Source organism: Streptomyces varsoviensis (assembly GCF_000718635.1).
In the GTDB taxonomy this organism is placed as follows: domain Bacteria; phylum Actinomycetota; class Actinomycetes; order Streptomycetales; family Streptomycetaceae; genus Streptomyces; species Streptomyces varsoviensis.
In genome coordinates this window covers 172421-287763 of sequence record NZ_JOBF01000007.1, presented here as the reverse complement: position 1 = coordinate 287763, position 115343 = coordinate 172421, and the positions used below count along the sequence as shown (strand labels likewise).

84 protein-coding genes and 4 pseudogenes (2 of these 88 running past the window's edge) are annotated in these 115343 nt (G+C 73.6%); 55 read left to right on the top strand and 33 right to left on the bottom strand.

Going from position 1 to position 115343, the window contains the following annotated elements; all coding sequences use genetic code 11:
* Positions 1-1482, top strand: the final stretch of a protein-coding gene (locus IF55_RS38495; RefSeq protein ID WP_052405170.1) for a non-ribosomal peptide synthetase. The gene continues 4086 nt to the left of window position 1, outside the view; the window shows 1482 of its 5568 coding nt (coding positions 4087-5568); the start codon falls outside the window, past its left edge; it ends in the stop codon at positions 1480-1482.
* Positions 1425-6317, top strand: a pseudogene (locus IF55_RS38490) (amino acid adenylation domain-containing protein); the annotation flags it as partial. The gene IF55_RS38495 and the pseudogene IF55_RS38490, both read left to right, overlap by 58 nt.
* A gap of 196 nt (positions 6318-6513) precedes the next feature.
* Here IF55_RS38490 and IF55_RS13525 read toward each other — a convergent pair.
* The 4 genes from IF55_RS13525 to IF55_RS13510 form a co-directional block, all read right to left on the bottom strand.
* The gene (locus tag IF55_RS13525; RefSeq protein ID WP_245661183.1) at positions 6514-7620 is read right to left on the bottom strand and encodes a TolB family protein; all 1107 of its coding nucleotides are present in this window, start codon (positions 7618-7620) and stop codon (positions 6514-6516) included.
* A 5-nt stretch (positions 7621-7625) separates the two neighbouring features.
* The gene (locus IF55_RS13520) at positions 7626-8954 is read right to left on the bottom strand and encodes an MFS transporter (RefSeq protein WP_030880340.1); all 1329 of its coding nucleotides are present in this window, start codon (positions 8952-8954) and stop codon (positions 7626-7628) included.
* A 20-nt stretch (positions 8955-8974) separates the two neighbouring features.
* Entirely contained in the window at positions 8975-9937 is a 963-nt protein-coding gene (locus tag IF55_RS13515; protein WP_030880339.1) for a metallophosphoesterase family protein, read from the bottom strand.
* Between the two features lie 134 nt (positions 9938-10071).
* The gene (locus IF55_RS13510; RefSeq protein ID WP_030880337.1) at positions 10072-10401 is read right to left on the bottom strand and encodes a DUF427 domain-containing protein; all 330 of its coding nucleotides are present in this window, start codon (positions 10399-10401) and stop codon (positions 10072-10074) included.
* A 216-nt stretch (positions 10402-10617) separates the two neighbouring features.
* On the opposite strand from IF55_RS13510, the gene IF55_RS13505 reads away from it, so the two are divergent.
* Positions 10618-11733: a hypothetical protein gene (locus tag IF55_RS13505; RefSeq protein WP_245661182.1), complete on the top strand. Its 1116-nt coding sequence runs from the start codon at positions 10618-10620 to the stop codon at positions 11731-11733.
* Positions 11734-11853: 120 nt separating this feature from the next.
* Here IF55_RS13505 and IF55_RS13500 read toward each other — a convergent pair whose 3' ends face one another.
* Complete coding sequence (locus IF55_RS13500; RefSeq protein WP_030880331.1) at positions 11854-13401, bottom strand: class I adenylate-forming enzyme family protein; 1548 nt, start codon at positions 13399-13401, stop codon at positions 11854-11856.
* A gap of 231 nt (positions 13402-13632) precedes the next feature.
* On the opposite strand from IF55_RS13500, the gene IF55_RS13495 reads away from it, so the two are divergent.
* From IF55_RS13495 to IF55_RS13480, 4 genes are all read left to right on the top strand, one after another.
* Positions 13633-15234, top strand: coding sequence for an NAD(P)-binding domain-containing protein (locus IF55_RS13495; protein ID WP_030880328.1), 1602 nt, complete (start codon positions 13633-13635; stop codon positions 15232-15234).
* Positions 15231-16349, top strand: a complete 1119-nt coding sequence (locus tag IF55_RS13490; protein ID WP_048831936.1) for an alpha-hydroxy acid oxidase — start codon at positions 15231-15233, stop codon at positions 16347-16349. Before IF55_RS13495 ends, IF55_RS13490 begins: the two co-directional genes overlap by 4 nt.
* Before the next feature lie 91 nt (positions 16350-16440).
* Positions 16441-17898, top strand: a complete 1458-nt coding sequence (locus IF55_RS13485; RefSeq protein ID WP_030880323.1) for a cytochrome P450 — start codon at positions 16441-16443, stop codon at positions 17896-17898.
* Between the two features lie 66 nt (positions 17899-17964).
* On the top strand, positions 17965-19260 hold the full coding sequence (locus IF55_RS13480) for a cation:proton antiporter (RefSeq protein WP_030880318.1): 1296 nt from the start codon (positions 17965-17967) through the stop codon (positions 19258-19260).
* A 15-nt stretch (positions 19261-19275) separates the two neighbouring features.
* Here the strand turns inward: IF55_RS13480 and IF55_RS13475 are convergent, their stop codons facing one another.
* Both IF55_RS13475 and IF55_RS13470 read right to left on the bottom strand, forming a co-directional pair.
* Positions 19276-19716, bottom strand: coding sequence for a YchJ family protein (locus IF55_RS13475; protein WP_037963899.1), 441 nt, complete (start codon positions 19714-19716; stop codon positions 19276-19278).
* Positions 19717-20109: 393 nt separating this feature from the next.
* Positions 20110-20475, bottom strand: coding sequence for a winged helix-turn-helix transcriptional regulator (locus tag IF55_RS13470; RefSeq protein ID WP_030880312.1), 366 nt, complete (start codon positions 20473-20475; stop codon positions 20110-20112).
* A gap of 115 nt (positions 20476-20590) precedes the next feature.
* Between IF55_RS13470 and IF55_RS13465 the strand changes: the two genes are divergently transcribed.
* On the top strand, positions 20591-21430 hold the full coding sequence (locus tag IF55_RS13465; RefSeq protein WP_030880309.1) for an NAD(P)H-binding protein: 840 nt from the start codon (positions 20591-20593) through the stop codon (positions 21428-21430).
* 116 nt (positions 21431-21546) lie between these two features.
* Here the strand turns inward: IF55_RS13465 and IF55_RS13460 are convergent, their stop codons facing one another.
* The 7 genes from IF55_RS13460 to IF55_RS13430 form a co-directional block, all read right to left on the bottom strand.
* A complete protein-coding gene (locus IF55_RS13460) occupies positions 21547-24525 on the bottom strand; it encodes a condensation domain-containing protein (protein WP_030880306.1) in 2979 nt (992 codons plus the stop codon).
* Entirely contained in the window at positions 24509-26386 is a 1878-nt protein-coding gene (locus tag IF55_RS13455; RefSeq protein WP_078644302.1) for an amino acid adenylation domain-containing protein, read from the bottom strand. The genes IF55_RS13460 and IF55_RS13455 overlap by 17 nt, the downstream gene beginning before the upstream one ends.
* 133 nt (positions 26387-26519) lie before the next feature.
* Complete coding sequence (locus IF55_RS13450; RefSeq protein WP_030880300.1) at positions 26520-28532, bottom strand: non-ribosomal peptide synthetase; 2013 nt, start codon at positions 28530-28532, stop codon at positions 26520-26522.
* Between the two features lie 11 nt (positions 28533-28543).
* Positions 28544-31750 (bottom strand): non-ribosomal peptide synthetase, encoded by a 3207-nt coding sequence (locus IF55_RS13445; RefSeq protein ID WP_030880296.1) that lies wholly within the window; start codon positions 31748-31750, stop codon positions 28544-28546.
* 178 nt (positions 31751-31928) lie between these two features.
* Positions 31929-33305 carry a hypothetical protein gene (locus IF55_RS13440; protein ID WP_030880293.1) on the bottom strand — a complete coding sequence of 459 codons (1377 nt, stop codon included), beginning with the start codon at positions 33303-33305 and terminating at the stop codon, positions 31929-31931.
* Between the two features lie 115 nt (positions 33306-33420).
* Positions 33421-34743 (bottom strand): MFS transporter, encoded by a 1323-nt coding sequence (locus IF55_RS13435; protein WP_048831935.1) that lies wholly within the window; start codon positions 34741-34743, stop codon positions 33421-33423.
* 508 nt (positions 34744-35251) lie between these two features.
* Entirely contained in the window at positions 35252-35929 is a 678-nt protein-coding gene (locus IF55_RS13430) for a phosphatase PAP2 family protein (protein ID WP_048831934.1), read from the bottom strand.
* A gap of 371 nt (positions 35930-36300) precedes the next feature.
* On the opposite strand from IF55_RS13430, the gene IF55_RS13425 reads away from it, so the two are divergent.
* A complete protein-coding gene (locus IF55_RS13425; RefSeq protein WP_030880282.1) occupies positions 36301-37554 on the top strand; it encodes a metallophosphoesterase in 1254 nt (417 codons plus the stop codon).
* Positions 37555-37652: 98 nt separating this feature from the next.
* Here IF55_RS13425 and IF55_RS13420 read toward each other — a convergent pair whose 3' ends face one another.
* Positions 37653-38702, bottom strand: a complete 1050-nt coding sequence (locus IF55_RS13420; protein ID WP_030880280.1) for a cation diffusion facilitator family transporter — start codon at positions 38700-38702, stop codon at positions 37653-37655.
* A 501-nt stretch (positions 38703-39203) separates the two neighbouring features.
* Between IF55_RS13420 and proP the strand changes: the two genes are divergently transcribed.
* A complete protein-coding gene (gene proP, locus IF55_RS13415; RefSeq protein WP_211269986.1) occupies positions 39204-40706 on the top strand; it encodes a glycine betaine/L-proline transporter ProP in 1503 nt (500 codons plus the stop codon).
* Between the two features lie 105 nt (positions 40707-40811).
* On the opposite strand, the gene IF55_RS13410 is transcribed toward proP, so the two are convergent.
* Positions 40812-42533 (bottom strand): IclR family transcriptional regulator domain-containing protein, encoded by a 1722-nt coding sequence (locus IF55_RS13410; RefSeq protein ID WP_245661188.1) that lies wholly within the window; start codon positions 42531-42533, stop codon positions 40812-40814.
* Between the two features lie 404 nt (positions 42534-42937).
* Here IF55_RS13410 and IF55_RS13405 point away from each other — a divergent pair, with 404 nt between their 5' ends.
* From IF55_RS13405 to IF55_RS13370, 8 genes and pseudogenes are all read left to right on the top strand, one after another.
* Positions 42938-43756, top strand: a complete 819-nt coding sequence (locus IF55_RS13405; protein WP_030880270.1) for a CoA transferase subunit A — start codon at positions 42938-42940, stop codon at positions 43754-43756.
* 149 nt (positions 43757-43905) lie between these two features.
* Positions 43906-44643, top strand: coding sequence for a CoA-transferase subunit beta (locus IF55_RS13400; RefSeq protein ID WP_037964026.1), 738 nt, complete (start codon positions 43906-43908; stop codon positions 44641-44643).
* 257 nt (positions 44644-44900) lie between these two features.
* Entirely contained in the window at positions 44901-45674 is a 774-nt protein-coding gene (pcaH, locus tag IF55_RS13395; protein WP_030880265.1) for a protocatechuate 3,4-dioxygenase subunit beta, read from the top strand.
* 54 nt (positions 45675-45728) lie between these two features.
* A complete protein-coding gene (gene pcaG / locus IF55_RS13390; protein WP_030880260.1) occupies positions 45729-46352 on the top strand; it encodes a protocatechuate 3,4-dioxygenase subunit alpha in 624 nt (207 codons plus the stop codon).
* Positions 46339-47154: pseudogene (locus IF55_RS41450) on the top strand (lyase family protein); the annotation flags it as partial. The gene pcaG and the pseudogene IF55_RS41450, both read left to right, overlap by 14 nt.
* 336 nt (positions 47155-47490) lie before the next feature.
* A pseudogene (locus IF55_RS41445) lies at positions 47491-48294 on the top strand (lyase family protein); the annotation flags it as partial.
* Positions 48291-49118 (top strand): alpha/beta fold hydrolase, encoded by an 828-nt coding sequence (locus tag IF55_RS13375; protein ID WP_048831933.1) that lies wholly within the window; start codon positions 48291-48293, stop codon positions 49116-49118. The pseudogene IF55_RS41445 and the gene IF55_RS13375, both read left to right, overlap by 4 nt.
* Positions 49118-50293 (top strand): 4-hydroxybenzoate 3-monooxygenase, encoded by a 1176-nt coding sequence (locus IF55_RS13370; protein WP_030880254.1) that lies wholly within the window; start codon positions 49118-49120, stop codon positions 50291-50293. The genes IF55_RS13375 and IF55_RS13370 overlap by 1 nt, the downstream gene beginning before the upstream one ends.
* Here the strand turns inward: IF55_RS13370 and IF55_RS13365 are convergent.
* A complete protein-coding gene (locus IF55_RS13365) occupies positions 50269-50832 on the bottom strand; it encodes a TetR/AcrR family transcriptional regulator (protein ID WP_030880251.1) in 564 nt (187 codons plus the stop codon). The genes IF55_RS13370 and IF55_RS13365 overlap by 25 nt on opposite strands.
* 897 nt (positions 50833-51729) lie before the next feature.
* Here IF55_RS13365 and IF55_RS13360 point away from each other — a divergent pair.
* The 5 genes and pseudogenes from IF55_RS13360 (at position 51730) to IF55_RS13340 (ending at position 56572) form a co-directional block, all read left to right on the top strand.
* Complete coding sequence (locus IF55_RS13360; protein WP_245661180.1) at positions 51730-52545, top strand: hypothetical protein; 816 nt, start codon at positions 51730-51732, stop codon at positions 52543-52545.
* Positions 52546-53091: 546 nt separating this feature from the next.
* Entirely contained in the window at positions 53092-54033 is a 942-nt protein-coding gene (locus IF55_RS13355; protein ID WP_030880245.1) for a TauD/TfdA family dioxygenase, read from the top strand.
* 27 nt (positions 54034-54060) lie between these two features.
* Positions 54061-54279 (top strand): annotated as a pseudogene (locus IF55_RS13350) (MbtH family protein); the annotation flags it as partial.
* A 292-nt stretch (positions 54280-54571) separates the two neighbouring features.
* On the top strand, positions 54572-55585 hold the full coding sequence (locus tag IF55_RS13345; protein WP_078644273.1) for an ABC transporter ATP-binding protein: 1014 nt from the start codon (positions 54572-54574) through the stop codon (positions 55583-55585).
* 198 nt (positions 55586-55783) lie between these two features.
* Positions 55784-56572, top strand: a complete 789-nt coding sequence (locus IF55_RS13340; protein WP_030880237.1) for an ABC transporter permease — start codon at positions 55784-55786, stop codon at positions 56570-56572.
* Positions 56573-56818: 246 nt separating this feature from the next.
* Here the strand turns inward: IF55_RS13340 and IF55_RS13335 are convergent, their stop codons facing one another.
* Positions 56819-57274: a flavin reductase family protein gene (locus tag IF55_RS13335; RefSeq protein WP_078644270.1), complete on the bottom strand. Its 456-nt coding sequence runs from the start codon at positions 57272-57274 to the stop codon at positions 56819-56821.
* Between the two features lie 494 nt (positions 57275-57768).
* Between IF55_RS13335 and ddaH the strand changes: the two genes are divergently transcribed.
* From ddaH to IF55_RS39335, 13 genes are all read left to right on the top strand, one after another.
* Entirely contained in the window at positions 57769-58548 is a 780-nt protein-coding gene (gene ddaH / locus IF55_RS13330) for a dimethylargininase (protein ID WP_245661187.1), read from the top strand.
* A 179-nt stretch (positions 58549-58727) separates the two neighbouring features.
* A complete protein-coding gene (locus IF55_RS13325; protein ID WP_211269982.1) occupies positions 58728-59477 on the top strand; it encodes a GNAT family N-acetyltransferase in 750 nt (249 codons plus the stop codon).
* Positions 59474-60268 carry a lysophospholipid acyltransferase family protein gene (locus IF55_RS13320; protein WP_030880226.1) on the top strand — a complete coding sequence of 265 codons (795 nt, stop codon included), beginning with the start codon at positions 59474-59476 and terminating at the stop codon, positions 60266-60268. Before IF55_RS13325 ends, IF55_RS13320 begins: the two co-directional genes overlap by 4 nt.
* Positions 60261-60923: a DedA family protein gene (locus tag IF55_RS13315; RefSeq protein ID WP_051776141.1), complete on the top strand. Its 663-nt coding sequence runs from the start codon at positions 60261-60263 to the stop codon at positions 60921-60923. The genes IF55_RS13320 and IF55_RS13315 overlap by 8 nt, the downstream gene beginning before the upstream one ends.
* A 564-nt stretch (positions 60924-61487) precedes the next feature.
* Entirely contained in the window at positions 61488-62552 is a 1065-nt protein-coding gene (locus IF55_RS13310; RefSeq protein ID WP_051776140.1) for a cysteine synthase family protein, read from the top strand.
* Entirely contained in the window at positions 62549-64030 is a 1482-nt protein-coding gene (gene argH / locus IF55_RS13305) for an argininosuccinate lyase (protein WP_030880216.1), read from the top strand. Before IF55_RS13310 ends, argH begins: the two co-directional genes overlap by 4 nt.
* Positions 64023-65270, top strand: a complete 1248-nt coding sequence (locus tag IF55_RS13300) for an ATP-grasp domain-containing protein (protein ID WP_030880214.1) — start codon at positions 64023-64025, stop codon at positions 65268-65270. The genes argH and IF55_RS13300 overlap by 8 nt, the downstream gene beginning before the upstream one ends.
* 85 nt (positions 65271-65355) lie before the next feature.
* The gene (locus tag IF55_RS13295; RefSeq protein ID WP_048831931.1) at positions 65356-68589 is read left to right on the top strand and encodes a non-ribosomal peptide synthetase; all 3234 of its coding nucleotides are present in this window, start codon (positions 65356-65358) and stop codon (positions 68587-68589) included.
* A 111-nt stretch (positions 68590-68700) separates the two neighbouring features.
* A complete protein-coding gene (locus tag IF55_RS13290; RefSeq protein ID WP_048831930.1) occupies positions 68701-69612 on the top strand; it encodes a GHMP family kinase ATP-binding protein in 912 nt (303 codons plus the stop codon).
* Positions 69613-69751: 139 nt separating this feature from the next.
* Positions 69752-70318 (top strand): hypothetical protein, encoded by a 567-nt coding sequence (locus IF55_RS13285; protein ID WP_051776139.1) that lies wholly within the window; start codon positions 69752-69754, stop codon positions 70316-70318.
* A gap of 205 nt (positions 70319-70523) precedes the next feature.
* Positions 70524-71882, top strand: a complete 1359-nt coding sequence (locus tag IF55_RS13280; protein WP_030880209.1) for an NAD(P)/FAD-dependent oxidoreductase — start codon at positions 70524-70526, stop codon at positions 71880-71882.
* Between the two features lie 178 nt (positions 71883-72060).
* Positions 72061-74139, top strand: coding sequence for a SpoIIE family protein phosphatase (locus tag IF55_RS13275; RefSeq protein ID WP_030880207.1), 2079 nt, complete (start codon positions 72061-72063; stop codon positions 74137-74139).
* A 97-nt stretch (positions 74140-74236) separates the two neighbouring features.
* The gene (locus tag IF55_RS39335) at positions 74237-75670 is read left to right on the top strand and encodes an NAD(P)/FAD-dependent oxidoreductase (RefSeq protein ID WP_048831929.1); all 1434 of its coding nucleotides are present in this window, start codon (positions 74237-74239) and stop codon (positions 75668-75670) included.
* 407 nt (positions 75671-76077) lie between these two features.
* Here the strand turns inward: IF55_RS39335 and IF55_RS13265 are convergent, their stop codons facing one another.
* The 7 genes from IF55_RS13265 to IF55_RS13235 are packed head-to-tail and all read right to left on the bottom strand — an operon-like array spanning position 76078 to position 84497.
* Positions 76078-77208: a zinc-binding dehydrogenase gene (locus tag IF55_RS13265; RefSeq protein WP_030880203.1), complete on the bottom strand. Its 1131-nt coding sequence runs from the start codon at positions 77206-77208 to the stop codon at positions 76078-76080.
* Positions 77205-77507, bottom strand: a complete 303-nt coding sequence (locus tag IF55_RS13260) for a putative quinol monooxygenase (RefSeq protein ID WP_030880200.1) — start codon at positions 77505-77507, stop codon at positions 77205-77207. The genes IF55_RS13265 and IF55_RS13260 overlap by 4 nt, the downstream gene beginning before the upstream one ends.
* The gene (locus IF55_RS13255) at positions 77504-78160 is read right to left on the bottom strand and encodes a glycerol-3-phosphate responsive antiterminator (protein WP_030880197.1); all 657 of its coding nucleotides are present in this window, start codon (positions 78158-78160) and stop codon (positions 77504-77506) included. The genes IF55_RS13260 and IF55_RS13255 overlap by 4 nt, the downstream gene beginning before the upstream one ends.
* 29 nt (positions 78161-78189) lie before the next feature.
* Positions 78190-79743: an FAD-binding oxidoreductase gene (locus IF55_RS13250; RefSeq protein ID WP_030880195.1), complete on the bottom strand. Its 1554-nt coding sequence runs from the start codon at positions 79741-79743 to the stop codon at positions 78190-78192.
* Complete coding sequence (locus IF55_RS13245; protein ID WP_030880193.1) at positions 79740-81425, bottom strand: glycerol-3-phosphate dehydrogenase/oxidase; 1686 nt, start codon at positions 81423-81425, stop codon at positions 79740-79742. The genes IF55_RS13250 and IF55_RS13245 overlap by 4 nt, the downstream gene beginning before the upstream one ends.
* 32 nt (positions 81426-81457) lie before the next feature.
* Positions 81458-83005 (bottom strand): FGGY family carbohydrate kinase, encoded by a 1548-nt coding sequence (locus IF55_RS13240; protein ID WP_030880189.1) that lies wholly within the window; start codon positions 83003-83005, stop codon positions 81458-81460.
* 10 nt (positions 83006-83015) lie between these two features.
* Positions 83016-84497, bottom strand: a complete 1482-nt coding sequence (locus IF55_RS13235; RefSeq protein WP_048831928.1) for an MFS transporter — start codon at positions 84495-84497, stop codon at positions 83016-83018.
* Between the two features lie 345 nt (positions 84498-84842).
* Here IF55_RS13235 and IF55_RS13230 point away from each other — a divergent pair, with 345 nt between their 5' ends.
* From IF55_RS13230 to IF55_RS13215, 4 genes are all read left to right on the top strand, one after another.
* Positions 84843-85418, top strand: a complete 576-nt coding sequence (locus IF55_RS13230; RefSeq protein ID WP_030880183.1) for a TerD family protein — start codon at positions 84843-84845, stop codon at positions 85416-85418.
* A 142-nt stretch (positions 85419-85560) separates the two neighbouring features.
* Positions 85561-85827 (top strand): GlsB/YeaQ/YmgE family stress response membrane protein, encoded by a 267-nt coding sequence (locus tag IF55_RS13225; protein WP_030880181.1) that lies wholly within the window; start codon positions 85561-85563, stop codon positions 85825-85827.
* Positions 85828-85982: 155 nt separating this feature from the next.
* Positions 85983-86552 (top strand): DoxX family protein, encoded by a 570-nt coding sequence (locus IF55_RS13220; RefSeq protein ID WP_030880177.1) that lies wholly within the window; start codon positions 85983-85985, stop codon positions 86550-86552.
* A 162-nt stretch (positions 86553-86714) separates the two neighbouring features.
* Positions 86715-87269: a hypothetical protein gene (locus IF55_RS13215; protein WP_030880174.1), complete on the top strand. Its 555-nt coding sequence runs from the start codon at positions 86715-86717 to the stop codon at positions 87267-87269.
* 88 nt (positions 87270-87357) lie between these two features.
* Here IF55_RS13215 and IF55_RS13210 read toward each other — a convergent pair whose 3' ends face one another.
* Genes IF55_RS13210 through IF55_RS13200 form a run of 3 tightly spaced genes read right to left on the bottom strand, consistent with a single transcriptional unit; the run spans position 87358 to position 90496 of the window.
* Positions 87358-88809: a lipase maturation factor family protein gene (locus IF55_RS13210; RefSeq protein WP_030880170.1), complete on the bottom strand. Its 1452-nt coding sequence runs from the start codon at positions 88807-88809 to the stop codon at positions 87358-87360.
* Between the two features lie 42 nt (positions 88810-88851).
* Positions 88852-89589 carry a dipeptidase PepE gene (gene pepE / locus IF55_RS13205; protein ID WP_030880168.1) on the bottom strand — a complete coding sequence of 246 codons (738 nt, stop codon included), beginning with the start codon at positions 89587-89589 and terminating at the stop codon, positions 88852-88854.
* 37 nt (positions 89590-89626) lie between these two features.
* Positions 89627-90496, bottom strand: a complete 870-nt coding sequence (locus IF55_RS13200; RefSeq protein WP_078644265.1) for an IclR family transcriptional regulator — start codon at positions 90494-90496, stop codon at positions 89627-89629.
* A 133-nt stretch (positions 90497-90629) separates the two neighbouring features.
* Here IF55_RS13200 and IF55_RS13195 point away from each other — a divergent pair, with 133 nt between their 5' ends.
* Genes IF55_RS13195 through IF55_RS13185 form a run of 3 tightly spaced genes read left to right on the top strand, consistent with a single transcriptional unit; the run spans position 90630 to position 94251 of the window.
* The gene (locus IF55_RS13195; RefSeq protein ID WP_030880161.1) at positions 90630-91580 is read left to right on the top strand and encodes a DUF1177 domain-containing protein; all 951 of its coding nucleotides are present in this window, start codon (positions 90630-90632) and stop codon (positions 91578-91580) included.
* Positions 91580-92944 (top strand): cytosine permease, encoded by a 1365-nt coding sequence (locus IF55_RS13190; RefSeq protein ID WP_030880158.1) that lies wholly within the window; start codon positions 91580-91582, stop codon positions 92942-92944. The genes IF55_RS13195 and IF55_RS13190 overlap by 1 nt, the downstream gene beginning before the upstream one ends.
* Complete coding sequence (locus tag IF55_RS13185) at positions 92854-94251, top strand: M20/M25/M40 family metallo-hydrolase (protein ID WP_425428519.1); 1398 nt, start codon at positions 92854-92856, stop codon at positions 94249-94251. The genes IF55_RS13190 and IF55_RS13185 overlap by 91 nt, the downstream gene beginning before the upstream one ends.
* 152 nt (positions 94252-94403) lie before the next feature.
* Here IF55_RS13185 and IF55_RS13180 read toward each other — a convergent pair whose 3' ends face one another.
* Complete coding sequence (locus tag IF55_RS13180) at positions 94404-95111, bottom strand: FadR/GntR family transcriptional regulator (protein ID WP_030880154.1); 708 nt, start codon at positions 95109-95111, stop codon at positions 94404-94406.
* A 190-nt stretch (positions 95112-95301) separates the two neighbouring features.
* On the opposite strand from IF55_RS13180, the gene IF55_RS13175 reads away from it, so the two are divergent.
* The 9 genes from IF55_RS13175 (at position 95302) to IF55_RS13135 (ending at position 105602) form a co-directional block, all read left to right on the top strand.
* Positions 95302-96378, top strand: a complete 1077-nt coding sequence (locus IF55_RS13175; protein WP_030880151.1) for a sugar ABC transporter substrate-binding protein — start codon at positions 95302-95304, stop codon at positions 96376-96378.
* On the top strand, positions 96375-98033 hold the full coding sequence (locus IF55_RS13170; RefSeq protein ID WP_078644262.1) for a sugar ABC transporter ATP-binding protein: 1659 nt from the start codon (positions 96375-96377) through the stop codon (positions 98031-98033). The genes IF55_RS13175 and IF55_RS13170 overlap by 4 nt, the downstream gene beginning before the upstream one ends.
* Positions 98026-99069, top strand: coding sequence for an ABC transporter permease (locus IF55_RS13165; protein WP_030880148.1), 1044 nt, complete (start codon positions 98026-98028; stop codon positions 99067-99069). Before IF55_RS13170 ends, IF55_RS13165 begins: the two co-directional genes overlap by 8 nt.
* A 139-nt stretch (positions 99070-99208) precedes the next feature.
* The gene (locus IF55_RS13160) at positions 99209-100573 is read left to right on the top strand and encodes an enolase C-terminal domain-like protein (RefSeq protein WP_030880146.1); all 1365 of its coding nucleotides are present in this window, start codon (positions 99209-99211) and stop codon (positions 100571-100573) included.
* Positions 100570-101328, top strand: coding sequence for an SDR family NAD(P)-dependent oxidoreductase (locus tag IF55_RS13155; protein ID WP_030880144.1), 759 nt, complete (start codon positions 100570-100572; stop codon positions 101326-101328). The genes IF55_RS13160 and IF55_RS13155 overlap by 4 nt, the downstream gene beginning before the upstream one ends.
* A complete protein-coding gene (locus tag IF55_RS13150; RefSeq protein WP_030880142.1) occupies positions 101325-102332 on the top strand; it encodes an aldo/keto reductase in 1008 nt (335 codons plus the stop codon). Before IF55_RS13155 ends, IF55_RS13150 begins: the two co-directional genes overlap by 4 nt.
* 387 nt (positions 102333-102719) lie before the next feature.
* Positions 102720-103031 carry an L-rhamnose mutarotase gene (locus IF55_RS13145; protein ID WP_030880140.1) on the top strand — a complete coding sequence of 104 codons (312 nt, stop codon included), beginning with the start codon at positions 102720-102722 and terminating at the stop codon, positions 103029-103031.
* A 4-nt stretch (positions 103032-103035) separates the two neighbouring features.
* On the top strand, positions 103036-103941 hold the full coding sequence (locus IF55_RS13140; protein WP_048831927.1) for an amidohydrolase family protein: 906 nt from the start codon (positions 103036-103038) through the stop codon (positions 103939-103941).
* 101 nt (positions 103942-104042) lie between these two features.
* Positions 104043-105602, top strand: a complete 1560-nt coding sequence (locus IF55_RS13135) for an SDR family NAD(P)-dependent oxidoreductase (RefSeq protein ID WP_398244287.1) — start codon at positions 104043-104045, stop codon at positions 105600-105602.
* 45 nt (positions 105603-105647) lie between these two features.
* On the opposite strand, the gene IF55_RS13130 is transcribed toward IF55_RS13135, so the two are convergent.
* Complete coding sequence (locus IF55_RS13130; protein WP_030880134.1) at positions 105648-107147, bottom strand: SulP family inorganic anion transporter; 1500 nt, start codon at positions 107145-107147, stop codon at positions 105648-105650.
* 148 nt (positions 107148-107295) lie between these two features.
* On the opposite strand from IF55_RS13130, the gene IF55_RS13125 reads away from it, so the two are divergent.
* A complete protein-coding gene (locus tag IF55_RS13125) occupies positions 107296-107703 on the top strand; it encodes a MerR family transcriptional regulator (RefSeq protein WP_030880132.1) in 408 nt (135 codons plus the stop codon).
* Between the two features lie 374 nt (positions 107704-108077).
* Here IF55_RS13125 and alaS read toward each other — a convergent pair whose 3' ends face one another.
* Together alaS and tsaD are read right to left on the bottom strand one after the other, a co-directional pair.
* A complete protein-coding gene (gene alaS / locus IF55_RS13120) occupies positions 108078-110732 on the bottom strand; it encodes an alanine--tRNA ligase (protein ID WP_030880131.1) in 2655 nt (884 codons plus the stop codon).
* Positions 110733-110761: 29 nt separating this feature from the next.
* Positions 110762-111880: a tRNA (adenosine(37)-N6)-threonylcarbamoyltransferase complex transferase subunit TsaD gene (gene tsaD, locus IF55_RS13115; RefSeq protein WP_398244350.1), complete on the bottom strand. Its 1119-nt coding sequence runs from the start codon at positions 111878-111880 to the stop codon at positions 110762-110764.
* 444 nt (positions 111881-112324) lie between these two features.
* On the opposite strand from tsaD, the gene cbiE reads away from it, so the two are divergent.
* A complete protein-coding gene (gene cbiE / locus IF55_RS13110; RefSeq protein ID WP_078644256.1) occupies positions 112325-113647 on the top strand; it encodes a precorrin-6y C5,15-methyltransferase (decarboxylating) subunit CbiE in 1323 nt (440 codons plus the stop codon).
* Entirely contained in the window at positions 113644-114447 is an 804-nt protein-coding gene (gene cobM, locus IF55_RS13105; protein ID WP_030880125.1) for a precorrin-4 C(11)-methyltransferase, read from the top strand. The genes cbiE and cobM overlap by 4 nt, the downstream gene beginning before the upstream one ends.
* Positions 114448-114449: 2 nt before the next feature.
* Here the strand turns inward: cobM and IF55_RS13100 are convergent, their stop codons facing one another.
* Positions 114450-115343: the 3' portion of a helix-turn-helix domain-containing protein gene (locus IF55_RS13100; protein ID WP_030880122.1), read on the bottom strand. It continues 141 nt past the right edge of the window; 894 of the gene's 1035 nt are visible here — the last part of the coding sequence; its start codon lies beyond the right edge, outside the window; the stop codon is at positions 114450-114452.

Below are 115343 nucleotides of genomic sequence, written 5' to 3'. Positions count from 1 at the left end.
GCGTACGCGCACCAGGACGTGCCCTTCGAGCGGCTGGTCGAGGCGGTCAACCCGGCCCGGTCGATGGCGCGGCACCCGCTCTTCCAGACGATGCTGGCGTTCAACAACGTCGACCAGCGGGCGGCCCTGGGGGAGCGGGGCGGCCAGCTTCCCGGGCTGAGCGTCACCGGCCACCGCGTCGGCACCGGCATCGCCCAGTTCGACCTCCGCTTCGCCCTCGCCGACGGGCGGGCGGCCGACGGTACGCCCGACGGCATCAACGGCATCATCGAGTACAGCACCGACCTGTTCGACCGGGCGTCCGTACAGCGGATCGGCGAGCGGTTCGTGCGGCTGCTGGAGGCGGTGGCGGTCGCGCCGGAGCTGCCGGTCGGCCGGGTGGACGTGCTCGGCGAGGATGAGCGCCGCCGGGTGCTGGAGGAGTGGAACGACACCGCGGCCGAGGTGCCGCGGGCGACGCTGCCCGCACTCTTCGAGGCGCAGGCGGCCCGTACGCCCAACGAGACGGCTGTCATGTGCGGTGAAGTCGCGTACACCTACGCGGAGTTGAACGAGCGCGCCAACCGGCTCGCGCACCACCTGATCGCGCTGGGCGCGGGGCCCGAAGAGTTCGTGGGGATCTCCCTGCCGCGCTCGGAACGCACCATCGTGTCCCTCCTCGCCGTGCTCAAAGCGGGGGCGGCGTACGTACCGGTCGATCCGGCGTACCCGGCCGACCGCATCGCCTACCTCCTGGCGGACGCCGCGCCCGCCCTGTTGATCACGGACAGGGAGGTGGCGTCGCGGCTGCCGCAGGGCGATGGCGGCCCGACGCGGCTGGTGCTCGACGACCCGCCGACCACGCGGGCCATCGAGGGCCGCCCGACCGCCGACCCCACGGACGCCGACCGCGCCGCCGCGCTGTCCCCGCTCCACCCGGCCTACGCGATCTACACGTCAGGTTCCACGGGCGTACCGAAGGGAGTGGTGGTGCCGCATGAGAAGGTCGCGGATCTGGCGGCGTGGGCGGCGGCGGAGTTCGGCGCCGAGGAACTGGCTCATGTGGTGGCGTCCACGTCCCTCAATTTCGACGTCTCCGTCTTCGAGATGTTCGGGCCGCTGCTCTCGGGCGGCTCCATCGAGGTCGTACGGGACCTGCTCGCACTCGCGGACGGCTCCCGGCCGGCCGTGGCCGCCGGTCTGGTGAGCGGCGTCCCCGGGCCGACGGAGGCCACGGTGTACGCGGCGGCGTGGTTCTCCCGTTCGGGTGCGGCGGGTGCGCCGCCGATCGGGCGCCCCATCCGCAACACCCGGCTCTACGTGCTGGACGCCGGGCTGCGTCCGGTCGCGCCGGGTGTGGCGGGGGAGCTGTATATCGCGGGCGAGGGGCTGGCGCGTGGTTACCACGGGCGTCCGGGGCTCTCGGCGGAGCGGTTCGTCGCCTGGTGCGGTGGAGTGCCGAGGGCGAGCTGGAGTACATCGGGCGTACGGACTTCCAGGTGAAGGTCCGGGGCTTCCGCATCGAACTCGGCGAGATCGAGACGGCGTTGGACCGTTCTCCCTTGGTCGCGCACAGCGCCGTCGTGGTGCGCGAGGACCGGCCGGGCGACAAGAGGCTCGTGGCGTATGTGGTGGCGGCCGAAGGGGCGGAGCCGGACGCGGGCGTGCTGCGCCGCCATGTGGGGGAGGCGCTGCCGGACTACATGGTGCCGTCCGCCGTCGTCATGCTCGACGCGCTGCCGCTGACGCCCAACGGCAAGCTCGACCGCAAGGCGCTGCCCGCACCCGACTACGCCGCCGCCGAGAGCGCTGGGCGCGAGCCGCGCACCCCGCAGGAGGAGATCCTGTGCGGGATCTTCGCCGACGTGCTCGGCGTGGAGCGGGTCACCGTCGATGACGACTTCTTCGAGCTGGGCGGCCACTCGCTCCTCGCGACGCGGCTCGCGTCCCGCGCCCGTACGGCCCTCGGCACCGAACTGTCGGTACGTCAGCTCTTCGAACGGCCCACGGTCGCGGCGCTCGCCGCCGCGCTGTCCGAGTCCGCGTCCGCCGCCGGGCGGGCCCCGCTCGCGGCGCGCGACCGGCCCGAGCGGCTTCCGCTGTCGTACGCGCAGCAACGCCTGTGGTTCCTGCACCAGTTGGAGGGGCCCAGCCCGACGTACAACGTGCCGACCGGTATCCGGCTGTCCGGCACGCTGGACACCGAAGCCCTGCGGTCCGCGTTCGCCGATGTCGTGGCGCGGCACGAGACCCTGCGCACGGTCTTCGCGGAGGACGCCGAAGGCCCGTACCAGCGCGTCGTGACGGAGTGCGGGCCAGCGCCGGAGCTGACGGTCGTCGCCACGACCGAGGACGGTCTCGCGGACGAGCTGGCGCGGGCCGCGCGGCACGCCTTCGACCTGACCCGCGAACCGCCGCTGCGCGGCTGGCTGTTCGAGACCGGCCCCGGCGAGCGTGTCCTGCTGATACTGGTGCATCACATCGCCACGGACGGCTGGTCGATGCCGCTCCTCGTCCGCGACCTGACGGCCGCTTACACGGCGCGTACGACCACTGGGCGGGCGCCCGGCTGGGCGCCGCTGCCGGTGCAGTACGCGGACTACACCCTGTGGCAGCGCGACATCCTCGGCTCCGAGGACGACCCCGAGAGCGCCATCTCCCGGCAACTCGCCTATTGGCAGCGCCAACTCGCCGACCTGCCAGACCAGTTGGAGATACCCGCCGACCGTCCGCGCCCGACGGAGACCACCTACCGGGGCGACGAGGTCGCCTTCGAGGTCCCCGCCGCCGTGCACGCGGGGCTCGTGGAGGTGGCGCGCGCCACCCAGTCCAGCGTGTTCATGGTGGTCCAGGCCGCCCTGGCCGCTCTGCTGGCCAAACTCAGCGGCTCCACGGACGTGCCCGTGGGCACCCCCGTCGCGGGCCGCACCGATGACGCCCTGGAAGACCTCGTCGGGTTCTTCGTGAACACCCTCGTCCTGCGCACGGACGTGTCGGGCGACCCGGCCTTCACCGAACTGGTGGGCCGGGTGCGGGAGACGGCGCTCGCCGCCTACGCGCACCAGGATGTGCCGTTCGAGCGGCTGGTCGACGTGGTCAGGCCGGTCCGGTCGATGTCCCGGCACCCGCTCTTCCAGACCATGCTGGCCTTCAACACCTCCAACACCACGGAGAGCCGGAAGGGGGCGGCCCCGGCCTTCGGCGTCGCCCCGGCTTCCGGCGCCGCGCCGGACCTGACGGTCACCGGCCTCCGCGTCGGCACCGGCGTCGCCCGCTTCGACCTGCTGTTCTCGCTCGGGGAGCGGCCGCCGGCCGACGGCGCGCCGGCGGGCATCGGCGGCGTGCTGGAGTTCAGCACCGACCTCTTCGACCGCGAGACCGCGCGGACCCTCGCCGGCCGCCTGGTGAGCGTGCTCACCGCCGTGGCCGCCCGGCCGGACCTGCCGCTCAGCGCCGTCGACGTCCTCGAACCCGCCGAGCGGCGGCGCGTGCTGGAGGAGTGGAACGACACCGCCCTCCCGGTGCCCGAAGCGTCGCTGCCGGAGCTGTTCGAGGCGCAAGCGGCCCGTACCCCGGACGCGGTGGCCGTCGTCTTCGAGGACGCGGAGGTCTCGTACGCGGAGCTGAACGCGCGCGCCAACCGGTTGGCCCGGCTGCTCATCGAACGCGGGGCGGGTCCGGAGCGGTTCGTGGCGGTGGCCCTGCCGCGCTCCATCGACCTCGTGGTCTCCCTGCTCGCCGTCGTGAAGGCGGGGGCCGGCTATGTGCCCGTCGACCCGGCGTACCCGGCCGACCGCATCGCCCACATGCTGGCCGACATCGCCCCCGTACTGGTACTGACCAGCGAGGACGCCGCCCGCGCCCTGCCGCCCGCCGACGCGGACGGCGCGCCCCGGCTCGTACTGGACGGACCGGACCTCGCGGCGCCGACCGACGGGGACGGCGAGGGGCCCGCGCCGGACATCACCGCCGCCGAGCGGCCCGCGGCGCTGCTGCCCGACCACCCCTCGTACGTCATCTACACCTCGGGGTCCACGGGGCGGCCGAAGGGCGTCGTGATGACCGTCGGCGCGCTGAAGAACCTGTTGACCTGGCACGCGGCGGAGCTGCCGAGCCCGCCGGGCACCCGCGTCGCGCAGTTCACCGCCGTCAGCTTCGACGTGTCCGTGCAGGAGATCCTCTCCGCCCTGCTGCACGGCAAGACGCTGGTTGCCTGCCCCGAGGCGGTGCGCCGCGATCCGGAACGGCTCGTCGGCTGGCTGGAGCGCCACCGGGTGGCGGAGCTGCACGCCCCGAACCTCGTGATCGACGCCCTGTGCGAGGCGGCCGAGGAGCGCGGCGCGCGCCTGCCCGACCTCAAGCGGCTCGTGCAGGGCGGTGAGGCGCTGACGCTCGGCGGCGCGGTGCGCGCCTTCCACGGCCGGGGCGCGGACCGGCGGCTGCACAACCACTACGGGCCGTCGGAGACCCACGCCGTGACGGCGTACACCCTGCCCGAGGACGTCACGGGCTGGCCGGGCGTCGCCCCCATCGGGCGGCCGATCGCCAACTCGCGGGCGTACGTGCTGGACGGCGCGCTGCGCCCCGTGGCGCCGGGCACCGCCGGCGAGCTGTACCTGGCGGGCGCGGCCCTGGCCAGGGGCTATGTCGCGCGGCCGGGGCTGACGGGGGAGCGGTTCGTCGCCGACCCGTACGGACCGGCCGGCACGCGCATGTACCGCACGGGCGACCTGGTGCGGTGGAACGCGCGGGGGCGGCTGGAGTATCTGGGCCGCACCGACCACCAGGTCAAGGTGCGCGGCTTCCGCATCGAGCTGGGCGAGATCGAGGCGGCGCTCGCCTCCCACCCGCACGTCGCCCGTGCCGCCGTCGCCGTGCATGAGGCGGGGCCCGGCGGCAAGCGCCTCGTCGCCTACGTCGTGCCCGCCGAGGGCGCGGCGCCGAGCCCCGGCGAGCTGCGCGAGCACGTCGGAGCCGCGCTGCCGGACCACATGGTGCCGTCCGCGTTCCTGACCCTCGACGCGCTGCCGCTGCGCCGGAACGGCAAGCTGGACCGTACGGCGCTGCCCGCGCCCGACGTCGCGGCGGCCTCCAGCGGCCGGGAGCCCCGGACGCCGCGCGAGACGGCGCTGTGCGCCCTGTTCGCCGAAGTGCTCGAAGTCGACCGGGTCACCGTCGACGACAGCTTCTTCGAACTCGGCGGCCATTCGCTGCTCGCGGCCCGACTGGTGAGCCGGGTACGGTCCGCGCTCGGCGTCGAGGCTGCGGTCCGCCAGCTCTTCGCCGCGCCGACCGTCGCCGAGTTCGCCGCCGCCCTGGACGCGGCGGCCTCGGGGGCCTCGGGAGCTCCGGGGGCTTCGGGGACTTCGGGAGCCTCGGGGCAGGAGGCGGACTCGCACGCGGTGCTGCTGCCGCTGCGTACCGGCGGATCGCGGCCGCCGCTCTTCTGCGTTCACCCGGGCGCCGGGCTGAGCTGGTGCTACGCCGCGCTGCTGGCGCACATCGGGCCCGAACACCCGGTGTACGGGCTCCAGGCGCGCGGCATCGGCAAGCCGGAGCCGCTGCCCGCGACCGTCGAGGAGGCGGCCGCCGACTACCTGGCCCACCTGCGCGCCGTACAGCCCGAGGGCCCGTACCGGCTGCTGGGCTGGTCCATCGGCGGGCACATCGCGCACGCCATCGCGACCGAGCTGCAGCGTCAGGGCGAGGAGGTCGAACTGCTGGCCATCCTCGACTCCTTCCCGATGACCTGGCGGCACGGCGAGTCCGTCCCCGCCGAGCGGGAGATCGTGGCCGCGAACCTGCGGGGCATCGGGTTCCCGTTCGAGGAATCGGAGCTCGCGGACGGGGCCTTCCCCGTGGAGCGCTACCGCGAGTTCCTGCGGCGGGGGAACTACGCGATGGCGCATCTCGGCGCGGAGGAGATCCTCGCCATGAAGGACCTGTGGGTGAACAACACGCGTCTGATGTGGGGGTTCACCCCCGGCCGGTTCACCGGCGACGTCATGTTCTTCACCGCCGGGCGTACCGCGGCGGACATCCTGCGGCGGCGCGGTCCTGAGACGTGGCGCCCCTTCGTCACGGGGGAGATCAGGGACCACTTGATCGACTCCGACCATGAGGGAATCATGGTCGAGGACGCCGAGGGCACGTATCTGGTGCTGGTGAACGACGAGGGGCAGCATTCGCTGTGGCCGTCGTTCGTGGAGGTGCCGGCCGGCTGGACCGTGGCGCTTGAGGAATCGGCGCGTCAGGCGTGCCTGGACTACATCAACGAGCACTGGACGGACATGCGTCCCAAGAGCCTCATAGCGGCCATGGACGGCGACGCCGCCTGATCGCGCGGACCAAACGCGAACGGAACGGACCGAACGCGAACGCGCGCGGAACGGACTGAACGCGCACGGAACGAACCGAACGCGCGCGGAACGGACCGACCGCGAACGGAACGGGCCGACCGCCTTGAGCGGTCGGCCCGTTACGTGTCCGGGGCGGCCCCGGACGGTCCCGGACGGTCCCGGACGGCTCCGGATGTCAACGGACCATCGCTGGCGACGAGCCGCCCGGCACGCGCAGCGCCGGAGCGCCCGAGCCGTCCGCCGGTACGGCCCAGATGTCGCTCGTGCCCTTGGCGCGGCCCGGCAGGGCGTACGCGACGGTGCGGTCGTCCAGCCACGCCGCCTGATCGTCGACGCTGCGCCCCTCGGCGAGCGGCGCCTCCCGCATGGTGCGCAGGTCGAGTACGTACAGCCGCCAAGGGTCAGTCGCCCCGGACCGCACCCGCTTCTTGAACACCAGCCGGGTGTTGTCGGGGGAGAGGGAGGGGCACTCCACGTTCTCGCGCAGGGCGCGCGCCTTCCACGTCTTCATGTCCCCTTCGACGAGGTAGGTGTGGCCCTTCGTGGAGACCGTGGCGTAGAAGCGGTTGTCGTCGCGGGCGAAGGAAACGCCCCAGTAGTTGACGTCGGGGGAGTGGTAGCGGCGGCCGCCGAGGGTGAGCTGGATCTCCTCCATGTTCTTGATGAGGTAGCCGGTGCGCGTGTCCAGGATCGAGGTGCGGGTCGAGAAGGACGAGGTGGCGTACGAGTCGCCGGTCGCGAACATCGTCCACGACAGCATCCGGCCCGACGCCGAGACCCGCGCCCGGTTGGGGATGCCGGTCAGCGCGATCCGCCGCTTCTCGCGCAGCCGCCCGTCCAGCACCACGGCGTACGAGGTCGGCGGGATGCCGGGGCGGCGGGTGAGGCACAGGCCGGTGCCGCCCGCCGCGTAGAAGCGCTCGCACGCGGGGCCGCCGGTGGTGCGGTCCGCCGCGGCCACCCCCGGCGCGGCGGGCAGCCGGGCGACGCGGCCGTGGCCCGCGGCCGTGCTGCGGAAGTAGAGGTTCCCGGCGTCGAGGCCGAACGCGGAGGCGGTCTCCTCCGGTTCGGCCCGGTGCGCGGCGCCGACCGTGTAGACGGCGGCGACGGTGGCGAGCACGACGGCCGCCGCCGCGACGGCGATCACTTTGGCGCGCGTCGACGCCGCCGCGAACGGGGTACGGGCGCCGTCCCGGCCGCGCCGGTCAGGGACGACGGGCGTCACGTCCGGCACTTCGGTCACACCGGTCTCGTCGCTGCTCAAGGGCGGTGGTGCGGGCATGGGCGTCACACCCTCCTTTCGAGGCGGCGGAGCAGAACGGCCGAGCAGGCCAGCGCGGCGGCCAGCGCCAGTACGGCGGTGATGAGCGCGGGCCGTACGCCCCACAGCGTCCAGGCCGCGCCGAACCCGGCGGCGGCGAGCAGCCGGGCCAGCGCCTGGCCCGTCTGCAACAGGGCCATGCCGCTCGCGCGCCCGGCGGCCGGCAGCACCGGCCCGGCCAGCGCCATCAGCACCCCGTCGGTCGCCGCGTAGAACACCCCGATCAACAGCAGGACGCCGACCAGCAGCAACGCCCCGGCACCGGTCGTGAGTAGCAGCAGATACGCGCCGAGCAGCGCCGCGTGCCCGCACAGGAAGGGCACCCGGCGGCCGACGCGGTCCCCGAGCCGTCCGGCGGGCACGGCGAGCGAGAGGTAGACGGCGGCGGCCCCCAGCGGCAGCAGCGGGAACCAGCGCACCGCGAAGTCAAGTTGCCTCTGGAGCAGCAGATAGACGAACGCGTCCCCGATGGTGGCCGCGCCGAGCAGCGCCGCCGCGCCCAGGATGCGGCGGAAGGCGGGGTCGCGGAACGGATCGAGGATCTTGGGGCGGGCGGGACCGGGCTCCGGGATGGTTGGGCCGGGCTCCGGGGCGGTTGAGCCGGACTCCGGGGCGGTTGGGGCGGCGTCCGGAACGGCTGGGGCGGGCGTCGGCGCGTACCGCCGCGTCGGCAGCGCCTCGCGGCCCGGCACGAAGGCGACCAGCATCAGCACGCCCAGCAGCCCGACGCAGAAGCTGACGACGAAGACGGCGTCGTACGCGTCGGCGGTCGCCCACAGCAGGGCGAACGCGGCGAGCGGGCCGAGCAGCGCGCCCGTGGTGTCCATGGCGCGGTGCACGCCGAAGGCCCGGCCCAGCGCGTCGGGCGGGCTGCTGAGCGAGATGATCGCGTCGCGCGGCGCGGTCCGTACGCCCTTGCCGATCCGGTCGGCGGCGAGCGCCGCGCCGATGCCCAGCGTGCCGCCGCCCGCGAGCAGCAGCCCGAGGCGGGACAGTGCGGAGAGGGCGTAGCCGGTGCCGGCGACGAGCTTGTGCCGGTTGCCGCGGTCGGCGGCGTGCCCGCCGACGAGCCGTACGAGCGCGGTGGCCCCGTTGTAGAGGCCGTCGAGGAAGCCGAACTGGAGCGGGGAGAGGCCGAGATGGAGGACGAAGTAGAGCGGCAGCACGGCCGTGACCATCTCGGAGGAGATGTCGGTGACGAGGCTGACCGAGCCGAGGGCGAGGACGGGGCCGGCGACGCGGCCGCGCGACACCTTGCGTGTCGCCTCGGCCGCGCCCGTGGTCGCGAGGTACATCAGGGGCGTCCGGGGCCCGCTCAGCGGCAGGTGTAGGACGGGCTGGTGTCCTTGGTCTTGCCGTCCGTGCCGATGAGTTCCCAGGAGTAGCCGTCGTCCGTGAAGTTCAGCTTCACCACGCCGAACGTCTTGGTGAGCCGCTTCTCGCTGTTCGGCTGGACTTCCTCGATCTTGTACGGGTTGGCGCCGCCCATCCCGCCGACCAGCTCGACCAGGCCGTTCGGGTCGGCCTTGCCGTCCGCGTTCTGCGGCGCGAACCGCTCGTAGTGGTGGTCGTGGCCGTTGAGCACCAGCTCGGCCTTGGCGTCGAGGAGCATCTTCCAGACGGGCCTGCTGACCGGGTCGTTGCCGTGCTCGCCGGAAGAGTAGAGCGGGTGGTGCCAGTAGGCGGCCACGCACTTCTTGGAGTTGGCGGCGAGGTCCGCCTTGAGCCAGTTGATCTGCTCGGACTTGTCGAGGCTGTTGGAGTCCAGCGCGATGAAGTGCCAGTTCTGGTGGTCGAAGCTGTAGTAGGGCTTGCCCTTGGGGTAGGCGATGGAGCCGAAGTAGGACTTGTAGCCCTTGAGCGCGCCGTCCGGGTCGTACGTCTCGTGGTTGCCCGCGATCGGATGGGTCTTGTCCTTGAACGCGCCCCAGGTCTTGTCGTAGTACTTCTGGAAGTCCTTGAGCCGGGCGTCGTCGTACTGGTTGTCGCCCATGGTCATGACGAACGCCGGGTTGATCTTCTTGACCAGCGCGGCGGTCTTGGGGTGCACGCAGCTACTGCTGCTCGCGGTGCACTGCTCGGCGATGTCGCCCGCGGCCACGGCCGTGAAGCCGGCGGCCTTCGCCCCGGCGGCGCGGCCGGTCGCGGCGTCCGCCCGGCCGCCCGGCGACCACAGCAGCGCGCCGCCGATCAGCGCGAGGGCGGCTCCCGCGGCCACGGGGACGGTGATCCGGGCGTTTCTGACGAGCGGTTTCCTGGCGTGGGGGGTGGGCGTCATGTCCGTCTCCTCGGTAGGCGGGCGAGCCGATGCGAGGAATAGTGACGACACCACATGTACGCGTCAAGAACTCTGGACGAACTATTGTTAGGAAACTTTCCTACCCCGACCGCCGCGCCCCCGGCGCGTCCCTCCTAGCCCAACTCGACCTCGTAGAAGCAGTAGTGGTCCTTGATCCGGGCCACGCCGTCCTTCGGCTCCGGGTAGGCCCACACCAGATCCCGCGGCCCGCCGTCGAGCGACCAGTAGGAGGCGGTGCCCTTGAACGGGCAGTACGTGTGGGTCTCGGACGGCGTCAGCAGCTCGGTGCGTACGTCCTCCGGCGGCAGGTAGTAGCGCACCGGCAGCCCGGTCTCGTGCAGCAGGAGCGGCCGGCTGCTGTCGGCGAGCACCTGGCCCTCGTGCACGACCCGTACGCGCTCGTCGCCCTGCTCGATCTCGATGTGGTGTCCCTGGGGTGCCATGCCCGTGCCTTCCGTTCGGGGCCGCCCGCGCGGGGGCGAGCCAGCGGTCGTCTGCCGGCAAGTCTCGCAGCCCCGCCGCGCGCCGGGCGCGGTCCCCGCGCCCCAGCCCTCCACGGTCGAAGACGGCAGGCGACGGATCTCCCTGCTCGGCAGCGGCCGGCCTGAGGCCGGGCGGCTCGCGGTTTCCGGGGCCGGACCGGTCGCTAGGCTGTCCGGATGACCAAGCCGTCGCCCCCGCCCCTGACCCTGGACGCCGCCCGGGACCTTCAGCGCATGCTCCCAGCCGAGATCGGGCCGGGACTCGGCGAGCGGGAACTCGACGCCATCGAGGCGCGGTTCGGCTTCACGTTCTCGGCGGACCACCGGATCTTCCTCGCCGCCGGACTCCCGCACGGGTCACGGGAGTGGCCCGACTGGCGCCACGGCGACCCCGAAGACCTCGCCGGGCAACTCGCTCAACCGGTCGAGGGCGTGCTCTTCGATGTCGAGTACAACCACTTCTGGCATCCCGACTGGCGCCCGAGACCCGCGAAGCCGTCCGACGCGCTGCGCGTCGCGCGGTCCGAACTGGCGACCGTACCGCGACTGATCCCCGTCTACGCCCACCGCTACCTGCCCGGCGCCGCGGGCGAATGCGGCCACCCGGTCCTGTCCGTCCACCAGACCGACATCAGCATCTACGGGAACGACCTCACCGACTACATACGGCACGAATTCACCGGCCGGGCGAGCTCTCTCCTCGCCCACGCCACTGTCGGTTTCTGGTCGTACTTCGTCAACGGCAGCCCCGGAACCGATGTCACCGCACCCACTCCGCACAGCCCCTGCGCCGTCAGCGCACAGGAGGCGGTCGAGTACCTGCGGATGCTGGCACTGGAGCGCCTCATCGGCCGCCGGCACTTCCCGCACCAACTGATCGAGGCAGGGCTCACGGCACTGGTCCTCGACGTCGACACGGAGTCGCTTCCCCTGCTCGCCGGGCTCGTGCGCGCCGAGCACGACAGCGCCGACGCGCTCTTCGACCAGGTACTGACCGAACTCGGCCTGCCCGAAAGCCTGCCCAAGGATGACACCGGCCTCCCCTGGGAGGCGGCACGCTGGGAACTCGTGCGCTGGTGGCTCCAACTGATCGTGAAGAAAAACCTGGCCCCCGGAGCCGGCGGTGACGTGATCACATACGAGGGGTGGGACGCACTGGCTCAGCCTCCGTCGCTCCAGCCGCTGGTCGACACGGTCGACGCGTACAACAGCTCACAAACGGCCGAACGCGAGCAGGCGATCGTCGCCGAGGCCCAACGGCTGCTCGCCGGCCCCTGGCCGCCTGTGGACTGACCTCCCGGACACAGCGGCACCGGCTGAGCCATGCACCACCGCCGCCTCACCGACGAGGCCCCCCGACTGGCGCGGAGCCCGAGCAAGGACCCGACGCCACACACCGGATGAAACGCTCGGTCAGTGCTCGCCCTCACCGGTGAGGAAGGAGGCGAGCAGGGCTCGCTTGTCCGGTTTGCCGCCCGGGGTGGTGGGGGCCTCCCGGATCACGGTGAGCGTCGCCGGGACGCTCGCCTCGCCCAGTTCGGCCGCGACGCGGGCGCGGAGGGCGGCGAGGTCCGGGGCGCGGCCCGCGACGGGGACGACGAAGGCGTGCGCGGCCTCGCCCGTACGCTCGTCGGGCGCGCCGGCCACGTACGCCTGGTCCACGTCGGGGTGGCCGGCCAGGCACTGCTCGATGGCACCGGCGTAGTGGAGCACGGCGTTGACGATGATGACGTCCCGGATGCGCCCGGTCAGCCGCAGCAGGCCGTCGTCGCCCAGGTGTCCGAGGTCGCGGGTGCGTACCCAGCCGTCGCGCAGCACCTCGCGGGTCTGCTCCTCGTCCTGCCAGTAGCCGGCCATGGCGCTGTCGGTGCGGGCCCAGATCTCGCCGGTCGCCCCGGTGGGCAGCGGCCGGCCCTCGGGGTCGCGGACGCTGAGTTCGACGGTGTCCAGGGGGCGGCCGACGGTCGTCCGCGCCAGGGCCTCCTCGCGCGGCAGGCGGGCCAGTTCGCCGGGGGTGAGGAGGGTGAGCATGCCGGTCTCGGTCTGCCCGTACGCGTGGTGGACCGCGGGACCCAGCCGCTCGACGGCCGCGGCGAGCCGGTGCGGGGCCAGCGGGGAGCCCGCCACGAGCAGGGCGCGCAGGCTGCTGGTGTCGACGTGTTCGGTGCGCAGGGTGTCGAGGACGTGGTGCAGCCGGGGGACGGTCAGCAGGCAGGCGGTGATCCGGTGCCGCTCGAAGACCTGGGGGAACTCCAGCGGGGGAGCGGGGATGACGGCGGTGCCACCGCCGAGCAGGCTCAGCCCCAGGTGCTCGAAGATCACGGCGCTGGTGAGGGTGCCGAAGAGGAGGTAGCGCGCGTAGCCCGCAGCCAGTTCGGCGGTGCGCGCGGTCCAACGGGCGGGCTGCCAGGCCCAGTTGCGGGTGAGGCTCCGATAGGTCTGCGCGCATCCCTTCGGCCGGCCGGTGCTGCCGCTGGTGAGGTTGATCAGCGCGATGTCGTCGGGGCGGCCCTGTGCGGTGAGTTGGCCGGGGGTGGCGGCTTCGGCACTCGGGACCAGCAGGTCGGATTCCAGGCGAATATGGGTCGTCTCCTTTGCGGACGGGGGGAGTTGGAGGCCGCCCGTGCTCTCGTCGGTGACGATCGTGCCGGTTTCGTCGGTCAGCACCCGGCTGAGTTGATGGGGCGTCAGCCCCGGTGGCAGGCCGGTCACCCGGCAGCCCAGCAGGTGGGCCGCGATGCGCAGGGCGAACGCCTCGGGGGTGACGGCGGTCGCGAGCGTGAGGGGCCGGCCGGGGCCCAGCCCGGCCGCGCGCAGCCCGTGCGCGCACCGGCCGATCAGCTCCAGGACCTCGGCGCGGGGGACCGGACGCGAGCGGTATTCGAAGGCCGGGACGTCCGGCCGGGCTCGGAAGGCGTCGATGAGGGGCTGCGGGAAAGGGGATTCTGCCGAATGATCCACTTTTGTTTCCGCTCCGGGGTGCGAATGGCTGGAATGCGCCGTGATCCCACCGGCCCGATGCGGTGGGATCGGGGCGGCGCAATGGGCCGGAGGGCCGCTCACAAGTTATCGCCAACGGACTTCGCAGCCATCGGAAGTTGGTGTGATGTAGGTCACAAAAACGCGGTCTGGTGTCGTTCTTTAACTATCAAGTACTGTCGTTCCACTCTCCCCGCCGAACAGGAGAAAACAATGACCACTGAAGAATCGGTCGACTACCTCATTGTCGGTGGCGGACCCGCCGGATTACAGGCGGGATATTTCCTGGGACGAGCGGGGCGAAGCTACCTCATCGTGGAATCCGGAACCGCCCCGGGTACGTTCTTCACACGCTTCCCGCGACACCGCACCCTCATATCCATCAACAAGGTGCACACCACCTCGGACGACCCCGAGCGCAGGATGCGCACCGACTGGAACTCGCTCCTCAGTGACGAGCGCGCCCCCCTCTTCACCACCTACACCGAACGCTATTTCCCGGCCGCCGACGACTATGTCCGCTACCTCGCCGACTACGCCGCCGAGCACCGGCTGCGCATCCGCTACGGCACCCGCGTCACCGAGATCACCCGCCCCGACGACGACTTCGTCGCCCGCGCCGAGGACGGCAGCGCCTACCGCGCGAAGCGGCTCATCATGGCCACCGGCTTCACCCGCCCGTACGTGCCCGACATCGAGGGCGTGGAGACGGCGGAGCGCTACGACGAGGTCACCATGGACGCCGCCGACTTCACCGGCTCCCGCGTCCTGATCATCGGCCGCGGCAACTCCGCCTTCGAGACCGCCGACCACCTCACGGAGAAGGCCGCGGTCATCCACGTCGCGGGACCCGGCTCGCTGAAACTCGCCTGGCAGACCCACTTCGTCGGCCACCTCCGCGCCGTCAACAACAACTTCCTGGACACGTACCAGCTCAAATTGGAAAACGCGCTGCTGGACGGCCGCATTCAGCGCATAGAGCGGCACGCCGACTCCTCCTATACCGTGGCGGTCGCCTTCGACCGGGTGAACGAAATCGTCAAGGAGATACATTACGACCGGGTGATCCTGGCCACCGGATTCCGCTTCGACGCCTCGCTGCTCGCCCCGGAATGCCGACCGGAAATGGTCATCAACGACAGATTCCCGGCGCTCAACGACGCCTGGGAATCGACGAAGGTGCCCGACCTGTACTTCGCTGGAACCATCACGCAGTCCCGGGACTTCAAGAAAACCACCAGCGGATTCATTCACGGCTTCCGGTACAACGTCCGGGCCCTGCACCGCATCCTCGAACAGCGCTATCACGGCCGCCACTGGCCCACCCGCGACCTCCCCGGCACGCCCGAGGCGGCCACCGACGCCGTGATCGAGCGCGTCAACCGCAGCTCCGCGCTCTTCCAGCTCTTCGGATTCCTCGCCGACGCCGTCCTCGTCGGCCCGGACGGCACGCTGCGCTACTGCGAGGAAGTCCCCGTCGACCACCTCCACCGGGCCGTCGCCGACGGCCGCTTCGGCGACGTCGACAGCTACGCCGCCATCACCCTCGAATACGGCGCCGACCACGACCTGGTCAACCCGTTCGACATCACCGCGGGCCGCGTCTCCCAGCAGTCCACCAGCGGACTCGACGGCCGCTACCTGCACCCCGTCGTCCGCTACCACCGGGCCGGCGGCGACGGCGAGCCCATCGGCGAACACCACCTCACCGAGAACCTGGAGAACGAGTGGAACAGCGAGGACGTGCACCGCGCCCCGCTGCTCTCCTTCCTGCGCACCCGACTCGACGGCCGGCTCCAGGCCCGCCGGCCGTGATCCCCACCCTGGCGGACCTGCGCGAACAGGCGCGAAAACGGCTCGCCCCCGCCCATGACGACTTCTTCGCCGGAGGCGCCGCCGACGAACGCGCCGCGCGGGAGAACGAACGCGCCTTCCACCGCCTCGCGCTGCTGCCCCGCGTGCTGCGCGGGGCAGCCCACCGGGACCTGACCCTGGCCCTCCTCGGCGACCGGCTCACCATGCCCGTCCTCGTCTCGCCCACCGCCTTCCACCGCCTCGCCCACCCCGAGGGCGAACGCGCCACCGCCCGCGCCACGGCGGCGGCCGGCACCGTCCTGATCGCCTCCATGGCCTCGACCGTGCCGGTCGCCGAGGTCACCGCCGCCGCCCGCGCCGTACGCGCCGACGCGCCCGTATGGTTCCAGCTCTACCTCCAGCCCGAACCCGACATCACCCGCGCCCTCGTCGACCGGGCCGAACAGGCGGGCTGCACCGCCCTCGTCATCACCGCCGACTCGCCGGTCTTCGGCCGCCGCGAACGCGACGCCCGCAACGGCTTCGACGACCTGCCGCCCGGCCTCGCCACCGAGAACATGCGCCACCTCCCCGGCGCCGACGGCGACCGCCCCCGCGACATCGCCATGTCGCCCGCGCTCTCCTGGGACGACCTGCGCCGACTGCGCGCCCACACCACGCTGCCCGTCGTCCTCAAGGGCGTACTCCACCCCGCGGACGCCCGCATCGCCGTCGCCGAGGGCATCGACGCGCTGCTCGTCTCCAACCACGGCGGCCGCCAGCTCGACGCCGCCCCCGCCGCCGTCGAAGCGCTGCCCCGCATCGTGGCCGCGGTCGCCGGACGCGTGCCCGTACTCCTGGACGGCGGCGTCCGCAGGGGCTCCGACGCGGCGATCGCCCTGGCCCTCGGCGCCACCGCCGTCGGCATCGGCCGCCCCGCGCTGTGGGGCCTCGCGGCCGACGGCGAACGCGGCGTCACGCACGTACTGGAGCTGCTGCGCGCCGAGTTCGACCACGTACTCGCGCTCTGCGGTGGCAGCCGGCCCGCCGACCTCACCCCCGACCTCGTCGTCACCCGCGGCCGGTTCGACGACCAGCCGGGCCTCGGCGGCCCGGAGAGGGGGGCAGCGACGTGACGAGCTGTCAGCGTCCTGCGGGCAGGGGCAGCGATATGACGAGCTGTCAGTGCCCCGCGGACACGAGCGACGACGAGACAGGAGCGAGTACATGACGATCCGCCGTCGCCGACGCGCGGCCGCCGGCGCGTTCACCGCCGCTCTCGCCCTCACCACGCCCTACTGGCTCCCCGGCCTCGTCGTCTCCGCCCGGATGAGGCTCTTCGCCAAGGTCAACGGGGAGGAGGGCATCGCCTTCCCCAACGCCACCGTCGGCGCCGACCGGTTCCAGGAGATCTACTCGCACCCCGCGGCCGGCGGCCGCAGCCGGGGCGCCGCCCTCTCCGACCTCTTCTGGTACTGGCTCGCCCCCGGCGCCGAAGTCCACCAGGAACACCTGGAGAACGGCCCCCGCTACGACGAGGTCGCCCGCACCACCCTCACCATCCTCGCCGGCCCCAGCCAGGACCTGGCGGACGCCGCCGCGCGCAGCGCCGCCCGCGTCCTCGACCAGGCCGTCACCGGCCCCGCCGCCCTCGTACGGCTGCGCGACCTCATGATGCCCGTATGGGCGGAGTTCTTCTACGGACTCGTCTTCCGCGAACCGTGCCCCGCGCACGCCCGGGCGCTCATCGTCGCCAACGCCGAGGACGTCGTGAACTCCCTCAAATGCGTCCGCCCGCGCCATCTGCGCCGCCGCGACCGGCTCACCCGCTATCTGCGCCGCCGGATCGCCGCCGGCGAGGTGCCGCACCGGCTGCCCGCGAGCCTGACCCCGGCCGAACAGGCCTACTACCTCCAGGGCACGTACTTCAACACGGCCGTGGTGCAGATGTCCGAGGCCATGGCGCACCTGCTGCTCGTACTCGCCCAGCACCCCGCCACCCAGGACGCCCTGGCCGCGGACCCGACCGACGAGCGCTACTTCTCCAACGTCCTCAACGAGACCCTGCGGCTCTACCCGCTGTTCGGCGTCGCCCACCGCATCAGCACCGACGACATCCCCCTCGGCGGGGGCGCGGTGCTCCCCGCCGGATCGGTGCTCTGCTTCAACTACCCCGAGTACCACGCCACCGGATACACCGACCCGGAGGTGTTCGACCCCGCCCGCTGGGACCGGCTGACGGCCCGGGAGGCGCACCACATCCCCTTCGGCGTCGCCGCCAACCGCCCCTGCCCCGCCTGGCGGCTCGCCCCCTTGGCGATGCGCGCCGCGACCCGCGAGGTGCTGGAGCGCTTCACGCTCGACTCGCCCGTCTCGCACACCCGCTCCATCCCGCACCGCGCCCCCTGCCTGCTGGTCCGCCGCGGCCGGCCGCTGCCGCGCGGCCGGCTGACGGCCGTACGGACCTTCCTGCGCCTGCGCGACCGGTGGGAGGACGTGGGGCGCGGCTGGGCCCAGCTCGTCCTCGGCGCCTGGATGGTCCTCGACGCCCGCCGACTCCGCCCGGCGGAACGGTACTTCGCCGCCCACGACACCGAGGGGCGCCCACTGGCCACCGCCCCGGCGGCCGGTCCCGTCGCGGAAGGGCCCCCGTCCTCCTGCCCGTATGGCGGGCACGCGAGCTGACCGGCGCGCGCCCCGCACGACCGTCTTTCCGGTTTCCCGCTCCCCTGAGCCGAAGGGCGCACAGCGATGTCCACCACCGAACTAGGCCCCGTCTTCTTCCTGGCCACCGTCGTCATCCTGGTCACCTGCCGCGTCGTCGCCCGCGCCCTGCGCGCGCTCGGACAGCCGCCCGTCGTGGGCGAGATGGTCGCCGGGGTCGTCCTCGGCCCCTCCGTCCTCGGGCTGCTGGCACCCGGCGTGGAGGAGACGCTCTTCCCGCAGGAACTGCGGCCCGTCCTGTTCGTCGCCGGCCAGATCGGCCTGGTGATCTTCATGTTCCAGACCGGGTACGAGTTCCGCACGGACCGGATACGGGCCGTGGCGCGCCCGGCCGCGGCGGTCTCGACGGCGGGCATCCTCGTGCCGCTGGCCCTCGGCATGGCGCTGACCTTCGCCACCCACGACGCCGTCGACGTCTATCCGGCGGACATCCCCGTCGGCGTGTCCGCCCTGTTCGTCGGGGTCACCATCGCCATCACCGCGTTCCCGATGCTGGCCCGCATCATCACCGAGCGCGGGCTGGTCGGCACCCGGTTCGGGTCCCTGTCCCTGGCCAGCGGCGCGCTGGACGACGTGGTGGCCTGGGTGCTGCTCGCCGCCGTGCTGGGCATGGCGGGCGACGGCGCGGGCCCCTTCGCCATCGCCGTCGGCGGCGGCGTCGGCCTGGTCGCCGTGCTCGCCGTACTGGTCCGCAAGGGCGGCCGGATGACGGCGCTCGCCGACCGGCGCTCGGACGACGACCTGCTGCTGATCACCGTGATCGTGCTGTTCATCGCCGCCTGGTACACCGACCGGATCGGGCTCTACGCCGTCTTCGGCGCGTTCAGCCTCGGCGTCGTCTTCCCCCGGTCGGCGTCGGTGGACCGGACCGTGGAAGCCGTCGCGCCGATCAGCCGCATCGTCTTCCTGCCCCTCTTCTTCACCTACTCCGGCCTGAACACCGACTTCGCCCTGCTGGCGCAGCCGTCCCTGCTGCTCTTCGCCGCCGGCTGCGTCGCCGTGTCCATCGTCGGCAAACTCGGCGCCTGCTGGCTGGCGGCCCGAGCGGTGGGTGAGCCGCCCGGGGTCGCGCTGCGCGTCGGCACCCTGATGAACGCGCGGGGCCTGATGCAGCTCATCGCGATCAACATCGGGCTCGCGGCGGGCATCGTGACGCCCTCGATGTTCGCCGTGCTGGTCGTCGTCGCCCTGGTGACGACGGTGATGGCCACCCCGCTGCTGAGCCTGTGGGACCGGCTCGACGCGCGGCGCGCCGACCGCGCCCCCGGCCCCCCGGACCCGCGGCCGCTCACCGCGACGGGGGAGGGGGCGGGGCCGAGGTAGACCACGGGGGGTGCGTCAGAAGCCGGCCCGCGCGCCCGGCGGCGGTACGGGCCCCAGGTAGACCCAGCGCCCCTCGTCCCGTACGAAGCGGCTGTCCTCGTGCTGGGCGTCCGCGCGCCCCCGCACGGTGAAGTGGGCCCGGAATTCGACGGTGCCCTCGGTGTGGAACGCGCTGCCGCCCGTCGTCGCCAGGACGTCGAGCCGGGTCCACCGCTGGTCCGGATCGAAGTCCAGCCCGGTCGGCCGGGTGGAGGGGTGCCAGCTCCGCAGGAGGTAGGCGGCGTCGCGGACGACGAACGCGGTGTACCGGGACCGCATCAGCCGCTCCGCCGTGGCAGCCTCGCGCCGCCCGCCGTGCAGGGCGCCGCAGCAGTCGCCGTAGGGGGAGTCGAGGCCGCAGGGGCACGGGGAACCGGGGCCGATCGCCGGTGGCCGGCGCGAGCTGTTCTTGGACACCCCTCGATTGTGACGGGCCGCGCGGCCGGGCGACGGCCCGGGGGCGTCTCCCGCCCGCCCTTCTCTGCGGCTCGGCCTGGTCCTGCTGGGCGCCTGCGTCCTGATGGGCGTGGCCGGCGTGGCGTGGCCGGAGGGCGCGGGCATGGCCTGGAAGGACGGTTGGGCGTTCTCCGCGGTCGCCGTCGCCTGGCCGACCGCCGCCCTCCGACCGTCGCGCCGCGCTTCGGGCGCGCAGGGCGATACGGGCTCGCCGGGCCGCGTGAGTCCGCTGAGCCGCGTGAGTCCGCTGAGCGGTACGGGTCCGCGGGGCGGCGGTAGGGGCTCGCCGGCTGATGCCACCTCAGTGGGCGGGGCCCCGGGCGGGGACGTAGGGGTGGGCCAGGGAGGCGGGGGCTACGGCGCGGTGGACAGCCGCTGGGTGACCCGGTCGAACAGGTCCGTCAGCGGCTCGCCGATCTCCCGGCCGAACTCGGTGAGCCCGTACGTGACCTGAGGCGGCGTCGTCGGCTCGACCTCCCGCCGGACCAGGCCGTCCTGGACCAGCGCCCGCAGGGTCTGGGTGAGCATCTTCTCGCTGACGCCGCGGATGCTGTCGCGCAGCTCGTAGAACCGAAGGTCGGTGTCGCGCAGGGAGATCAGCACCCAGACGCCCCACCTGCTGGTCACGTGGTCGATCACGTCGCGCGCCGGGCAGTCGGTGTGAAACACGTCATACCGGGGGGTGGTCGCGGTGTGCGTACGCTGCGCGCCTTCCTTCATGCCTGGAGCTTACCTCTGGGTATGTTCTTACGGAAAGTAAGCCCCTCTTCTAGCGTCGGTTCCCGCGGTGCGCAACGCGGCGCATGACGCAGTGCACGACGACGAGGAGCTGAACATGATCGTGGTGACCGGGGCTACCGGGAACATCGGCCGGCCGCTGACGCAGGCCCTGTTCAAGGCGGGCGAGCAGGTGACAGCGGTGTCGCGGCACGCCGCGGCGGTACCGGAAGGCGTCCGGCACGTGACGGCCGACCTGGCCGAGCCCGCGGGCCTCGCGCCCGCGCTGGACGGGGCGAAGTCCCTGTTCCTCCTGCTCTCCGGCGACCTGCACGCCCCCGAGGCGAGGCCGGGCGACATCATCGACCTGGCCGCGGCCCAGGGCGTCGGCAAGGTCGTCCTGCTGTCCTCGCAGGGCGTGGCGACGCGGCCGCACGGCACGACGCGGATCGCGATGCGCGCCCTGGAGGACAAGCTGCGGGCATCCGGCCTCGACTGGGCCGTCCTGCGGCCGGGCGGCTTCGCCTCCAACGCCCTGGCGTGGGCCGAGTCCATCCGTACGGAAGGGACGGTCGCCGCCCCCTTCGGCGACACGGGGGTGCCGGTCGTCGACCCGCTGGACATCGCCGAGGTCGCGGCGGCCTGCCTGCTGGAGAACCGGCACGCCGGCGCGGTCCACACCCTGACCGGGCCGGAGGTGATCACGCCGCGGGAGCAGGCGGAGACGATCGCCGCCGCGCTCGGTACGCCGGTACGGTTCCACGAACTCACCCGCGCCGAGGCCAAGGCCGGCATGGTCCGGGCCGTGCCCGCGGAACTCGCCGACGACACCCTGGACATCATCTCCGCTCCCACCCAGGAAGAACTGAGCATCAGCCCGGACGTGGAACGCGTCCTCGGCCGCGCCCCGCACTCCTTCGGCGACTGGGTCGCCCGCAACATCGCCGCCTTCCGCTGAGACGCGACGGAGCTGACGCCCTCGGGGCCTGGGGGTGTGTTCCGGTCTCCGAGGACCGGAACACACCCCCAGGCAGATGGTGATGGGCCGTCAATCACCGGCGTTCAGCGGCCCGTTCAGCCTTGGCCGGCCATCGACACGAGGACCGTGCGCCAGTCCTCGCCCGGCAGTTCCCGCAGCGGCGCCGCCAGCCGGTCGGCGCGGTAGCGCCAGCGGTGGTGCAGATCCTTGTCGGCGTCGGCCGGCGGCGCGTACCGGATCTCGCTGCCGCCGCCGAGCAGCCGGGCCAGTTCGGCGGCCAGCTCCGGCCACCCCACATGGCCGCCCACCGCGTTGGCGACGCCGAGCACCGGCTCGTCGACGCACACCGCCAGGGCGCGGGCCAGGGCCGCGGCGTGCACCCAGGGGGCCCCGTACCAGGAGTGCTCACCCGACGGCGACGGCTCGGGGAGCACCAGCGGCTCCCCGGCCAGCGCCGCCTGGTACAGCGTGCCCGTCGCGCCCCAGCGCAGTTGGTCGCGGAGGCGCGGGTGCGCGCCCCAGACGATGGGGGAGCGCACGGCACTCGCCCCGCCGCGCCCCTCGGTCCCCGCCGCCCGCAGCAGCATCCGCTCGCAGTCGAGCTTCGCCTGGCCGTACGCGCTCAGCGGGCCCTCGCTCGGGCCGCCCTCGGCCACCTCGGCGGCGGTGGGCTGCCCGTACGCGTCCACGCTGCTGACGAAGACGAACGTCCCGGCGCGCCAGGAGTCCACCAGGGTCCGCATGGCCGCGATGTCCACCTCGGGGCGGGTGAACGTGCACGCGGCGTGGATGACGCCGGACACGCCCTCCGCCGCGGCCCGCAGGCTGTCGAGGTCGGACAGGTCGCCCTCGACGACCTCCACCCCGTCGCCGGTCACCTGATGGGCCGACTCGGGACGGGCCAGGGCGCGTACGGGACGGCCGCGCGCCGCCAGTTCGCGCAGGACGAACGCGCCCACGCCGCCGGTGCCGCCGGTCACCAGCACCGTGCCCTCGCGGGCCCGGCCCCGGCGCGGGGCGGGCGCGGCTGCGGGCGCGGCGGCGCGGCGCTCGGCCTCCCGCCCGTCCAGGAGCGCGGCGAGCGCCCGCGGGGTCCGCCGCTCCATGACGTCGAGCCCCGTCATCGGCAGCTTCAGCCGGCCGCGCAGCCGCTCCGCGAGCTGAACCGCCAGCAGGGAGTGGCCGCCCAGCATGAAGAAGTCGTCGTCCTCGCGCGGCCGCCCGCCGAGCAGATCGGCGAACGCGTCGAGTACGGCGCGGGCGCGCGGCCCCTGCTCCGTTTCTGCTGTGTTCCGTGGCGGCTCCGCCGGGGCGCCCGGCAGCCGGGCGCGGGCCACCCCGCCGTCGGCGGTGCGCGGCAGCGCGTCGAGCAGCATCACCGCCGCCGGCACCGACGGCGCGTCGAGGCGTGCGCGTACGTACGCGCGCAGTTGTACGGGCGACGCGCCGCCGATGGCGCGCAGCACCGCGTACGCCAAGGGCGGGCGGTCCCCGAGGTCGAGGACCGCGGCCTCGGCCACGTCAGGGTGGCCCGCCAGACAGCGCTCGGCGGGGTGCTGATCCGTCGGCGCGTCAGCGTGATCCCCCGTCAGGCGAGTGCCGCGCCGCCGGGCGCCGGGCAGCCGGGCGCCGGGCAGCAGGGAAAGGGCGGTTCCGGGCCGGTCGGCGACGGCCTCCAGCAACTGGGCGAAGGAGGTGAGCAGTTGCGCGCCCGACGCCTCGTCGAGGGCGTTGACGCCGTGCTGGAGCAGACACTTGGGCGAGTCCGTGTCCTCGATGAGGAACGACAGGTCGAACTTCGCCGACCCCGGCTCCACCTCGACCGGCTCGGCCTCGGTGCCGGGCAGCCGCAGGGCGGTCGCCTCCCGCACCACATCGGCCGTGACCCCCACCAGCGGCGCCCCGTCCCGGCCGCGCGCCGCCGCGCCGAGCCGCTCGACGATCAGGTCGAACGGCACGTCCCGCCGGTCCTGCGCCTCCAGCAACGCGTCCCGCACCCGCCCGAGCAGCACATCGAACCCGGGGTCCCCCGAGACGTCCACCCGAATGGGCAGCGTATTGACGCAGAGCCCCACGAGCCCCCGCATCGCCGCCCCCTCGCGATGCGTACTCGCACACCCGATGACCAGGTCTTCCTCCCCCGTGGCCCGGTGCAGCGCCGCGAACGCCGCGGCGAGCCCCACCGTGAACAGCGTCGCCCGGTTCCGCTGCCCGACGGCCCGTAGCCCCTCCAGCACACCGGACGAGAGCGGAGCCACGTGCGTACGACCGCGCTGCTCCCGTCTGGCGGGGTCGGCGGTTGGCTGTGCCTCGGAGCCCTCAGCGGCGGGCGTCCCCCCGGCCGGGCGCGGAAGCGGTACGGGGCGTGCGCCCGCGAGCCGTGCCGTCCAGTGGTCCAGCCCCGAGGCCAGCCTGGCGCCGGCCGCCTGCTCGCGGCGGGCGAAGGCGGCGTATTGGGGGGCTGGGGGGAGAGAGGGGGCGGCGCCGTCGCGGGCGGCGGCGTAGAGGGCGGCGAGTTCGGTGGCGACGGTGTCCAGGGACTCGCCGTCCACCGCGATGTGATGGAGCGTCAGCATCACCGTGTGGTCCCGCGGGCCGTGCCGCAGGACCAGGGCGCGCAGGACGGGCCCGGCCGCGAGGTCGAAGGGGCGGCGGGCCTCCGCGAGCAGCAGCTCCCGGCCGTCGTCCGCGACATCGACCACGGGTACGGGCACGGGGGCCGGGTCGGTGACGTCCTGCCAGGGTTCGTCGCCCTGCCGCCGGTAGCGGGTGCGCAGCACCTCGTGGCGGGCGACGAGTGCGGAGAGGGCGCCGCCGAGGGCGTCGATGTCGAGCGGGCCGCGCACCCGCGTGGCGAACGGCACGCTGTACTGCGCGCTGTCCTGGCCGAGGCGGTCCATCAGCCACATGCGGCGCTGGGCGTACGAGAGCGGCGCGGGCCCGGCGTCCGCCGCGGCGGCCTCGGGGGCGGGCCGCGCACGGTCCGCCGCCCCGCGCGAGCGGGCGCGGGCGAGGCGCAGCAGCTCCTCCTGGCGCGTCGCGGAGGCGCGCTCGCGGTCAGTGCCGGTTGCCATCGGTGTCCTCCTCGCGGGTGCCGCGGCCCGAACCGGCCGCGTCGGTGTCGTGGCCGTGACCGTGCCCGGCCGCGCCGATGTCGGGGCCGGCCCCGCCCTCGGCGACAGTGGCGTGTGCGGCGAGCAGCGCCCGTTCGATGAGCGCCGCGTGCCCGGCCACGGTCGGGGAGGCGAAGAAGTCGGTGAGGGACAGCTCCACCCCCAGGTCCTCGCGCAGGTCGTCGACCACGGCGAGCGCGAGCAGCGAGTGCCCGCCGAGCGCGAAGAAGTCGGCGTCGGGACCGCTGACCTCGCGGCCCAGGGACTGGGCCCAGACGTCGGCCACCGCCTCCTGAATAGGCGTCAGCGCCGCCGCCTCGACAGTGGAATCGTCCCCCGACCGCGCTGCCTCGTCCCGCAGTTCGATCAAGGCGCGGCGGTCCACCTTCCCCGCCGCGGTGAGCGGCAGCCGCTCCACGACCGTCCACTCGTCCGGCACCAGATGCGCGGGCAGCCGCTCCGCGAGCCGGGCCCGCAGCGTCTCCCCCTTCGGCACCGGCCCCGGCGCGGGAACGATGAACGCGGCCAGCCGCGCGTCGTCCGGCGCCGGGCGGCGCACGGCGACGGCCGCCGCGTCCACCTCCGGCTGCTCCCGCAGCGCGTGCTCGATCTCGCCCGGCTCGATGCGGAACCCGCGGACCTTGACCTGGTCGTCCGCCCGGCCGTGGAAGTCGAGGACGCCGTCCGGACGGCGCGAGACGAGGTCCCCGGTGCGGTAGAGCCGCCCGTGCCGCGGATGGTCGACGAAGCGCTCCGCCGTCAGCTCGGGCTTCTTGACGTAGCCCCGCGCCAGCCGCGGGCCGCCGATCCACAGCTCGCCGCGCGCCCCCTCCGGCACGGGCTCCCCGGCGTCGTCCAGGACGAGGGCGGTCGCGCCCGCGACCGGCCGGCCGATGGGCGGCGGCGCGTCGCAGTCCGCGTCGGTCACGGTGTGCGCGGTGGCGAAGGTGGTCGTCTCCGTCGGGCCGTAGCCGTTGACCAGCTCCAGCCACGGGAACGCCCGCAGGACCTCGCGGGCCGGCTGGGCCGCCAGCGCCTCGCCGCCGACGACCACGGTGCGCAGCACGCCGAAGAGGCGCGAGCGGCGCGCGGCCAGTTGGTGGAAGAGCGCGGTGGTGAAGAACGCCACGGTCGCGCCGTGCCGCTCGACATCCTGCGCCAGCTCCTCCAGGGAAGGGCGCTCGGCGGCGCTGACGGCCACCGCCGCGCCGCACGCGAGCGCGACCCACACCTCGAAGGTGGAGGCGTCGAACGTGCCGGGGGAGTGGAACAGCACCCGGTCGCGCGGGGTGACCGTGACGTACGAGGGGTCGGTCACCAGAGCGGCGATGCCGCGGTGGGTGAGGGCGACGCCCTTGGGCCGGCCGGTCGAACCCGATGTGAACATCACGCAGGCCGTGGCGTCCGGATCGTACGGGGCCCGGGGCAGCGGGGCCCGTACCGCGCCCTCGCCGCGCTCCGCGCCGTCGGCGGTCAGGGCCAGCGCCCGGTCGTCGGCGATCCCCGCGCGCTCCAGCAGCTTCTTGTCGCCGACCGTCAGCACGGCGTCGGTGTCCGCCAGCATCGCGGCGGTACGCGGCCGGGGGTGGGCCGGGTCCAGCGGCACGCACGTCGCGCCCGCCCACCAGATGGCGAGCTGGGTGACGACCGTACGCGCCGAGCGCGCCGTGAGCAGCGCGACCGCGTCACCCGGGCGTACCCCTCGGTCGTGCAGGGAGGCGGCCAACCGCGCCGCACCCGAGACGAGTTGAGCGTACGTCAGTGTGGTGTCGCCATCGGTGACGGCGAGCGCCGAGGGGCGGCGTTCCGCGTGCCGCTCCATCAGGGCGGGCAGGCCGACCGGCTGTTCGGGCACGGCCGAAGCGCGTTCGTCGTCGGTGGTCTTGCCGACGATCTCGGAAGACACGGGATTTTCCGCTCCGGAATCGTTGAGGGGGAAGGACCTTGACGGCACGTCAGCTCACCTCCGCGGCGGCCGCGAGGCGCTTGTCCACCAGCGCGGCCACGGCCCGCAGGTCGGGCTGGCGCAGCACCTCCGGCGCGCGCAGCCGTACGCCGACGGCGTCCTGGATCGCGGCCAGCAGCCGGGCGGCGGTCAGCGACTGGCCGCCGGCCTCGGTGAAGTTGTCGTCCAAGGTGACCGCCGGGGCGGCCAGCAGATCACGGCACAGCCGCAGCACCAGCACCTCGCTCGCGCTTCCGGCCAGGTCATCGAGGCCCCCGGCGGTCCCGGAGCCCGCGGCGGCCGGTCCTTCCGCCGCGGGTCCATCCGTGGCCTCCGTGGCCTTCGCGGCCTCCGTGGCCGACTCCGCGGCGTCCAGGAGCGCGGCCCGGTCCACCTTGCCGTTGGCGTCGAGCGGATACCCGTCCACCAGGTGCACCTCGCTCGGCACCGCCTGCTCGGGCAGCCACGCCCGTACCCCGCCCAGCAGGTCACGGGCGGCGGGCGACGCGCCGGGCGCGGGCAGCACGAACGCCACGAGCCGGACGCCGCCCGACGCCGGACGGCGCACGGCGACCACGGCGCGGCGCACCCGCGCGTCGTGCTCGAACGCGGCCTCGACCTCGGCGGGCTCCACCCGCACGCCGCTCACCTTGACCTGGTCGTCGAGGCGGCCGAGGAATTCCAGCTCCCCGTCGGCGCGCAGCCGCACCCGGTCGCCCGTGCGGTAGACCCGCTCCACGCCCGTCAGGGCGTCCGGCGCGGCGACGAAGCGGCGCGCGGTCAGCTCCTCGTCCAGGTAGCCCAGGGACAGGCAGTCGCCGCCCACGAGCAGTTCGCCCGCCTCGCCCTGGGGCACGATCCGGCCCCGCTCGTCGGCGACGCAGACCACCGCGCCCGCCACCGGACGCCCGATCGCCGGGGGCTCGCTCGCCGCACCGCCGTCCACCGCGCCGTGGCCCTCCGCGCCGTCGCCTTCCGCCCCACCGTTCGCAGCGCCGTCGGCCGGCTCCCCGCGCATGGCGTACGCGGTGCAGACGACCGTGGCCTCGGCCGGGCCGTACGCGTTGTGGATCGTCGCGGTGACATCGGGCCCCGGGCGGCGGCGCAACCGGTCGCCGCCCACATAGATATGACGTACCTTCAGCCCCGCGGGCCAGGGCCGGTCCAGCAGCGGCTCGACCATCGGCGTGGACGACACCGCCACCGTGATGCCCGCCTCCCGCCACCAGTCCGCGAGCGCCCCCGGGTCCCAGCGCACCTCGTCCGGGGCCACCGACAGCGTCGCGCCGCACGTGAGGGCGGACCACAGCTCCAGCAGATGCGGGTCGAAGGCGACGCCGACATGCAGGCTGTGCCGGTCCCCGGCGCGCAGGCCGGTGCGCTCGCGGTGCCAGCGCAGCAGCGCGCCGAGCGACCGCTGCCCCACGGCCACGGCCTTCGGCGTCCCCGTGGAGCCGGAGGTCAGCACCGCGTAGAACGTGCCGTCCGGGGCCGTACGGGCGCCGGCCGCCGGCGGCCGGAAGGCGGCCACGGCACCGGCGATGGCGTTCACGCCCTCCTCGGGCACCGGCAGCGGCAGGTGCTCCGCCGTGCGGTGGGCCGGCGGCAGCAGCTCGGGCGCGCCGACCACCGCCACCACGCGCAGCCCCTCGGCCACGGCGGCGAGCCGCCGCTCGCCCGGCCGCGGGCCCAGCGGCAGGTACACCGCCCCGAGCCGGGCCAGCGCGACGGCCACCGCCACCAGCGCGGCGGACCGGTCCAGACAGACCGCGACGATGTCGCCGGGGCCCACCCGGCCGCGCAGCGTGTCGGCGACCGCGACGGCCGCGGCGTCCAACTCCGCGTACGTCCAGCGGTGTTCGCCGTCCGCGACGGCGGGCGCGTCCGGCGTCTCGCGCACCCAGGTCTCGTACCAGGACAGCACGGTCTCACCGGCCGCCGGGGCCGCGGGCAGCGGGCCGCCGCGCAGCACGCTCGGCGCGGCCCCGCCGTCCCGGAGGCCGGGCACTGCCTCAGTGGTCATAGTGGTCTCGGTCATATCGACTCCGAAGGCGCGGCCGTCGTGCCGACGGCGGTCAGGGCGCGGGCCTGGTCGGCCAGCACTGGGTTCTGGAAGAGCAGCCGCAGGGGCGGCCGGTCGCCGAGGCGCGGCTCCAGCCACGCGGCGAGCCGGGCGGCGAGCAGCGAGTGCCCGCCGATCTGGAAGAAGTGGGACGAGTCCGTGAACCGCTCGTGGCCGAGCACCTCGCGCCAGCCCTCGGCGAGCAGCGCGACGCCCGGGTCCTCGAAGGCCGCCGGCTCCGGCGCCGGGTCCTCCTCGGCGGGCCGGGCCTGCGGCAGCGCGGCGGCCAGCCGTGCCAGCCCCACCCGGTCCGGCTTGCCGCCGGCCAGTGTCGGCATGGCGTCGAGCCGCACCCAGCGGCCCGGCACCAGCGCGGCGGGCAGCCGCTCGCCGAGCGCGGTGTGCAGCGCCCGCTGGTCCGGCTCGTCCGCCGACTCCAGGAAGCCGACCAGGCGCGGGCCGCCCGCGGCCGCGCGGTCCAGGACGACGGCGCAGGACCGGCCGCCGAGCACGGCCGAGGCCGCGGCCTCGATCTCCTCCAGCTCGATACGGTAGCCGCGAAGCTTGACCTGGTTGTCGCGGCGGCCCAGGAACCGCAGCCGCCCCGCCAGATCGCGGTAGCCGAGGTCGCCGGTGAGATAGGCCCGTACGCCGCCGAGCGATTCCAGCGTGACGAACCGGGCCGCCGTCGCCTCCTCGTTGCCGACGTACCCCTCGGCCAACCCGACGCCGCTGATGGCCAGTTCGCCGACCGCGCCGTCCGGCAGCGGGCGCAGCCCGGCGTCCAGTACGTGCACCCGCTCGCCCGGCAGCTCGGCGCCGAGCGGGATCTCCGCGCCGTCCGCCAGGTCCTCGGCGGTGATCTCGTGGACGGTGGTGCTGATGGCGGCCTCGGTGACGCCGTACACATTGAGCACGGCGGCGTCGGTGACCGCGAGCAGCCCGCGCATCGCGTCGGCGGGGATGCGCTCGCCGCCGAGCGCGATCAGCCGGGGCGCCCAGCGGCCCGCGCCGAGCGCCGCGCACAACTCCTCGCGCGTGGCCAGGAAGTAACTGGTCGGCAGGTTCGCGACGCTCACCCGGGCGGCGGCCAGCAGCTCGATCAGCTCGGCCCCCGTCGGCACCTCCCGCTCCGGCACCACCAGGCACGCCCCGGCGTGCAGCGACGGCAGCACCTCCTCCAGCGACACGTCGAAGGAGGGCTGCGCGAAGAGCAGCGCCCGGTCGCCCGGCGTGAGCCCGAACCGCTCCGCCGTGCCCGTCATGTGCTGGGTCAGCGCCTCCCGGCCCACCGCGACGGGCTTCGGGATGCCGGTGGAACCGGAGGTGTGGATGATGTACGCCGCGCCCTCCACGACGCGCGCCGCGGCGGCCCGCGGGAAGTCGGGGCCGTCCACGAGCGCGACCGGAAGCCCCTCGGCGGGCAGCGTCGCCGCGCCGTCCGCGGTGGTCAGCACCAGGGCCGGGCCGAGCCGCCCGAGCAGCAACTCCAGCCTGGAGACGGGGTCGTTGGGCGACAGCGGGCAGTACACCGCGCCGGTCCGCAAGCACGCCAGGAGCGCGGTGACGGAGTCCGTGCCGCGCGGCAGCACCGCCGCCACCGGCTGACCGGCCGTCACGCCCGCGCCGCGCAACCGCTTGGCGAGCCGTTCCACCCGCTCGTCCAGATCGCCGTACGTCACCTGGCGCGCGCCGACGAGCAGCGCGGGCAGCGACGGATCGTGACGCGCGACGGGATCCAGAGCGGCGGGGCCCGAGACGGCGGGGCTTGGAGCCGCTGGGGCTGAGGCGGCGGGGCCCGGGGCGGGGCGGCCCGACACAGCGGCGACCTGCGCTCCGTCCTCGGCCGGCGCCAGCGAGGCCAGCTTTGCGTCCGGCGCGTCGAGGTACGCCCGTACCAGCGTCAGGAAGCGCTCCGCGAGGAGCCGCGCCACGTCCTCGCCGAACAGATCGGCGTCGTAGTCCCACACCAGCGTCATCCCGGCCACCCCGTGCCGCGGCCCGACCCCGCGCCGGTCGTCGGGCAGCAGCACGAGGTCGAGGTCGAAGCGCGTGGTACCGGTGTTGAACCCCTCGAACAGGGACACCTCCAGCCCCGGCGTCTCCGTCTCCGGCAGCGCCGCGTCATGCGCGCTGAACATCATGTTGAACAGCGGGTTGTCCGCGCCCGAGGTGTGCAGGCCCAGCGTGCGGGTCAGCTCCTGCACCGGCACGTCCTGATGCGGCAGGGACCGGATGAGCGTGTCCGTGACCTCGTCCATCGCCTCCTCGGCGCCGGCCTCCGGGTCGAGCCGCAGCCGCAGCGGGATCGTGTTCACGAACATCCCGACGGTCTCCTCGAACCCCCGCGGCCGGTTGCCCACGGCGGTGCCGACGACCATCTCCGCGCGCCCGCTGTGCCGCCGCAGCAGCTCCGCGAAGAGCCCGAGCAGCACGGCGAAGGGCGTGTATCCCTGGGTGCGGGCGTGCTCCCGCAGCCGCTCGGCGAGGTCCGCGCCGATGGACTGGCGGAGCTGCCCGCCCCGGTGCCGCCGCTGGGCGCCCGGCCGGGTGAGCCCCGGCAGCGGCACGTCGAAGGAGGCGCCGGCCAGCTCCTCCCGCCAGTATGCGAGGGACCGGGCGCGCTCCTCGCCGCCGGCCGCGCCCGCGACGGAACGCGCGTGCTCCTCGTACGAGGGTGCGGGCGCCAACTCCGGCCGCTCGCCCAGCACTCGGGCGCGGTAGACGCCGAAGATGTCGCTTAGGATGATCGCGAACGAGTGCCCGTCGTGCACCAGGTGGTGCTCGACGTGGATCAGCCGGTGGTGGTCCGCGGCCAGCCGCGCCAGCGTCCAGCGCAGCAGCGGCGCCTGGTACGTGTCCAGCGGCCGTTCGGCCTCGGCGCGCACCAGCTCCAGGAACGCGGCCTCCGGGTCGGCCTCCCCGGAGAGATCGACGGTCCGGTAGCGCGGGGCGCAGCCGTCGGCGACCCGCTGGCCGGGCACGCCGCCGGCCACGGCGACCAGCTCCAGCCGCAGGCCGGGATGGCGGTCGAGGGTCGCTGCGAGGCCCGCGCGCAGCGCGTCCTCGTCGAGCGCGCCCCACAGGTCGAGGGAGGCGGTGAAGTTGTACGCGCGGCTTCCTGGCAGCACCTGCTCGTGCAGCCAGACGATCTCCTGCGAGGAGGAGAGGGTGAACATCGGCGATTCCCAAGGGTCGTCGGGGTTTCGGGCCCCGGTGCGCTGCGGCGCACCGCACCGCGCCACGGGTCGCGCGGCGCGGCGGGAGGGCCCTGCGGCAGGGGGAGTCATCGAGATGATGCCCAGTGAGGCCGTCAACTCGATGCGCGATAAAGGAAGTAGCGGAAGTGAGTGTTCGTCAGGCCATCGCGACCGGGCCGGCGAGCGCGGCGCGCAGCGCGGCCGTCAGCTCGCCGAAGGCGTCTTCGGCAACGTTGTCGTCGAGTGCGGAGCGGTCCCAGGCCATCCGTACGAGAAGGTCGGCGCCCTGCGAGACGGAGACGGCGAACGGCGCGCGGACGGGGCGGCCGTCGACGTACACCTCGCGGCCGGTGACGCCGCCGAGCCGCAGCGCCGGGGCGTGCCGCGCGTCCTCGACGGTCAGCAGTCCGGCCAGCCGTCCCGACCAGGGCGCGCCGGCCGTGCGGGCGGCGCGTACCACCTCGTCGAAGGGGGTGTCGGCGCGGTCGAGGTCGTCCCACCAGGCGGTGGCCGTCGCGGCGTGCGCGTCCGGCCCGGTGGCGGCGGCCGTCGCGGGGAAGACGACGGTGTTGAGGAAGCAGCCGAGCACGGGCCGCGCGGCGGCGGGCCGGCCGCCCCACGGGTAGCCGAGCGGGTGCGTGCCCTCGCCGTACAGCGCCCGCGCGGCGGCCGCGCACGCGCCCAGCAGGTCCGGGAAGGGCAGCGGCGCGTCGCCCGCGGGCAGCCGCAACCCGGCGGCGCCGGACGGCAGGCCGTCGGCGGGCCGGGGCAGGGCCCGGGGTACGGGGGCGGCGTCGCGTACGTTCCGCAGCCGCTCGCCCCAGTAGTCGAGCGCGGCCGGGCCGCCCGCGCGGGACTCGGCTTCGAGCTGGAGGAGCACGGCCTCGCGGTAGGCGTGGGTCTCGTCGTCCGCCGCGGCGGGCGGTACGTCGCCGGGGCCGAGGGCGGCGGCGTAGGCGCTGGTCAGCTCCTCGATGACGCGGGAGAGCGACTGCCCGTCGCACGCGGTGTGGTCCAGGGCGATCGCCAGGATCTCGGTGCCCGTGCCCGTGCCCGTACTTGTGCCACTGGTCGCGCTCGTACTCGGGCCAGTGCTCGCGCTCGTAGCGGAGTCGTCGTCGGCGGCGAGGAACAGCCGCAGCGGCGATCCCTCCGCCCGCCAGCCGCCGAGCGCCTGGCGCAGTGCGTCGGTCGCGCTCTGCCCGGGCGCGGTCTCCACGCGCACCGCCGGCACGTCGGCCGCCGCGAGCCGCTGTACGGGCGTGCCGCGTACGACCTCGGGCCGGGCGCGCAGCGCGGGGTGCAGCGCGGCGAGGTACGTGGCGGCGGCCCGTAGCCGCGCGAGGTCCACGGTGCCGCGGGGGAAGGCGAAGAAGAGCGGGACGACGTCGGGCCGGCCCTGCGGGTCGAGCGAGCGGACCAGGAGGAACCGCCGCTGCGCGCCGGTTAAGGGCAGCAGGCCGCGGGGGGTGTCGGCGCCGTCCGCCGTCCGCTGGTACCGGGCGAGGTACTGGCCCGTGATGCTGTGGTGCACGGTGTCCTCTCTCTTGTCGTGCGCGTGCTCGTGCTCGTGCGGGTGTTCGTGCTCGTGAGCGTGGTCGTGCCTGTGCCGCCGTACGCGGCGGTTCGTCGGGGGCGCCGCCCGCGGCTCAGTTGACCGAGGCGGGGGCCTCCGCGCGGGGGCCGGGGTCCGTGCCGGGGCCCTCGCCGGGCCCGTCCGGTGCGGCGGCGGGCAGGTCGCGCATGGTCCGCAGCCGGGAGAAGAGCAGGGGCAGCGGGACGGCGAGGAAGCCGATCGCGCACACCCACACGGCGGCCCGCGGCCCGTACGCCCCCGCGACCGCGCCGCCCGCGAGGGCGCCGAGCGGCATGGTGCCCCAGACCAGGAAGCGCATGGTGGCGTTCATCCGGCCCAGCAGCCGGGGCGGGCACAGCAGTTGCCGGAAGCTGACCTGGGCGACGTTGTAGACGACGGCCCCGAAGAACACCACCGCGGAGCCCGCCGCGAACAGACCGGCCGCCGCGCCGTGCCCGGCCAGCGGCCACAGGAGCGCGAACGGGCCGCTGACCAGGGCGGAGAGCCAGATGATGCGGGCCTGGCCGAGCCCCCGCGCGAGCCGTCCCGCGCAGAGCGCGCCGGCGAGCCCGCCGACGGCCGAGGAGGACAGCATCAGCCCTATGGCGGCGGGCGGCAGGTCGAGGACCCGCACCAGGAACACCGTCTGCACGGACAGCAGCAGCGCGGAGAAGAAGTTGCCGAGCCCGGTGGTCAGGACGATGACCCGCAGCAGCGGCTGGCGCAGCACGAAGCCGAGCCCTTCGCCGATCTCGGCGCGCAGCGAGGTGTCCGTGCCCTCGGGGCGCGGCGCGGGCTCCTTGTGGCGGATGGCCAGCAGGAAGAGGGCGGAGACGGCGTAGCCGATGGCGTCGGCGACGATCGCCAGGTGGGCGCCGAGGAGCTGGACCAGGCCGCCGCCGAGGCCGGGCCCGGCGACCTGCGCGGAGGAGCGTACGGTCTCCAGGGCGCCGTTGCCCGCGACGAGCTGCTCCTTGGGCAGGAGCTGCGGCAGGTAGCTCTGGTGGGAGACGTCGAAGAAGACCGTGGCGACGCCGGTGATCAGGGCGACGGCGTAGAGCTGAGCCATCGTCAGGAAACCGGCCACGGCGGCGAACGGGATGCTGGCCATCGCCACGGCCCGGATCACATCGGCCCGGATCAGCACGGGGAGCTTGCGCATCCGGTCCACCCAGGCGCCCGCGGGCAGGCCCACGAGGAGGAACGCCGCGGTCTCCGCCGCGGTCAGCAGGGCCACCTGGAACGCGGGGGCGTCGAGTTCGAGTACGGCCACCAAGGGCAGGGCGACAAGGGTCACTTGCGCGCCGACCTGGCTCGCCGCCGCGCCGGACAGCAGATGCCGGAAGTCCCGGTGCCGAAGCGGGCCGCCCGCCGTGGCCTGGTGAGGGGTGCTCATTTGCCAGACATTTGACGATGCGCACCATCGGAGTCAAAGCGATCAGAGCGTTTCAGGACAGGTTCATCGGTCCGACGGTGACTAAAGAGAAAATTTTTAGCTGATAACCGCCAATGGCCGAATGAACTGCGGCCTGCGGTCAAACGGAACCACGCGCTCACTGCTGGGTTCCGTACGTCCGGTGGCCGAGCGCTGACGCACGATAATCGGACCCTGGACGGCTGTCCGAAAACCGAACGGCCGACCGTGCCCGTACGCAACCCCCCGCCCGCCTCGTGCATCCGCGCGCGGCCACACGCCCCACGAGCCGCCGCCCCTGACGGCCCGCACGCAAAAGACCGCTGCCACCGCCCCTGACGGCCCGCACGCGAAAGGGGCCACTGCCCCCGCCCCGGTGGGCCGCACGAAAAGGTCGCTGCCGCCGTCCCCGGTGGACCGCAGGAAAAAGCCGCTGCCGCCGTGCACCCGGGGGTGCGCGGCGGCAGCGGCGACGGCTCTTCGGCGGCGGCTACCCGACGGGACGCTTCGCGCGGTGCTCGCCGCCGGCCCGGCGCCGCCCCGGCGTGGGCGCGACGAGCAGCGGACGCAGGGCCCCGGTGCGCAGCCGCTCGATCAGCGGCGCGGCGAAGCGGCGCGCGAGCAGCGTGCAGACCGCCCCGACCACGGCCCCGACCACCGCGCCGACCAGCACGTCGTGCGGGTAGTGCGCGCCCACGTACACGCGGGAGAAGCCCATCACCACGGCGACCACGGCGGACAGCGCGCCCAGCCGCTTGTTGACGAGGAACAGCGCGACGGTGACGGCCGCCACGACCGTCGTGTGGTTGCTCGGGAACGCGTAGTCGTTCAGCTCCGGGCACTTCTCGATGAGGAAGTCGTGCGGCAGCGCCCGGCACGGCCGCGGCTCGGTGAACACCGTTTTGATCGAGGCGTTGGCGAGGTAGGCGATGACCGTGGCCACGGGGGCGGCCAGCGCCGTCGCCATGCCCGCCGCGCTCTGCTTGCGGGCGAGCCACCAGCCCACCAGCATGAAGACGGCGAAGAGCCCGACGCCGATGCTGGTGAACGTGAGCATGGGCCCGTTCAGCCACCGCGTGTCACGGGCGAAGTCCGTGATGCTGGTGTAAAGACCGCCGTCGATGCCAGCCCCGTCCAGGGCGAGAGACGTCGTGCTGGTGGGCGTCATCGGATACGGGCCTCCGGATCGTTCAGGCGCAGGGGTGCGGTACACCGTCCCCGCTGCGGTGGTCGTGAGCCGCCGTCGTACCGTGGGACCATGGGAAACGCGAGGCGTTGCCCACAAGGCGTACCAGTAGCCGTGAAGCGACCGAGAATACGTGCGTCTACAAGACTGTAGATGATAAATCCGGGCCTCCGCGCCGCCGGCCCGGGCCCGGCGACGATCCGCCGTCCCGGTGCCGTCCCGGCCTCGTCCCCGGCCCCGCCCCGGCCGCATCCCCGGTGTCGCCCCGGCGTCGTCCCTGGTAGGGGAAGCCGGCCGCACATGTTCACTCTTCTTCCACCAACCGCCGCGCGGTGCGTGGGAGAACAAGGGGCATGTGCGCAGACGACATCCCTCCCCAGGCCGACCTGACCGAGGCCCAGTGGGCCGCCGACCGCGGCACCCCGCCCTCCGCGACCGAAGCCGCCCCGGACCGCGCGTCCGGCACGGCCCCCGCCCCGACCCGCGACGCCGCCCCGGACCGTACGTCCGGCGCCGCCCCCGCGCTGCGGCGGCGTACGCTCCTCGCCTCCGTGGCGGCGGCCGGCGTCGCCGTCGGCGGCCTGGCCTCCAGAACGCCCGCCCGGGCGGCCACGCCGCGGAAGTTCCCGCTCCCGACCGGCGTCGGCGCGGAGGGCACGCTCTCGGTCCTGATCACGGGGGACGCGGGCACCGGAAAGGCCGCCCAGTACGCCGTGGCCGCCGCGGCCCGCGAGGTGTGCCGGGCCGAAGGCGTCGCCCTCGCCGTCGGCCTCGGCGACAACATCTACGAGAACGGGCCGGAGTCCGGACACGACCCGGAGTTCGCCGACAAGTTCGAGCGGCCCAACGCGGGCATCGACGTCCCGTGGCTGATGGTCCTGGGCAACCACGACTGCTCAGGCATCATCCCCGGCAGCGGCGGCGACCCCTCCCGCGGCGACCGCGAGGTGACCTACGCCGCATCGTCCCCGCGCTGGTACATGCCCAGCCGCTACTACTCCGTGCCGCTCCCGACGGGCGGCTCCGGGGCGCCGCTGGTCGAGTTCTTCGCCCTGGACACCAACCCCGTCGCCTCGACGGTCATGCAGACCGACCCGTACTTCACGTGGAACGGCCCCTATATGCGCGAGCAGCGCGCCTGGCTCGACGGCGCCCTCTCCCGCTCCCGGGCGGCCTGGAAGGTGGTCCTGGGCCACCACCCGTACCTGAACAACGGCGTGCACGGCAACGCCGGGGCCTACGACGGCTTCCTGATAGGCCACTACACCAGCGGCGTCCATCTCAAGGAGATCTACGAGGAGGTGGTGTGCGGTCGCGCCGACCTGATCCTCTCCGGCCACGACCACACCCTCCAGGTCCTGGAGCCGACCGCGCGCAGCCGGGGCACCCGGCAGCTCGTGTGCGGTGCGGCGAGCAAGACCGGCGACGGCCGGGCCCACGGCCGTACGCCCGCCAAGTGGCAGGACTTCTCCAGCCATGGATTCATGCTCGCGAAGATCTCCGCCGACCGGCTGACGGTGCACACCTACACGGTCGACACCGCCGCCGCCCGCGCCCGCCTGGCCCACAGCTTCAGCTCCGCACCCCTGCTCACCCCGGCCGCCTGAGACCCCGCGCGCCAGGCGACACAGGCTCCGCCCCCTCGCGACGGGCGCGAGGGGGCGGGCAGGGCGCTCAGCGGGCGGGCGCTCTGTGGGCGGCGTGCTCAGTGGGCGTGCGGCTCGGCCCGGTGGACCGGGCCGTGCGGGGCCTCGCAGTGCGGGTCCGCATGGGCCCCGGCCGGCTCGCCGGGCCGGGACGCGGCCAGTACGCGCGGCGGGGCGTGGTCGACCTGGAGCGTCGTGTGGTCGATCTTGTAGTCGTGCCGCAGGACGTGCTCCAGGTCCCGCCGCACCGCGTGGCAGTCGCCGTCCGGAGTGACCAGGACATGCGCCGAGAGCGTCGGCTGGCCGGAGGTGATCGTCCACACGTGCAGATCGTGGACCTCGGTCACCGACGGGTTGGCGGCGAGCCGGTCGCCTATGGCGTCCGGGGCGAGGTCCACCGGCGCGGCCTCCAGGAAGATCCGTCCGGATTCGCGGACCAGCCCGTACCCGGCCCGCACCATCAGGACGACCACCACCAGCGTGACAACCGCGTCGATACGGGCGAACCCGGTGGTCATCACCACGAGACCGGCGACGGCCGTGGCGATGAAGCCGAACAGATCGTTGAGGATGTGCTGGTACGCGCCCTCGACATTGAGCGAGGAGCGGTTGGCCCGCGAGATGCACCAGGCCGCCGCGATGTTCACGACGATCCCGGCCAGCGCGGTGTAGAGCACCAGCGAGCCGTCCACGCTCGGCGGGTCGATCAGCCGTTCCACCGCCTCGTACGCCAGCCACGCGCCGAGCAGCAGCAGGGTGACGCCGTTGAGCTGCGCGGAAAGGATCTCGGCGCGCTTGAGCCCGTAGGTGAAACCGCCGCGCGCCGGGCGGGCCGCGAGGCGCATCGCGATCAGCGCGAGCACGATCGAGGCGGCGTCCGTGAGCATATGGGCCGCGTCGGAGATCAGCGCGAGGGAACCCGCCGCGATGCCGATCACCACCTCGACGGCCATATACGCGGTGATCAGTGTGAGCGCGGCGAACAGCCATCGGCGGTCGGCGTCCGCCGACACCCCGTGCGAATGCCCGGCGTGTCCGCCCGCTCCGTGGCTGTGATCGTGACCGTGCTCATGGCCGTGCTCACGGCCGTGCTCGATGTGCTTGCTCATCGCTTTTGCGCCTCCCCATCAACGCTTCCGACCCCCGCAGTGAAGCGCACCGCGCGCAGATCGGCAAAGGCTGCATCGGTGACCGTTGTCATCATCGTTAACACCGCTCTGACCTGCGGTTTTGTGGCGATGGCGGGGCTCGGTCGGAAGCGCGGCCGGCGCCCGGAAAAGCGGATCGGCGCGCCGCGCGGAGCGGTCGTACGGGGCCTCGGACGCGGCCTCGGGCGCGGCGTGAAAGAGCCGTCCCCGCACCGGGCGCGGGCGGCCGACCGGCCGGGAACACGCGGCACCGGTTGCCCGACGGGCGACTGGGTAGGGGCGCAAAATGATGATCTAGTGCCGCGACCCGCGACGTTCGCCCGGGAGGGCGAAGCCCGCCGGGTGGGGCACCGGCCCCTGTCCGCCTCCGTACGGGATGACATGAAAACTGGACGACCGAGCCCGTCGAACCTCAGGCGGGACAAGAGGCAGAACAGCGGCGGCAGCGCCGCCACGGACCGCCTGCTCCGCATCGTGCTGCGCCGCGAGAAGCGCACCCTGAGCGCCGAGGACGTGACGGTCACCGACAAGCCGCAAGTGCGCCGCGCGGTCTCGGCGGCGGCGCTCGGCAACACCATGGAATGGTTCGACTTCGGCGTCTACGCCTATCTGGCGGGCACGCTGGGAAAGGTGTTCTTCCCGGCCAGCGAGCCGGGCACCCAGGTGGTCTCCACCTTCGCGACCTTCGCCGCGGCCTTCCTGGTACGGCCGCTCGGCGGGCTCGTCTTCGGGCCGCTCGGCGACCGTATCGGCCGCAAACGCGTCCTCGCCTTCACCATGATCATAATGGCGATCAGCACGTTCGCCGTCGGCTTCCTGCCCAGCTACGACGCCATCGGCTTCGCCGCGCCGATCCTGCTGCTCGTCTGCCGCCTGGTGCAAGGTTTCTCCACGGGCGGCGAGTACGCCGGAGCCACCACCTACATCGCCGAGTACGCGCCCGACAAGCGCCGCGGCTTCCTCGGGAGCTGGCTCGACTTCGGCACCTTCGTCGGCTACTCGCTCGGCTCCGGCCTGGTCACCATCCTCACCGCCGTGCTCGGCTCCGACGGCATGACCGACTGGGGCTGGCGGCTGCCGTTCCTGGTGGCCGGACCGCTCGGACTGATCGGGCTCTATATGCGGCTGCGGCTGGAGGAGACCCCGGCCTTCCAGAAGGAGACGGAACAGGCCGAGGCCGAGAACGAGGAGAGCGACCCGGTCGAGGAGGCCCGGCAGTCCGGCAAGGGCCGGCTCAAGGAGATCTTCACCCGGCACTGGCAGGCGGTGCTCATCTGCATGGGCCTGGTCCTGCTCTACAACGTCACCAACTACATGGTGACCTCCTACCTGCCGACCTTCATGACCGAGACGCTCGGCGAGGACGACCTCACCGCCCAACTGCTGGTGCTCGGCACCATGATCGTGGTGGTGCTGACCATCACCACCGTCGGCCGCACCTCCGACCGCTGGGGCCGCCGGCCCGTCTTCATGGCCGGCAGCATCGCGCTCGTCGTACTCGCCATCCCCGCCGTGGCCCTCATCAAGCAGGGCGGCATCCTCATGCCCGCCTTCGGCTGCGTGATCCTGGGACTGCTCCTGGTCTGCTTCGCCGGCACCTCCGCCTCCACCCTCCCCGCGCTCTTCCCCACCCGGCTGCGCTACGGGGCCCTGTCCATCTCCTTCAACATCTCCGTCTCCCTGTTCGGCGGCACGACCCCGCTCTTCGCCTCCGGCCTGGTGCAGGCCACCGGCAACAAGATGGTGCCCGCCTACTACCTCATGGTCGCGGGCGTCATCGGCTTCATCGCCGCCTTCTTCCTGCACGAGACCGCGGGCAAGCCACTGCGCGGGTCGGGGCCGATGGTGGAGACGCCCGAACAGGCCCAGGCGCTCGTCGCCGACAGCCGCACCGAGGCCAGCCGCCGGGCGCGGGACATCTGGATCAAGCTCCGCCACCCGTGGGCGCGCCGCGAGGGGAAGTAGCCGCACGGCACGGGGTCTCGACGGCGGCGGGCGGGTCTGCCGCTGGGGCCCCGCCGCCTTCCGAGGGCGCTTTGCCGGGCCGGTCTCAGGACGGCGGCGGCCGGTTCAGGAGGGCAACTCGCCGCGCCACGCGCGCAGGTCCGCTTCCACCTGGGCCTGCGCGTGGCGGAGGGCGGGCAGCAGCGCGCCCCGGGTCTCCTCGGCGGTGCCCCGGCCCGCGTGGGTGGAGACGTTCAGCGCGGCCACGACCCGGCCGGAGACGTCGCGCACGGGAACGGCGATGGACCGCAGTCCCTCCTCCAACTCCTCGTCCACCAGGGCGTGGCCCCCGTCGGCGGCGGCGTCGAGGATACGGGCCAGGGCGCGCGGATCGGTGACGGTGCGCGGCGTGAGCGGGCGCGGTTCGGCCCGTACGAGCCGTGCCGCGCGCTCCTCGGCGGGCAGCCCGGCGAGCAGCACCCGGCCCATCGACGTCGCGTACGCGGGGAAGCGGGTGCCGACACCGATGTTGACGCTCATGATCCGGTACGTGGGCACGCGCGCGATGTAACGGATCTCGTCGCCGTCCAGCACCGCCATCGAGGCCGACTCGCGCACCCGCGCCGCCAGGGCCTCCAGATGGGGCTGGACGATATCGGGGAAACCGAGCCCCGACAGATGGGCGTAGCCCAGTTCCAGCACGCGGGGCAGCGGGTGGAAGAGCCGGCCGCGCGAGGCCGCGTAGCCGAGCCGCTCCAGGCTGAGCAGCGCGCGCCGGGCGGTCGCGCGGGCCAGGCCCGTCGCCTCCGCGACCCGCGCCAGGGACAGCCCGCCGGGGCGTACGCCGAGCGCGCGCAGGACGGCCAGCCCGCGCGCGAGCGACTGGAGGTACCCCGAGCCCAACTCCGCCTTGGCCGCCTCTGGTTCGTACTCGGACGCGCGCGGTTCGTACTCCGCTGCTCCGTGTTCGTCCCGCACCGGCCGCGGAGGCGGCGGGGGAGCGGGGGACGGTCGCGCGGGCGGGGCCGCCAGGGCCTCGGCCATCGCGGGCAGGTCCTTCCGCAGCCGCGGCAGGACGGCGGCGGCCAGGGAGTGGACCGTGTGCCGGCTGGAGTGGCTGACCACGCTCACCGCGCACACGACGCGGCCCGCGGCGTCGGCCACCGGCAGGGCGACGGCGATCAGGCCGGGTTCGATCAGCCCGTCGTCCGCGGCCCACCCGCGTTCGGCCGCCTCGGCGCGACGCCGCTCGAAGTCGGCCTCGACGCGGGCCGCCGCCTTCTCGGCCGCTTCTCCCGCCGCTTCTCTCGCTACTGCATCCGCCGTTTCTCCTGCCGTCTCTCCGCCCCCGGTTTCCGCGATCCCCGCGACGGCGGGCCGGGGCGGCACCGCCGGGAAGCCGGCATCACCGGGGTCCGCCTGCCGTCGCGCCCGCCACGCCGTACGCTCCTCGGGGCCCCAGTCGGCGGCGAACAGCGCGCCGGGGGCGCAGCGTTCGGCGGGGAGCAGATCGCCGATGCGGAAGGCGAGCGACATGGTGCGGCGCCGGGTGTACTGGGCGACGAACCGCACGCCGTCCCCGTCCGGTACGGCCAGAGAGACCGACTCGTCGAACTGTTCGGCGAGCCGCGCCGCGAACGGCCCCAGCGCCGCCGGAATGCCACTGGCCGTCAGATAGCCATTGCCCAGCTCCAGCAGACGGGGGGTCAGCTCGATGTCGCGTCCGACGGCGCGCAGGTAGCCGACGCGGGCCAGCGTGGCGACGACGCGGTCCACGGTCGAGCGGGCGAGCCCGGTGGCGTGCACGAGATCGCTGGGGCGCAGCCGGTGACTGCCGGGGGCCGACATCGCGCGCAGCACGGCGAGTCCGCGTTCGAGCGGCCCGACGACCGCCGCGTCGTGTGCGGCCGGCGCTGTGGGTTCGGCTGAGTCGGCCGAGCCGGCGGGATCGGCTGAGTCGGCCGAGTCGGTGGCCGGGGGGTGGGACACGGAGGGGGCTCCTCGGAGGCGGGGCTACGGGCCGGGCGGGGCTACGGGCGCGGGTGCGGCTACGGGATAGGGCGGGCCCGCGCCCGTACGGACTCTCTCGGCGTCTTCCGGCCGGGGCCATTGACACCCGAGAACGCGCGGGCGGAGACTCGTCCGCGACCCATTATGAACGAAAGTTCAGCAGGCGAACAACGAACAACGATAGGCGAACCTCAGCAGCGAACGAACAGCAAGTGAACGAACAGCAGCAAGCGAAGGGAACCATGGCCGAGACCCGAACCCTGCGCGACGCCGTAGCCGAACTCGTCCACGACGGCGACACCGTCGCCCTCGAAGGGTTCACCCACCTGATCCCCTTCGCCGCCGCGCACGAGATCATCCGGCAGGGCATCACCGACCTCACGCTCGCCCGCATGACCCCCGACGTCGTCTACGACCAGCTCATCGGCGCCGGCCTGGTGAAGAAGCTCGTCTTCTCCTGGGGCGGCAACCCCGGCGTCGGCTCGCTGCACCGCTTCCGCGACGCCGTCGAGAACGGCTGGCCCCGCCCCCTGGAACTGGACGAGCACAGCCACGCCGGCATGGCCAACCGCTATGTCGCCGGGGCCTCGAAGCTTCCCTTCGCCGTCCTGCGCGGCTACCGGGGCTCCGGCCTCGCCACCCGTACGGACACTGTCTCCACCGTGGTCTGCCCCTTCACCGGCGAGGAACTGGCAGCCGTCGCCGCCCTCAACCCCGATGTCACCGTCATCCACGCACAGCGCGCCGACCGCGACCGGAACGTGCAGTTCTGGGGCGTACTCGGGGTGCAGAAGGAGGCCGCGCTCGCCGCGCGCCGGGTGCTGGTCACGGTGGAGGAGGTGGTCGACGAACTGCCGCCCACGCCCGGCGCCGTCGTCCTGCCCGGCTGGACCGTCGACGCGGTCGTCCCCGTGCCCGGCGGCGCGCACCCCTCCTACGCGAGCGGGTACTCCGTCCGTGACAACGCCTTCTACCGGGCCTGGGACCCCGTCGCCCGCGACCGCGAGGCATTCCGGGCCTGGCTGGCGGAGCACGTGCTCAGCGAGGGGACCGCCAACTGATGACCGATCAGCCAAACGACGCAGCAGGCGCGGCGGACGCAGCAGGCGCGGCGGACGCAGCGGACGTAGCGGACGGAGCAGACGTGGCGGACGCGGCGGACGCGGCGCACGCGGCAGACGCGGCAGCGGAGTTCACGCGTGACGAGCTGATGGAGGTCAACGCGGCCCGCGCGCTCGCCCGCGCGCGTACCTGCTTCGTCGGCATCGGGCTGCCCAGCACCGCCGCCAACCTCGCCCGACGCACCGTCAACCCCCGCCTCGTGCTGATCTACGAATCCGGCACCATCGGCTCCAAGCCCACCCGGCTGCCGCTGTCCATCGGCGACGGCGAACTCGCCGACACCGCCGACGCCGTCGTCCCCGTGCCCGAGGTGTTCAACTACTGGCTCCAAGGCGGCCGGATCGACGTCGGCTTCCTCGGCGCCGCCCAGGTGGACCGGTTCGCCAACGTCAACACCACCGTCGTCGACCGCGGCCCCGGCAAACCGGAAGGCCGCCTCCCCGGCGCGGGCGGCGCACCGGAGATCGCCGCCAACTGCGGCGAAGTCCTCCTCGTACTGCGGCACTCCACCCGCGGCTTCGTCCGGCGGCTCGACTTCGTCACCACCCTCGGCCACGGCTACGGACCCCACGACCGTACGAGGCTCGGCATGCCCGGCCGCGGCCCCGTCGCCGTCATCACCGACCTCGGTATCCTCCGCCCCGACCCGGCCACCTCCGAACTGACCCTCACCGAGCTGCATCCGGGCGTCACCGTCGCGCAGGTACGGGCCGCCACCGGCTGGGAGCTGCGGACCGCCGAGCGGGTCGGCGCCACCGCGCCGCCGACCGCCGAAGAACTCCGGGAACTGCGCGCCCTCAAGGCGGCCGGAAGGAGCGAAGCGTGAACCAGGACCAGGAGACCTCCCGCCCGCCCGCACAGACCGAGCCCGAGATCGAGTCAGAGACCGCGCCCGGGCCCGAAACCGAGACCGAGACCGAGACCGAGACCGAATCCGGGTCCGAGGTGGAGCCCGCGGTAGCGGCCCGCCAGGGCCTGCGGGCGGGGGCGTCCCCGCTGACACCAGTCGGGACGCGCCCGCTCACACCGGCCGGGGTGCCCTCGCCCACACCGGCCGGGGCCCGTCCGCCCACGCAGGCGGAGATCAGCGCCGAGATCGCCGAGCTGCGTGCCGCCTACGCCAAGGCGCGCGCCGAGGGCGCACCGCCCGCCGACCATCCCGCCCGCGACTATCCCCCCTACCGGTCGAGCCTGCTGCGCCACCCCCGGCAGCCGCTGGTGACGATAGCCGGGAACCCGGAGACCGTGGAGCTGCACACCCCGGTCTTCGGCCCTACCGACATCACCGAATACGACAACGACCTGACGGCCCAGCACACCGGGGAACCGCTCGGCGAGCGCATCACCGTCTCCGGCAGGCTGCTCGACAGCCGGGGGCGGCCGGTGCGCGGGCAGTTGATCGAGCTGTGGCAGGCCAACGCGGCGGGCCGCTACGCCCACCTGAGAGACCGTCACCCCGCGCCGCTGGACCCCAACTTCACCGGCGTCGGGCGCACGCTGACCGGCGACGACGGAAGCTACAGCTTCACCACCGTCAAGCCCGGCGCCTACCCGTGGCGCAACCACGCCAACGCCTGGCGCCCCGCCCACCTCCATTTCTCCGTCTTCGGGACGGCCTTCACCCAACGCCTCGTCACCCAGATGTACTTCCCGGGCGACCCGCTCTTCGCCCACGACCCGATCCTGCAGTCCGTCACCGACGACGCCGCTCGCGACCGCCTCGTCGCCGCCTACGACCACGGACTCTCCCGCCCCGAATGGTCGCTCGGATACCGCTGGGACATCGTCCTCGACGGCCCGTCAGCCACCTGGCGCGAGAACGGCGAGAACGGCGACAACGGCGAGAACGGGCGTTAGGGACCGGCGGCGGCAGATCCAGGCACCCTCCGACCACTTGCGAGGCGCGACGCGGTGAACACCGACCTCACGGGCGAGTACCGCCCCACCCCCTCCCACACCGTCGGCCCCTTCTACGGCTACGCGCTGCCGTTCCCCGGCGGCCCGGACGTGGCGCCCGCCGGGCGGCCCGACGCCATCACCCTGCACGGCCGCGTCCTGGACGGCGCGGGCGCGCCCGTACCGGATGCCCTCGTCGAGACCTGGCAGGCCGGGCCCGACGGCGCCCTCCGCGGGCGGCCCGGCTCCATGCGCCGTGACGCGGCCGACGGCGGCTTCCTCGGCCGCGACGGCGCGGACTTCACGGCCTTCGGCCGGTGCGCCACCGACGCCGACGGCCGCTGGGCCGTCCGTACGCTGCCACCCGGCCCGACCGGCGGCCCCGACGCGCCCTACATCAGCGTATGCGTCTTCGCCCGCGGCCTGCTCCACCACCTCTTCACGCGCGCCTACCTCACCGGCGAGGCGGCTCACCGCACCATGGGCGGGGCCGCCGCGCTCGACACCGATCCGCTGCTGGCCTCGCTCACCCCGCGCCGGCGGCGCACGCTGCTCGCCGTCGCCGAGCCGCACGGCGCGTACCGCTTCGACATCCGCCTGCAAGGCGAGGAAGAGACGGTCTTCCTTGAATTCCGCTGACGACGCGCCCGGTGCGGCCTACGGGGACAGCGGGCTCCTCGCCCCCGCCTGGGCCGGGTCCGCGGCCGAGGCCGCCACCGGGGACGCCGCGTACCTTACGGCCCTCCTGGACGCCGAGGCCGCCCTCACCCGGGCGCAGGCCGCCCTCGGCCAGGCCCCGCGGTCGGCCGCCGACGCCGCGACGGCCGCTGCCCGCGCCGACGCGTTCGACGTACGGGACCTGGCCCTGCGCGCCCGCGACGGCGGCAACCCCGTCATTCCCCTGGCCGCCGTCCTCACCGCGGCCGTCGCCCGTACGGACCCCGCGGCGGCGGCGTACGTGCACCGCGGCGCCACCAGCCAGGACATCCTCGACACCGCGCTGATGCTGGTCGCCGCCCGTACCCTGCCGACGATCACCGCCGACCTCGCCCGCGCCGCCGAGGCGCTGGCGGCCCTCGCCGCCGCCCACCGCGCCACCCCCATGCCCGGCCGCACCCTCACCCAGCACGCCGTGCCCACCACCTTCGGCCTCAAGGCCGCCGGCTGGCGCGCCCTGCTCCTGGACGCCCACGACCGCCTCACCGCCCTCCACCCCACCCTCCCCGCCCAACTGGCCGGCGCGACCGGCACCCTGGCAGCCTTCACCGCGTACAGCTCCGCCGGCCTGGCTGCGGCCCCCGACGCCGACCCCGCTGCCGCCCGGGAGACTGATCCCACCGACGCCCCTGACGGGCCCGGCACCGCCGTTACGGGCGTCGGCGACACCGGCTCCGCCCCGAGCGCCGCCGGTCCTTCGGGCGCGGCTGGTCGAGCCGCCGTCCCGAGGGGCGACGGTCCGGGTGGTGCCCCCGCCGCCGCTGGCCCCGCCGACGCCCCTGACGGACCCGGCACCGCCGTTACGGGCGTCGGCGACACCGGCTCCGCCCCGAGCGCCAACGGTCCTTCGGGCGCCGCTGGTCGGGCTCCTGTTCCTATGGCCGACGGTTCGGGTGATGCCTCTGCCGCCGCTGGGCCCGGCGACGGCCCTGACGGGCCCGGCACCGCCGTTAGGGGCGACGGTTCGGGTGGCCCCGCCGCCGCTGCCCCCGCCGCCCGTGCTGGCGCCCCAGGCGCTGAGGCTTCGGAGCTCGGCGTCACGGCCCGCCCTGCCAGCGGGCCCGCGGCCCTTGCGGGCGTCCCCGCATCGGGCGCCCCCGCGCCCGGCGGCGGCCAGCCGCCCGGCGACGGCGCCCTGGGGCTGGTCGGGCGGTTCGCGGCAGAGGTGGGGCTGGCTGAGCCCGGGCTGCCGTGGCACACGCTCCGTACGCCCGTCGCCGATCTCGCGGCGGCGCTCGCGTTCTGTTCGGGGGCCCTCGGCAAGCTCGCCGCCGATGTGCTGGTGCTCTCCCGCACGGAGATCGGGGAGGCGGCCGAGGGGGAGGGCGGCGGCTCGTCCGCCATGCCGCACAAGCGCAATCCGGTGCGGGCCACGCTCATCGCGGCGGCGGCCCGGCAGGCGCCCGCTCTCGCGGCGGTGCTGGTGCAGTCGCTCGCGGCGGAGGACGAGCGCCCGGCAGGGGCCTGGCACGCGGAGTGGCAGACGCTGCGCGAACTCCTGCGGCTCGCGGGCGGCGCCGCGCACCAAGCGGCCGAACTCGCCGAGGGGCTAAAGGTGTTTCCGCAGCGGATGCGTGAAAACCTCGACACCACTGGCGGGCTGATGACCAGTGAGCGTGTCGTTGCCGCGCTGAGCCCGGTGCTCGGCCGCGCCCGCGCCAAGGAGCTCCTGACGGCCGCCGCGCGCCGCGCCGTCGCCGAGCGCGTACCGCTGGCGGACGCGCTCGTGGCGGAGGAGCCGGGGCTCTCGGAGAAGGTCTCCGAGGACCGGCTCCGGCGGCTGACCGACCCGGCCGGGTATCTCGGCCGCGCCCCGGAACTGACCGACCGCGCCCTCCGGCGCCGGCCCAGGACGGACATATGACCAGCCTTCACCACCACATCTCGGACGGCGGCACCGGAGACGGCGGGCTGCCGCTGCTGCTCGGCCCGTCCCTCGGCACCTCGCTCGCCGTCTGGGAACCCCAACTGCCCGCACTCGCCGCGGGCCGCCCGGTGCTGCGCTGGGACCTGCCCGGCCACGGCGGCTCGGCGGCCGGCCTCGTGCCGGACGACGGCACGGCCACCGTCGCCGGCCTGGCGGCGCTCGTGCTGCGGCTCGCCGACGACCGGGGCTGGGAGCGCTTCGCCTACGCCGGGATCTCCCTCGGCGGCGCCGTCGGGCTCCACCTCGCCGTCCACCACCCGGAGCGTCTCGGCGCGCTCGCGCTGCTGTGCTCGTCCGCCGTCTTCGCCGACGGAGCCGCCTGGCGCGAGCGGGCCGCGAGCGTACGCGCCGACGGCACCGGGCCGCTGGTCGCACCGAGCACCGGGCGCTGGTTCAGCCGCCCCGCGACGGCCGCCGGGCCGCTCGGCACGCGCCTCCTCGATGATCTGCGCACGGCCGACCCCGCCGGGTACGCCGCCTGCTGCGACGCGCTGGCCACGTACGACCTGCGCGCCGAACTGCCCCGCGTCGCCGCCCCCACCCTGGTGGTCGCCGGCCGCGACGACCAGGCCACGCCGCTCTCGCACGCCCGCGAACTCGCCGACGGCATCCCCGGCGCGAGCCTGCTGGAGATCGCGCACGCCGGCCATCTCGTCGGCGTCGAGCGGCCGCGGGCCGTGTCGGCGGCGCTGCGGGCCCACTTCGCACCCGCGTCGGGCGCGCCCGGCCCCGTACCCGACGAGCGGGCGGGGCGGAACTGATGCGCACGACCGTAGGGATCATCGGCGGCGGGCCCGCCGGGCTGCTGCTCGCCCGGCTGCTGCACCGCGCGGGCATCGACAGCGTCGTCCTGGAGAGCCGAGACCGCGCCTACGCGGAGGGCCGCCAGCGGGCCGGAGTCCTCGAACAGGGCACCGTCGACGTGCTGCGGGCGTGCGGCGCGGGGGAGCGGATGGGCCGTCAGGGGCTCGTCCACCACGGCATCGAGCTGCGCTTCGACCGTCGGGCCCACCGCGTCGACCTCTCCTCGCTCACCGGCGGCCGCACCGTCATGATCTACGCGCAGACCGAGGTGGTGAAGGACCTGATCGCCCTTCAGCTCGCCGACGGCGGGCCGCTGTTCTTCGAGGCGCGGGCGCTGTCCGTCGAAGGGGCCGACACCGAGCGGCCCGTGGTCCGCTTCCTGCGCGGCGGCCGCGAGCAGACGCTGGAGTGCGACTACGTCGTCGGCTGCGACGGGTTCCACGGCATCGCGCGCAACGCCGTCCCCGAAGCCGTGCGGCGGACGTACGAGCGCGGCTACCCGTACTCCTGGCTCGGCGTACTCGCCGATGTGCCGCCCTCCTGCGAAGAGCTGACCTACGCCCACTCGGCACGCGGCTTCGCGCTGCACAGCATGCGGTCGCCCACCGTCAGCCGGCTCTACCTCCAGGTCCCGACCGGCGAGGACGTGGCCGCGTGGCCCGACGAGCGGATCTGGGACGAACTCGACGCCCGCCTCGCCGTCGACGGCCCCTGGCGGCTCGAAAGAGGGCCGATCACCGCCAAGTCGGTGCTGCCGATGCGCAGTTGGGTCATCGAGCCGATGCGCCACGGCCGGCTGCTGCTGGCCGGTGACGCCGCACACATCGTGCCGCCCGCCGGCGCCAAGGGGCTGAACCTCGCCGTCGGCGATGTCGTCGTCCTCGCCCGCGCGCTGGCCGCGCTGAAGGAGACCGGCTCCACCGCGGCGCTCGACGCCTACTCCACCACGTGTCTGCGCCGGGTATGGCGGGCCGAGCACTTCTCGTACCTCATGACCACCACCCTGCACACGGAGCCCGGGCAGTCCCCGTTCGCCACGCGCCTCCAGCTCGCGCAGCTCGACCGCATCGCCTCCTCGACGGCCGCCGCCACCGAACTCGCCCAGAACTACGCGGGGCTGCCCTTCGGCTGAAGCAGCGCCTCGGCGGCGGACCGGGCCCGGCGGGCCGGTTCGGGGGAGCCCGTGACGCCGGCGGTGGCGATCGCGCCCTCCGCGAGCAGCGCCAGGTGGCCGGCCGCCTCCGGCGGCGCCCCGGCGTCGGCGGTGAGCTCCGCCAGGTAGCGGTGGAAGGCGTCCTTGTGCTCGCGGGCCGCGGTGACGACGGCGGGGGAGATGCCGCCGAGTTCGCCGACGGCGTTGAGGAACGCGCAGCCGCGGAAGCCGGGCCCGGCGAACCAGTCGTGCAGCCAGTCGAACACGGCCAGCACCCGCGCCCGCGGGTCGGTCCGCTCGGCCACGTACGCGGCGAGCGCCTCCCGCCACCGGGTGTCGCGCCGCCGCAGATACGCCTCGACCAAGTCGTTCTTGGAGGGGAAGAGCTGGTAGAGGCGCTTGAGCGAGACGCCTGAGGCGGACCGGAGCTCGTCCATGCCCACCGCCTGCACCCCGCGCCCGTAGAACAGCTCCTCGGCCGCGTCGAGCAGCCGGTTCCGGGCGATGTCGGGATCCACAGCAGACCTGCCTTGCGAGAGAACAAACGTTCTCCCGACTGTACCGCCAGTCGGCCCCTCCTCGGGCGGGCGGCGTCGCGACGCGGAGTGGGGGCGCGGTGCCAAGACCGTGTGAACGTTTCTTGTACGGACGGGCGTACGGGCGCGGGCGGCCGTGCCGGGGTACGGCAAGGAGTGCGCCCTTGGGCCCCCGGCCGACCTCGAAGGATTGCCGCGAACGGGCCGAAACCGGAAATGAATGAGAGTAGCTGGAGCACTCTTTGGGCCGCGAGCCTATGACCCAAAGTAAGTTGACACATTCCGCCTGCGAAGTAACCATCGTCTCGATGTCCGAGACGGGGGCGCATACGGACAGTGGCGAAACATGGCACCACTCCGCGATGCGCCGGTCATTGCCAGGAGGAGCTATCACGTCATGAAACACTCCGAAACTCCCACCGATGGGGCACCAGCCGTCTTGGAGAGGCCGGTGCGTACTCTGATCAGTGGCGGTCCGGGGAGCCAAGAAGCCGTTGGGGGCGGCCAGAGGCAGCTCTTTGACGCAGCTCTCCATCCATGGGGGCGCACCCCCGACGGGATGCGACTTCGAAGGATTCACCAGTCCGTAGGGAACGAAACCACGGCGTGGGGGCTCTGATGGCCTTGTATTTGGCCTCCTCCACGACCGTACCCGTGCCGGCCGCGGACACCGCGGTCGCCACCGTGACGAGTACGGCTCCGACAATGGTCCGTCAGCGGCGCGACGGTCCCGCGAAACCGGCTCTTACGACGATGGTTCCCATCGATTCCCTGTTGCCCGCCGACTCGCCCCGTACCACGGGTGAGGACGACGGGCATATTCAGGTACTGGCGGAATTGGATGCTCCACTTCCGCCCATTATCGTGCACCGTTCCACGATGCGCGTCATCGACGGAATGCACCGGCTCCGCGCCGCTCAAGTCAGCGGCGCGAAGTGCATCGAAGTCCGCTTTTTCGAAGGCACCGAGGAGAACGCCTTTGTTCTCGCGGTCAAGCTCAATGTCGCCAATGGACTGCCGCTCTCGCAGGGCGACCGCACCGCGGCCGCCGTCCGTATCCTCGGCAGCCATCCGCAGTGGTCGGACCGGCGCATCGCCGCCGCCACCGGGCTCGTCGCCAGCACCATCGCGTCGATGCGCAAGCGTTCAACCGGTGGCATCGAGCAGTTGAACGCCCGGGTCGGCCGCGACGGCCGGGCCCGCCCGCTCAACTCCGCCGAAGGGCGCCGGCGCGCCAGCCAGGTGATCGCCGACCGGCCCCACGCCTCCCTCCGGGAGATCGCCGACGCGGCCGGGGTCGCCCCCGCCACCGCGAAGGACGTACGCGACCGGCTCCTCCAGGGCCGCGACCCCGTCCCCTCCCGGCTGCGCGAGGCCGAGGCCCAGCAGGGACCGGGCGCGGCGCCGACGGCGGCCCGGTCCGGCGCGGACCGCCCCGACGCGCGGGCGGTCGCCGAAGCGACGTCCGCCGGGACCGCCTTGCCGAACATGCGCAAGGACCCCTCGCTGCGGACGGAAGCGGGGCGCACACTGCTGCGGCTGCTGAGCGCCCACTCCATCGGCGAGGAGGAGAAGTGGCGGCGGCTCGTCGACAGCGTGCCCCGGCACCGGGCCGACTCGGTGGCCCGCGCCGCCCGCGCCTGCGCCGAACAGTGGGTCCGTTTCGCGAAGGAGCTGGAGCTCCGGGGGAGCTGAACCGGAGCGGGGCGTCGCGGTCGAGTCGGCCGTACGCACGTCACGTACGTAGGTACGTCCCGCGGCGGCCGATGACGCCGGGACCGGCGAGGTCGGGACCGGCGTCCTCGGGCCGACGCGGCCGGGACCGGTGGTGAGGAGGCCGGACCGGCGACAGCGAGGCCGGTGGCGCTTCGGCGTCGCCGGCCTCGACGGCGTTCACGGGGGCGGGTCGCCCGCACGTCGAATTGGTCCCGCGCGGAAACGCGGCCGGTGTGCGGGCCGAGTGAATTGCCGAATAGCCGCGCCCGGCCGGGCACGCGGCCGTCGAAAGGCATTGGCACGCCTACCCCCGGATGATAGTTTCGCGACGTAATGCGGAGGGCCGAAAGCGGGGCGGGGGATTCCATTGGCTGTCGCTGAACGCGGGATCGCGGCCGCCTGGTATATACCCCACCGGATATACGCCGACGGGGGGCGTCATCAGTTATTGCCCGCGAAATGCCGCGCCCGTGGACCGAGCCCGCTGGAATCCTTTCGGACGCCCGCGAAAGAGGGAGTTTCGCTGTGACGGACGTGCAGGACTGGGAACCGCTGGAAATCCGCCCCGAAGACGTCGGGACGCGACCGGGGACGGCCGGCCTGGTGGAGTATCTGAAGGGGCACCCGGGATTCGGCGCGCTCCTGGTGGAGAACAAAGCGGTGGTGTTCCGGGACTTCGCCGTGCCGGAAAGCGAACTGGAGCCCGTACTCGATCTGCTGCTGCCGAACCGGCTCGCCTACGTGCACGGGAATTCGCCGCGGACCAAGGTGGGGGAGAACGTCTACACCTCCACGGAATATCCGCAGGAGCTGACCATCTCCATGCACAACGAGCTGTCCTACAGCGCCCAGTGGCCGTCGCGGCTGCTGTTCTACTGCGCCGTCGCCCCGGGCTCCGGCGGTGCCACCCCCGTCGTCGACGGGGTGAAGTGGCTGGCGTCGCTGGACGACGAGGTGCGCCAGGCGTTCGCGCAGGGCGTGCGCTACTCCCAGAACCTCCACGACGGGCTCGGCCTGGGCAAGAGCTGGCAGGACACCTTCGAGACCGACGACCGGGACACGGTGGAGGCGTTCCTCGCGGGCTCCGCCGCCGAGTGGGAGTGGAAGGGCGACGGCAGCCTGCGCGTGAGCCAGGTCCGGCCGGCCACGGTCCGCCACCCGGTGACGGGAGCCGAGGTCTGGTTCAACCAGTCGGATCAGTGGCACCCCGCCGCGCTCGGCGACGAGACCGCCGCCGAACTCGCCGAACTGCTGCCGGCCGACGAACTGCCGCAGTCCGTCACCTTCGCGGACGGCAGCCCCATTCCGGGCGAGTACGCGATCCAGGTACGGGACCGGGGACTGGCCGCCGCCGTGGACGTGGACTGGCGCCAGGGCGATCTGCTGCTGATCGACAACGTGCTCGTCGGGCACGGGCGCAGGCCCTTCACGGGCGACCGCAAGGTGCTCGTCGCGATGACCGACTGACCGCCCCCATGCCCGCCCGCCTTACCTCTTGCCCGACCCCCCGAGGACGCCGAGGGCACGTATCTGGTGCTGGTGAACGACGAGGGGCAGCATTCGCTGTGGCCGTCGTTCGTGGAGGTGCCGGCCGGCTGGACCGTGGCCCTCCAGGAGACGGCCCGTCAGGCGTGCCTGGACTACATCAACGAGCACTGGACGGACATGCGTCCCAAGAGCCTCATAGCCGCCATGGACGGCGACGCAGCCTGAACCGGTCCACCGACGGCACGCGAGAGGCGGCCGGCTCCGCGAGGCCCATGCCCGCGGGCGCCGGCCGCCTCTCGCGCGCCGGGCAGGTCGTACCGGCGGCCGTACCGGTGGGTCGTATCGCCGTGTCGTACCGGCGGGCCGCCGTGCCGGCGAGCCTCCGCCGAATGCCGCACCCCGAGGGGGCGACCACCTGACGAAAGTCGGGGTCGGGTCCTGCCCAAGGTCTCCTGCCGCCGCGCCCGCCGGTCCGTAGCGTCCTTGGCACGCACCGCCGGAGAGGACATGGACCACGATGCTCACCCTGCAGGGCCTGACGAAGAGGTACGGCGAGAAGACCGCCGTCGACCGGCTCACGCTGGACGTCGCGCCCGGTAAGATCACCGGCTTCCTGGGGCCGAACGGCGCCGGGAAGTCCACCACCATGCGCATGATCCTCGGCCTGGACCACCCCACCTCCGGCACCGCCCTCATCAAGGGCAAGCGGTACGCGGACCTCGCGCACCCGCTGCGGGAGGTCGGGGCGCTCCTCGACGCCAAGGCGGTGCACCCCCGGCGCACGGCGTACAGGCATCTGCTGGCGATGGCCCGCAGCCACGGCATCGGCGCCAAGCGGGTGGACCAGGTGCTCGACGTGGCGGGGCTCGGCGAGGTCGCGGGCAAGCGGGCCGGGTCGTTCTCCCTCGGGATGGGGCAGCGGCTGGGCATCGCGGGGGCGCTGCTGGGCGACCCGGAGGTGCTGATGCTCGACGAGCCGGTCAACGGCCTCGACCCGGACGGCGTGCTGTGGATCCGCAACTTCCTGCGCTCGCTGGCCGCCGAGGGCCGCACCGTCTTCGTCTCCAGCCACCTGATGAGCGAGATGGAGCTGACCGCCGACCGGCTGATCGTCATCGGCAAGGGCAAGCTCATCGCCGACGCCCCGATGGCGGACATCCTCTCGCGCAGCTCCCGAAACTCCGTCAGGGTGCGCGGCCCCGAGGCCGAGGGCCTGCGGCTGCTCGCCGACCGCCTGCTGGAAGAGGCCGCCGACGTCACATGGGAGTCCGCCGGCGAACTCGTCGTCACGGGCCTGAGCGTCGAGCGGGTGGGCGACCTCGCCCACGAGCGGCACGTACGACTGCATGAACTGCGGGCCGTGGAAGCCTCGTTGGAGCAGGCGTACATGGAACTGACCGCGGGCAGCGTCGAGTACGGGCAGGCCCCGCCGCCCGGCCCCGGTGTGCAGCCGCTCGCCTACGGGGGGCCGCCTCTGCCGTACGGGCAGCCGCACGCCGGTCAGGGGGAGGGGGAGAGCCTTGTCGTCTGACCACGCCACGGCGCGAACCGCCGCCGCTCCGCACCGGCCTGCCACCGGCCCGCACCGGCCCCTCGCCGATCCGCACCGGCCCGCCGCCGACCCGCGCGGGCCCCTCGCCCATCCCCACCGAACCACCACCGCCCCAGGTGGCCCGCGCCGTCCCGGCGCCGCCCGTCACCGAACCGACCAGAGAGACCGCGTCCGATCATGAGCTCGCTGACTACTTCCCCCGCGGGCGCGCCGCGCGCCACACCCCGGCCCTCCGGCGGCGGCCTGCCCGGCGCCGTGGCCGCCGAGTGGACGAAGCTGTGGTCGCTCCGCTCGACCTGGTACTTCCTCCTCGTCGCGGCGGCCGTGATGGCCGTGACGGCCGGGTGCATCGGCACCGTCTCGCACGATCCGGCGGCCTCGGTCGCCCGCCCGGCGACGCTCGCGACCGTCTACGGCGTGGAGTTCGTCGTCGCGGCGCTGGCGATGCTGTCCGTCACCGGCGAGTACGCCACCGGCAGCATCACCAACACCCTTCAGTGCGTGCCCAATCGGGCGCGCATGCTGGTGGCGAAGAGCATCACCCTGGGCGGTGTCGCCTTCGGCGCGGGCATCGTGCTGGCCGCGATCGGGGTGGCCGCGGGCGGCGCGGCCATGGACGCCGGCGTCTTCGAGATGTCGTACGTGGCCGGTCAAGTGCTCGCCATCGCCGTGCACTTGGCGCTGCTGAGCGTGCTCACGGTTGGGCTCGCGGCCATCGTGCGCAGCTCGGCCGGGGCCATCACGGCGCTGTTCCTGCTGCTGCTCATCGTGCCGATGATCCTTCAGTCGATCCCCGCGGACTTCTTCACCGATCTGGCGCAGTTCCTGCCGCAGGCGGCGGGCGCGCAGTTCATGGCGGACGAGGCCGAGCTGTACGGGCCCGTGGCCGGGCTGCTGATCCTCGTCGCCTGGGCCGCCGCGTTCCTGACCGCGGCCACGGTCGTGCTGCGCCGCCGCGACGCCTGAGCGTCGCGGGCCATATACCGGCCGGGCCGGTGCCTTACTCCCCCGGAGGCGCCGGCCCGGTCCGATCCTCGGGGCGAAAGCCCCGAGGGGCCGCTCAGTCGTCCTCGCCCACCGGGAGTGCCCCGTGGGCGAGGACGGCGGCCTGTACCACCGCGTGCGGACATTTCATCGCCGGCCCGCCAGCGGTGAAAGGCCGGTGGCAGGCCGGTGGCAGACCGGTGAGAGTTCGCTGAAAGCAGGAAATGCTCAGACCGGCAGCGGGGGTGTTATCCGCGCGTACTTCCCCCGGTAGTAGAGCAATGGGCCGGCCGCGCCGCCGACGCCGAGTCCGTGCACATCCGCCGTGACCACGAGATGGTCCCCGCCGTCGTATTCGGCCTGGAGTTCGCAGTCCACCCATGCCGCGACGCCGGAGAGCAACGGCATTCCGTCGGGGGAGAGATCCCATTCCACGTCGGCGAACTTGTCGCCGCCGGAGCGGGCGAAGCCATTGCTCAGCCCCTCCTGTCCGGCCGCGAGGACATTGACGCAGAAGCGCCCGGCGGCGCTGATGACCGGCCAGGTCGTCGAGGAACGGCTCGGACAGAGCAGCACCCGCGGCGGCCGCAGCGACAACGAGCTGAACGACTGGCAGGTGAACCCCACCGGGCCGTCCGGCCCGAAGGCCGTCACGACGGTTATGCCGGAACAGAAATGCCCCATTACTGACCGGAACTCCTGAGGGTCGACACCCTCCGCAGCCACGGTATTGGCGACGGCATCACGCACTGTCGCTCCTTCCTCCCGTTGAGGGGGAATGATACCGACCGGCTTTCCCCCGGACAGAGCCGCCGGGAACCGAATTCCGGCCAACGGACCACAGCCCGCGGCCGGTCCGCCCGCCCCGATTCACACGGGATTCACGCGGCGCACACCGAGCGCGCCGATACTCCACCGAGAGAAACCAAAAGGGAATCGCCATGCCCGACGCCCCCGGCACCACGACCGACGCCCCCGGCACCATGCCCGACGCCCCCGGCACCACGCCCGACGCCCCCGGCACCACGCCCGACGCCCCCGGCACCACGAGCGCCGTCCCTGGCACCACGCCTGGTACCTCCGCCGCCACACCCGCCGTCTCCGGCGCCTCCACCCCCGCACCCGCCTCTGCGGCCTCCGCCCCGCCCGCCCGTACCGCGATCCCGCGTCGCCTGCTGATGTGCTCCCCGAGCCACTTCGACGTCACCTACTCCATCAACCCCTGGATGGAGCCCGAGAAACCGGTCGACGGTGGCCTCGCCCTCGCCCAGTGGGAGCGGCTGCGCGACCTCTACCGCGAACTGGGCCACACCGTCGACATCATCGAACCGGTCGGCGGCCTGCCCGACATGGTGTTCGCCGCCAACGGCGCCACCGTCATCGACGGCCGGGTCCTCGGCGCTCGCTTCCGGCACATGGAGCGCACCGCCGAGGGCCCCGTCTACCTCTCCTGGCTCCGCGAGCACGGCTTCGCCGAGACGCACTGGCCCGAGCACATCAACGAGGGCGAGGGCGACTACCTCCTCGCCGGCCGCCGGCTGCTGGCGGGCACCGGATTCCGCACCGACCCCCGATCCCACGCCGAGGCCCAGGAGTTCTTCGGCCCGCCCGTCACCGGCCTGACCCTCGTCGACCCCCGCTACTACCACCTCGACACCGCCCTCGCCGTACTCGGCGACGACGAGATCATGTACTACCCCGCCGCCTTCTCCCCGGGCAGCCGGGCGGCCCTGCGCGAGATGTTCCCGGACGCCCTGCTCGCCACCGACGAGGACGCCGCCGTCTTCGGCCTCAACGCCTTCGGCGACGGCCGCCACGTTCTACTGCCCGAGGCCGCCACCCGCCTCGCCGCCGCGCTGCGGGAGCGCGGCTACGAACCGATCGGCCTGGACCTGTCCGAACTCCTCAAGGCCGGCGGCAGCGTCAAGTGCTGCACGTTGGAACTGCGCGCCGGCTGACGCGCGCCGCCACCTGACGAAGGTCAGGGGTGCCCGCTGCCCTTGGTGCAGTGCGCCGTCCGGCGTACCGCTCCTACGGTCGTGACACAAGGGATCAACGTCCCACGCGGGACCGCGAAGCGGGGCAGCGGACGATCGCCGCCGGTACCGAAGCCCATCGAATGGAGACCAGCACACTCATGCTCCCCACATCCACCGCGTCAGCGGCGACCACCTCGTACGTCACCTCCATCGCGGACACCACCCAGCAGATACGCGCCGCCCAGCGGCTGCGGTACCAGGTCTTCGGCGAGGAGATGGGCGCCACCCTCCACACGCCCCTCGCCGGCCACGACATGGACGCCTACGACGACCTCGCCGACCACCTCATCGTCACCGACACGAGCACCGACGAAGTGGTGGGCACCTACCGGCTGCTGCCGCCCGGACGCGCCGAACACTCCTACTCGGACGGCGAGTTCGACCTCCGGGCGCTGGCCGCGCTGCGCCCCTCCACCGTCGAGGCGGGCCGCTCCTGCGTCCACCCCGACCACCGCGGCGGCGCCGTCATCAACCTGATGTGGTCCGCGCTCGCCCGCTACGTGCTGCTCTCCGGCCACCGCTACCTGGCCGGCTGCGCCTCGGTGCCGCTCGCCGACGGCGGGCGGGCCGCGTCCAGCGCCTGGCTGCTCGGCACCACCAAGCACTCCTCGCCCGCCGAGCTGCGCGTCCACCCGCACCGCCCCTGGATGCCCGCCGACCTGGAGGCCGCGCACCCCGGCTACGCGGACCTGCCGCCGCTGCTCCGCGGCTATCTGCGGCTCGGCGCGTGGATGTGCGGCGCGCCCGCCCACGACCCCGAGTTCGACGTCGCGGACTTCTTCGTGCTGCTCGACACGGACCGGCTGAACGACCGCTACCGCCGCTATTTCCTGGGGGAGACCCGATGAACCCGTGGGCCGTGGACGCGCGGTGCACCCCCGGCTGCGCCGCGCACGCCGCGCCGCGCGTGCCCCTGGCGGAGGCCGTACGCCGCTATGCCGCCCTCACCTACGAGATGACGCGGGGCGTGGCCAAGGGGGAGCGGCTCGCCGAGTTCGAGACGCTGCGCGCCCAGGCCCGGGGCGTACTCGCGGCGCTCGGCGTACGGCTGGAGGCGGCGCCCGGCCCGCTGAGCGTCAGCGGGCCGAACGGGGTCGGCACGCTCATCGTCGCCAACCACGTCTCCTGGCTCGACATCGTGGCGGTCCTCGCCGTCGAACCGGCGACGCTGCTGGCCAAGCGGGAGGTGGGCGGCTGGCCTGTGATCGGCACGCTGGCCCGGCGGATCGGCACCCGGTTCATCGACCGCGAGGGGCTGCGGGCGCTGCCGGGCGCCGTCGCGGAACTCACCGGAACGCTGCGCTCCGGCCGGTCCGTGGTGGTCTTCCCGCAGGCCACCACCTGGTGTTCGACGTCCGGGGGCCGGTTCCGGCGGGCCACCTTCCAAGCGGCGATCGACGCGGGCGCGCCCGTACGGCCGATCACCATCGACTACCGCCAGCACGGCGCGCCCAGCACGGTGGCGGCCTTCCTCGGCGACGAGGACTTCGGCACGTCGCTGCGCAGGGTGGTGAGCGCCGGCGGACTCAGCGTGCGGGTCACCGCCCATCCGCAGCTCGCGCCGGGCGCGGACCGGCGCGCGCTGGCCGCCCGTACCCGCTCCGCCGTGTGCAGCACGGAGTCGCCCGCCCATGTTTGAGCTGTTCGACCGGCTGGTCGAGCTGTTGCAGAGCACTCTTGACTCGCCGTGGCTCTGGGCGGTCGTGTTCCTGGTGGCGGGCCTCGACGCGCTGCTGCCGTTCATGCCGAGCGAGACGACCGTGGTCATGGTGGCGGTGCTGCTCGGCTCGGACCTGCCGCAGCTCGCGCTGCTCGCCGCCGTCGCCGCGGCGGGCGCGCTCGCCGGCGACTGCCTGAGCCACGGCATGGGCCGCTGGCTCGGGCCGCGGGCCGTCGCCCGGCTGACACGCGGCGAGAAGGGCCGGGAGCGCTACGAGTGGGGCCGCTCCATGGTCGCCCGGCACGCCACGACGCTGGTCGTCGCGGCGCGCTTCCTGCCGGGCGGGCGGGTGGCCTCCGGGCTGTCCACCGGCAGCCTGGGGTTCCCGCTGCGCCGCTTCGTCGCACTCGACGCGATCGGGGCGGGCCTGTGGGCCGTCAGCAGCACGGCCATCGGCTTCGTGGGCGGGGCGAGCTTCGGCGACGAGCCGGTGAAGGGGCTGCTGCTGGCGTTCGCCCTCGCCCTCCTGGTCGTCGGGGCCATCGAGGCGGCGCGCCGCCTCCGCGCGCGCCGCGGCGGACCGGACGGGACCGTCGCGGAGGCCGTCGCCGAGGCCGTCGCGCATTCCGAGTAAACCGTCGCCGGGGCGCGCCGAGAGCACGTGACAGCCGTAGTCGTACGGGCCGGGAACGCCGATATGCGGAATCATCCGTCCCGCATATCCGCCCCGGCCCTCCGTCATGTCCGGGACCACTCTTGCGAACCCCTCAGGATTCCGGTACGCGACCGTGGCCGGACAATGCCCCCGACGCGCCCGGAACGATCCGCCGGAAACGACCGCGGCCGTTCAAGCCGGCCTTTGACTGTTCTTGATCTAGTGGGTAGCGTCGAACCGCTTTGGTGCGCAGCGGAATTGTCGGCACAGACCGCCGAACGCGCGCACCGGGCACGGTCCTTGGCTACGCAGTCCTGACGGGGGATGGTGGGCTAGTTGCGTGCGACGCGCTGTCGGCCGGGCGGATATCGGAGCCCGGCCCACGCGGCCTTCAGCGGATTCTCAGCCATTCGGTGACGGAAACGTTCGGATAAAGTCCGGCCCATCGGCCGGCAGGCCCGTAACCGATTAATTCCGCGTGGGTTGGCACCCTCGTGTTTTCTGTTCGCCCCGAATTCGCAGGGAGCTTTCATGGGGGCAACCATGCCTATGTTCCAGGAGATCACCGAGGCGCAGATGATGCCGCGGCTCGTGCGTCTCGGCCCGAATCTCTACGGGGCCGTCTTCACGCTGATGAAGCTCCTCCCGGCCCGCTATATCCTCCGCCGCGCCATGGAACGCGGCGACCTGGACCGGAACACGGTGATCACCGAGACGACGTCGGGCACCTTCGGCCTCGCCCTCGCGATGCAGGCGGCCCTCATGGAACGGGAGCTGATCCTCGTCAGCGACCCCGCCATCGACGCCAACCTCTACCGCCGCCTCGAAGACCTCGGCGCCCGGCTGGAGATCTGCCTCGAACCCGCGCCCACCGGCGGCTTCCAGGAGGCCCGGCTGCGCAGACTCGCCGAGATCCGCGCCGAGCGGCCCGACAGCTTCTGCCCCGAGCAGTACACCAACCCCGACAACCCCCGCTCGTACGCGGTCGTCGCCGAGCAGCTCGCCCAGACGCTCGGCGCCGTCGACTGCGTCGTGGGCCCCGTCGGCTCCGGCGGCTCCATGTGCGGCACCGTCCGCACCCTGCGCGAACAGACCCCGCACACCCGCGCGATCGGCGTCGACACCCACCGCAGCGTCCTCTTCGGCCAGCCCGACGGCCCCCGCGCCCTGCGCGGCCTCGGCAACAGCCTGTGGCCCGCCAACCTCGACCACACCGTCTTCGACGACGTCCACTGGTGCACCGCCGCCGAGGCGTACGCGGCCACCCGCCGCCTGCACGCCCGGCACGCCCTCTTCCAGGGCCCGACCAGCGGCGCCGCCTACCTGGCCGCCGACTGGTGGGCCCGGCGCCACCCCGACGCGCTGTGCGTGGTCATGCTCCCCGACGAGGGCTACCGCTACCAGGCCACCGTCTACGACGACGCCTGGCTCGCCGAGAACGGCCACGCCGGCACCGCGCTCCCCGCCGAGCCCGTCGAACTCGCCCGCGTCGACCAGGCCGGAGACCGCTGGAGCCGCCTCGCCTGGCAGCGCAGCCCGTACGGGCGGATACCCGGGGCGGTCGCCATGACCGCCGCGGCCCCGCGCGGCGCCGAGGCGCTGTCATGAGCGGCACCGGACGGCTCACCGCCACCCTCGGCGCCCGCACCCAGCACGTCGTCTACGGCGACCCCGGGCCCGCCGAGATCCGCCGCGAACTCGGCTTCACCACCACCATCGACCTGGCCCACGTCGTCATGCTCACCGAGCGGGGCCTGCTGCCCGCCCCGGCCGCCGCCGCCCTCCTCGACCGCATCGGCCGGCTGCGCGCCGCCGGCTTCGCCGAACTCCTCGACGAGCCCGCGCCCCGCGGCCTCTACCTGATGTACGAGAGCCACCTGGTGGCGGAGCTCGGCGCGGACATCGGCGGCAAACTGCACACCGGCCGCTCCCGCAACGACATCAAGGCCACCATCACCGCCATGCGGCTGCGCACCGAACTCACCCACCTCATCGGACAGTTGCTGCGCCTCCAGGCCGTGCTGCTCTCCCGCGCCCGGGCCCACCGACAGACCGTCATGCCCGTCTACACCCACTTCCAGCCCGCCATGCCCATCACCTACGGCTACTACCTGGCGGGCATCGCCGTCGCCCTCGACCGGGACATCGACGCCCTGCGCCACACCCTGACCGGACTCGGCCGCTGCCCGCTCGGCGCGGGCGCCGTCGCCGGCACGGACCTGCCCATCGACCCCGCCCGCACCGCGGCCCTCCTGGGCTTCGACGGGCCCCCGCTGCACGCCGTGGACGCCGTCGCCAGCCGGGACGGCGTGCTCCGGGCGCTGGCCGCCATCAGCGGCGCCGGCCTGACGCTGAGCCGGCTCGCCACCGACCTCCAGCTCTGGAGCACCCAGGAGTTCGCCTTCATCGCCTTCCCCGAACGGCTCGTCGGCGGCAGCTCGGCCATGCCGCAGAAGCGCAACGCGTTCCTGCTGGAGCACGTCAAGGCCAAGGCGGGCGTGGCGCTCGGCGCCTGGACGGCGGCGGCCGCCACCATGAAGTCCACCCCCTTCACCAACTCCATCGAGGTCGGCACCGAGGCGGTCGGCCCCGCCTGGGGCGCCCTGCACACCGTCACCGAGTCCGTGCTCCTGGCGCAGGTGCTCGTCAGCGGCGCCCGCCCCGAGCCCGAGCGGATGGCCCGCCGCGCCGACGAGGGGTTCGTCACGGCCACCATCCTCGCCAACCGCCTCGTACGGGAAGGCGTGCCCTTCCGCACCGCGCACCACGTCGTCGGCGCCGCCGTCCGTGAGGCCGTCGAGGCCGGCGCCACCGAACTGCGCCTGCCGCCCGGCACCCCCGGCGCCGAACGGGCGTCGCTGCCGCCGCTCGGCGAGGTCGTCGCCGAACACGACCGCGGCGGCGGCCCCGGCATGTTCGACACCGCCTTCGCCACCACGCGCGCACGCCTCGCGGAACACGCCGACTGGCTGCGCGGGCACCGGGAACGCCTCGACGCGGCCCGGCACGAACTCCTCACGTCCGTCTCGAAGCTCGTCGATGGCACGGAACAGGCGGCACGAAGCGGAGGGGCACGCGATGACTGACACGGGCGACGGGCGACAGTGGTTCGCCTTCCTGGAGAGCAACACCACCGGCACCGGGCGGCAGTTCTGCGCGGCGGCCGCGGCGCGCGGCATGCGCCCGGTGCTGCTCGCCCGCGACCCGGCCCGCTATCCGTACGCGGCCGAGGACCGTATCGAGACCCTCGTGCTCGACACCGGGGACGCCGACGCCGTGCGGGAGGCGTGCGAACGGCTCGCGGCCGGGGCCGGGCTCGCCGGGGTCGCCTCCAGTTCCGAGTACTTCGTGGCGCCGGCCGCCCGTGTCGCCGCGAAGCTGGGACTGCCCGCCGCCGACGGCGACGCCGTCGCCCGCTGCCGCCGCAAGGACGCCCAGCGCGGCCTGCTCGCCGCGGCCGGCGTGCCCTCGCCCGCGTACCAGTCGGTCGGGGAGGTCGCCGAAGCCGTCGGCGCGGCCCGCGAGATCGGCTACCCCGTGGTGCTCAAACCCGTCAGCGGGTCCGGTTCCGTCGGCGTGCGGCTGTGCCGCGACGCGGACGAGACGCGGCGCTGGGCGGAGGAACTGCTGTCCCGTACGGGCGACGAGCGCGGCACGCCCGTACCGCGTCGGCTGCTCGTCGAGGCGGCCGTCGAGGGGCCGGAGTTCTCGGTGGAGACCTTCGACACCGATGTGGTGGCCGTGGTCGGCAAGCACCTCGGCCCCGAGCCCCACTTCGTGGAGACCGGCCACGACGTGCCCGCCGCGGTCCCCGAGGACGTACGGGCCGCGCTCGCCGACACGGCCGTACGGGCGCTCGCCGCCCTCGGCCTCGGCTGGGGCGCGGCCCACACCGAACTGCGCTGGTCCGCCTCGGGCCCCGTGGTCATCGAGGTCAACCCGCGGCTCGCCGGCGGCATGATCCCCGCCGCCGTCAAGGCCGCCACCGGCACGGACCTGGTCGACGCGGTCATCGCCCGCGCCAGTGCCGGCCCCCTCCCGGCCCCCGGGCCGGCGGCCGGTCATGCCGCCGTCCGCTTCCTCATGGCGCCCGGGGCCGGCCGGGTCACGGCCGTCGGCGGGCTCGACGAGGCGGCCGCGGGGCCCGGCATCATCCTGGCCCACGCCACCACGGCCGCCGGGAGGGCCGTGGCGATCACCCACTCCTTCCTCGACCGGTTGGGCTGCGCCGTGGCCGTCGGCCGGGACGCGGAGGAGGCCGCGCACCGCGCCCGGGCGGCCGTACGGCGGATGAGGATCGAGATGCGGGTGACGGAAGCCGGATGAGGTTCGGGACGCGGGCTACGGACGACGGACGACGGATGGGGATCGACATGCGCGCGACGGCGTGGGACGAAGGGGGCGGCGGGCAGTGACACGGAACGCGAGCCGGAGGGTGCCGCCCACCCGCGCCCCGCGGTGGACCGAGCGCGCCGCGGACGCGCACGGGACCGGCGCGCACCGCGCCCGAATACCCGAGGACCTGGCGGCCGGCCTCCGCGGCACCGCCGCGCGGCTCGGCGCGGACCTCGCCGCCCTGCTGCTCGCGGCGCACGCCCGCGTGCTGGCCACCGTGACGGCGGAACGGGAACTGAACACCGGTCAGGTACGCGCCGCCGGGACGTCGCCCGCGGCGCTGCGGCTGACCGTCGCCGACTCCACCTGGGCCGAACTGGTGGCGCGGACAAGCGCGTTGGAGGGCGAGCCGAGGGAACCCGGATCGTCGGCTGAGATCGTCTGCGACCTGTCGGGCCTCGAAGGCCCTGGCCCCGAGACGGATGAACTCGGCGACGGGGAGCTGGTGCGCGTCGCCTTCGCCGCGGACGGGGCCGGGCTGTCGCTGCGCGTCCTCTTCGGCCGCGCCACCCTGAACGAGGAATACGCCGCCCGCCTGACGGGCTATCACCTCACCGCGCTCCGTCTCCTCGCCGCGGACCCCGACGCCCCGCACCACCGGCAGAGCCTCCTCTCGCCGGCCGAGACGGAGACCCAGCTCCACGGCCTGTCCGGGCCCCGGACCGCCCCGCCGACGGGGACGTTCGTGGACGCTTTCGAGGAGCGGGTCCGCGACGCCCCCGGCCGGGTGGCCGCCGCGCACGGCGCGGACCAGTGGACGTACGGCGAACTCAACGCCCGCGCCAACCAGTACGCCCACGCCCTGCTCGCCGCCGGAACACGGCCCGAGGACGTGGTGGCCGTCGTCATGGACCGGGGGCTCGACTGGATCGCCGCGGCCCTGGGCGTCTTCAAGGCGGGCGGCGTCTACCTGCCCGTACACCCGGACTTCCCCGCGGAGCGGATCGCCGGTCAACTCGGCCGCAGCGCATGCCGGTCGGCGCTCGTCGCGCCGGACGCGGAGGCGCGCGTACGGGAAGCGGCGGCCGGCCTCGACCAGCCGCCGCGCATACTCGGCACGTCACAGGCCGCGAGGGCGGACACGGAGAATCCCGGGCTCGCCATCGACCCCGGCCAGGCGGCGTACATCTACTTCACCTCCGGCTCCACCGGCGCCCCCAAGGGAGCGGTCTGCGAGCACGCCGGGCTGCTCAACCACCTCCATATGAAGATCGAGGACATGGGCATGGCCACGGGCGGCGGCGAGGTGACCGCGCAGACCGCCGCCCAGTTCGTCGACATCTCGCTGTGGCAGTTCGCCGCACCGCTCCTGGTCGGCGGCAGCGCCCGCGTCGTGGACACCGACACCCTGCTCGACGTCGACCGGTTCCTCGACGAGATCACGCGCGGCGCCGTCACCGTCGCCCAGGTCGTCCCCTCCTACCTGGAGGTGCTGCTCGCGCACGTGGAACGGCACCCCCGGCCGCTCGGCGGCCTGCGCGCGCTGTCGGTGACGGGGGAGACGCTGCGGCTGGAGTCGGCGCGCCGCTGGTTCCGGGCGTACCCGCACATCAGGCTCGTCAACTCCTACGGGGCCACCGAGGTGTCCGACGACACCATGCACGAGGTCCTGTACGGCCCACCTGACGGCGAATCAGTACCCGTCGGGCGTCCGCTGCGCAACGTCAACGCGTATGTGCTGGACGAGAACCTGGCGCTGGCGCCCCTCGGCACGCCCGGCGAGATCGCCTTCTCCGGCGTCTGCGTGGGCCGCGGCTACATCAACGACGAGGAGCGCACCCGGCAGGCGTTCGTCCCCGACCCGTTCCGCGCCGACACCCGGATGTACCGCACCGGCGACTTCGGCCGCTGGCTCCCGGAAGGGCGCGTCGAATACCTCGGCCGCCGCGACGAACAGGTCAAGATCCGGGGCTTCCGCATCGAGATCGGGGAGATCGAGAACCGGCTGCTCGCCATCGCGGGCGTCCGCGACGCCGCCGTGGTCGTCGAGGACGCGGCCGGCGGCGGCCCGCGCAACCTCGTGGCCTTCTTCGCCGGCGGCGAGGAACTGACCGCCGGGCGGGTCCGGGACGCCCTCGCCGGCTCGCTGCCCGACTACATGGTCCCGACCTACGTGCACCGCCTGCGGCGGCTGCCGCTGACCGAGAACGGCAAGGTGGACAAGAAGGCGCTGGTCCGGCTGGCCGGCACGCTCGGCCACGGCGGCGCGCCCTACGTCGCCCCGCGCACCCCCACCGAGCAGCGCCTGGCCATGCTCTGGGCGGAGGTGCTGAACACCCCGTTGGAGCGCATCGGCCGGGACGACGACTTCTTCGAGCTGGGCGGCTCCTCGCTCGCCGGAGTGCGGCTCGTGGTCCGGATGGACCGGGAACTCTCCCTCAAACAGCTCGTCCGGTACCCGGTGCTCAGCTCCCTCGCGGCCGCCCTCGACGGCTCGCCCCCCGACGACGGGGGCGACGGGCCGCTGCCCGACGGCCTGCTCCAGCCGCTGTCCCGCGTGGACGCCGCGCACCACAGCCTGGTCTGCTTTCCCTACGCGGGCGGAAACGCCGTCAACTTCCGCGCGCTGGCGGCAGAGTTGGAGCGCGATGGGATCGCCGTGTACGGAGTCGAGCCGCCCGGCCACGACCTGGTGGACGACGGCGAGCCCCCGGCCGACGTCGCGGAGCTGGCCCGCCGGGTGCACGCGGAGATCGTGGCGCGGATCGACGCGCCCGTACTGCTGTGGGGGCACGGCGAGGGCGCGGCGGCGGCGCTGGAGACGGCGCGGCTGCTGGAGGCCGGGGGCCGCCGGGCGGAGCGCGTGTTCATCGGCGCACTGCTGCTGGCGGAGGCCGACGACCTGCGCCGCACGATGCGCGAGGTCGCCGCCGCCGACCATCGCACCCTCCTCGCGCGGCTGCGCGCCGAGAGCGCCTACGTCGAACTCGACGGGCTCAAGCCGGAGCGCGCCGAGGTGGTGGGTTCTGCGTACCGCCATGACGTGCTGACGTCCCATCACCACCTCATCGCCGTACGGGAGAACGCCGAGCGGTACGGCATCGGCACCGCCGTGGACGTCGTCGTCGCCCAGGACGACGCGACGACCAGCGGGTTCGGCGAGCGGCACGGCGAGTGGAAGCTGGTCGCCGACACCGTGCGGCTGCGCGAACTCGCCCGGGGCGGGCGGTACTTCGTACGAGCGTCCCCGGCGGACAGCGCGGCGCTGGTACGGGCGGCGTGCGAACGGCCCCGGCGCACCCCGGTGTGACAGCACCGCTGACCGGACGCCCTCAGCAGGGTCCGCGGGCATTCGCGGGGTTTTCGCAGGACGTAGCACGTAGGACGCGGCACGTAGGACGCAGGACGAGGGAGAAGCTTGATGACGATGACGGGGGACATCGCGCTCACCGGCGGGCGCCGCACCGGCGCGACCGGCATGAGCTCGACGTTCGGAACGTTCGGCGAGCTGCTGCAGGGCGTGCTGCCGGAGGACGACGGCGACTTCCTGGTGACGCTGCCGGTGGCCCGGTGGACGTCGGTCACCTTCCAGACGTACCCCGATGGTGACGGGCTGCACGTCTGGCCGCCGCACAAGAAGAAGGCGCTGCGCCTCGTCTCGATGATCATGGACGAGGTGCCGGACCCCGGCGGCGGCCTGCTGACCATCGACAGCATGCTGCCCGAGGGCAAGGGGCTGGCCAGCTCCTCGGCCGACCTGGTGGCCACCGCCCGCGCCGTCGGCAACGCCCTCGACCTGCCGATGCCGCCGCGCCGCATCGAGCGGTACCTGGCCCGGATCGAGCCCACCGACGGCGTGCTCTACCCCGCCGTCGTCGCCTTCCACCACCGCAGCGTGCGGCTCCGGGCGAAGCTCGGCTCGCTGCCCTCGATGGCCGTGGTCAGCATCGACGAGGGCGGCGCGGTGGACACGGTCGACTTCAACCGGATACCCAAACCGTTCACCGCCGCGGACAAACGCGAGTACGCCGCCCTCCTGGACCGGCTCACCGGCGCGGTCGCCCGGCGCGACCTCGCCGAGGTCGGGGCGGTCGCCACGCGCAGCGCGCGGATGAACCAGGCGCTGCGCCACAAGAAGTCGCTCGACGCGATGATCGCCGTCTGCGAGGAGATGGGCGGACTCGGCGTCGTGATCGGCCACAGCGGTACGACGCTCGGCATCCTCCTGGACACCGCCGACCCGGCGTGCGCGGGCCGGCTGGCGGCAGCCGCCCAGGCGTGCGAGGAGCTGGCGGGGAACGTCACGGTGTACCGCACGCTGAGCTTCCCCTAGCTCCGGCCGGCCCCCCCGCCCGGACTGGGCCGAACCGGCGGAGAACGGCGTCGCGGGCGTCCGGGCCGCGCCGCCGGGGTATCAGCCATGTGGCCCCCCGGGCCGGCCGGTGAGCATCCCCGACGCGAAGAGGTGCCCCATGACCGTCCGGCGCTCTGTGCTCCGCCTCGGCGGCCTCGTTCTCGGCGCGTGGGCGCTCTCGTGCCCGTCGGCGTCGGCCTCGGCGGGCGGCCCGAGCGAGTACGGCCCGGGGCGCGGCGACCGGGTGCCCGCCACGGAGCTGGGCTCGGACGCGGCGTGCGAGGTGCCGCCCGTACACGACGCGGACGTCATCAGGATCGTCCACCGGGTCGGCGGCGATCTGGGCGTCGGCGACAAGGTGATGCTCGCCGGGTTCGAGGCCGGCTGGGTCGAGTCGCACATGAACAACCTCGCGTGCGGCGACCGCGACTCCCTCGGCGTCTTCCAGCAGCGCCCGAGCCAGGGCTGGGGCACGCCCGAGCAGTGCATGGACGTCGCCTACGCCGCCAACGCGTTCTTCACCCGCGCCGTGGCCGCCGACTGCGGCCACCCCGACTGGACCGCGGGCCAGGTGGCCCAGGAAGTCCAGCGCTCCGCCTTCCCCGCCCGCTACGACGAGGCCGAGCCCAAGGCCCGAGCCCTCCTCGCCGAGGCCGCCGAGGCGGGCGACGGTCCGAAGGGCTGAGCGCCGCCGCATCACCGACCGAGCGGAAGCGCGTCCCGGCCCGCCGTTCCTCTGGTCAGAGCGTCACCCGCCGTGTGCGAAACGCCCGCCGCGTCGCCTGTTCCCCGTGCTGCGTCGCCCGTGCCCCGCGCCCTGCCGAGAGGCGGAGCGTCGCGAATGGCCGAACCATGGGTAGGAGCCCGCGAAACCGAGCAGGAGACAGATCATGACGCGACCCAGGATCCTCATCGTCGGCGGTGGCTTCGCCGGAGTCGAGTGTGCCCGCAGGCTGGAGCGCACCCTGGCCCCTGGAGAGGCGGAGATCGCCCTTGTTGCCCCCTTCAGCTATCAGCTCTACCTGCCGCTGCTGCCCCAAGTGGCCTCCGGGGTGCTCACCCCGCAGTCGGTCGCGGTCTCCCTGCGGCGCGGGCTGCGGCGCACCCGGATCATCCCCGGCGGCGCGATCGGCGTGGACGGCGCGGCCAAGGTCTGTGTCATCAGGAAGATCACCGACGAGATCGTCGACGAGACCTACGACTACATCGTGCTCGCGCCCGGCTCCGTCACCCGGACCTTCGACATCCCGGGCCTGACCGAGTACGGGCGCGGCATGAAGACCCTCGCCGAGGCCGCGTACGTACGCGACCACGTCATCGCCCAGCTCGACCTCGCCGACGCGGCCACCGACGAGGCGGAGCGCGTCTCGCGGCTCCAGTTCATCGTGGTCGGCGGCGGCTACGCGGGCACCGAGACCGCCGCCTGCCTCCAGCGCATCACCACCGCGGCCGCCGCCCGCTACCCCCGCCTGGACCCCAAGCTCATCAAGTGGCACCTCATCGACATCGCGCCCAAGCTGATGCCCGAACTCGGCGACAAGCTCGGCGCCGACGCCATGGAAGTCCTCCAGCGCCGCGGCATCGAGATCTCCCTCGGCGTCTCCGTCGCCGAGGCCGGGCCCGAGACGGTCACCCTCACCGACGGCCGCGAGCTGCCCTGCCGCACCCTGATCTGGACCGCGGGCGTCGCCGCCAGCCCGCTGGTCGCCACCCTCGACGCGGAGACCGTACGCGGCCGGCTCGCCGTCACCGACCGGATGACGCTGCCGGGCTTCGACGGGGTCTTCGCCCTCGGCGACGCCGCCGCCGTGCCCGACGTCGCCACGGGCGACGGGGCCATCTGCCCGCCCACCGCCCAGCACGCGCAGCGCCAGGGCAAGGCGGTCGCCGACAACCTCACCGCCACCCTGCGCGGCGCCCCGCTCCGCCCGTACGTGCACAAGGACCTCGGCCTCGTCGTCGACCTCGGCGGCAAGGACGCCGTCTCCAAGCCGCTCGGCGTGGAGCTCAAGGGCATCACCGCGCAGGCCGTCGCCCGCGGCTACCACCTGATGGCGCTGCGCACCAACGTCGCCAAGGTCCGTACGGTGACCAACTGGCTGCTGAACGCCACCGCCGGCGACGATTTCGTCCGCACCGGCTTCCAGATCCGGCGCCCCGCGACGCTGCGGGACTTCGAGTACACCGACTCCTACCTGACCCCCGACCAGGTGCGGGAGCACACCCGGGCGATGACGGTGCGTCACTGACGCGGAGCGGGCCGCCGGGCGGGCAGCGGGGGCCGGCGGGCGGCGAGGCGCCGCCCCGCCCCGCCCGACCCCCGGCCGAGCCACGGACGGCGGCCCGCCCCGCCCGTACGGCGATCAGCGGCCCCGCCTGTACCGCGAAAATGTGCGTGAAACCGGCAAATGGTGACAGAGTAGGCTCATGGTTGATCGGGGAGTGACGCCGGCCGCCGTATCGCTGCCGGGTGACTGGCCCGCGCTTCCGGACGTGACGCTGGCCCTCAACCGCATGGGCACCTTCGACTGGGACCTGGCCAGCGGGCTCATGCACCTGGACGCCGCCGCCCTCGCCGTCTTCGACCTCACCCCCGAGGAGTACGACGGCGACCCCGGCACCCTCTTCGACCGCGTCCAGCTCACCGAGTCCGTCCCCCTCGACGGGCTCGTCACACGGGCCCTCAAATCCGGCGGCACCTCCTACGGGGCGTACTTCCGCGTCCGGCGCCGCGACGACACCCCCAGATGGGCCCACATCCAGGGCCATATCCGCCGCGACCCGGACGGCCGCCCGCGCCGCATCCTGGGCGTCTTCCGCGACGCCACCGCCGAACTCGCCCATTCGGTGGAACGCCGCGAGACGCCCGCCGGAGGCCGCCACCAGAGCGCCGTCGTCGAGCGCACCACCGCCGCCCTCGCGCACGCCAGGACCGTGCAGGACGTCATCGACGTGCTCAGCGACTCCCCGGGCCTGGAACGGCTCGGCGCCGACAGCCTCGTCGTCGGCCTCATCGAGAGCGGCCGCATCCACCTCGTCGCCGAGGGCCCCACCGACTCCTTCGTGCCCGGCACCCGCTACACGCGGATCGAGGACAACTACCCCATGAGCGAGGTGGTACGGACCCTCGCGCCCCGCTTCATCGGCTCCCGCGACGACTTCGCCGCCTCCTACCCCGAACTGTGGGAGCACATCGAGGCCCTCGAACTGTCGGCCGCCGCCTATCTGCCGCTGATCGCCCAGGCCCGACCCATCGGCGCCCTCGGCCTCCTCTACCGCGACAAGCAGGGCTTCACCCCGGAAGAGCGCTCCCTGCTCGTCGCCCTCGGCGCCAGCATCGCGCAGAGCCTGGCCCGCGCCATGCTCTTCGACCAGGAACACGACCTGGCCGAGGGGCTCCAGCAGGCGATGCTGCCGCGCCGCATCCCCGCCATCCCCGGCGCGGACCTCGCCGTGCGCTACCGCTCGGCGCGGCTCGGCCGGGACATCGGCGGCGACTGGTACGACGTCATCCCGCTGCCCGGCGGCCGCGTCGGCGCGGTCATCGGCGACGTACAGGGCCACGACACCCACGCCGCCGCCGTCATGGGCCAGTTGCGGATCGTCCTGCGCGCGTACGCCTCCGAGGGCCACGCGCCCGCCACCGTCATGGCCCGCGCCTCCCTCTTCCTCCACGAACTCGACACCGACCGCTTCGCCACCTGCGCGTACGCCGAGGCGGACCTCGCCACCGGGGAACTGCGGCTCGTCCGGGCCGGGCACATCGACCCGGTGCTGCGGCACACCGACGGCACCTGCCGCCGGCTGCCGTTCCCCGGCGGGCTGCCGCTCGGCCTCTCCGCCCAGTTCGGCCGGCTCGACTACCCCGTCACCGCCATGGAACTGGACGCGGGGGAGACCCTGCTGATGTGCACCGACGGCCTCGTGGAAAAGCCCGGCGCGGACCTGGACGAGGGCTACCAGTGGCTCGCCGACGTCGTCCGCGAGGGCCCGTACGACCTCCAGGACCTCGCCGACCAACTGTCCGAGCGCGTCGACGAACGCGCCGGCGAGGACGACCTGGCCGTCCTGCTCCTGCGCCGCACGGGCGGCGCCGCGCCCAGCTCCGAACGGCTCCAGCAGCACATCGCCGCCGCCGACCCGGAGGCCCTGTCCGCGGCCCGGCACATGATCCGCGCGGCGGTACGGGCCTGGGGCGCCGGCGAACGCGCCGACGACATCGAACTCGTCGCCGACGAGCTGATCACCAACGCCCTGCTGCACACCGACGGCGCCGCCGTCGTGGCCATCCGGACGCTCCCCGGCATTGACGGCGAACGGCGGCTGCGCGTCGAGGTCGAGGACCGCTCCAGCGCCATGCCGCGGCGCCGGGAGCCCGGCGAGGCGGGTGTATCGGGCCGCGGCCTGCTGCTCGTCGACGGCCTCGCCGACGTCTGGGGCGTGGAGTCGCGGGGCGCCGGCAAATGCGTGTGGTGCGAGTTCACCTGTCCGGAACGCGGCTGCTGAATTCCCGCACCCGCCGTACCGGGCACCCCACAATGGGTGCCGGAACCCAGGCCGTCACCGCTGCGCGTAGAGCCGCACCCCCAGGAGGTCACCGGCCATGAACGAGCCGATCCGCCGACCCGACGCGACCGCCCCCGCCGCCCCGCACCCCCGCGCCGTGGTCCTCGGCACCGGCCTCGCCGGGCTGCTGACCGCCGCCGTCCTCGCCGAACACGGCGCGTCCACCACCCTCGTGGACCGCGACCGCCTGCCCCGGACGCCCGCCGCCCGCAAGGGACTTCCGCAGGCCCGCCACGCCCACCTGCTGTGGTCGGGCGGCGCCCGCGTCATCGAATCCCTGCTGCCCGGTACCACCGACCGGTGGCTCGCCGCCGGCGCCCGCCGCATCCCCCTGCCGACCGGCCTCGTCGCCCTCACAGCGAAAGGCTGGCTGCCCCGCTGGCCCGAGATGCAGTACCTGGTGGCCTGCACCCGCGACCTGCTGGACTGGGGCGTACGGGAACAGGTGCTCGCCCACCCGCGCGTGACCCTCCGCGACGGCGCCGACGTGCTCGGACTCGACGGCGACGCACGGCGCGTCACCGGCGTCCGGCTCCGCGACCCGGCCGCCGCCGACGGCGCGGCCCACCTCCCCGCCGACCTCGTCGTCGACGCCACCGGGCGCGGCTCCCACGCGCCCCGCTGGCTCGCCGAACTCGGCCTGCCCGCCGTCCGGGAGGAACGCGTCGACTCCGGACTCGCCTACTCCACCCGGATCTTCCGGGCCCCGCCGGGCGCCGAGAACTTCCCCGTCGTCAGCGTGCAGCCCAGGGCCGGGCTGGACCGCCCCGCCCAGGGGGCGACGCTCGTCCCCATCGAGGACGGGCGCTGGCTGATCACCGCCTCCGGCACGCGCGGCGGCGAACCGCCCGCGGACGCCGACGGGTTCGAGGAATTCTGCCGACGCCTCGACCACCCCGTCCTCGCCGACCTCATCGCCCAAGTCGAGCCGGTCACCGACGTGTTCGTCTCGCACAGCACCGTCAACCGGCGCCGCCGCTTCGAGCGGCTGCCGCTGTGGCCCGCCGGATTCGTCGCCGCCGGCGACTCCCTGGCCACCTTCAACCCCGTGTACGGCCAGGGCATGTCGGTCGCCGCCCTCGGCGCCGAGGCGCTCCGCGCGGAACTGCGGCGCGGCGGCCTCGGCGAACCCGGCCTCGCCCGGCGGGCGCAGCGCGCCCTGGCCCGTACCGCCGACAACGCGTGGGACCTGGCCACCGGGCAGGACATCCGCTACCCCGGCGCGATCGGCGACCAGCCGCCGGTCGCCGCCCGGCTGCTGCGCGGCTACTTCGACCGCCTGACCCTGGCCGCCACCGGCCGCCCCGCCGTGGCCCGCGCCATGATCGACGTCATGACCCTCTCCGCCCCCCTCGACGCCCTCCTGCGCCCCGCCGTGGCCCTCGCCGTCCTCCGCGGCCCGGCCACCGCCCCCCTCCCGGGCCCACCCTTCACAGCAGCGGAACGCGACCTGTGCCGCGCCCCGCGCTGACGCCGCCGCGGGCTGGAGCCCGCGCGAGTCTCCGGTCCTCCGCTGACGGCCCGTGAGCCGTCAGCGGACGGTTACGGGACACCGCGATACGGCGGCCGACGACGCGTCACGCGCGGCATCATCGCGTGACTCAACGTGCCGTTCCGGCAGCCCTGCTGACGACCCGTCCGGTAATCGGCGCATCACCGGTCATGGCTGACGTCCCGCCAGGGCAGCCGGCCGGGAATGAGCGCGCCCGCCGAACCGATGGGTTCGGCGGGCGGCGGGAGAAGCCGGGCCGACGGGACCGGCCGACGCGGCCGGTCAAGGCGACGCGGCCGGTCAAGCGGTGCGGCCCGGTCAAGGCGGCGCGGACGGCGCGGCCGGAGTGGTGAGGGCGGCCGCCCGCCCCCCTCGTCACCGGCGCGTCAGACGTCCGCCGACGTGTCGATGATCTGGCGGATCGCGGCGCCGCTCGCCAGGTCCTCCATCGCCGTGTTGAGGCCGCTCAGCGGCACGGTACCGGTGTGCATCTGGTCCACCGGCATCTGGCCGGCGCGCCAGAGGCCGAGGTAGCGGGGGATGTCGCGGCGCGGCACGGCGTCGCCCATGTACGAGCCGATGAGGGACTTGCCCTCGCCGGCGAAGGCCAGCGCGGGGACTTCGAGCGTACGGCCCGGTGCGGGCAGGCCCACCGAGACGACGGTGCCGCCACGGGCCACCGACTGGAGGCAGCCCGCCATCACCTGCGGGCTGCCGACGGCCTCGACGGCGAACTCGGCGCCGCCGCCCGTGACGTCGGCGACGGCCGACGCGTCCTCGGGGGCGAACACATGGCTCGCGCCGAGCCGCAGCGCCAGCTCCCGCTTGGCGGGGGAGGGATCGACGGCGACGATGGGCCAGGCGCCGGCGGCGCGGGCGCCGAGCACGGCGGAGAGGCCGACGCCGCCGAGGCCGTGCACGGCCACCGACTGGCCGGGCCGCACCCCGGCGGTGTTGATGACGGCGCCCGCCCCGGTCAGCACGGCGCAGCCGAACATGGACGCCACGGAGAACGGCACGTCCTGGGGGATCTTGACCACGGACTCCTGGGCGACGACCGCGTAGCGGGCGAACGCCGACACCCCGAGCTGATGGTGGATCAGCTCACCGCCGGAGCCGCGCAGCAGGGAGGGGCCGTGCAGCAGCCCGCCCGAACCATTGGCCTCCGCCGCCGCGGCGCACAGCGCCGGGCGCCCCTCGCCGCACCGCGCGCACCGCCCGCAGCTCGGCACGAAGACCAGCGCCACATGGTCGCCCGCCTCGACATCACGCACCCCGGACCCGGTCTCCTCGACCACCCCGACCGCCTCGTGCCCCAGCACCATCGGCAGCGGCCGCACCCGGTCGCCGTTGACGACCGACAGGTCGGAGTGGCACAGGCTCGCCGCGGCGATCCGCACCCGCACCTCGCCCTCGCGGGGGTCCCCCAGCTCGACCTCCTCGATCTCCACCGGCCGGGAGGCCCCGTACGGCCGCTCGGTGGACGTGGCCCGCAGTACCGCCGCCGGCATCCTCATACGGCGGCCTCCCCGCGCGGCGTGACCTGCACGACCTCGCGGTGCTCCAGCAGCGGCACCACCTTGCCGAGGACGATGGCCTGGAAATGCTCGCTGGCGCAGTGCGCGGTGAAGTCCGCCTCGGCCTCGTACTCCTCGTAGAGCACGATCGTACGGTCGTCCGCCGTGCCCTGGTGGACGCGGTAGCCGCGGCACCCCCTCTCGCCCAGCGAGGCCCGCGCCATCTCGGCGAGATGGGCGAGCACCTCGTCCTGCGCGCCGGGCGCGGTGCGGTAGCGGGCGATGACGACATGACTCACGGTGTTCTTCTCCTGACGAGGGGGGCGGCGTGCGCCGGGACCGGCGGGAGCTGGTCCCGGCGCAGTTGCCACAGGCGGGGGTCGGAGGTGGCCACGGCGCTGGCGCCCAGCGCGATGGCCACGGCCGCGTCCTGGGCGGTCTCGATGAACCCGGCGGCGACGAACGGCGTCATCGCCGTCTGGGACTCCTGGCTCATGTGCGCGACGATCGGCGCCGGCATCAGCTCGACGAGATCCGGTACGCCGCGGGCCACCGCGTCCAGGCTCCGGCGCAGATTCGAACGGTCGGTGACGAAGACCTTCTGCATGGTGAGGAGCCCGAGCGGGCGGCCCTTCTCGACCAGCGAGAGCCGGGTGGAGACCATCCCGCTCGCGCCCATGTGCTTGAGGAACTCCAGCGCGCCCCGGTCCTGCGCGAGGCCCGGACTGCTGTCGACGTTGACGAAGACGGTCTTGCCGGACTTGCGCAGGGCCGGAACGATCTGCGGCAGTTGCCCCACCGACATCGAGGCGAGAATGCACACCGATGCCGGCGCCTCGGCGAACCGCCGCAGCAACTGCGGCCCCACGACCGACGCGATGACCGGCACCTCGGCGAGGGCCGCCGAGAGCCGGGGGTCGAGCACGGCCTGGGGCCGGTGGCTGGGGTTCATGACCTACCTGGTTGCGGGGGAGGGGAGCTTCAGCTCAGCGGAGCGGTGCCGAAGCCGCTGGGAAGTCCCAGCTTGCCAGGGTTGAGGATGCCCTTCGGGTCGAGGGCCTCCTTCACGGCGACGAAGGTCGCGAAGCCCGCCCCCAGTGCGTCCTGGAGATAGGGACCGCGCAGCAGCCCGCAGCCGTGGTGGTGGCTGAGCGCCGCGCCGTGCCGGATGAGGACGGCGTTGGCCGCGTCCCACACCGCGCGGTACCACTGGCGGCGCTCGGCGCGCTCCACGTCGCCGCGCAGCGAGAAGTAGACGCAGGCACCGTCGGTGTAGGCGTGCGACTGGTGGGCGGAGGCCGCCAGGGTGCCCGGCACGGACTGGATGGCCGCCACCACCTCGTCGTAGATCACCGGGAGGTCGGCCCAGGACGCGGCCATCTCCAGGGTGTCGGCGACGAAGCCGGGGCCCGGCGTGAAGCCGTCCGAGGACTTGCCGGTCAGCATCCGGTCGTGCAGCCAGCGCTCGAAGACCTTCTCGCTGTCCAGCTCCGGCCCGTACTCGGCGCAGACCTCCTCGCACACCTTCAGCGTGGCGTCGACCAGCGTCGGGTCGCCCTCGTCCGCGATGAGCAGCAGATTGGTCTCGGGGTGGTCGAAGTGGACGCCGCTCTCCAGCTTGTCGTAGAGGCGCAGCGCCGCGGGGGTCGCGCCGCGCTGGAGGACGCGGCGGCAGGCCTCCAGGCCCTGGGCGAACGTCTCGAAGCCGAAGGCGAGGGCCTTGGCGTAGTCCGGCAGGGGGTGCACCCGCAGCCGTACGGCCGTGATGACGCCGAGCGTGCCCTCCGAGCCGACGAAGAGCTGGCGCAGGTCGGGGCCGGTCGCGGCGCGCGAGTAGTCGCCGTACGTGGCCTTGGTGCCGTCGGCGTGCACGACGTCGACGCCGACGACCATGTCCTCGATCTTGCCGTAGCGCGTCGAGAGCTGGCCGGCGCCGCGGCAGGCGACCCAGCCGCCGACCGTGGAGAGCGCGAACGCGGACGGCCAGTGGCCGGTGGTGACGTGGTGGCGCTCCTGGAGCTCCTTCTCGAAGAGGTCGCCGAACATGCCGGCCTCGACGTTCACGACGTTGGATTCGGCGTCGAAGGACAGGATCTTGTCGAGCCCGCACAGGTCCAGGACCACGCCGCCGAAGACCGGCAGCGCCGCGCCCGTGACGTTGGAGCGGCCGGCGGACGCGGTGACCGGTATGCCGGCCTCGTGGCAGATCCGCAGGACGGCCGCGACCTGGTCGGCGTCGGCGGCCTCGACGATGACGGCGTCCGGCGTGGCGGGGTTGCCGTCGGTCTCGCCGATCATGGAACCGGCCCACCAGTCGCGGGTCCGCGCCACGACCTCGTCGCGCTCGACGTGCACCGCCTTCGCGGCGGCGCGCAGCTCCTCGACGACCGGCCCGGGCACCTCGACGGCGGCCGGCTGGAGCGACGCGGCGCCCTCGCCGGGCGGCGTGGTCCGCGCCCAGCGGGGCGGGGTCGGCGCGCCCACGGTGTAGTCACCGCGGTTGAAGGGGTGGGTGATGGTCTGACGGCTGATCATGCTGCTGCTCCTTCGGGGCCCTCGAAGAGGACGGCCTTCTCGTGTGCGACGGATGCCAAGTAGTCGGTGACCTGCTGGTCGACCTGTTCCGGGGAGAGCCCGAGCTCCTGCCCGAGCAGCCGCCCGACCTCGGGGGCGGCGGCCGTGGACGCGTCCCGCGCGAACAGCCGGGACCGGGTGCGGCGGGAGAGCACGTCGTCCACCGAGCGGGCCATCTCGGACCGCGCCGCGTAGACGACCTCCGCCTTGGTGTACGGCAGCCCGGCGACGACCGGCTCCGCCAGTTCCTGGTCCTCGGCTATCAGGTCGTGGACGAACCGGGCCTCCGTGCCGTACCGCTCGCCGAAGTGCGCGGCGAGCCCGCCGGACGCGGCCACGGCCTCGGCGTCGTACCCCGCCCCGCCGATCAGCGGCAGGTGGGTGGTGCGGCTGGGTGCCTTGCGGCCGAGGACCGTCATCACCTTGTCGATGACCAGCTCGCCCATGTGCCGGCTGGTGGTGAGCTTGCCGCCGGTGACGGTGACCATGCCGGTCGCGCCGAGCGTGATGTGGTGGTCGCGGCGCATGTCCAGCGTCGCGCCCTCCTTGCCGCCGACGAGCGGGCGCAGCCCGCCGATGGAGCCCACCACGTCGTCCGGGGTCAGCTTCGTGGCGAAGGCGGTGTTCGCGCCCTCCAGCAGGAAGTCCATCTCCTCGCGGGTGCAGTGCACGTCGTCGGAGGAGCCCTGGAAGTCGGTGTCCGTGGTGCCGAGCACCACCGTGTTGCCCCAGCGGGTGCAGGTGGCGCGGCGCGCGCGACCCGGGATGGGCACGGTCACCGTGCAGTCGTTGCGGATCTTCTCCCACGGCACCACGATGTGCACGCCCTTGGCCGGCCGCACCTGCGGGCGGTGCCCCTCCTCGGCCATCGTGTCGACGGAGTCGGTCCACACGCCGGTCGCGTTCACCACGGCCCGCGCCCGTACGTCGATCACCTCGCCGTCCGCGCTCACCTTCGCGCCGCCGACCCGGCCGCGCTCGGTGATCAGGCCCTCGACCTTGGCGCCGTTGAGCACCGTCGCGCCGAGCGCCGCGGCCGTACGGATGATCGTCAGGGTCAGCCGCGCGTCGTCCGTGCGGCTGTCGAAGTACATCAGCCCGCCCTTGAGGTTCTCGGCGCGCAGCGTCGGCGCGTGCGCCAGGACCTCCTCGACCGTCAGCCGCTGGTGGAGCTTGCCGATCCGCCAGCCGCCGATCAGGTCGTACGTCCACAGCAGCCCCTCGAACCCCTTCGCGAGCCGGGGGTCGAAGATGCCCTCCTTCTCCAGGATCGGGAAGAGGAACGGCAGCCGGTGCACCAGGTGCGGGGCGTTGCGGCGGAAGCGGTGGCGCTCCAGCAGGGAGTGGCGGACGAGGCCCACATTGCCCTGTTCGATGTAGCGCAGACCGCCGTGCACCATCTTCGAGGACTTCGACGAGGTGCCGGAGGCGAAGTCGTCCTTCTCCACCAGCGCGGCGCTCAGGCCCCGGGAGACGGCGTCGAGCAGGGCGTACGCGCCGGTCACGCCGCCGCCGATGACCAGCACGTCGTACACGTCCTGGCCGAGCCGCCGGCGGGAGGCGGCCCGGTCGAGCAGCAGCGGCTTGGCCCGGGCCGCTCCGGCCGAGGCGCGCCGCGGTTTGCGGGCGGGCAAGGTGATCACAATCAACTCCTGGTGTTTCGGGTGGACGGGTGTCAGTCGTCCGCAGGTTTCTCGGGGGCGGGCTCGCGCAGATGCGGTGCGAGGACCGCCTGCCAGCCCGCCCGGTGCTCGGTCCGCTGGGCCGCGGAGATCATGGGCTCGAAGATCCGGCCGCGCGGCTGCGCCTCGACGACCTCGTCGAGGCCGGACCACAGGCCCTGCCGGACCCCGGCCAGATAGGCGCTGCCGCGCAGGCTGGCGGTGGCCGAGTCGGCGACCCGCTCCAGCGGCAGCCCCACGAGGTCGGCCTGGATCTGCATCAGGGCGTCGCTGCCGGACACGCCGCCGCCCACCCTGAGCTGCCCGAACGGCGCCCGCATCGTGTCGCGGACCCCGTCGATCAGATCGCAGACGGAGTGCGCGATGCCCTCCATCACCGCGCGGGCGATGTCCGCGCGGGTGGTGGCGAGGGAGAGCCCGGTCAGGGCGGCCGTGGCGTTCGGCCGCCAGGACGGCGTACGGATGCCGGCCAGCGCCGGCACGAACCACGCCGAGCCGTTGGCGGGGGCCTTCAGGGCCAGTTCGCCGATCTCCGCGGGGGAGGCGAAGAAGCCGAGGTCGTCGCAGAGCCAGCGGAGCGCCGAGCCGGTGGTCGAGCAGTACGCCTCCAGGCTGAACTGCGTCACACCCCCTTGCCGCCAGCCGGGCTGGGCGAGCACCCCGGAGATGCCCGGCCGGGGCAGCGCCGGGTGCTCCCCGGTCGCGACGTCCACGAACGCCCCGGTCCCGTACACGCACATGCCGCGCCCCGCGGCGAGGCCGCCCAGCGCGATCAGCGCCGCGTGCTGGTCGCCCATGGTGGCGGCCACCGGAACGGAGATCCCGAGCAGCGCCTCGTCCGTGCGGCCGTCGATCTCGTCGTCGCCGAGCAGGTCGGGCAGCAGCTCCAGCGGGAAGCCCTGGTGGGCGATCCACTCCTCGTCCCACGCGTGCCGCTCCAGCAGATAGCCGCCGGTGGAACAGGCGTTGGTCGCGGAGGTCGCGTGCACGGCGCCGCCGGTGAGCTGCCAGATCAGCCAGGTGTCGACGGTCCCGAAGACCAGCCGGCCCTCGCGCGCCGCCGCGGCGACCTCCGGGTGCTCGGCGATCTGCCGGGCCGCCCAGTAGAACGGCGCGCGGCTGCCGACCGGCCGCCCGGTGCGCGCGGTCAGCACCTCGTCCCACTCACGCTCGTACGCGAGCAGCTCCCGCGCGTACCGCCGGTCCTGCCAGACGACGGCGGGCGCCAGCGGCCGGCCGGTGCGCCGGTCCCACAGCATGGCGGTGGCCCGCTGGGTGGACAGTGCCACGGCCGTCACCTCGACGTGCGCGTCGCGGGCGGAGGCCAGGGCCTGCCGGCAGACGTCCAGGGTGGCCGTCCAGATCTCCCACGGGTCCTGCTCGACCGACGCGACGTCGGGGTGGCTGACCTCGATGGGCCGGTAGCGGACGTGGTCGACCGCGCCGGAGTCCAGGACCACGCCGGCCCGTGTGCCCGTGGTGCCCTCGTCGACGGCGAGCACGCCCAGCCGCCGCGCCGAGCCGTGGTGTGTCTGCGTCATCGCAGCCCTTTCAGTTCGTGCCGGCCGCTGCCGCGGCCGCTGTCGTACGCCCGGAGCCGTTCGGCGTGCCGGTGCCGGTGCCGGTGCCGGCGCCCTCGTCCTCCTCCTCGTCGTCGGGGGAGACCGTGGCCCGAGTCGGGTCCCACTTGATGACCAGGCACGTGATCAGGCCGGCGAGCGGGACGACGGCGATCACCAGGAAGGTGTCGGCCAGTCCGAGGGCGTCCTTGATCTGCGGGAAGAGGTAGAGGCCCACGACGCTGCCGAAGCTGCCGACCATGCCGGTCACGCCGGTGCCCAGGGTGCGCACCTCGCTGCGGTAGGAGAGCGCGGCGATCGACTTGCCGTTGGCGCCCGGCCCGGCGGCGTGGCAGAGGATGAACAGCACCGGCAGGATGAACGCGACCGCGGTCGGCACCTTGCCGAAGGTCAGCCCCATCGCCACCAGCGCCACCAGCACCCCGGCGAAACCGGCGGCCGAGCTGACGCGCAGCCCGAGCCGGCGGGCGAAGAACGCGGAGGCGATGCCCGCGACGATGCCGAAGGCGTTGAAGACCATCGAGCCGACCGTGGCCTTCTCGAAGCTCTCGCCGAAGATGGTGAGGCTGATCAGCGGGAGGTACCAGCCCACCGCGAAGTACTGCATGGCCTGGGCCAGCGAGATCACCGAGGAGAGCACGGTGCGGCCCAGATACCGGCCGCGGAAGAGGATGCCGATCTGCCGCATCCCGATGGCCGGGGCGGCGGGCGCCGCCTCGCCGCCGTCGGCGGCCGGGGTGCCCGCGACCGCGTCGATCCCGAAGATCTTGTGGAGGCTGCGGACCGCGTCCTCCAGCCGCCCCTTCGTCGCGAGCCAGGACGGGCTCTCCGACAGGAAGAGGAACTGGAGGAGCAGCAGCAGCGCGGCCACGACGCCCGCGGACCCCACCGACCAGCGCCAGATGTCCGCGCCGACGTCGAAGTTGTAGAAGACCAGGGCCAGCGCGAGGTTGCTGGTGGTGGCGATGTACCAGACCGCCTGCCAGAGGTTGAGCCGGCCGCGGATCTTGGCGGGGGTGTACTCGGCCAGCAGCGCCATGGCGACGGCGAAGTCGATGCCGTACGCCACGCCGACCAGCACCCGGCCGATCCAGACCATGGTGAAGTCGCCCGCGAACCCCGCGAGCAGCGCGCCGAGGAGCGCGAACACCTTGGCCATCAGCAGCGGGGGCACCCGGCCGATGCGGGTGGCGAGCCAGCCGCCGACCGGGTTGAAGATGATGGCCAGGGCGGGGGCCGTGGCGGTGAGCACCGACACCTGTGTGCTGCTCAGCGACATCTGCTCGGTCATCGGGGCGAGACCGGCGCTGAGCGCGGCGTTGGAGTAGGCGTCGAGGAAGAGTCCCCCGAACACGAGGAACCAGATGAATTGCGCCCGGCCGGTGAGTTTTCCGAGGCCGTCGATCAGCGCTACGACGTCAGCGACGCCATTGACGCTCTGCCGTTGTGCCATGTGCCCGTCCTTCGAAGGACCGGTCGATGGCAGAACAGTGAGCATAGGCACGGCGAAGCCACCGACAGGTGGTCTGCGTCTGTGCCCTGCCTAAAGAAGTACGGCCGACATTAAGAACGTTGTCTCGGCCGCGTCAAGAGTTTCCGGAGAAAACACCTGGGCGCAACAGTCGTGTGCTGGTGGGGAGGGTGTGGCGGGAGGGGCGTCGCCGGGCTGGTCGTGCGGGGCCCGACCGGGCCGGTCGCGAGGGGCCTCGCCGGGTTGGGGGAACGGGCGCTCCGTGACCTATGCTTCACCACTTGCGCAATCTTTGAAATCTAGCTACGGCGCACTGGGAGGCATTTCGTGGGAGTCACTCTGTCCAAGGGCGGCAACGTCTCGCTCAGCAAGGAGGCGCCCGGCCTGACCGCGGTCATCGTCGGCCTCGGCTGGGACGTCCGCACCACGACCGGCGCCGACTACGACCTCGACGCCTCGGCGCTGCTGTGCGGCGCGGGCGGCAAGGTCCTCAGCGACCAGCACTTCGTGTTCTTCAACAACCTCGCCAGCCCCGACGGTTCGGTGCAGCACAGCGGGGACAACCTCACCGGCGGCGGCGACGGGGACGACGAGCAGATCAAGATCGACCTCGCCGCCGTCCCCGCCGACGTCGAGAAGGTCGTCTTCCCGGTGTCGATCTACGAGGCGGACAAGCGCAACCAGAGCTTCGGTCAGGTGCGCAACGCCTTCATGCGCGTGGTCAACCAGGCCGACGGCAAGGAGATCGCCCGCTACGACCTCACCGAGGACGCCTCCACCGAGACCGCCATGGTCTTCGGCGAGGTCTACCGGCACGGCGGCGAGTGGAAGTTCCGCGCCATCGGCCAGGGGTACGCCTCCGGACTCGCCGGCATCGCCTCCGACTTCGGCGTCAACGTCTGACCCTCGCACCGGCGGCCCCGGACGGTTGCGCGACGCCGTACGTGCATCGCGCAACCATCGGGCTCCGGCAGCGCGTCCTCCCCAGTGCCCCGCGGCACGGAACGCGCCGCGGGGCCCGTACTACGCGAAAGGCAGGGCCCACGTGGGCATCATCGGCTGGATCGTTCTGGGGCTCCTCGCGGGAGCCATCGCCAAGTTCCTCCTCCCGGGACGCGACCCGGGCGGTCTCTTCGGCACCACCGTGATCGGGGTGGCCGGGGCCTTCGTCGGTGGCTGGCTGTCCGCGAAGTTCCTCGACAAGCCGATCTCGAACCAGTTCTTCGACGCCGCCACCTGGGGCGCCGCGATCGGCGGCTCGCTCGTGCTGCTCATCGTCTACCGCATCCTGTTCGGCAACTCCCGCCGCTGACGATCGCCTGCGGCGGCCGCTCCACCCCCTGACGCCGGCTCCTCGCCGGCCTCCCGCCGGCCGCCGCCCGTCACCCGATCGGCGCACTCCGGGCGGTGGCGGGCGGCGGGCGCCTGAACACTGGGGGCATCGCCCGCCCCCGGGAAGGACTCGCCATGCCGCTGTCGTACCGCAAGGACCTCGGACTCCTCGCCCTGCGCGCGGGCGCGGGCGGCGTCCTCTTCGCCCACGGCGCGCAGAAGCTCTTCGGCTGGTTCGGCGGCCCCGGCCTGGAGGCCACCGGCGGGGCCATGGAGCAGATGGGCTTCACGCCCGGCAAGCAGAGCGCGCTGGCCGCCGGGGCCGGCGAGGCCGGCGGCGGCGCCCTCCTCGCCCTGGGCCTGGCCACCCCCGCGGCCGGCGCGGCCGCCGCCGGCGCGATGGCGGGCGCCGTGTCCGTCCACGCCCCCGCCGGCTTCTTCGCCACCTCCGGCGGCTTCGAGTACCCCGCCTTCCTCGGCTTCGTCGCCATGGGCCTCGGCCTCGCCGGCCCCGGCCGCTACTCCCTCGACCACGCCACCGGCCACTGCCTCGACCGCCCCTGGGTCGTCGCCACCGGCTTCACCGCCAGCGCCCTCGCCGCCGCCTGCGTCCTGCGCCGCCGCGCCCGGACCGTACGAGCCGCCACGGACGACCTCGAATCCTTCGACGCCCCGGACGAGGACGGGGACGGGCCCGCCGCTTAGTGACGCCCGGCCGGCCGGCGCGGCCCCGGGCCCGTCGGCCCTGTCGGCCCTGCCGGCCCTGTCGGCTCGTCGAGCGGCGGCAGGACGGTGTAGAGCGGTCTCCACCCATAGATCCACCCGCCGGCCCAGGCGCGTACGGGCCCCTGCCAGCAGTCTTGAGGCATGACAACGACTGACTGGATCACCGATATCGCCCTCCTCCTCGTCGTCTTCCGACAGTTGCGGGAGGGCCGCCTCGACGCGAAAACGTACGTGATCCCCCTGGCGATCGTGGCCTTCGTCGCGCACAGCTACCTGAACTCCGTGCCCACGGCCGGCAACGACCTGGTGCTGATCGGCGCGCTCGTCACCGTCGGCGCCGCCCTCGGCGTGGCGGGCGGCATCTACACCCGGATACGCAAGGTCGGCGGGCATCTCTTCATCAAGGCGGGCGCGGTCTCCGCGACCCTGTGGGTGCTGGGCATGGGAGCGCGGCTCGGCTTTCAACTGTGGGTCGACCACGGCGGCGCCGACGACGTGGCCCGCTTCAGCATGGCCCACCAGATCACCACGGGGGACGCGTGGGTGGCCGCGTTCGTGCTGATGGCACTCACCGAGGTGGTCACCCGGCTGGGCACCATATTCCTCCGCGGCCGCATGGCCGCCCGGGAGCAGCGGCGGCCGTCCGCTACGACCGCCGGACGGCGCGCGGCGGTCGCCGCGGACCGGACGGCCTGAGCACGGGCCATCGTCGCGCCGTGCCCGTGCCCGTGCCCGTGCCCGTGTCCGCTTCCGGCAGAGGCCCGCGCCGGGGCCGGGGCCGGGATCAGCGGCCGGGGCGCGTGTGAGGCTCCTGCGGGGTGGCGAGGCGGACCGGAGGGGTCAGGTCTCGTACGTGCTCCCGGTGCCAGCAGGCCCCGGTCTCCCGCAGCTCCCGCCATGTCGTGAACCGGTACTGGAACAGGCGGGCCCGGACGTGGGCCGGGCGGCCGTCCGGGAACGGGTTGTGGCGGAGCAGACGGAGCGTGTCGCGGTCGTTGAGCAGCAGCCGCTCGATGAAGCCGTCGAACCACGAGCGGCCGTACGCCGGGGAGAGGGGCACGAACCAGAGCATCCAGTCGAGCCGCCAGTGGAAGGGCGCCCACTGCCGGGGCCAGCGCCCCGGCTCGCCGGGCTTGCCGTAGAAGCCGTACTCGTGCCACACCGTCCCCTCCGTGAGCTCCGCATCCCGCGTGCCCTCGATGACCACCTCGCGGCGGGTGCGGTTGACGCTGCCGAAGGCGCCGTAGGAGTTCACCAGGTGCAGGGGGTCGAAGGAGGTGTTCATGCGCTGACGGCGGGTGAGGAGGTTGCGGACGGGACGGTAACTGAGCGCCAGGACCAGGGCGGTGACGGTCAGTACGGTCACCTCGAACCACAGCGGGGAAGCGGCGAATCGCGGGGCGGCGGGGGTGGGGAAGGGGAGGCGGGCGGCGTCCACGGCGCCGGCGGCCAGGAGGATCGTGATCCAGTTCAGCCAGGCGAAGTTGCCGGACGCGACCAGCCACAGTTGGGTGACGATGACCACGACCCCCGCCCACGTGGCGACCGGCTGCGGGGCGAACAGGCCGAACGGCACGACGAGTTGGGCGATGTGGTTGGCGGCGACCTCCACCCGGTGCGCGGGCCGGGGCAGGTGGTGGAAGAACCAGCTCAGCGGGCCCGGCATCGGCTGCGTCTCGTGGTGGTAGTCCAGGCAGGTCAGCTTCCGCCAGCAGCGGTCGCCGCGCAGTTTGATCAGGCCCGCGCCGAACTCGACGCGGAACAGCAGCCAGCGCAGCAGCCAGAGCACGAGCACGGGCGGCCCGGTGCGCGCGTTGCCGAGGAAGACGGCCAGGAACCCCGCCTCCAGCAGCAGGGTCTCCCAGCCGAAGCCGTACCAGATCTGCCCGACGTTGACGATGGACAGATACAGCGCCCACAGGACCGCCCACATCGCCATCGACGCGCCCAGCGGCACCGCGTCGGCCGCCCCCGCGAGGACGGCCGCCGCCAGCAGCGCCCCGGCCCAGGCCCACGCGGCGAAGAACCGGTCCGAGTAGTGCGCGTGGAAGGCGCTGGGGGATTTGCGGAACGGCACCCGGGCCACGTACCGCGGCACCGGCAGCATCCCCCGCTCGCCGATCAGCGCGCGGAACTGAAGGGCCGCCGCCAGGAAGCCGAGCAGGTAGACGGCGGCCAGCCCGCGCTGGAAGACCAGCCGGGCGAGCCAGTAGTCGGACGAGGCGAACCACTCCATGGCCTCATCCGTACCACTCGCCGGGGGCCGCGCCGAGCGGGCTCAGGCCGTCCGGCGCGTCGGCGTGTCGAAGGCGGCCCCGACCGTCAGCAGATGCGAGGCGTCCGAGCCCGCCGGGAGCTCGCGCGGCTCCGCGCCGCGCGTGAACAGCCGGGCCGGCCGCTCGCCGCCGAGGGTCGCCCGCTCGCCCGAGACCCGCAGCCACGAGCCCTCGCGCAGCCCCAGCACCGGTACGTCGTTCTCCTCCAGGAACTCCGTCAGCCGCTCCTCGCGGGTCTCGCCCTTGTGCGTGCTGAGCGGGTCCGGGTCCAGGTAGTGCGGGTTGATCTGGAACGGGACGAGGCCGAGCGTCTCGAAGGACGGCGGCTGCACGATGGGCATGTCGTTGGTGGTGCGGAGGGTGGGCGCCGCCATGTTCGTGCCGGCGCTCGCCCCCATGTACGGCAGTCCGGCCCGTACGGCCGTGCGCAGCGCGTCCCGCAGTCCCGTCCGGTACAGCGCGCTCAGCAGCCGGAAGGAGTTGCCGCCGCCCACGAACACCGCGTCGGCGTCCGCGAGCGCGACGAGCGGGTCGCCGCTCTCGTGCACGCCGCGCACCGTGATGCCGGACCCCTCCAGCGCGCCGCGCACCCGCTCGGTGTACGCGTCGTGGTGCGCCAACGCGTAGGGCAGGAAGGCGAGTCGGGCCCCGGAGGGCAGGAACTCGGTGACGGTGTCCAGCGCGTGCGCCAGATAACCCTGGCCGTGCTGGGTGGAGTTGGACAGCAGCAGGAGGTCCATCGGTGGTGCCTTTCTTCGGATTCGCTTGCGAGGAGGGTCAGTTCTGGGTGCGGCGCGCCGAGCGCTGCGGGGGAGTGGTGAGCCGCTTCTCCAGCGCGTGCGCTGCCCGGCGCAGCGCGTCGAGGCGGTCCTCGGGGCCTTCGGGGAACCGCTCCTCGGCGCCGCCGAGGCTGAGGCTGCCGTACGGTTCCCGGCCCAGGAACAGGGGGACGGCGAGGGTGGCCACGCCCGCGTCGTACTCGCCGACCGTCCAGGCGTACCCCCGCGCCCGTACCTGCCGGAACTCCTCCTCCAGCCGGTCCGGGTCGGTCTGCGTACGCTCGGTGAACCGCGCCATCGGGCGGCCCCGGAACAGCCGGTGGCGCTGGTCGTCGGGGAGATAGGCGTAGAAGGACTTGCTGGTGGCCCCGGCGTGCGCCGGGTACAGCTCGCCGACCAGCGGGTAGTAGCGCAGCGGCCCGGACTCGCCCTCGACGGCCGCGACGCAGCGCATGTGGAAGCTGTCCGGCACACACAGCAGCACCGTGTCGCCGGTCTCGCGGCGCAGCTCCTCCAGCACCGGCCGGGACAGCAGCTCCAGCGTCCCCGACCGCTCCCACAGCCGCCCGAGGCGCAGCACGGCCGGGCCGATCCGGTACCGCCGGGTGGCGGGGTCGGAGACCAGGAAGCCGCGCCCGGCCAGCGTCGCCAGCAGCCGCTGGGCTACGGAGGTGTCCCAGCCGAACTCCTCGGCGACCTCGGTCACGCCCCAGTCCGGGCGGGTCCGCTCGAACGCGAGGAGGACGAGCAGCGCCCGGTCGACGGTTTGGAGCAGGCCGGGCGGGGTGCGGCGGACTGTGCGGTGGTCGGCGGGTTGGTTGCCGTGGGGGTCGGGGTGGCCGGGGTGGTCCGTGTGGTGGTCGGTCATCGCCGGGCCGCTCCCCTTGGGTATCTCACCATGCAGACCTCGATTGCAGATAACGGGAAACTCTTGCGTTCAACGCTATCCCACCTCAATCTGCTGGGAACACCCCCGCCCGGAACAGTGAAAGAAGCGGCTGATGTTGAAGTATGTGCTGGATGTCGTGGACCTCCTGGATGATCCCTCGGCCTCCGGCAAGAGCGTGGTGGACTACCTCGACAGCGCCGCCGGCCCCGAGGGCTCGGGCGCGCGGGTCACCACCGTCCAGGGCGAGCGGGGCTCCACCGACTTCGTGCTCGTCCGCATCCCCGGCAGCGCCGGCCGCAGCGGCGGCGGCAGCGCCCGTACGCTCGGCGTCGTCGGCCGGCTCGGCGGCGTCGGCGCCCGCCCGGAGGTCACCGGCATGGTCTCCGACGCGGACGGCGCCGCCTCGGCCATCGCCGCCGCCGCCAAACTCCTCGACATGCGGCGGCGCGGCGACACCCTGCCCGGCGATGTGATCGTGGCCACGCACATCTGCCCCAGCGCGCCCACCGAGCCGCACGACCCGGTGCCCTTCATGGGCTCGCCCGTCGACATCGCGACCATGAACCGGCACGAGGTCACGGACGAGATGGAGGCGGTCCTCTCCATCGACACCACCAAGGGCAACCGCATCATCAACCACCGGGGCCTGGCGCTGTCGCCCACCGTCAAGGAGGGCTGGGTGCTGCGCGTCGCCGACCAACTCGGCGAGCTGCTGGCCGTCGTCTCCGGTGAGCCCTTGGTCACCTACCCCGTGACCACGCAGGACATCACGCCGTACGGTAACGGTGTACATCACATCAATTCGATTCTGCAGCCCGCCACGGCCACCGCCGCCCCCGTCGTGGGGCTCGCGATCACCTCGGCCGCCGCGGTCCCGGGCTGCGCCACCGGCGCCAGCCACGAGAGCGACATCGCCACCGCCGCCCGGTACGCCATCGAGGTCGCCAAGGCGTACGGCGAGGACCGGCTGGACTTCCACGACGAGGTGGAGTTCGACAACCTCGTGGGCCGCTACGGGTCCCTCGCACACCTCCAGACCCTCGGCAGAGCACAGGAGTCCTGATGGCAGCTACTGACACGAAGGCGGTGGGCAGCGACGACTACGCGCTGTCCCGCGTCCCGCGCACCGAACGATTCGGCTTCTGGACCATGCTGCTCCAGTGGCTGGGCCAGTCCGGCTCGCTCTCCCAGTTCACCCTGGGCGCCACCATCGGCGTCGGCATGACCTTCGGCAAGGCGTTCCTCGCCTTCACGCTGGGCGCGGTCATCCTCGAAATCGTGATCTTCGCCATCGGCCTGGCCGGCATGCGCGAGGGCCTGGCCACCCCGCTGCTCACCCGCTGGATCGGCTTCGGCCGCAACGGCTCCGCACTGGTCAGCCTGGTCATCGCGGTCAGCCTGGTGGGCTGGTTCGGCGTCCAGAACACGATCTTCGGCAACAGCGTCGCCGCCCTCGTCGGCGGCCCGTCCGCGCTGTGGTGCGCCGTCGCCGGCATCGCCATCACCGCCCTGGTGATCTTCGGCTTCAAGTACATGGCGCTGCTCGCGAAGATCGCCACTCCGCTCTTCTTCGCCCTGATCGCCTGGTCCGTCACCACCACGCTCATGGACCACTCGGTCTCCGAGCTGATCAGCGCCCCGCCGCCGGGCGAGCACCTGCCGCTCGCGGTCGCCGCCACCGCCATCGCCGGCGGCTATATGACCGGCGCGATCGTCGCCCCCGAGATGACGCGCTACAACAAGAAGGGCTCGCACGTCTTTGTGCAGAGCGCCTCCTCCATGATCCTCTCCGAGTACATCGTCGGCATGATCGGCGTGCTCCTCGGCCACCTGGTCAAGAGCAGCGACGTCACCCACATCGTGCTCTCCACCTCGGGCGCGGTCGGCGCGATCGTGGTCATCCTGTCCACCGCGAAGATCAACGACTGGAACCTGTACGGCTCCTCGCTCGGCATCGTCAACTTCTTCCAGGTCGTCTTCGGCAAGCGGCTGCACCGCGGCGTCGTCACCGTCGGCCTCGGCATCGTCGGCACCCTGCTCTCCGCCGTCGGGGTCATGGAGCACTTCACCGAGTTCCTCTCCACCCTCGGCGTCGCGATCCCGCCCATCGGCGGCATCATCGTGGCCGAGTACTGGGTGGTGCGCCGGCTGCGCAAGCCGCTGGACGCCACCCGCGCGGCCGAGACGCTGCCCGCGTCCGCGCCCACCTGGGTGCCGATGTCCCTGGTGATCTGGGCCGCCGCGTTCTGCGTCGGCAAGTTCGTCACCGCGGGCATCCCCGCGCTGAACTCCCTGCTCACCGCCTTCGTCCTGTACTGCGTGCTCGGCGGCCTCGGCTGGATCAGGAGCTACGGCACCTCCACCCTGGACGACGGGGACACCAGCCTTCCCGACGCCCGCGAAGCAACCCCCATGGGAGCGGCATGAACACCACCGACACCCAGCACACCTTCGCCGAGGAGGAGGTCGTCGGCCTCTGCCAGGAGCTGATCCGGTTCGACACCTCCAACCCCACCAGCGACGAGCGCGCCTGCGCCGACTGGGTCCGCGCCAAGCTCGCCGAGGCCGGCATCGACTCCGAGCTGATCGAGAGCGCCCCCGGCCGGGCCAACGTCATCGCCCGCATCGCCGGCGGCGACCCCACGCGCGGCGCCCTCCTCGTCCACGGCCACCTCGACGTCGTACCGGCCGACGCCGCCGAATGGCAGGTACCGCCGTTCTCCGGCGAGATCCGCGACGGCTATCTGTGGGGCCGCGGCGCGATCGACATGAAGGACACCGTCGCGGTGATGCTCGCCACCGCCCGGCACTTCGCCCGTACGGGCACCGTCCCCTCCCGCGACCTGGTGCTGGCCTTCCTCGCGGACGAGGAGGCGGGCGGCAAGTTCGGCGGCCACTGGCTGGTCGAGCACCGGCCCGAGCTGTTCGAGGGCGTCACCGAGGCGATCGGCGAGGGCGGCGGCTTCTCCTTCGCCCTCGACGACGACCGCCGCCTCTACCCGATCGAGAACGCCCAGCGCGGCATGGCCTGGATGGAGCTCACCGCGAGCGGCCGGGCCGGGCACGGCTCCTCGCCCAACGACGAGAACGCCGTCACCGACCTCGCCGAATCCCTCACCCGCATCGGCCGCCACACCTTCCCCATCCGGCTGATCGAGCCCGTCCGCGAACTGCTCGCCGAGGCCGCCCGCCTCTACGGCGTCGACTTCGACGAGAACGACATCGAGGGCAGCCTGGCCAAGCTCGGCCCGGTCGCCGACTTCATGCAGGTCGTGCTCCGCAACTCGGCCAACCCGACCATGTTCCAGGCCGGCTACCAGACCAACGTGATCCCCGGCAAGGCCACCGCGCGCGTCGACGGCCGCTTCCTGCCCGGCCACGAACAGGAGCTCATCGACACCATCGACGGGCTCCTGCTGCCCTCGGTCCGCCGCGAGTGGGTCAACCACGACATCGGCATGGAGACCCCCTTCGAGGGCCCCCTGGTCGACGCCATGTGCGCGGCCGTACGCGCCGAGGACCCCGACGGCCACCCCGTCCCGTACTGCAACCCCGGCGGTACGGACGCCAAGGCGTTCAGCAAGCTGGGCATCCGCTGCTTCGGCTTCAAGGGCCTCAAGCTCCCGCACGACCTGGACTACGGGCGCCTCTTCCACGGCGTGGACGAGCGCGTCCCGCTGGACGGGCTGCGCTTCGGAGTCCGCGTCATGACCCGGCTGTGGCAGACCTGCTGACGGCGCGGCACGTTTTGTAGCACCTCAACACCCCAAGACCGCGACGCCCCCGCGCCTACTCCTCCGCGGGGGCGTCGCGCATCCCCGGGCCCGTGGCCGTAACGCCCTCGTCGCGCGCGCCCGGGCCCGCCGGCGCGCCGCGCCCGTAACGCTCAGGCCGTGGAGTCCAGTTGGCCGCGCAGCCACTCCTCCACCTCGCCGACGTGCGCCGCCGCGGCCACCCGGGCCGCCTCCGGGTCGCGGTCCACCAGCGCCCGGTGGATACGGGCGTGCTCCTTGCGCGTACGGTCGTACGCCCCCTCCTGCTGGTAGCCGCGCCACACACGGGCCCGGAAGGTGCGGGAGGACAGGCCCTCCACGATGGCGGCCAGCGAGTCATTGCCCGCCGCGAGGCAGATCGCCCGGTGAAAGGCGAGGTCGGCGGCGAGGATCTCCTCCGGGTCCTCCGTCGCGTTCATCGCCTGGAGATGCTGTGCCACGACGGCGAGCTGTTCGTCGGTGATGCGGGCCGCGGCCAGCGCGGTCGCCGTGGACTCCAGGATGCGCCGCACCTCCATCAGCTCCACCAGCCGCGGGCCCCGCGAGATCTGCGCGACCACCCCGAACGTCTCCAGCAGATCGCCGGTCTCCAGCTTGGTGACGTAGATCCCCGAGCCGTGCCGGGCCTCCAGCACGCCGAGGACGGTCAGCGCGCGGATCGCCTCCCGCATCGAGGACCGGGAGATGCCGAGCTGGGCCGCGAACTCGCGCTCGGTGGGCAGCCGCTGGCCGGCCTCCAGCAGGCCCCCCGCGATCATCGCCTTGATCTGCTCGATCGCGCGCTGCGTCACTGTCCCCTTGGGGGGCGTGATGTCCTCCATGGTTCCCCTCCCGGCGTCCGTGTCGCGGCAGTCTATCCACGCAAGTGATCCGACCAATACTCCTTCAAGTCGAGGAAATCGCGGTACGAGGGGTGTTGTGCTCGCCAAGAGGTCTGATAAATATTCGGCGCGGCCGGTGCCGGCAACCGGGCCGTACCCCCCAGCGCTTTCCTTGGTGAGGAGCCGTCAGATGAGCGGTAGGCAGGCGAGGTTGAGCACGCGGGCCGTGCGCGCGATGGCTATGGCGGCCTGCGCCGCACTGGCGCTCACGGCGTGCGGCAGCACGAAGGACACCGCGTCCGGCGGGGGCGGCGGCAAGGGCGGCGGCGGAAAGGTCGGAGTGATCGTGCCGCTGCTGACCTCGCCGTTCTGGCAGTCCTACAACGACTACGTGCCCAAGATGGCCAAGGCCGAGAGCGTCGACGCCCTCAAGACCGTCAACTCCAACAGCGACTCGGCCCAGCAGATCACCGACATCAACAACCAGCTCAACCAGGGCGTACACGGCCTCGTCGTCGCCCCCCTCGACAGCGCCGCCATCGCCGCCGGCCTCGACCAGGCCGAGCGCAAGGGCGTCCCCGTCGTCGCCGTCGATGTCGCCCCCGAGAAGGGCAAGGTCGCCATGGTCGTACGCGCCGACAACGTCGCCTACGGGACGCGGGCCTGCGAATACCTCGGCAAGCAGCAGCCCTCCGGCAAGGTCGTGCAGATCATGGGCGACCTCGCCTCGGTCAACGGTCGCGAGCGCTCCGAGGCGTTCCGCACCTGCATGAAACAGAGGTTCCCCAAGGCCAAGGTGGTGGAGATCCCCGCCAAATGGGAGTCCGACACCGCGGCCGCCAAGCTCGACACCGTGCTCAACGCCAACCCCGACATCAAGGGCATCTACCTCCAGGCGGGCGGCGTGTACCTCGCCCCCACCCTCCAGACCCTCAAGAGCAAGGGCATGCTCAAGAAGGCCGGCACCAGCGGCCACATCACGATCGTCTCCAACGACGGCATACCGCAGGAGTTCGACGCGATCCGCAAGGGCGAGATCGACGCCACCCTCTCCCAGCCCGCCGACGCCTACGCCAAGTACGGCATGTACTACATCAAGGCCGCCATGGCCGGGAAGGCCTTCCAGCCCGGCCCCACCGACCACGACTCCACGATCGTCAAGCTGCCCAGCGGCATCCTGGAGGACCAGCTCCCCACCCCACTGGTCACCAAGGAGAACGTGGACGACAAGAAGCTGTGGGGCAACACCGTCAACACGGCCGGATGAGCGCCGCCCCGGCCGCGCGCCCCCTGGTCGAGGCCGCCGGCATCACCAAGCGCTACGGGCCGACCGTCGCCCTGCGCGACGGACGGCTGACCGTACTGCCCGGCGAATCACACGCCCTGGTCGGCCGCAACGGCGCCGGCAAGTCCACCCTCGTCTCCCTCCTCACCGGCCTCCAGCCGCCCGACGCGGGCACCATCGCCTTCGACGGCGAGAGCGCGCCACCCCTCTCCGACCGCGACGCCTGGCGCGCCAAGGTCGCCTGCGTCTACCAGAAGCCCACCGTCGTACCCGAACTCACCGTCGCCGAGAACCTCTTCATCAACCGTCAGCCGACCCGGCGCGGCGTCATCGACTGGCGGCGGCTGCGCACCGAGGCCGCCGCGCTGCTCGACGCCTGGGACGTGCGCGTCGACCCCGGCGCCCGCACCGCCGACCTCAAGGTCGAGGACCGGCAGATGGTCGAGATCGCCCGCGCCCTGTCCTTCGGCGCCCGCTTCATCGTCCTCGACGAACCCACCGCCCAGCTCGACAACCGCGAGATAGAACGGCTCTTCACCCGGATGCGCGCCCTCCAGGCGTCCGGCGTCACCTTCCTGTTCATCTCGCACCACCTCCAAGAGGTCTACGAGGTCTGCCAGACCGTCACCGTGCTCCGCGACGCCCGCTGGATCACCACCGCCCCCGTCGCCGACCTCCCGCGCGCCGCCCTCGTCGAGGCCATGGCGGGCGAGTCCGCCCCCGCCGCCCGTACCGCGGCCACCCGCACCCTCGCCGGCACCGCCGCCGAGGACGCGCCCGTACGCCTGGCGGTACGTCAACTCACCAGCCAGGCGTACGAATCCGTGGATCTCACCATCCGTCAGGGCGAGGTCGTCGGGCTCGCCGGCAGCAGTGCGAGCGGCAAGGTGCAACTCGCCGAATCCCTCGCCGGGCTCCACACCCCGACCTCCGGAACCGCCGAACTCGACGGCGAGCCCCTGCCCTTCGGCGACGTCCCCGCCGCCCTCGCGGCCGGCGTCGGCTGCGTACCGCGCGACCGCCACGAACAGGGCCTCGTCGCCACCATGACCATCGGCGACAACGCCACCATGAGCGTCCCCGGCCGCCTCGGCCGGTACGGCTTCGTCTCCACCGCCCGCAGGCGGACCCTGGCCAGATCCCTCATCCGCCGCCTCGACATCCACGCCGAAGGACCCGACCAGCCGGTCTCCGACCTCTCCGGCGGCAACGCCCAGAAAGTCGTGATGGCCCGCGCCCTGGCCGGCGACCCGCGGCTGCTCATCCTCATCAACCCGACCGCGGGCGTGGACGTCAAGTCCAAGGAATCGCTGCTCGCCCGCGCGGACGGCGCCAGCGAGGACGGCACCGCCGTGCTCGTCGTCTCCGACGAGATCGACGACCTGCGCCGCTGCGACCGCGTCCTGGTGCTCTTCCACGGCCGCGTCGTCGCCGACCTCGCGGCGGGCTGGCACGAGCACGAACTGATCGCCTCGATCGAGGGAGTCGACGGGATGGACGGGGGCGTCGGGATGGAGGGGAGCGATGGGATGGACGGGGGCGACGGGATGGACGGGAGCGAAGACGGCTCCGGGGTCGACAGGGACGCGGGGGCCGGCGGAACCATCGACGGAAGTGAAGGAGTGGACCGTGGCTGACACCAAGGCCCCGTCGGCCTCGGACGCGCTCGGCGACCGCGCCGCCGCCGACCGCGGCCGGACCGGCGGCAGGTCCGTACTGCTGCGCAGAGCACGCGAGTTGGCGCTCGTACCCGCCCTCATCCTGATGCTCGTACTCGGCGCGCTGCTCAACGACTCGTTCCTCACCGAGCGGAACATCATCTCCATCCTCGGCGCGTCCGCGGCCCTCGCCATGGTGGTGCTCGCCGAGTCCCTGGTGCTGATCACCGGCAAGTTCGACCTGTCCCTGGAGTCCGTCGTCGGCATCGCCCCCGCCCTCGGCGCGCTGCTCGTCCTGCCCGCCGCCCAGGCCGGTTTCGGCACCCGGTGGCCGGCCGGCGCGGCCCTGCTCGCCATCGTCGTCGTCGGCGCGGCCATCGGCGCGTTCAACGGCGTCCTCGTCGTCAAGCTGCGGCTCAACGCCTTCATCGTCACCCTGGCCATGCTGATCGTGCTGCGCGGCCTGCTCGTCGGCGCGACCAAGGGCAAGACCCTCTTCGGCATGCCGGACGCCTTCTACACCCTGGCCACCAGCACGTTCCTCACCATCCCGCTCTCGGTCTGGCTGGCCGCGGGCTGCTTCGGCGCGGCGGGCTTCATGCTCAAGTACCACCGCTGGGGGCGTGCCCTGTACGCCATAGGGGGCAACCCGGACGCCGCGGCCGCCGCCGGCATCCGCGTGCAGCGAATCATGCTCGGCGTCTACATCGTCGCCGGAATCCTGGCCTCCGTGGGCGGGCTGATCCAGACGGGCTACGTCGGCGCGATCAACGCCAACCAGGGCCAGAACATGATCTTCACGGTCTTCGCCGCCGCGGTCATCGGCGGCATCAGCCTCGACGGCGGCAAAGGCACCATGTTCGGCGCCCTCACCGGCGTGCTGCTGCTCGGCGTCGTACAGAACCTGCTGACCCTCGCCCAGGTACCGTCCTTCTGGATCCAGGCCATCTATGGCGGCATCATCCTCATCGCCCTCATGATCGCCCGAGTGACCACCGGCCGAGCCCAGGACTGAGCGCCCGTGCCCCGCCCAGGCGGACCCGACCGCCCCGACCGCCCCGACCACGCCATCGCCCCTCACTACCTCGACGACAACGACCACGAAGAGCCCGGCGGCCGGCGACGGTCCTCCGCCCGACCCTGAGAGGCCCACCGTGTCCTCAACTGTCCCGCGCGTCACCGCGCTCGACACGTACGACATCCGGTTCCCCACCTCGCGGGAGCTCGACGGTTCGGACGCGATGAACCCGGACCCCGACTACTCCGCCGCCTACCTCGTGCTCCGCACCGACGCGGCCGACGGCGCCGAGGGGCACGGCTTCACCTTCACCATCGGCCGCGGCAACGACGTACAGGTCGCGGCGATCGGCGCGCTCCGTGCCCACGTCGTCGGCCGGCCCGTCGACGAGCTGTGCGCCGACCCCGGCTCCCTCGCCCGCGACCTCACCGGCGACAGCCAACTGCGGTGGCTGGGGCCCGAGAAGGGCGTGATGCACATGGCGATCGGCGCGGTCGTCAACGCCGCCTGGGACCTCGCCGCCAAACGCGCCGGCCTCCCGCTGTGGCAACTGCTCGCCGACGCCGAACCCGAATGGCTCGTCTCCCAGGTCGACTTCCGCTACATCACCGACGCGCTCACCCCCGAGAACGCCCTCCGCCTCCTGCGGCGCGGCCGCGCCGGAGCCGCCGAACGCACCGAGCGGCTGCTCGCCCGCGGCTACCCCGGCTACACCACCTCGCCCGGCTGGCTCGGCTACCCCGACGAGAAACTCACCCGCCTCGCCCGGCAGGCCGTCGCCGACGGCTTCACCCAGATCAAACTCAAGGTCGGCGCCGACCTCCACGACGACATCCGCCGGATGCGGGCCGCACGCGCCGCCGTCGGCCCCGGCGTCCGCATCGCCATCGACGCCAACCAGCGGTGGAACGTGCGCGAGGCCATCGAGTGGACCAACGCGCTCGCGGAGTTCGACCCCTACTGGATCGAGGAGCCCACCAGCCCCGACGACGTGCTCGGTCACGCCGCCGTCCGCCGCGCCGTCGCCCCCGTGAAGGTCGCCACCGGCGAACACGTGCAGAACCGCGTCGTCTTCAAGCAGTTGCTCCAGGCCGACGCGCTCGACGTCCTCCAGATCGACGCGGCCCGCGTCGGCGGCGTCAACGAGAACCTCGCCATCCTGCTGCTCGCCGCCGAGTACGGCGTCCCCGTCTGCCCGCACGCGGGCGGCGTCGGCCTCTGCGAGCTGGTACAGCACCTGTCGATGTTCGACTACGTGGCGCTCTCCGGCACCACCGAGGACCGAGTCATCGAGTACGTCGGCCACCTCCACGAGCACTTCACCGAACCCGTGCACATCCGCGACGGCCACTACGGCGCGCCGCTCGCCCCCGGCTTCTCGGCCACCATGCGGCCCGAGTCCATCGCCCGGTACAGCTACCCGGATGGCGAATTCTGGGCCGCCGACCGGGCGACGAAAGACGACGACGGAGACGACGGATCAGAAGGAGCAGTGGCATGACGGAATTCCAGGGCCTCAACGCCCTTGTCACGGGCGGCGGTTCGGGCATCGGGCTGGCCACGGCCCGGCTCCTCGCCGAGCGCGGCGCCCGCGTCGCCGTGCTCGACCTCGACCCCACGGCGGCCGAGGAGGCGAAACTGCCGGGATACGCGGCGGACGTCGCCGACGACACGTCCGTACGCGCCGCGGTCCACGCCGCCACCACCGACCTCGGCGCCCTCGACATCCTGGTCAACAACGCCGGCATCGGCGCCGCCGGGACCGTGGCCGACAACGACGACGAGGAATGGCGCCGCGTCCTGGACGTCAACGTCATGGGCGTCGTCCGCACGAGCCGGGCCGCCCTGCCGCACCTGCGGCGCTCCGCGCACGCCGCGATCGTCAACACCTGCTCCATCGCCGCCACCGCCGGGCTGCCGCAGCGCGCCCTGTACTCGGCGAGCAAGGGCGCGGTCCTCTCGCTGACCCTCGCCATGGCCGCCGACCACGTCCGCGAGGGCATCCGCGTCAACTGCGTGAACCCCGGCACCGCCGACACCCCCTGGGTCGGCCGACTGCTCGACGCGGCCGACGATCCCGAGGCCGAACGCGCCGCCCTGAAAGCACGTCAGCCGATGGGCCGTCTGGTGACGGCCGATGAAGTCGCCGCCGCCATCGCCTACTTGGCGAGCCCAGCCGCCGCATCCGTCACCGGCACGGCCCTCGCCGTCGATGGCGGAATGCAGGGACTGCGGCTGCGCCCGGCCGCGCGGTGAGGTCCCGCACCCTCGGCCGCGGCACCGTCCGCGTCACCGAGCTGTCCTTCGGCGCGGCCGGCATCGGCAACCTCTACACCCCCGTCAGCGACGCCGACGCCCGGGCGGCCGTCGACGCCGCCTGGGAAGCGGGCCTGCGCTACTTCGACACCGCCCCGCACTACGGCCTCGGCCTCTCCGAACGCCGCCTCGGCGCCGCCCTGCGCGACCGACCCCGCGCCGAGTACACCGTCTCCACCAAGGTCGGCCGGCTGCTGGCGGCCGACCCCGGCGCGGTGGGCGAGGACACCGCGGGCGGCTTCGCCGTCCCCGCCACCCACCGCCGGGTCTGGGACTTCAGCGCCGACGGCGTGCTGCGCTCCGTCGAGGCCAGCCTCGACCGGCTCGGCCTGGACCGCGTCGACATCCTGTACCTCCACGACCCCGACGACCACCTCCCGCAGGCGCTCGACCAGGCCTACCCGGCCATGGAACGGCTCCGCGCCGAAGGCGTCGTCGGGGCGATCGGCGCGGGCATGAACCACGCCGCGCCGCTCACCCGCTTCCTGCGCGACACCGACGTCGACGCGGTGCTCCTCGCCGGCCGCTACACCCTCCTCGACCAGAGCGGGCTCACGGAACTGCTCCCCGAGGCGGCGGCGCGCGGCAAGAGCGTGGTGGCCGGCGGCGTCTTCAACTCCGGGCTGCTCGCCGACCCGCGCCCCGGTGCCCGGTACGACTACGAGGCCGCGCCCCGGCCCGTACTGGACCGGGCGCTCGCCGCGCGCACCGTGGCCGAACGGCACGGCATACCGCTGCGCGCCGCCGCCCTGCACTTCCCGTTCGGCCACCCCGCCGTCGCGAGCGTCCTGCTCGGCGCCCGATCGGCGGGCGAGGTCCGCGACGGCGCGGAACTGCTGCGCCGGGCGCTGCCCGCGGGGTTCTGGGCCGAGCTGCGGGGGAGCGGGCTGCTGCCGGAGGGGGTGCCGGTGCCGGCTTCGGCGCCGGCGGGGGAGGGGGGTTAGCCGTCGCCGCTGGATGCTGGCCGTGCCCTCGTACGTACGGGACGCGCCCCCGCTGGTCAGGCATGCAGTCCGTCAGCGGGTGCGTCGTGGCCGGTCGCGCAGTTCCCCGCGCCCCTGGGGTCCGTGGTCTCCGCCGCGGTTGTTCGTCTGCGGGCCGCCGAGGGTTGCTCGCGCAGTTCCCCGCGCCCCTGGGGTTCGTGGTCTCCGCCGCAGTTGCTCGTCTGCGGGCCGCAGGGGGGTGCTCGCGCAGTTCCCCGCGCCCCTCGGGCCCGTGGTCTCCGTCGCAGTTGTTCGTCTGCGGGCCGCAGGGGGTTGCTCGCGCAGTTCCCCGCGCCCCTTCAGGGCGCTGCGTACGTCCGTACACCACCCATCGATCCAGGAGCTGCCATGAGGATCGCCCTGCACACCACGGTCCGCGCTGAGCGGATCGAGGAGTACGAGGCGGCGCACCGTGAGGTGCCCGCCGAGCTGGTGGCGGCCATCCGGGCCGCCGGTGCCACCGCGTGGACCATCTGGCGCAGCGGCACCGACCTCTTCCACGTCATCGAGTGCCCCGACTATCCGCGGCTGCTCGCGGAGCTGGAGAACCTGCCGGTCAACGTCGCCTGGCAGGCGCGGATGGGCGAGCTGCTGGAGACCGCCCACGACTACTCGCCGGACGGGGCCGCCGCCGGGCTGCCCGTCGTATGGGAGCTGTGACGCCATGACCACACCGCGTACGGGCCCCGCGGACGCGCTCCCGAACGGGATCGTGGACGCGCACCACCACGTCTGGGACCTGACGGTCCGGGACCAGGACTGGATCGCCGGAGACCGCATGGCCCCGCTGCGGCGGAACTTCGCCGCCGCCGACCTCCGGCCCGAGGCGGCGGCCGCCGGCGTCACCGCGAGCGTCGTCGTCCAGACGGTCACGGTGGCCGAGGAGACCCCGGAACTGCTCGCGCTCGCGGCGGACGACGCACTCATCGCCGGGGTCGTCGGCTGGACGGACCTCACCGCGCCCGATGTCGCCGACGCCCTCGCCGCCCTGCGCGAGCTGCCCGGCGGCGACCGGCTGGTCGCCATCCGGCACCAGGTCCAGGGCGAGGCGGACCCCGAGTGGCTGCTCCGCCCCGAGGTGCTGCGGGGGCTGGCGGCGGTCGCCGCGGCCGGGCTCGCGTACGACCTCGTCGTCCTCGACCACCAGTTGCCGGCCGCCCGGGCCGCCGCCGCGGCCCTGCCGGGGCTCACCTTCGTCCTCGACCACCTCGGCAAGCCGCCCATCGCCATCGGCGGGCTGCGGCCCTGGTCGGAGGCCGTGCGCGGGCTCGCCGTCCTGCCCAACACGGTCTGCAAGCTCTCCGGCATGGTCACCGAGGCCGACTGGCGGACCTGGACGGTCGACGACCTGCGCCCGTACGCCGACACCGTGCTCGACGCCTTCGGCCCCGACCGGTTGATGTTCGGCTCCGACTGGCCGGTCTGCCGCCTCGCCGCCTCCTACGCCGAGGTGCTGGCGGCGGCCCGGGAACTGACCTCCGCCCTCGGGCCGGCCGAACGCGCGGCGGTCTTCGCGGGGACGGCGGTACGGACGTACGGCCTGGGGAGAGACCTCGGTCAGAAGGGCTGATCCGCAGCCTGGCCCAGAACGTCAAGTAAAGTTCTGCTGAGGGTTGAACCGGGCCGTGGCCCGGACGGAACAGACGGACAGAGTGGGAAACGGCACCGGCGATGACGGTCACTGAAGAGAACAGGGCCGGTCAGGCGGCCGAGCACCCGGTACCGGCGGGGGAGCCCGCGATCCCGGCCCAGGCCGGTGACCCACGGCCCGGCGGCATGGATGGCACGGACGCACACGGGACCGGCATAGCCGCGGAGCGCATGGCCATCTGCCTGAGCGTCCTGGCCGAGCTCGACGGGCTGCCCGTGGACCACCCCGACGCCATCACGATCCGCCGTGCCACCTCCGGCATCTACCGCACGGTCAAGCAGCGCCGCCGCCAGGAGCGCCGGGCCGCGAAGACCGCGCACGACAAGGCGGTCACGGAGGCCACGGCCACCGGAGCCGCCGACCGCATCGACGACGAGACGCGCGGCATACCGCTGGCGGCCAGCTCGGCCGCGGAGATCGTCGGCATCCTGGAGCGCCCGCGCTCCTGCTACATCTGCAAGACGCGCTACGTCGAGGTGGACGCCTTCTACCACCAGTTGTGCCGTGACTGCGCGGCCCAGAACCGGGCACGCCGCGACGCCCGTACGGATCTCACCGGCCGGCGCGCGCTGCTGACCGGCGGCCGGGCCAAGATCGGCATGTATATCGCGCTGCGGCTGCTGCGCGACGGCGCGCACACCACGATCACCACGCGGTTCCCGAACGACGCCATCCGGCGGTTCAAGGCGATGGAGGACAGCGGGGACTGGCTGCACCGGCTCAAGATCGTCGGCATCGATCTGCGCGACCCCGCGCAGGTCGTGGCGCTCGCCGACGACGTGAGCGCGGACGGCCCGCTGGACATCCTGATCAACAACGCCGCGCAGACCGTACGGCGCTCCCCGCAGGCGTACCGCGAGCTGATCAACGCCGAGGCGGGGCCGTTGCCCGCGGGCGAACTGCCGCGTTCCGTCGTCTTCGGGGCGTTCGGCAGCGGCGCGCAGCCCGAGCTGCCCGGCCCGGCCATCGCCGGACACGACGCGCTGACCCCGCAGGCCCTCACCGATCTGGCGCTGACCAGCGGGTCCGCGTCGCTCGCGCGGGTCGAGGCGGGGACGGCGATCGACGCGGGCGGGCTCGTACCGGACCTCGACGCGACGAACAGTTGGATCCAGCGGGTGAACGAGGTCGACCCGGTGGAGCTGCTGGAAGTGCAGTTGTGCAATGTGACGGCGCCGTTCGTGCTGGTGAGCCGGTTGCGCCCGGCGATGGCCGCGGCCGCGGCGCGCCGCAAGTACGTGGTGAACGTCTCCGCGATGGAGGGCCAGTTCAGCCGCGGCTACAAGGGCGCGGGCCACCCGCACACCAACATGGCCAAGGCCGCCCTGAACATGCTCACCCGCACCAGCGCCCAGGAGATGCTGGAGACCGACGGCATCCTCATGACCGCCGTCGACACCGGCTGGATCACCGACGAGCGCCCGCACCCCGACAAGGTCCGGCTGGCGGCGGACGGCTTCCACGCCCCGCTGGACCTGGTCGACGGCGCGGCCCGCGTCTACGACCCCATCGTCCGCGGCGAGCAGGGCGAGGACCTGTACGGCTGCTTCCTCAAGGACTACGCGCCGTCCGCTTGGTGAGCGCGGCCCGACCGTGCGGCCGGGGCGCGCCCCTGAGCGGCTGAGTCAGTGGCCGACGAGCTCTCCGCCGAGCCGTTCCCGCATCCGGGCGCCGGCCTCGCCCAGGCCGGTGAACTCGACGCTCTTGCCGCGCCGCGCGTACTTGGCGGCGACGGCGTCCAGCGCGGACATGGCGGAGGTGTCCCAGACGCGCGTGCCCGACAGGTCGATGACGGCCGAGTCCGGGTCGCCCGCGTAGTCGAACCGGTCCACCACGTCGTTGGCCGAGGCGAAGAAGAGTTCACCGGTCACCGCGTACACGACCCGCCCGCCGTCCGGGTCGGCGACCGAGGTGACGGCGGTCGAGCGGGCCACGCGCCGGGCGAAGAGCGCCATGGCGACGAGCGTCCCCACGACCACGCCGATCGCGAGGTTGTGCGTGGCCACCACGCAGCCGACCGTCACGGCCATCACGGCGGTCTCCCCGGCGGGCAGCCGCTTGAGGGTCTTCGGGGCGATGGAGCGCCAGTCGAACGTGGCGACCGAGACCATGACCATGACGGCCACCAGCGCGGCCATCGGGATGTCGGAGACGACCGGGCCGAACACGATGCACAGGACCATCAGGAAGGCCCCGGCGAGGAAGGTCGACAGGCGGGTACGGGCGCCGGAGACCCGTACGTTGATCATCGTCTGGCCGATCATGGCGCAGCCGCCCATGCCGCCGAAGAAACCCGTCACGATGTTGGCGACGCCCTGGCCCACGGACTCGCGGGTCTTGTCGGAACGGGTGTCGGTGATGTCGTCGACCAGCTTGGCCGTCATCAGCGACTCCATCAGCCCGACCAGCGCCATCGCCAGGGCGTACGGGGCGATCGTCGTCAGCGTGTCGAGCGTGAACGGCACGTCCGGCAGCCCCGGCACCGGCAGCGCCGAGGGCAGCTCGCCCTTGTCGCCGACCGTCGGCACGGCGATGCCCGCGGCCACCGTGATGGCGGTGAGGATGGCGATGGAGACCAGCGGCGCCGGCACCGCCTTGGTGACCCGGGGGAAGAGCACCATCAGCGCCAGCCCGCCGATCACCAGCGGATAGACCGGCCACGGTACGTCCCGCAGCTCCGGCACCTGCGCCAGGAAGATCAGCACGGCCAGCGCGTTGACGAAGCCGACCATCACCGGGCGGGGCACGAACCGCATCAGCTTCGCGACGCCGAGCGCGCCGAGGGCGATCTGGAGGACACCGGCCAGGATCACGGTCGCGACCAGGTAGCCGAACCCGTGCTCACGGTTGACCGGGGCGATCACAAGGGCCACGGCGCCGGTCGCGGCCGAGATCATCGCCGGACGCCCGCCGACGACGGAGATGGTGACGGCCATCGTGAACGAGGCGAACAGGCCGATGCTCGGATCGACGCCCGCGATGACGGAGAAGGAGATCGCCTCGGGGATCAGCGCGAGCGCCACCACCAGGCCCGCCAGCACCTCGGTGCGCAGGGCCTTCGGCGACAGCCGGTACGTACGGGCGCGGCGCGACCACGCGGAGGGGGACGGGGCGGAAGAGGGCAAGGGGGAACCTGTCGGGCTGGGAAGGGGGTGGGGGCGCCGTGCATCATGGACCTGCGCGTCACGCGGCGGCCTCGGGCGCTCGGCAACTCTACCCTAACGTAAGGGTAGAGTCGTGGCGGCATCGGAACGAGAGGGCCAGGGGCAGGGCGTGGACGGCAAGCACATGCAGATCGGCGAGGTCGCCGAGCGGACCGAGCTGTCGCTCCGTACCATCCGGCACTACGAGGAGACCGGACTCGTCGTCCCCTCCGCCCGCTCCCAGGGCGGCTTCCGCCTCTACACCGAGGCCGATGTCGCCCGGCTCATGGTCATCCGCCGCATGAAGCCGCTCGGCTTCACGCTGGAGGAGATGCGCGACCTCCTCGCGGCCACCGATCGCCTCGACTCCGGCGACGCGCTCTCCGACGACGAGCGCTGCGCGCTGCTGGAGCTTGTCGGCGGGTTCGAGCGGGCCGCCGCCGAACGCGTCACGAAGCTGCGTACGCAGTTGTCCCGCGCCGAAGAATTCGCCGCCACCCTTCGCCAACGCCTTGCCGGCGCCCCGTCCCCCCAATAACCCGCGCCGTCCCCAGCCGGCCGCGCAGTTCCCCGCGCCCCTGGGGTGGCGTGACGCTGTCGGTCGGCCGCGGGCCGTGGGTGGCTCGTCGCGCAGTTCCCCGCGCCCCTGGGGGCGAAGCATGGTTGGTCCGCTGCAGGCCGTCAGTGGCTGGTCGCGCAGTTCCCCGCGCCCCTGAGGGGGCGGGCCTTGTCAATCGGCTGCGGTCCGCAGGTGATCGGCGGCGGTAGGGCCCACGGCCCTTAGGGGCGCGGGGAACTGCGCGAGCAATCCCCTGCGGCCCGCAGGCGGCCGACAGCGCTGGAGACCACGGGCCTCAGGGGCGCGGGGAACTGCGCGAGTAGCCACCCACGGTCCGCGGGCGACCGCCGTGGTCAGGGGGTGGACAGCAAGGCCGGCAAGCCGGCCAGCGCGGTGCCTAGGCGGTCGGAGGGGAGGCCGCCGCCTTGGGCGGTCTCGTCGTTGCCGCCGCCGCGTCCGTCGAGGAGCCCCTTGACGAGGGTGGCGGCGGACAACCCGGCGGCGCGCCCCGCTGCGTTCACGGCCACGACCACCACCGCCTTGCCCCCCGCCGTCGCCCCGATCGCGGCCACGCCGGGGCGCTCGCCCGGCAGCCGATCGCGTACGGCCGTCGCGAGGGTACGGGCATCGGAGCCGTCGCCGTCCGTGGTGGCGGTGACCGCGAGCGTCCCGTGGACATCCCCGGCGGCGGCCGCCAACTCGGCGGCGCGGCCGAGCGCGGCCCGCCGGTGCAGATCCTCGGCACGCTGGTCGGCGGCCTTGAGCCGGTCCAGGAGCGAGGCGACCCGGTCGGGCAACTGGGCGCGCGGCGCCTGGAGCTGCTCGGCGAGGCGGGCCACCAGGTCCCGTTCGCGGGCGAGGTAGCCGAAGCCCTCGACGCCGACGGCGGCCTCCAGGCGGCGCATGCCCGCGCCGACCGACGACTCGCCGGTCAGGGCGATGAGCCCGACCTGCGAGGCGTGCTCGACATGCGTGCCGCCGCACAGTTCGCGCGACCACGCGCCGCCGATCTCGACGACCCGCACCCGCTCCCCGTACGTCTCGCCGAAGAGGGCGAGCGCCCCGAGCTCCTTGGCCTCGGGCAGGGTCATCCACTTCACGTCCACCGGCAGATCGCGCCGCAGGGCGCGATTGGCCGCCTCCTCCACCTCGCTGCGGGCGCTCGGGCCGAGCGCGCCGCGCCAGGGGAAGTCCAGCCGCAGCGAGCCGGGCCGGTTGTACGAACCGGCCTGGAGCGCGGTCGGGCCGAGCACCTGGCGCAGCGCGGCGTGCAGGACGTGCGTGCCGGAGTGCGCCTGCCGGGCGCCGAGCCGCCACTCCGGGTCGACGGCGGCCCGTACGGCGTCACCGGTCGCCAACTCGCCCGCCGTGACCCGGACCTGATGGACCACCAGCCCCGGCAGGGGGCGCTGTACGTCCAGCACCTCGGCCTCCACCGACGCCCCGGTCAGCAGCCCCGCGTCGCTCTCCTGGCCGCCGGACTCCGCGTAGAACGGGGTGCGGTCCAGCACCACGGTGGCGATCTCCCCGGTCCGTACGACCGGCAGCGAGCCGTCCGCGCCGAGCACGGCCAGGACGCGGGAATCCGTCTGGAGGGTCTCCCAGGCGCGCCAGTCGGTGGGGCCGTTCGCGTCGAGGATGGTGCGGAAGGCCGAAGTGTCGGCGCTGACACCGGACTTGCGGGCCCGCGCGTCGGCACGGGCGCGCTCGCGCTGTTCGGTCATCAGCGCCGTGAACCCCTCGCGGTCCACCTCGACGCCCTGCTCCTCGGCCATCTCCAGCGTCAGCTCGACGGGGAAGCCGTAGGTGTCGTGCAGCAGGAACGCCTGCGCGCCCGGCAGCGAGTGCCCGCCGGACTCCTTGACCTTGGCGACGGCCGCGTCCAGCACCGTCGTGCCCTGACGCAGCGTCGAACGGAACGCGTCCTCCTCCGCGTACGCCTGCTGCGCGATGCGGTCGAACTCCTCGGCGACCTCCGGGTAGCTCGGCGCCATGCAGTCGCGGGCCACCGGCAGCAGCTCCGGCAGCGCCGGGTCCTGGTAGCCCAGCAGCCGCACCGAGCGCACGGCCCGGCGCAGGATGCGCCGCAGCACATACCCGCGGCCCTCGTTGCCGGGGGCCGTGCCGTCGCCCAGCAGCATCAGGGCGGTGCGCACATGGTCGGCGACGACCCGCAGCCGCACATCCGCCTGCGCGTCGGCGCCGTAGCGCGAGCCGGTCAGCTCGGCGGCGCGGTCGAGGACGGGCCGGGTCTCGTCGATCTCGTACAGGTTGTCGACGCCTTGCAGGAGCGTCGCCATGCGCTCCAGGCCCATGCCGGTGTCGATGTTGCGGCGGGGAAGTTCGCCGAGGATCGGGTAGCCGGACTTGCCGGCGCCCTCGCCGCGCTCGTACTGCATGAAGACGAGGTTCCAGAACTCCATGTACCGGTCCTCGTCCACGGCCGGCCCGCCCGCGCGGCCCAGCTCGGGGCCGCGGTCGTAATACATCTCCGAGCAGGGGCCGCACGGGCCGGGCACGCCCATGGACCAGAAGTTGTCCTCGTCGCCGCGCTCGACGATCCGCTCCGGCGGCAGCCCCGCGACGCGCCGCCAGATCTCGGCGGCCTCCGCGTCGGAATGGTGCACCGTCGCCCAGATGCGGTCCGGGTCGAGCCCGTAGCCCCCCTGCGCGACGGGCGTGGTGGACAGCGCCCAGGCGAAGCCGATGGCCTCTTCCTTGAAGTAGTCGCCGAACGAGAAGTTGCCGTTCATCTGGAAGAACGAGCCGTGCCGGGTGGTGCGGCCCACCTCCTCGATGTCCAGCGTCCGCACGCACTTCTGGACGCTCGTCGCCCGCGGCCACGGCGGCTGCGCCTCGCCCGCCAGATACGGCTTGAAGGGGACCATGCCCGCGTTGACGAAGAGCAGCGTGGGGTCCGGGGTGGGCAGTGGGGCGCTCGGGACCACGGTGTGGCCCCGCTCGGCGAAGAAGTCGAGGAAACGGCTGCGGATGTCGGCGGTACGCAAGTCGGGCTCCGAGGGGCTCGGGAGGGTGGTCAGGCGGCGCTGGTCGTACGGGCGGCCTTCGCCGCCCTCGCCGCCCGCGCCGCCTTGGCGGTCTTCGCGGTCTTGGCCGTGCCGTTCACGGGGTGCAGCGCCGCGTACTCCAACGGTGCCGACGGGTCGATGGACACGTCGAGCGGCGCGGGCTCGGCGCCCGCGCGCACCAGCAGGTCGCCGACCGCGGCGATCATCGCGCCGTTGTCGGTGCACAGCCGCAGCGGCGGCACCCGCAGGGTGATCCCCGCGGCATCGCACCGCTGCTGGGCCATCTCCCGTACGCGCGAGTTGGCGGCCACGCCGCCGACCACCACGAGGGTGTCCACGCCGTGGTCCCGGCAGGCGGCGACGGCCTTCTTGGTGAGCACGTCCGCGACCGCCTCCTGGAGGGAGGCCGCGCCGTCCTCGACGGGCAGCGGCCGGCCGCTCGCCCGGTGCTGCTCCGCCCAGCGGGCCGCGGCGGTCTTCAGGCCGGAGAAGGAGAAGGCGTACTTGTCGTCGCGCGGCCCGGTCAGCGGGCGCGGGAAGGCGACGGCGCGCGGGTCGCCCGTACGGGCCGCCCGGTCGACGGCCGGACCGCCGGGGTAGGGCAGCCCGAAGACGCGCGCGACCTTGTCGAAGCACTCGCCGGCCGCGTCGTCGAGCGTGTCGCCGAGGTGCACGATCGGATCGCGCGCCAGGTCCCGTACGAGCAGCAGCGAGGTGTGGCCGCCGGAGACGATCAGCACCATGCACGGGTCGGGCAGCGGGCCGTGCTCCAGGGTGTCGGCCGCCACATGGCCCGCGAGGTGGTGCACGCCGTACAGCGGCACGCCCAGCGAGTAGGCGAAGCCCTTGGCGGCGGCGACGCCGACCTGAAGGGCGCCCGACAGACCGGGGCCGGTGGTGACGGCCACGGCGCCGATGTCGGCCATCTCCAGCCCCGCCTCGGCGAGGGCCGCCCGTACGACCGGGGCGGCCGCGTGCACATGGGCGCGCGCCGCGATCTCCGGTACCACGCCGCCGAACCGCGCGTGCTCGTCCATACTGGACGCGACAGCGTGGCCCAGCAGCACACCGTCCTGGACCAGACCGGCTCCGGTCTCGTCGCAGGACGACTCGATTCCCAGCACCACCGGTGAACGCCCCACGCCACTGCCTCCCGCAATTGATCTGTACCTGCGAATTGTACGCAACCGGAACTCTGGCCGGTCCCGGCCGCGACCGGCACGCCACAGGTCAGTAGAGTTCGTTGCCGCTCCTGCCGCCTGCCGCGGCACCCGTCCTGACCTGCCCATTCTCCTACCTGTCCGTGGTCGTCGGCACACCCTGCGCAGTGCCGGCGCCCTCCGCCGCCCCGAGCCGTCCCACCCGCACCAGCCATTCTCGCGCCGTTGCCGCGGCGCTCTTGCGTGTTCGCCCGCCGTCCTGAACCATCTCGCCGTCCGTCACCATCCCGTCCCCCTCGCCAACCTCACGATCCTCACCATCTCGTCGCCCGCCCTCCGCCCGTTCATCCGCCCGTCCGTCTGTCCGCCCGTTCGCCGCGGGCCCTTCGCCGATCTCCGAGGTACGCCCCCGTGACCCCCGTTCCGCCGCCACCGCCCGAGACGACCCCCGGCGCGGTACCCGTGACGGTCGTGGGCATCGGCGCCGACGGCTGGCCCGGCCTCGCCCCAGCCTCCCAGGAAACCCTCCGCGCCGCCGACGTCCTCATCGGCGGGCCCCGCCAGCTCGGCCTCCTGCCGCCCGGCGAGTGCCCGGGGGAGCGGGTGGCCTGGCCCTCGCCGCTGCGGCCCGCCGTGCGCGGGCTCATCGAACGCCACGCCGGACGCCGCGTCACCGTGCTGGCCAGCGGCGACCCCATGTTCTTCGGCATCGGCCGCACGCTGACCGAGGTGCTGGGCACCGGCCGGCTGCGGGTCCTGCCGCACCCGTCCTCCGTCTCGTACGCCTGCGCCCGGCTCGGCTGGGCGGTGGAGGAGACCGAGGTGCTCAGCCTGGTCGGGCGGCCCGCCGCGACGCTCTCGGCGGCCCTGTACCCGGGCCGCCGGCTGCTCGTGCTCAGCGCCGGGGCCGGCACGCCCGCCGAGGTCGCCGCCCTGCTGCGGGACCGGGGATTCGGGCCGAGCCGGCTGCGCGTACTGGCGCGGCTCGGCGGCGCGGACGAGCACGTCACCGAGGGCGCCGCGGAGGGCTGGCCGCACCCGCCGGGCGACGCGCTCAACATCGTCGCGGTGGACTGCCGCGCCGCCGAGACCACCCCCGAGTCCGCGGCGAAGACGGCGCGGCTCGCGCTCACCCCCGGGCTGCCGGATCATTCGTACGAGCACGACGGTCAGTTGACCAAACGTCACGTGCGGGCCGCGACGCTCGCCGCGCTGGCCCCCGCCCCCGGCGAACTGCTATGGGACGTCGGCGGCGGCGCCGGCTCCATAGGCATCGAATGGATGCGCGCCCACCGGAGCTGCCGGGCCGTCAGCGTCGAGCGGGACCCCGTACGGGCCCGGCGCATCGAGCACAACGCCCACACGCTCGGCGTCCCCGGACTGCGCGTCGTCACCGGCCCCGCGCCGGCCTCGCTCGCCGAACTGCCCACGCCGGACGCCGTGTTCATCGGCGGCGGCCTGACCGCGCCCGGCGTGCTCGACGCGTGCTGGGACGCGCTGCGGCCGGGCGGCCGGATCGTCGCCAACACGGTCACCCTGGAGTCCGAGGCGCTGCTCGCCGACTGGCACCGGCGCCGCGGCGGCGAGCTGGTCCGCATCGCCGTCGCGCACGCCGTGCCGGTGGGCGGGTTCACGGGGTGGCGGCAGGCCATGCCCGTCACACAATGGGCGGCGGTCAAGTCCGGACCGCCGGCCCCGGCTGTCGAGAGTGCCGATCGAGGAGAAGAACGATGACGGTGTACTTCATCGGCGCGGGCCCCGGCGCCGCCGACCTGATCACGGTCCGCGGCGCGCGGACCCTGGCCCGCTGCCGGGTCTGCCTGTACGCGGGCAGCCTCGTCCCGCGCGAACTGCTCGCCGACTGCCCCGCCGACGCCCGGCTCATCGACACCGCGCAGCTCAACCTCGACCAGATCGTCGAGCAGCTCGTACGGGCGCACGAGGCGGGCGAGGACGTGGCGCGGCTGCACTCCGGCGACCCGTCGGTCTTCAGCGCCGTCGCCGAGCAGATGCGGCGCCTGGACGCGGCGGGGGTCCCGTACGAGGTGGTGCCCGGCGTGCCCGCGTTCGCCGCGGCCGCCGCCGCGCTCAACCGCGAGCTGACCGTGCCGACCGTCGGCCAGACCGTCGTCCTCACCCGCATCGCCCAGCAGGCCACCCCCATGCCGGACGGCGAGGACCTCGCCACCCTCGGCCGCAGCCGCGCCCTCCTCGTCCTGCACCTCGGGGCCCGCTACGTCGACCGCATCGTCGATCAGCTCCTGCCGCACTACGGCCCCGACTGCCCGGCCGCCGTCGTCGCCATGGCCAGCCGCCCCGACGAACTCGTCCTGCGCGGCACCCTCGCCGACATCGCGGGCCAGGTGAAGGCTGCGGGCGTGGTCCGCACCGCCGTCATCCTCGTCGGCCGCTCCCTCGGCGCCGAGCAGTTCCGCGACAGCCACCTGTACTCCACCGCCCGTACCCGCCCGCACGGCCCCTGCGCGGCGGCCGCCTCCAGCGGGGGCACGGCGCCCGGCGGGTCGAGGGGCTGACCTCACCGGGCGGTCGCCGCCGACTGCCAGGCGCCCGGGCGCAGGCCGGTCGCGTTGCGGAAGAACACCGAGAAACCGGACGCGTCGGGAAAGCCGAGCACCCTGGCGCAGCCGGCCGCGGTGAGGCGGTCGTGTGCGAGGAGCCGTTTGGCCTCCAGGACGAGCCGGTCCACGATGTACGCCTTCGCCGTACGGCCGGTGGCCTGCTGCACCGCTCTGGAAAGGGTGCGGGGCGCGTAACCCAGCGCCCGCGCGTAGTAACCGGCGTCGTGATGCTCCCGGAAGTGCGCCTCGACGCTGGACCGGAAGCGCGGGAACGTCGGATTCGGTGACCGCGCGCCGCCGTGCGGCGGCCGGAGCCGGGCGATGAGGGCGGACAGCAGGATCGCGGGCAGTTCCGCGAGGGAGTCCGCGGGGGAGGCGCCCTCGGGTGAGATGCCCCCGGGTGAGATGCCCGCGGGTGAGGCGCCTTCGGGCTCCGGGCCGGCTCCGGGCGGGGCGTCTGCGGGCTGCGGGGCGGAGGCTTCGAGGCGAAGGTGGTTCCGCGCGGCGTCGACGTACGGCCACTCGGCGTCGGGAACACTCCACCGCGCGACCGGATCGGGGGATGCGACGAGATTCCGGGTGGCGGGCGTGACCGGCGCGGTCGGGACGAACAGCACGACGTCCCCCGCCACGTCCGCGATGTCGTCCCACCGGTGCACCGCACCGGGAGGGATCCACACCGCGCATCGTCCGCCGAGCGAGTGCCGCAGAAAGTCCACCGTGACCGCTCCGCACCCGGCATCCACGACAGCGAGGACATGGAAGTCGGCTCGCTGCGTGCCGCCGTCGTTCAGCTCGCGCAGCCGCTCGAACGTCATCGTCTCGACAGCGGCGCCACCGCTCCCGACCGG

Excerpts from the sequence above, each read along its gene's own strand:
- IF55_RS13505 (WP_245661182.1), top strand. The coding sequence starts at position 10,618 with ATGACCAAGCCGTCGCCCCCGCCCCTGACCCTGGACGCCGCCCGGGAC.
- IF55_RS13310 (WP_051776140.1), top strand. The coding sequence starts at position 61,488 with ATGCCTATGTTCCAGGAGATCACCGAGGCGCAGATGATGCCGCGGCTC.
- IF55_RS13200 (WP_078644265.1), bottom strand. The coding sequence starts at position 90,496 with ATGACCGACCACCACACGGACCACCCCGGCCACCCCGACCCCCACGGC.
- IF55_RS13460 (WP_030880306.1), bottom strand. The coding sequence starts at position 24,525 with ATGGCAACCGGCACTGACCGCGAGCGCGCCTCCGCGACGCGCCAGGAG.
- IF55_RS13435 (WP_048831935.1), bottom strand. The coding sequence starts at position 34,743 with ATGAGCACCCCTCACCAGGCCACGGCGGGCGGCCCGCTTCGGCACCGG.
- IF55_RS13375 (WP_048831933.1), top strand. The coding sequence starts at position 48,291 with ATGACCAGCCTTCACCACCACATCTCGGACGGCGGCACCGGAGACGGC.
- IF55_RS13265 (WP_030880203.1), bottom strand. The coding sequence starts at position 77,208 with ATGAGGATGCCGGCGGCGGTACTGCGGGCCACGTCCACCGAGCGGCCG.
- IF55_RS13510 (WP_030880337.1), bottom strand. The coding sequence starts at position 10,401 with ATGGCACCCCAGGGACACCACATCGAGATCGAGCAGGGCGACGAGCGC.
- cobM (WP_030880125.1), top strand. The coding sequence starts at position 113,644 with ATGACGGTGTACTTCATCGGCGCGGGCCCCGGCGCCGCCGACCTGATC.
- IF55_RS13290 (WP_048831930.1), top strand. The coding sequence starts at position 68,701 with ATGACGATGACGGGGGACATCGCGCTCACCGGCGGGCGCCGCACCGGC.
- IF55_RS13280 (WP_030880209.1), top strand. The coding sequence starts at position 70,524 with ATGACGCGACCCAGGATCCTCATCGTCGGCGGTGGCTTCGCCGGAGTC.
- IF55_RS13495 (WP_030880328.1), top strand. The coding sequence starts at position 13,633 with ATGACCACTGAAGAATCGGTCGACTACCTCATTGTCGGTGGCGGACCC.
- IF55_RS13250 (WP_030880195.1), bottom strand. The coding sequence starts at position 79,743 with ATGATCAGCCGTCAGACCATCACCCACCCCTTCAACCGCGGTGACTAC.
- IF55_RS13210 (WP_030880170.1), bottom strand. The coding sequence starts at position 88,809 with ATGGAGTGGTTCGCCTCGTCCGACTACTGGCTCGCCCGGCTGGTCTTC.
- IF55_RS13520 (WP_030880340.1), bottom strand. The coding sequence starts at position 8,954 with ATGTACCTCGCGACCACGGGCGCGGCCGAGGCGACACGCAAGGTGTCG.
- IF55_RS13370 (WP_030880254.1), top strand. The coding sequence starts at position 49,118 with ATGCGCACGACCGTAGGGATCATCGGCGGCGGGCCCGCCGGGCTGCTG.
- IF55_RS13445 (WP_030880296.1), bottom strand. The coding sequence starts at position 31,750 with ATGTTCACCCTCTCCTCCTCGCAGGAGATCGTCTGGCTGCACGAGCAG.
- IF55_RS13405 (WP_030880270.1), top strand. The coding sequence starts at position 42,938 with ATGGCCGAGACCCGAACCCTGCGCGACGCCGTAGCCGAACTCGTCCAC.
- IF55_RS13470 (WP_030880312.1), bottom strand. The coding sequence starts at position 20,475 with ATGAAGGAAGGCGCGCAGCGTACGCACACCGCGACCACCCCCCGGTAT.
- IF55_RS13315 (WP_051776141.1), top strand. The coding sequence starts at position 60,261 with ATGTTTGAGCTGTTCGACCGGCTGGTCGAGCTGTTGCAGAGCACTCTT.
- IF55_RS13480 (WP_030880318.1), top strand. The coding sequence starts at position 17,965 with ATGTCCACCACCGAACTAGGCCCCGTCTTCTTCCTGGCCACCGTCGTC.
- IF55_RS13255 (WP_030880197.1), bottom strand. The coding sequence starts at position 78,160 with ATGAACCCCAGCCACCGGCCCCAGGCCGTGCTCGACCCCCGGCTCTCG.
- IF55_RS13515 (WP_030880339.1), bottom strand. The coding sequence starts at position 9,937 with ATGACGCCCACCCCCCACGCCAGGAAACCGCTCGTCAGAAACGCCCGG.
- IF55_RS13215 (WP_030880174.1), top strand. The coding sequence starts at position 86,715 with ATGACAACGACTGACTGGATCACCGATATCGCCCTCCTCCTCGTCGTC.
- IF55_RS13420 (WP_030880280.1), bottom strand. The coding sequence starts at position 38,702 with ATGAGCAAGCACATCGAGCACGGCCGTGAGCACGGCCATGAGCACGGT.
- IF55_RS13525 (WP_245661183.1), bottom strand. The coding sequence starts at position 7,620 with ATGCCCGCACCACCGCCCTTGAGCAGCGACGAGACCGGTGTGACCGAA.
- argH (WP_030880216.1), top strand. The coding sequence starts at position 62,549 with ATGAGCGGCACCGGACGGCTCACCGCCACCCTCGGCGCCCGCACCCAG.
- IF55_RS13180 (WP_030880154.1), bottom strand. The coding sequence starts at position 95,111 with ATGGAGGACATCACGCCCCCCAAGGGGACAGTGACGCAGCGCGCGATC.
- IF55_RS13275 (WP_030880207.1), top strand. The coding sequence starts at position 72,061 with ATGGTTGATCGGGGAGTGACGCCGGCCGCCGTATCGCTGCCGGGTGAC.
- IF55_RS13235 (WP_048831928.1), bottom strand. The coding sequence starts at position 84,497 with ATGGCACAACGGCAGAGCGTCAATGGCGTCGCTGACGTCGTAGCGCTG.
- pepE (WP_030880168.1), bottom strand. The coding sequence starts at position 89,589 with ATGGACCTCCTGCTGCTGTCCAACTCCACCCAGCACGGCCAGGGTTAT.
- IF55_RS13155 (WP_030880144.1), top strand. The coding sequence starts at position 100,570 with ATGACGGAATTCCAGGGCCTCAACGCCCTTGTCACGGGCGGCGGTTCG.
- IF55_RS13360 (WP_245661180.1), top strand. The coding sequence starts at position 51,730 with ATGCGCGTCATCGACGGAATGCACCGGCTCCGCGCCGCTCAAGTCAGC.
- IF55_RS13145 (WP_030880140.1), top strand. The coding sequence starts at position 102,720 with ATGAGGATCGCCCTGCACACCACGGTCCGCGCTGAGCGGATCGAGGAG.
- IF55_RS13325 (WP_211269982.1), top strand. The coding sequence starts at position 58,728 with ATGCTCCCCACATCCACCGCGTCAGCGGCGACCACCTCGTACGTCACC.
- IF55_RS13465 (WP_030880309.1), top strand. The coding sequence starts at position 20,591 with ATGATCGTGGTGACCGGGGCTACCGGGAACATCGGCCGGCCGCTGACG.
- IF55_RS13430 (WP_048831934.1), bottom strand. The coding sequence starts at position 35,929 with ATGACGCCCACCAGCACGACGTCTCTCGCCCTGGACGGGGCTGGCATC.
- IF55_RS13135 (WP_398244287.1), top strand. The coding sequence starts at position 104,043 with ATGACGGTCACTGAAGAGAACAGGGCCGGTCAGGCGGCCGAGCACCCG.
- IF55_RS13220 (WP_030880177.1), top strand. The coding sequence starts at position 85,983 with ATGCCGCTGTCGTACCGCAAGGACCTCGGACTCCTCGCCCTGCGCGCG.
- IF55_RS13455 (WP_078644302.1), bottom strand. The coding sequence starts at position 26,386 with ATGGAGCGGCACGCGGAACGCCGCCCCTCGGCGCTCGCCGTCACCGAT.
- IF55_RS13425 (WP_030880282.1), top strand. The coding sequence starts at position 36,301 with ATGTGCGCAGACGACATCCCTCCCCAGGCCGACCTGACCGAGGCCCAG.
- IF55_RS13320 (WP_030880226.1), top strand. The coding sequence starts at position 59,474 with ATGAACCCGTGGGCCGTGGACGCGCGGTGCACCCCCGGCTGCGCCGCG.
- IF55_RS13240 (WP_030880189.1), bottom strand. The coding sequence starts at position 83,005 with ATGACGCAGACACACCACGGCTCGGCGCGGCGGCTGGGCGTGCTCGCC.
- IF55_RS13300 (WP_030880214.1), top strand. The coding sequence starts at position 64,023 with ATGACTGACACGGGCGACGGGCGACAGTGGTTCGCCTTCCTGGAGAGC.
- IF55_RS13195 (WP_030880161.1), top strand. The coding sequence starts at position 90,630 with ATGTTGAAGTATGTGCTGGATGTCGTGGACCTCCTGGATGATCCCTCG.
- IF55_RS13345 (WP_078644273.1), top strand. The coding sequence starts at position 54,572 with ATGCTCACCCTGCAGGGCCTGACGAAGAGGTACGGCGAGAAGACCGCC.
- IF55_RS13190 (WP_030880158.1), top strand. The coding sequence starts at position 91,580 with ATGGCAGCTACTGACACGAAGGCGGTGGGCAGCGACGACTACGCGCTG.
- IF55_RS13340 (WP_030880237.1), top strand. The coding sequence starts at position 55,784 with ATGAGCTCGCTGACTACTTCCCCCGCGGGCGCGCCGCGCGCCACACCC.
- IF55_RS13140 (WP_048831927.1), top strand. The coding sequence starts at position 103,036 with ATGACCACACCGCGTACGGGCCCCGCGGACGCGCTCCCGAACGGGATC.
- IF55_RS13175 (WP_030880151.1), top strand. The coding sequence starts at position 95,302 with ATGAGCGGTAGGCAGGCGAGGTTGAGCACGCGGGCCGTGCGCGCGATG.
- ddaH (WP_245661187.1), top strand. The coding sequence starts at position 57,769 with ATGTGCTCCCCGAGCCACTTCGACGTCACCTACTCCATCAACCCCTGG.
- IF55_RS39335 (WP_048831929.1), top strand. The coding sequence starts at position 74,237 with ATGAACGAGCCGATCCGCCGACCCGACGCGACCGCCCCCGCCGCCCCG.
- IF55_RS13400 (WP_037964026.1), top strand. The coding sequence starts at position 43,906 with ATGGAGGTCAACGCGGCCCGCGCGCTCGCCCGCGCGCGTACCTGCTTC.
- IF55_RS13285 (WP_051776139.1), top strand. The coding sequence starts at position 69,752 with ATGACCGTCCGGCGCTCTGTGCTCCGCCTCGGCGGCCTCGTTCTCGGC.
- IF55_RS13410 (WP_245661188.1), bottom strand. The coding sequence starts at position 42,533 with ATGTCGGCCCCCGGCAGTCACCGGCTGCGCCCCAGCGATCTCGTGCAC.
- IF55_RS13485 (WP_030880323.1), top strand. The coding sequence starts at position 16,441 with ATGACGATCCGCCGTCGCCGACGCGCGGCCGCCGGCGCGTTCACCGCC.
- IF55_RS13450 (WP_030880300.1), bottom strand. The coding sequence starts at position 28,532 with ATGACCACTGAGGCAGTGCCCGGCCTCCGGGACGGCGGGGCCGCGCCG.
- IF55_RS13335 (WP_078644270.1), bottom strand. The coding sequence starts at position 57,274 with ATGGGGCATTTCTGTTCCGGCATAACCGTCGTGACGGCCTTCGGGCCG.
- IF55_RS13170 (WP_078644262.1), top strand. The coding sequence starts at position 96,375 with ATGAGCGCCGCCCCGGCCGCGCGCCCCCTGGTCGAGGCCGCCGGCATC.